Origin of the sequence: Bacillus sp. JNUCC-22 (genome assembly GCF_018861275.1) — a bacterium.
Classification (GTDB): Bacteria; Bacillota; Bacilli; order Bacillales; family Bacillaceae; genus Bacillus; species Bacillus velezensis.
The window spans coordinates 3,526,780-3,641,674 of the sequence record NZ_CP076408.1 but is presented as its reverse complement, the minus strand read 5'-3'; the positions used below and the strand labels follow the sequence as shown (position 1 = coordinate 3,641,674).

Genomic DNA, 114,895 nt, shown 5'->3' with positions numbered 1-114,895 from the left:
TGTTACGCAAAAAGACTTTAACAGCTGGGTGAAAAAAGCCCAAAGCGATTCTCCAAAGCTGACGAAAGAGAAGTATGACGAACTGATGCTTCCGGAGAATGTCGGTAAATTAACGTTCTCTTCTACACACTTAAAATACGTTGACCACGGCCAAGATGCCGAATATGCGATGGAGGCGCGCAAACGCCTTGGCTACAAAGCCGTATCACCGCACTCTAAAACAGATCCGTGGGAAAATGTAAAGAAAAACGAATTTAAAGTATCCGACGATAAACAAGATTGAAATTGAACAAGAAAGGAGGAAGCCCGAATGAAATTGAGATGGGATGAATTTTTTGTAACAGGTGACCCATTAATTCTGGGCGCACAAGTTTCCATTGCGCTTTCCACTATCGCTATCATCGTTGTACTCACATACTTCAAAAAGTGGAAATGGCTCTGGTCTGAATGGCTGACGTCTGTAGACCATAAGAAACTTGGAATCATGTACATTATCTCTGCTGTTATCATGCTGTTCCGCGGCGGGGTCGACGGCTTGATGATGCGCGCCCAGTTAGCGCTTCCTAATAACAGTTTTTTAGACTCAAACCACTATAATGAGATCTTTACGACTCACGGTACGATCATGATTATCTTCATGGCGATGCCGTTTTTAATCGGTCTGATCAACGTTGTCGTACCTTTGCAGATCGGTGCGCGCGACGTAGCATTCCCTTACTTGAACAACCTGAGTTTCTGGACGTTCTTCGTAGGTGCGATGCTTTTCAATATTTCTTTCGTTATCGGAGGTTCTCCGAACGCAGGCTGGACGAGTTACATGCCGCTGGCAAGCAACGACATGAGTCCCGGGCCTGGTGAGAACTTCTACCTGCTCGGTCTTCAGATTGCCGGTATCGGTACGCTGATGACGGGTATCAACTTTATGGTGACGATCCTGAAAATGCGTACGAAAGGCATGACGCTGATGCGTATGCCGATGTTCACATGGACGACGCTGATTACAATGGTTATTATCGTATTCGCCTTCCCTGTTTTGACAGTGGCATTGGCGCTGTTATCATTTGACCGTTTGTTCGGCGCTCACTTTTTCACGCTGGAAGCCGGCGGTATGCCGATGCTTTGGGCTAACTTGTTCTGGATTTGGGGACACCCTGAAGTATATATCGTTATCTTACCGGCATTCGGTATTTTCTCTGAAATTATTTCAGCGTTTGCAAGAAAGCAGTTATTCGGTTACAAAGCGATGGTCGGCTCAATTATCGCCATTTCCGTCCTGAGTTTCCTTGTATGGACTCACCACTTCTTCACAATGGGGAACAGTGCGTCCGTTAACTCTTTCTTCTCGATTACAACGATGGCGATTTCGGTTCCGACCGGGGTTAAAATCTTTAACTGGCTCTTTACGATGTATAAAGGCCGGATCAGTTTTACAACACCGATGCTGTGGGCGCTCGCGTTCATCCCGAACTTCGTTGTCGGCGGGGTAACAGGGGTTATGCTTGCGATGGCTGCAGCGGATTATCAATACCATAATACGTACTTCCTCGTATCTCACTTCCACTATGTGCTGATCGCGGGTACGGTATTTGCATGTTTCGCAGGATTTATTTTCTGGTATCCGAAAATGTTCGGTCACAAGCTGAACGAAAGAATCGGAAAATGGTTCTTCTGGATCTTTATGATCGGATTTAATGTATGTTTCTTCCCTCAATACTTCTTGGGGCTGCAAGGTATGCCTCGCCGTATTTACACATACGGACCGAATGACGGATGGACTGCATTGAACTTTATTTCAACTGTCGGAGCCTTCATGATGGGTGTCGGATTCTTAATCCTTTGCTACAACATCTACTACAGCTTCCGCTACTCTACTCGCGAGATCAGCGGAGATTCATGGGGCGTGGGACGTACGCTTGAGTGGGCGACTTCATCTGCGATTCCGCCGCATTACAACTTTGCGGTGCTTCCTGAAGTGAAATCTCAAGATGCGTTACTGCAATTGAAAGAAGACAAAACGGATATTCATCCGGAAAGCAAGTTCAAGAAAATCCATATGCCGCACAACTCCGGAAGACCGCTTATTATGTCAGTGGCGTTCGGTATTGCAGGCTTCGGACTTGTATTTGAATGGTTCTGGATGGGCATTGTCGGCTTGATCGGCATTCTGCTTTGCATGGTGCTTCGTTCATTTGAATATGACAATGGCTACTATATACCTGTTGAAGAAATAAAAGAGACGGAAAGAAAGATTTCCGAATAAAGGAGGCGTGATTTATGGAACATGCAGAACACGGCAATTCTAACGCGCCTATGGAATATCAATCTGAAACCGGCAGACTCAATATTCTCGGGTTTTGGATCTTTTTAGGGGCAGAGATTGTGTTGTTCTCAACACTATTTGCAACCTTCTTCGTTCTTCAAAGAAGAACAGCAGGAGGAGTCTTACCGGCTGAATTATTTGAAGTGAAGCTTGTCATGATCATGACATTCCTGCTTCTGATCAGCAGTTTCACCTGCGGGATCGCTGTTCATGAAATGCGTCGCGGAAGTTTAAAAGGCGTCGTCATTTGGACGATCATTACGCTCCTTCTCGGCGCGGGCTTCGTCGGATGTGAGCTTAACGAGTTCATCCACTATGTACATGAAGGAGCATCTCTCGGTACAAGTGCTTTCTGGTCTGGATTCTTCGTCCTTCTAGGAACGCACGGAACGCACGTAACGATCGGTATCTTCTGGATTGCCGGCATCTTACTGCAATTGAAGAAACGCGGATTAACGCCGCAGACGTCTTCAAAAATCTTTATCTCAAGTTTATACTGGCACTTCTTAGACGTTGTTTGGATCTTCATCTTTACAGGCGTCTATCTCATCGGATTGGGGGGACTATAATATGGCAAACAAATCTGCTGAACACAGCCACTTTCCGTGGAAGCATATCGTAGGTTTTGCGTTGTCTATTATTCTGACCCTGCTGGCCCTTTGGGTTGCGGTATATACGGATTTAAGCTCATCAGCAAAACTCTGGATCATTTTCGGATTCGCATTTATCCAAGCCGGTCTTCAGCTTCTCATGTTCATGCACATGACAGAAAGCGAAAACGGCGGAATTCAAGTCGGAAACACGCTCTTCGGATTTTTCGGAGCGATTGTTATCATCCTTGGTTCCATCTGGATCTTTGCGGCGCACTACCATCACGGTGACCATATGGATGGAAACCCTCCTGGCGGTGCGAAGCAACATTCCGAACATCAGGAATAAAAAGAAACCCTCTTCGTTCAGGCGAAGAGGGTTTTTTGTGCCTTTATTGGCTTCTTCTCCGGCGCAGGCGCGGAAGGCCGTAAATGATAAAGGCGGCGATATGGGCAACGATGACGTTGACGGCAAACAGGATGATCATAAGTGTGTGGCCGAGAGGGGATAGGCTGCTGGTTGCGTAAAAGTAGAAGAAAACCCACATGAGAATAATTGGCGGTATGGCCGAAAGAGCGACTTTTTTGTTATCCAGCCAGATAAAGAGGGGTGTTGCGCTTGCGACCAGTAAATAAGCAAAAAACATGTCCATCTTACATGTCTCCTTTCATTTTATGGGAGCGTTTCCAAAATGAAATACAGAGAATGAAATGTGTCTGTTTTGTGGTCGTTTTTTGAACATTTTGTTACAATTATTATACCATGTTTTCCAATTTTTGATACCGCTTTTTCGAGAAATGTATTGCAACTATTGCCTCATTTTTGGATAGGTACAAGAAACCGGAAAGGCCAAATACCCTGTCACATTTCCGGACAATGGAATGGCGCAGGCTGTGAACCTTTGCTATGGTCAAAGAAAATATGCACAGCAAGGGTGGTTTGAAGTGGACGTAAGGAAAGAAGATGTCACAGCGCCGGATGTCATTGCGCTTTTGCAGGATCATCTGAAGAGCATGACCATGCATTCTCCTCCGGAAAGTATACACGCGCTCAATGCGGACCGGCTGCGTCAGCCTGACGTTACGTTTTGGAGTGTGAGGGAAAACGGCGTCCTGCTCGGCTGCGGCGCCTTAAAGGAGTTAAACAGCCTGCACGGTGAGATCAAATCAATGAAAACCTCTCCGCATCATATCAGAAAAGGCGCAGCCAACCGGATCCTCCGCCATATGCTTGAAGAAGCAAGGCGGCGGGGCTATCAGCGGATCAGCTTGGAAACCGGTTCTATGGAGGCTTTTCTCCCCGCCAGACGCCTGTATGAAAAAGCCGGGTTTCAATATTGTAATCCGTTTGCACATTATAAAGAGGACCCGAACAGCTTGTTTATGACGTTAAACAAAGACTGAAACCCCTTTTCTGACGAGAAGGGGTTTTTTATCGGAAAAGTTTCAACATGACCGAAACATTTCCTTTTCTGACACGTCATATGTCGTGTAGTCCCAAAACCGTAAAAAATAAAAAGGAAGCAACCTCATCATGTTTTCTTGAACAGTGTTCATGTATAATAAACAATAGTGACTTCCGATGAAAATGTAAGGCGGGATAGAATGAGTCGATATAAGAAACAGCAAAATCCCTATTATCAGGGGGATTTGATTTTTATATTTGGTGTGTTTTTTAATAATTAGTGTTGCGGCGATTTATGCGGCCGGACAGTTCGGGCAGTACGGAGATAGTGCCTGGATGAAACAAGTTCTTTTTTATATTGTTGGTGCTGGGCTAATAGGGTTATTACTTTATTTTGATTTGGAACAGTTAGAGAAGCTTAGCATTTATGTTCTAGCTGCAGGAGTACTTTCATTACTCCTTTTGCGAATTGCGCCCGAATCCATAGCACCAATAAAAAATGGAGCTAAAAGTTGGTTTCAGTTTGGGAAATTCACTCTTCAACCTTCAGAGTTCACGAAAATAGGAATTATGATGATGGTCGCGTCCATTATATCGAAGGCGGGCCCGAAGGATCAGAGATCGCTTCGGGAAGATGTGAATCTGCTTTTGAAAATTGCGGCATGGACGGTTATTCCGATCGGGATGATCGTATTGCAGGATGCCGGAACGGGTGCGATCTGTCTGTTTATCGTTATGGTGATGGTGTTTATGTCAGGTGTGAACTGGAAGCTGATCACCATCATCGGCGGTTCGGCCGCGCTTGTGCTTGGCCTTTTCTTAATTCTCGTGATTGAATTTCCCCATGTGGCGAATTCAATCGGCATTGCGGATTATCAAATTAACCGGATTACATCTTGGATGTCTGACTCCAGTGCGGCAACGACTCAGGCAGAGAGCGATAAGAGCTGGCAGGTGGATCAGGCCGTTATGGCGATCGGATCGGGCGGCATTACCGGAAACGGCGTTCATAATCTGAAGGTGTACGTACCTGAGGGACAGACCGACTTTATCTTTGCGATTTTGGGTGAAAGTTTTGGATTTTTAGGCTGCGCCATTGCGGTTGTCATGTTTTTCTTTTTAATTTACAGACTTGTGGTGCTGATTGACCGCTTGCATGCGTTTAACCGATTTGGCGCGTTTTTTTGCGTAGGATTTACTGCACTTATCGTGATTCACACCTTCCAGAACATCGGGATGAATATCGGCATTATGCCGGTTACCGGTATTCCGCTGCTGTTTGTCAGCTATGGGGGGAGCTCGGTGCTTTCTACATTAATCAGCTTCGGGATCGTATATAACGCAAGTGTGCAGCTGACGAAATATAAAAGCTACTTGTTCAATTCTTAATAGTGCACCCCCTTTAAAACATAGGGTACCCATGGACATGGGACGATTGTTTTAAAGGGGTTTTTTATATCGGTTTAAAATATACTTAGTTATTTCTCTTTTAATAATATCGTAGAGAAATAATGAATCAGTAGAGTTGATCAATTTTTTCTTAATTTTTCCTTAATAGTATATAAAAACATTTTTTGTGATTGACATAAAACTTAATTTATCCTAAAATACCTAATTGCGGGAGGTGATTTGTATGAAAAAGGTAAAATATCTTTTCCTTGCTCTTTTCATGTTTTCGGGGATTCTATTTGCTAATCAACATGCAGATGCAGCTAAAGCTAATCACAAAGGTTGGACTGAGACCAAAGCAGGTAGTAACATCATGTACAAAAGAGCTGTTGGACAAACTACTTGGAAAGGTAAATATCATTACACACGAGCCCAAGTTGTTGCTTTTTGGGGAACTGTAGATGCAGATTCCGGGCGAGTTTGGGGGAAGGATAAAACAAAAGCAGTAAGTCCTTGGACAGTATCTGATTTTACAGTTTCCAAAACGTTTTATGGAAGCTAATATCTATTTATTAAAAGCCAATATAAATCCTATCATTTATATTGGCTTTTAAATTAGAAGGGAACCGGTATTGTGAAACTAAAAATCCCTCTCGTTAATATATTTTTATTTTTGTCAATATTAACATCGATCATAATACTAATAACATATTTGAACTTTAACTTAGACAAAAAAATTATGAATAAATTATCAAATAATTTTTATAGTGATCAGAGTGTTCACTTTGTTATAAAGGAAAATAAACATACTACTGATGATTTTGAGAAATTATTTAAAAAAAAGATAGGCAATTTCAATCTTTTTAAAGAGATTTCAGATACAAAAAATAAGGTATTCGGATTTTACAGTAATGGAAATATTGATAAACCTTCAATGAAAAAAGGAAGGTTTTTAAGTGAGAAGGATTACTTTAAAAAGAAACTCAAAGCGGTTGTCGGACAAAATGTCAAGGTGAAAAAGAAAAATGGTGTACAGTGTTTTGTTTATCATTCAAAATGTATAGAAGTAATAGGGGTAATGGGTTATGATTTCAAGTCCAAGATAGATGATATTGTTTACATTAATATTGATGGAATTAACAATATCAGTGATGATATATCAGGAATGTATGTTTTAGATGATATTAGTTTTAATAAAGAAATGTTTAGCCATGTAAAAGAAAAGGCTAATGAATTAGAAATTTCGTTTCTAAATGCGAAATTTAATAATTTGACAAATAAATTAGGTATGGATAACAATTTAACAGTTATAATTACTCTACTTCTATTTATATTCATTATAAAACATAATATATTACTTTACTTTTGGATATACAAAAAAAGAATTGTAATTGCAATTAACTATGTTATTGGATATTCATTAAAAAAGATTTACTTTAAATCATTTGTAAACTTCTTTATAAGTATGACTTTATCGTACATAATTGCTTTCTTTTTAGTTAGTTTATTTGAAATAAAAAATATATTAAATCAGTTTTGGTATTACTTTTATTATATTTCCTTGTTATATTCATTAGTCACCACTCTTAGTTGTATTGCCTTTTTTATTTCATGGAAAATAAGCTCGAATGGAAAAATATTGAGGGTGTTAAAATGATTTTAAAGCAATTAATAATTGAGGTTAAAGAAAATATATTAAAAAACAAAATTTTAAGCGGGCTTACTATTATATTAAGTTGTCTCTTTTTTTTTCTAATATCAGTTATATTCCTACAATTTGTAGAAATAGATACTAAAAAAGAAAGTTTTTATGCAAAATTTAAAAATAAGAATATTTATCAATTATCGGATAATTTATTTGATTTTAAAGAAGAACAATTTTTTTCAAATCCATCTGAATTAATAAAAATTAAGCACTTTTATATGGAATTAAATACAACAAAAGATTTCTTATATCTCAACACCACTTTACAACCAATAGGCATTAATAAATTTAAAGGCAATGATACTTTTCTTAATGGATATGAAATAGGACAAGTTGATAAACCTTATAAAATAAATGAAAAAGATGAAAATTACAGCACAGTTAAATCAGTACAATTAAATAAAAATATTTTCAGTGTCTCTGCCTTAAAGTTACAAGAAGGCTCATTATTTAAAAGCAGGGATTTTATTTATGAAGAATTTAAAGAGATACCTGTTTTATTAGGAAGCGACTATAGTGATGTATATAAGTTGGGAGATATTATTGAAATTGATTATGTAGATAAAAAATTAAAGGGGAGGGTAACTGGCATTTTAGATTCAAATTCTGTGTTGCCAGTTAGGGACCAAATAGAATTTAATCTCGACCGTTATATTATCCTTCCAGAATTAATTATCCAGCAAAGTCCCCGTAATAGTTCTGATTTAATCTTTCAACAAAGACATTATTTGCAGCTAATAAATGGCCAGTTGCTATCTGCGAAAGACACCCTTGAAATTAGAAAAAATATGAAAAGGATATCTCAAAAAACAGGTTTTGAAGATTATATAGTAATTGGTGCAAATGGGTTAGGGATAGATATTGTTTTTTCAATGTTAAAACAAAGTCAAAATTTACTTATATTGTTTGCCTTACTGTTGTTTATTCTTTGTATTCTGAGTATATCAATTGCATATAATATAAAGTGGGATATTGTCCTTAGGAAATATTCAATTCATCTTATTTCTGGAGCAACTATCAATAACATATATGTATTTATGTTTTCAGAAGTAGCTTTAATTATTTTGAGTAGTTTGTTGATTGTATTTATTTCGATTAAATCTATTGGTATTATGCCTTGGTTTTATTATTTAATTATGATGGTAACTGGAGTTTTTACTGTTTTATTGGGTATACTACCGGTATACATAAGATTAAAAAAAGTAAATTTCTCAGCTCTGCTAAAGGGGAAGGAATGAATGGAGATCCTGAGATTTTCGAATATCAAAAAATCATATAATGAAAAGTGCATTTTATTTAATGTCAATATAAACATTAAAGTGGGTGAAATGTTATCCATCATGGGTAAAAGCGGAGCAGGTAAATCTACAATCCTACATATCATGTCAGGATTAGAAAAAGCGAGTAAAGGAGATTATTTTTTTAAAGGGAAGAATATCTCTGGCTACAATCACAAACAACTTGCAAGGTTTCGTCATGAAAATATAGGATTTATTTTTCAAAACTCTGCTTTAATTGATGAGAAGAATGTATTTCATAATGTGGCTTTACCACTGATTTATTCAAAAGAAAATAAACCGGAAATTAGAGAAAAAGTAAATAATATACTAAGTGAGTTAGAACTTAGTGATTATATCTATAAGTATCCTAAAGAGCTATCTGGAGGCCAGGCACAAAGGGTAGCTATTGCGAGGGCTCTTATTAATGAACCATCTCTTATTTTAGCGGATGAACCAACTGGGTCTTTAGATGCTGAAACTGAAAAGCTGGTGTTGAATTTATTCTTAAGACTTAGTAATAAAGGCAAAACCTTAGTTATAGTAACTCATGATCAAACAGTTGCAGATAAATGTGATCGTATAGTTACTCTAAAAAACGGAGTGTTAGTTTAATTTTAAATATCAGTTTTGGTTGTATTGAGTCGTGTTGCTTTTAACTTAGTGCCCAATGGGATACTATAAACCGGAAGGAGGCTTTTATATGAACAATACCATCGAAACTATACTTAATCATCGGTCGATCCGATCATTTACTGACGAGCTTCTGACAGCAGAAGAGATAGATACATTAGTGAAAAGCGCCCAGGCGGCGTCAACGTCCAGTTACGTGCAGGCTTACTCCATCATCGGCGTAACTGATAAGGAGAAAAAGCGGAAGCTGGCGGCACTGGCCGGAAACCAGCCTTACGTCGAAAATAACGGGCATTTGTTTGTGTTCTGCGCTGATTTGTACCGTCATAAAAAACTTGCTGAGGAAAAAGGCGAAAACATTACCGAGCTTCTTGAGAATACGGAAATGTTTATGGTCAGCGTCATTGATGCCGCACTTGCCGCACAAAACGTAAGTGTTGCCGCGGAATCAATGGGACTTGGCATTTGTTATATCGGAGGCATTCGAAATGAACTTGATCAGGTGACGGAAGTGCTTGGAACGCCTGACCATGTGCTGCCGCTGTTCGGCTTGGTAGTCGGTCATCCCGCTCATCCGTCCGGTCAAAAGCCGCGCCTGCCGAAACAAGCCGTATATCATGAAAACACGTACGATACGACTGAAGAACACTTCCGCAGTTATATGAAGGAATATGATGAAACTATTTCCGCTTATTATGATAAACGAACAAACGGCAAGCGGGTTGAAACGTGGTCTGATCAAATCCTGCAGTTCATGAAACAAAAACCGAGAACCTATTTAAATCAATATGTAAAAGATAAAGGTTTTCAAAAGAATTAAGAAAAAACCTCTCCTGACCGGGAGAGGTTTTTATGTTTCACGTGTAACATATTTCGACAAAATGGAACAAGGTATATAAATGTTTATCATCAGGGATGCTTATAAGCATGCAGAAAGAAAAAACTGCTTAGCAGTGGTACGATGTTGATGAGGTGACAGTGATGATTTCATTAAGCATATTAGATCAATCTCCTGTATCAGAAGGGAGTTCCGCGGAAAGTGCTCTGCGGAATACAGTAAGACTGGCGCAGGAGGCGGAAAAGCTCGGATATAAGAGGTTTTGGGTGTCAGAGCATCATTTTTCAGAGCGGTTGGCGGGTTCAAGCCCTGAAGTGCTGATCAGCCATATTGCGGCGAAAACGAATGAGATTCGTGTAGGCTCGGGCGGTGTCATGCTTCCGCATTACAGCGCATATAAGGTGGCGGAGAATTTCCGCGTGCTTGAAGGGTTGACGCCGGGCAGAATCGATCTCGGATTAGGGAGAGCGCCGGGCGGAATGCCGATCGCATCATGGGCGCTGAATGACGGCGGGAAGCGTAACGCTGATCAATATCCGCAGCAGCTTCGTGAGCTGGCGATGTATTTGCATGATGCAGCCGACGACAATCACCGTTTTCCGAATCTGACCGCATCACCCCTTATTAAGACGGCGCCGGAAGTCTGGCTTCTGGGTTCTTCGGGGGAAAGCGCGCTTCTGAGCGCAGAAATGGGAGCAGGCTATATGTTTGCTCACTTTATTAATGGAGAAGGCGGAGAAAGCACGACAGCACAATATAAGCGCAGATTTAAACCTTCTGTATTAGGAAAAGAACCAAAAACAGCCGTGGCGGTGTTTGTGCTGTGCGCGGACACGGAGGAGAAAGCGGAGGAACTCGCGGCCGTCATGGATTATACGCTGCTTGCAGGTGAACAGGGGATTCCGCTTCACGGCGTACCGTCTTACGAAACCGTCCGCGGGAATACGTATACACCGTATGAACAAAGACGAATTGCCGATAATCGGAATCGAATGATCATCGGAACGAAGCAACAAGTGAAAGAACAGATTCTGGCTCTCAGTAAAGCATACGGAACGGAAGAAGTGATGGCTGTGACCATTACTCATCACTTTGAAGATAAACTTCAGTCATACCGGCTGCTTCGTGAAGCTTTTGCCGAATGATCAGAAAGAAACCCTGCTGATGCTCCAGCAGGGTTGTTCGGTTATTCAATGATAAAAGGTTTTTCAGTCAGCACCTGGCTTGATTTCCCTTTGTTCGCGGCATAGGCCAGCATATAATATTCTCCTGCCGGCAGTGCGGTGTCACCATTGACTTTGCCGTTCCAGTCGAAATATTGATAGCCTTTATCCTGCTTTTTGTAGATGCCGGCTTGGCCGACAAAGTCAAGATTGCTATCATATACAAGGAAGGCAAGCTCTTCGGCTCCCGCCGGAAGATAGGTTTCAATTTGGTAGGTTCCCTGCGTTGTGCCGTCCTGCACGTCGATTGACGTCACGCGCGGATAGTCCGGCTCTTTTACAATCAGCAGCGTCGGCACTTTTGCGACTGTTTTTCCGCCTTCACGCACTGTGACGGTTCCCTCATAGGTGCCTGCCTTTACTTTTTTGGCATTGACCTTTACTTTCGCATTGACCTTTCCGGTTTGATGAGCGGGGATCACGACCCGGTCTGTGCCCGAAACGGTAATGCCCGTGCCGTTGAAAGAGTACTCGAGCTGATATGATTTTCTGATGGACGATTGGTTTTCAATCGTAAAGGTTTCTTTTTTCGTTTCATTGCCTTTGTCTTTCATAAACGTTCCGTAAGAATAACTTCCCGGGGCGACAAGGGAGTCTGCTTTGATCGCCTTCATGATTCTGATGCTTCCGGCGCCTTGCGCATTATGCGGGTATACGTCACCGTCCGCGTCCGTTAAGGTTTCCGCCGTGTTCATGAGAGCTGCTTTTATTTGTTCCGGGCTCCATTTCGGTTTGGCCTGCTTGATGACGGCAGCTGCGCCGGCTACATGCGGGGAAGCCATGCTCGTTCCCTGCTTCGATCCGTAGCCGTACGGGTCGGCCGGATCATGGGTCGGAATGGTGCTGACGATGTTTACGCCGGGAGCGGAGACGTCAGGTTTAATCATCCACGTGTCCATAACCGGACCGCGTGACGAAAAGTCTGCCATTTGTTCAGTGAGCGATTTAGCCACGGATAAATTGAATGTCGCTTTTGTGCCGCCCGCTTTTAATTGGCTGACGAGTTTTTCGCCGTCTTCTGATGAAAGCTTAATCGTCGGCACGGACATGCCCGGTACGTTGGCTTCAATTTCTCCCGGGGCATTGTTATACACAACCATACCGATCGCGCCCGCTTTTTTGGCGTTGTCTGCTTTATCCACAAAGGCGATGCTGCCCCGTTTGACGACCGCGACTTTTCCTTTCAGATCTTTGCCTTCAAAATCCTTTTGCTCGCCGATACCCGCCTCTATGAGGTCTGTTTCTTTTTTATTCAGTGCTTTTATGTCATCTTCTTTGTTGTAGCCCATTACTTTCGCTGAGGAATAGGAACCGAAGGAGACGGCGTACTCGTTCAGCGGCAGCTGTGTCGCTCCGACGGAGATGGCTTCTCTGGACGTTCCCGGAGAGCCGACGGTCCAATTGTTCGGCCCGCTGTTTCCGTTTGATGTAACGGCCGTGACGCCTTCTGACATCGCCCAGTCAAGCGCCGTGCTTGTCGCCCAGTCTGGGTTATTCACAGAATTGCCGAGAGAAAGGTTCATGACATCCGCTCCGTCCTGTACGGCGCGTTCGATGCCGGCGATGACGTTCTCCGTTGTTCCGCTTCCGCCCGGACCGAGCACACGGTAGGCAAGGAGTGTAGCATCCGGCGCGACGCCTTTAATCGTCCCGTTTGCCGCTACCGTGCCCGCGACATGGGTTCCGTGGTCAGTCGACGCGCCTCTCGGATCACCGGACGGCGTTTCTTCAGGATCGTAGTCGTTATCCACAAAATCGTATCCTTTATATTGTCCGAAATTTTTCTTTAAGTCAGGGTGTTTATATTCGACACCGGTGTCAATAATGGCAACCTTGACGCCTTTCCCCGTATAGCCGAGCTTCCACGCGTCATTTGCCCCTATATAAGGCGCGCTGTCATCCATCTGCGGAGACACGGCATCCTTAGATAGGGTGATGTCTTTATCTTTGAGCTGATCGGTATGATAGGTGACATTCGGATAAACCGCTTTGACATCCTGATCACTCAGCAGTTTGGGGATTTCATTTGCCGGGAGTTTCATGGAGAAGCCGGAAAACACTTGCTCATATTCCCTGTTGATTTTTCCGTGTTTAATGGTTTTGAGCGCTTTCTTTTTCACTTTTGCGCGTTCGCTTTTCAGCTTGCTTTTTGTCTGTGCTTTGCCGAGTTCCTTTGCTTCCGCGAGTGACTTTTCCTTCAGCTCCACGATGACTGTCGTTTGTTTGCCGGTGGTCATATCAATGTCACCGAACACCTCAGCCTTCTCAAGATCAGGAGTTTGCGGTTTTGAAGCCGGCGCAGCCTGTGAACTTGTGGATAAGGTAAAGGATAAGACAAAAGCCGGAAGCAGATAACGGATGATTCCTTTTTTCAATCGTGTTTCCCCCTTTTTCTTTATCTAAATTAGAAATCTAGTATATATTTCTTGAAAATTCAAAATAATCCTTGTGACATATGACTCATTTATGGAAATTGGTCTGTGAATAAGGAGGGAGTTATACACAGAATCCTGTGTATAACTGAATAAATTTGTGTATATATATTGTTGGGAACGAGTGTTCCTATACAAAATATAGATCGAGTTTGTGGATATGTGGATATACCCTGTGTTTAAGCTGTGCTTAACCAAGGGATAAGGTGTGTATAACTTTTTTTATCGGCTTTTCCATTTTTCAGGTCATTTCCATCAGCTTTCAACAAAACTTCTGAAAACTAGTTTGTTTTTTCACTCATATTGTGACAAACAATTCGCCCGGACGCGTCTATCATAGAGTCATAGGGTTGCTAGACCCGCTAGTTTTTAGCGGAGAAGGATCGGCCGCCTTTTCCGTTAAAGCGGAGAGAAAAACAGGCCTGCGAACAAGCTGTCTGTCAAAAAGAAGCGGAGGGATGATTTGCAATGAAACGTTTGCTAGTATCTTTACGGGTGTGGATGGTCTTTCTGATGAACTGGATGGCGCCGGGTAACGGAAGATATCCATTAGCCGCCGTGTACGGAAACCAAGCGGCTTATCATAAGAAAGCGAAGCGGACGGCTGGGGCTTTTTCGTTTGTGAGCCGTGTCCGATCGGCGGATTTGACCGATGAAACGAAATCGGCCCGCGGCAGGCTGGATAAAAACCGATGGATGCCTGTCCGCAAAGAATTGCCGAAACGGGAGCGCGCGGGTCCGGCACCTTTACATCATATGAAAAAGAGGGTACAATCCCACTAAACATATGAACGGGAGCGAACCTCTTGAGAATAGACAAAGTATTAAATAACAATGCGGCGTTAATAAAAGAAGACGGACGGGAAAAGATCGTAATGGGTCCCGGAATCGCTTTTCAAAAGAGAAAAAATGATGTGATTCAAAAACATAAAATTGAAAAAATATTTGTCGTGCACGACGAAAATGAAAAGTTCAAACAAGTGTTAGAAACGCTTCCCGAAGAGCATATAGAGGCGGCTGAAGATATCATCAGCCATGCGGAGGGAGAGCTTGCGGCACCTTTGAGCGATCACATCCACATTGCGCTGGCGGACCATTTATCCTTTGCGATCGAAAGGATTCAAAACGGCCTTCAGGTGCATAACCGATTGCTTCATGAAATTAAGGCGCTTTATAAAAAAGAATATGAGATCGGCCGCTGGGCGGTTGAACACGTGAAACAAACCCTCGGTATATCATTGCCTGATGATGAGGCGGGGTATATCGCGCTTCATATCCACACTGCCAAGGCGGATGCCAAAAGCATGTATTCGGCGATGAAGCATACAACCATGATCAAAGAAATGATCGAAAAGATCGAATCCTTTTTCGAACAGAAGGTGGATGAAGACAGTATTTCCTATCAGCGCCTCGTCACGCACTTACGGTATGCGGTCAGCCGGTTGGACTCAAATGAAGCACTCCATTCCATGGACGAGGAGATGCTTTATTTCATCCAAAAAAAGTATCCGTTTGCTTATCGGTGTGCGCTTGAACTGGCGGCGTTTTTAAAAACTGAATATGATTTGGAGCTGCCGGAATCCGAGGCCGGCTATATCACGCTGCATGTCCAGCGTCTGCAAAAAAACCCGGAATAACGCGTCTGTTTCGAGAAACAGACTTTTTTTTTGAAAACATATTGACGAAAGCGCTATCATGAAATAGAATGAAAGCGCATTAAAAAAACTGAATCCGGCGGGATTGTGACTGGTAATGCAGGCAAGACCTAAAATTTGCGTACATGAAAAAGGGATCATGCTGACCTTTTTCGTTGGCGAATTTTAGGTCTTTTTTGATTTTAGAAAGGGGGATACATCATGAATTATCAAGAAACGGCAAAACAGCTTATCAAACATATCGGAGGGGAATCAAATGTCATCAGCGCGACACATTGCGCGACGCGGCTCAGGCTCGTCATTCAAGATGAACAGAAGATCAGCCAGGCCGGCATTGAAGAAATAGAAGGCGTAAAAGGGGCTTTCAGCAGCTCGGGGCAATATCAGATTATATTCGGCACCGGCCTCGTGAATAAAGTGTATGACGCTTTTTCAAAAGAAGCCGATTTGGGGCGGGAAGATCGTGAGACACATCAGGACGCAGCGAAAAAAAAGCTGAATCCGGCCGCAAGATTTGCGAAGACACTGTCTAACATATTCGTTCCCATCATTCCGGCTATCGTGGCAAGCGGACTTTTAATGGGGCTGCTTGGCATGATGAAGGCTTTTCACTGGGTGTCTGAACAATCATCGCTGTTTAAGCTTTTAGACATGTTTTCAAGCGCGGCGTTTATCTTCCTGCCGGTATTCATCGGGTTCAGCGCGGCGAAGGAATTTGGCGGTAATGCCTATCTCGGTGCCGTGCTCGGGGGAATTATGATCCATCCGGCGCTTTTGAATCCGTGGGGGCTTGCGGATGCATCGCCTGATTTTATGCAGCTCTTCGGCTTCGACATTGCGCTGCTCGGCTACCAAGGGACGGTCATCCCCGTACTGTTAGCCGTTTACATTATGAGCAAAGTGGAAAAGGGCACGAGAAAAATTGTGCCTCACGCATTCGATTTATTGGTCACGCCCTTTGTCACGGTGATTGTCACAGGATTTATCACCTTTATCGCAATCGGTCCGCTTGGCAGGGCGATCGGATCAGGCATTACCGTCTCGCTGACATATGTGTATGATCATGCGGGCATTGTTGCCGGACTGCTTTTCGGCGGTCTTTATCCGCTTATTGTGCTTACCGGTGTGCATCACAGCTTTCATGCGATTGAGGCCGGCCTCATCGCTGATTTGGGCAGAAACTATATCCTTCCTATCTGGTCGATGGCGAATGTCGCTCAGGGCGCGGCGGGACTGGCTGTATTTTTCCTGACGAAAAAAGCGAAAATGAAAGAAATCGCTCTGCCGGCCGCATTTTCCGCTTTTCTCGGTGTAACCGAACCAGTCATTTTCGGTGTGAACCTAAGATACCGCAAGCCGTTTATCGCGGGAATGATCGGCGGAGCGCTGGGCGGAGCCTATGTCGTGGTGACCGGTGTCGCCGCCAATGCCTACGGTCTGACTGGAATTCCGATGATTGCCATCACGGCTCCGCTCGGTTTAGGAAATCTTATAAACTATCTGATCGGAATGGGCATCGCCTCTGTCTCGGCGTTTATTGCCGCTTACATTATGGGAGCTAAAGAAAAGGAGGCCGTCAAATGAGGACACCGGATCAAGAGCTGCGCCTGCAGGCTGAGGAAGCGAAAAAGAAGCGGGGAGAAACAGCCGCGTCAGATCCATACCGCCAGAACTATCATATTATGCCGCCGGTCGGGCTTTTAAATGATCCGAACGGCGTGATCCAATGGAACGGCGTATATCACTTGTTTTTTCAATGGCAGCCATTTCATACGGGGCACGGCGCGAAATTTTGGGCGCATGTGACGACGAAGGATTTCGTTGAGTGGAAAGAGGAAGAAATCGCGCTTGCGCCGGGTGAGTGGTATGACAAAAACGGCTGTTATTCCGGAAGCGCCATCGAAAAAGACGGGCGGCTCTGCCTGATGTACACAGGCAATGTCCGTGACGGAGAAGGCAATCGGGAAACGTATCAATGCCTCGCCGAATCTGAAGACGGGATCGTATTTGAAAAAAAAGGAGTCGTCGCGCGTCTCCCGGAAGGCTATACCGCTCATTTCCGTGATCCGAAGGTTTGGAAGAAAGACGGAGCGTATTACATGGTGCTCGGCGCGCAGACAGAAAAGCTCACCGGAAGCGCTGTGTTGTTCACATCAGAGAACTTGACGGATTGGACGTTTCTCGGTGCGATTGCGGGGGCGGACTCCGGCGGTCTCGGGTCATTCGGTTATATGTGGGAATGTCCCGACTTGTTTTCCCTTGACGGAACCGACGTGCTGCTCGTATGTCCGCAGGGGCTTGAAGCCGAAGGGATAGAATATCATAACAGCCACCAGGCGGGCTATTTCCTCGGCAGGCTGCATACAGAGCCGCCAGAATTTAAGCACGGTGAATTTACGGAGCTTGACAGAGGATTTGACTTTTACGCGGCGCAGACGCTGGAAGATGATAAGGGACGGAGGATTCTGTTCGCGTGGATGGGCGTTCCGGATCAGCATGAGGACAAACACCCGACCCATGCGTATCACTGGATTCACTGCTTAACGATGCCGAGACAGCTGTCACTGTCCAACGGCAGAATCATACAGCGCCCGCTTTCGGAAATGAAATCACGCCGCACGGATGAACAAAAGCACCGTCTTCAATTGAATTGCTCGTCTGTAAGCCTCCCGGTGAAAGATGCGTCCCGGGCTGAAGTGCTGCTGGAGGACATCACTTGCGAATCCGGTTTTGAAATCTCAATTCGGGGGGCGGCCCGGTTTATATTTCATCAGGAAGAGGGGCTGGCTGTGCTGGAGCGCACCGCTTTCAGCGGAGAAGAAAAAGAAAAGAGAAGCTGCGCCATCAGCGAGGTGCATTCCGTGCAGCTCTTTCTGGATGCATCCTCGATTGAATTGTTTTTGAATGATGGAGAAGAGGTATTCAGCGCCAGATATTTTCCTTTCCCGGGAAATGATGACGTAACCGTCACTTCGGCAGGAAAAACGGAAATAAATGGCTCAATTTGGACACTTTTGTAGAAAATCGTTCTTTTTTCTTATGTGAAACCTATGCCATCTGTGCTATTCTTCAAACGAAAGCCAATGATTCCAGGAATAAAAGGAGTTGTTTTCTCAGTTTTGAAAAATCAGAAGATGACGCCGAAATGTTTACTTGTCAAAGCCGCAGAGCAAGTGGAAGATAAGCGGGAAGAATATAAAGAAGTATTGCTTCAGCTGAATCGCATGCTCAAGAGAGCTGAGCCGCACAATGAATGGAGTGATCGGCTGATGCATACATATGAACAGATGAAGGAATATGCGCTGTTTGTGCAGTCTATTGAGATGTTTTTGCGGTCATCCGCGAAAAAAATGAAATAATCCCCCTCGGGTAATGAGGGGGATATTTATTTTATTTTCCGCTAAGACGCATCGCCGAATGTTTAGTCGGTCCGATGTATTGGTTCAGCGGGAAGGATTCTTTGATTGCCGCGGTGATAAATTCTTTTGCCGCATAGATGGCTTCCTTCACTTCAGCGCCTTTGGCCAGTTCTGCCGTCACGGCGGCGGAGAATGTGCATCCGGCTCCGTGCGTGTAAGGTGTATCAATCATTTCGCTTTCTAATACTTCCGCGGTTTCTCCGTCATACAGCACGTCGATCGCTTTTTCATGTTTCAATTTGCCTCCGCCTGTAATCAATACATATTTCGCGCCGAGTTCGTGAATTTTCTTGGCCGCTTCTTTCATGTCTTCCACCGTTTTTAATTCATCCATACCGCTCAGCTGGCTTGCTTCAAACAGGTTTGGCGTGATGACGGTTGCCAGAGGCGCCAATTGGGTGCGAAGCGCTTCGGCATGCTCCGGATACAGCACTTCGTTCGCTCCTTTGCAGACCATGACAGGATCGATAACGACATTCTTCAGCTGTTTTTCTTTAATCGTTTTCGCCGCAAGCTCTATGATCTCCACGGTAGGGAGCATTCCCGTTTTCATGGCGTCTACGCCGATTCCGTCAACAATCGTCGCCAGCTGTGCGCGAATCGTATCGGCATCGATCGGAAATACTTGATGATCCCAGCTGTTCTCCGGGTCCATCGCTACGATCACGGTCAAAGCCGTCATTCCGTATACGTTTTTTTCTTGAAATGTTTTTAAATCGGCCTGAATTCCCGCGCCGCCGCTGGAATCAGAACCGGCAATAGTAAGTGCTTTGTGCATTGACATATCAATGGCCTCCATCAGTGTTTTATATCTCATTATAGTTAGATTTTCTTGCGATCACAATACGGAAGGCTTGGAGGAATGATTTGACAGCCGCGGGGGATGTGCGTACAATACCTACATAAGATTACTAGGTAAGGGTGAGAAAATAAGTGCTCAACAGGGAGCTTGTAAAGGGAAGCACGGTCATTCTGGTGCTGACGCTGCTGAATGAACGGCCCATGTACGGGTATGAACTTGTGAAAGAAATGGAGAAAAGAAGCGGGAATGAACTGCAAATGAAGGAAGGCACGCTGTACCCATCGCTTCATAAGCTTGAACGCCAAAGCTATATTTCTTCTTACTGGGAAAAGCAGACCAAAGGGCCGGACCGAAAATATTACCGGATCACCGATGAAGGAAAAAACATTCTAGCCGAACGGACGAAGGAATGGAATCTGTTCTCTGCTCTGATGGACCGGATGCTGAAGCGGGGCGGGCAGAATGGATAAAGACCTTTATGTGCAGGAAATCAGAAAAGGGCTGGAAGGCAAGGCCGGAAGCCGTGAATTATTAAAAGAAATCGAAAGCCATATTCATCATGCCATTTGTGATCATCTGGAAAAAGGCAAAACCGAAAGCGAAGCGATGGCGCTTATTCTGCGGGAAGTAGGGACTCCGTCTGAGATTATCTCTGCTTTTCAAAAAGCTTCGGCGGTGCCCGCGCGGACTTTTATGCTCTTTTATCTGTTCTGCAACTGCGGTCTTTTTGTGATGGGGGCGATGATTACGATGATGCACGCGTGGAGGATTCATCCCGCTGTTGACGCGCTGTGGAAAGGGATTTCCGTGTCAGTATGGCTGATTATGATCGGTTATGTGCTGTATTGGTTCCAAATCGGCTATCAAGCTGGCAAAGAGTTCGGGGCTGGCGGCAAAAAGCTTGCTGAGCGGACGGTATGGGCTTCAATGGTGCCGAATCTATGTTTTATGTTTGTCTTTTTGTTCAATCTGGTTCCGGCTGGGCTGTTTCCTTCGGCGGTCACACCGAGTTTTGCGGCAGTATGCGCCGTTGTGACGGTATGTTTTCCGTTTTGCGGCAAAATAGGTTTTTACGCAGGCAGGCAGAGGCTTGCCTGATCTTTTTCACTATATACATAGGGAATCTATATAGGGGTGTTAAAATGAGATTAGGTTCGTGGATGTACGGCGCGTGCGCCCAAATAGCCGTTACCGTATTTACCGTCTGCGGCTTGGTTCTTGCATTGCCCGTTGTAAGTCTTTTTATTATGGTTCTGAATGGGATGCAAGACGCTATTTTTGTTGTTTTCAGTATTTTGCTTCTTCTATTGTTTTATGCGCTGGGATGGATTTGGGCCGTTTCGTTTGCGCGTGAGTGGAAGGTGAAACTTTTCGAGCTGCAGATCAGTTCGCTCATTCCGCTGGCGGGTATATTATACTTGTACATTGACAGCGGGGTGAGTATACCGGAACTGATTCATGATTGGAATGAGGATGGATGTGCGCTTGTCCCGCCGGCTTTTGTCTGTTTGTGCACATGCTATGCGATGGTGTTGGTGCCTGTTTATCAATCAAAACTTTGGAACGCCATGGAGGCGGGCAGACTTAATGCCAAGGCGGTATGCACTGTTTGGGGAGACCTTCTGATCATTCTCGTTTTGCTGGCGGGCATGACCTGGATTTGTTTCTGAATGGGCCGAAATCAAAAATCCCCCCTGATCTCTCCGCCGCTTTATGTTTTAATAGAACATGAGAAAAAGCAGAAGGAGCGGATCATGAATATATCAATTGTCATAGTCACGTATAATCGGATTCCGGCTTTGTGTGAGCTGCTGGAGTCGATTTCCATGCAGACCATAAAGCCTTATGAAGTGATCATTGTAAATGATGCCGGAGAATCGGTCGAACAAGCGAAGCAGCTGTACAGCGATCTGCCGATTCAGATTATTGATTTAGAACAGAATGCCGGACATGTGGAAGCTCGGAACGCAGGTGTGAAAAAAGCGTCGGGTGATTGTATCATGCTGTGCGATGATGATGATTTCATTACGCCGGGCCATTTGGAAAGAATGGCGGCTGCACTTGCTGATGCGGATTTTGTCCATTCTGACGCGGAAATTGTGTCATTTGAAGAACGGGGCGGCACGAGATACCCGGTGTCACGAAAGCCGTTCGCCTATACGGCGGATTATGCGGATATGCGGGTATTTTCCACGTACGTTCCGTCAGGCAGCATGTACAGGCGTTCTCTGCATGACACGTTAGGGTATTTTGATCCGGATGTCCATAATTATTGGGACTGGGACTTTTATTTGCGCGCCGCAAAACAGCACCGTGTGAAGCGTGTTCCTTGCGCGAGCGTCATATATGCGTTTTTTGAGGGAGGCGGCAATCAGTCCGCGGATCTCGGCGGCAAACGGAAGAGGTACTTAGACCGGTTAAGCGAAAAGCACGGGCTTGGGGAGCTCCCGACGAAAAACTTCGCGGTTCTTCTTGAAGAGCCGGACATGAAGAGGCGGGAGGCGCCGACTGACATTGTGTGGGACGGAAAGCCCGTCCATTCAAGACTGCACAGTTCATAAGGGGGACGGACAGTTTGAAACAGCTTTTAAAAGACAGCTGGTGGAATCAGCTGAAAGATGAATTTGACAAACCGTATTATCAAGAGCTGAGAGAGATGCTGAAACAAGAATACAGCAGCCAAACGATTTATCCTGACAGCCATGATATTTTTAACGCCTTGCATTATACGCCCTATGAGGATGTAAAAGCGGTCATTCTCGGACAGGACCCGTATCACGGGCCAGGACAGGCGCACGGGCTTAGTTTTTCCGTTCAGCCCGGGGTCAGACAGCCGCCGTCTTTGAAAAATATTTTCATAGAGCTTCAGGACGATATCGGCTGCTCCGTACCGAACCACGGATCGCTCGTCAGCTGGGCGAAGCAGGGAGTGCTTTTGTTAAACACAGTGCTTACGGTTCGCCGCGGTCAGGCCAATTCCCACAAAGGCAAGGGATGGGAGCGGCTCACTGACCGCATCATTGATGTGGTGAATGAAAGAGAGAAGCCGATTGTCTTTATCCTATGGGGGCGTCACGCGCAGATGAAAAAAGAGCGGATTGACACATCGAAACACATTATTATTGAATCGACTCATCCGAGCCCCTTTTCGGCAAGGAACGGTTTTTTCGGGAGCAGACCGTTTTCCCGTACAAACGCCGCCCTTGAAAAAATGGGGGAGCAGCCGATCGATTGGTGCATCCCCGACCTGCCGCAATAAACGGTTTTTTTGAGGCGCTTCCGCCCGGCGGTAAGCGCCTTTTTTGGCGTTCCGGGCGGTATGCCGTCAGAAAAAATAACAAACTCAATTCTGCGATTCGCTCAGAAATTTGATAAAATGCAGGAAGAAGACAAATTACTGCTGGAGGATTTACTCATGAACATACATATCTCTGCTTTGATTCAGAAGATGGAAGAAGAACTGAGGCAGGCGAAAACGGCGACCCGCACCGAGGAGGTCAAAATGCACGCGGCCGCCATCCGCTCTCTGTGTGATGTCGTGCTCGGCACTCAGACGCACACCGCTCCGGCGCCAGTGCAGAATCCGATTCCGAAAGCGGCGCCGAAACCTTCCGCGTCTCCTTCGACAGACCCGCTGCTGCTTGAAAAAATGATGGGCAGCGCCGGGCTGAACCAATATCAGAAAAAAGCGAAAGACGAACGTGAGGAAGACGGAAACGGGGATTCCATTTTCGATTTTTAACAGGAGAGGTTGATTGACTTGAAACTGATACTCGGGGGTTTGCAATGGACGGCATTTATGATTGCGGCTGCGATTGTAGTTCCTGTCGCCATCGCACAATCATTTCACTTGAACCATGCCGATTCTGCCGCATTGATTCAGAGCACATTTTTTGTGCTTGGCGTCGCCGCGGTCATCCAATGTCTCCAGGGACATCGTCTGCCGATTAATGAAAGCCCGGCAGGCTTATGGTGGGGCGTATACACGATTTACGGCGGACTGACTGGCACGGTGTTCGCGACATTCGGCGAGACGCTGCGGGCGCTGCAGGGGGCGCTGTTATTAAGCGCTGTCTTTTTCTTTTTGTTCAGCCTTTTTAAAGTGATTGAACGGCTGGCCGTGCTGTTTACGCCGGTTGTGACCGGTGTGTATCTGCTGCTGTTGGTCATGCAGCTGAGTCAGCCGATTGTGAAAGGCCTTTTGGGCATCGGCTATTTAAAAAACAGCGTCGACGGCCTTGTATTCGGGCTCGCCATGGTTGTGACGGCGGCGATGTTCATCATGTCCCGATCGAATGTTACGTTCTTAAGACAGTATGCGATTCTCCTTTCGCTTGCCGGCGGATGGATCTTATTCGCCGTCTTCGGCGCTGCCAAACCGATTCAAATACCGGACCGCGTGATTCAGCTGCCGGCTCTTTTTCCGTTTGGAAAACCCGTGTTTGACAGCGGCCTGATCATTACGTCACTCTTCATTACCGTGCTTTTGATTGTCAACATGCTCGCGAGCATCCGGGTTGTAGAAGCGGCGGTGAAAAAATTCGGCGGCACCGTCGGGAAGCGGCGTGAGCGTCCGGCTGGGTTTGCGGCTTCGATCAGCCACCTTTTGAGCGGACTGTCAGGGGGCATTGCGCCTGTGCCGATTTCAGGGGCGGCCGGTTTTATTGAGACGACGAAGCTTCCTTCGAAAAAGCCGTTTCTTTTGGGAAGTGTATTTGTCGTGATCATCAGTATGATCCCGCTATTTATGAATGCGTTTGCGAGTCTGCCCTCACCGGTCGGCTTTGCGGTAAACTTCGTCGTTTTCTCCACGATGGCCGGTCTCGCCTTTACGGAGTTTGACTCTTATGAGAGAGAGGAGCAAAAACGAATCCGTTCCATTATCGGTCTGGCGCTCCTGACGGGGGTCGGTGTGATGTTTGTGCCAGAGAGCGCGTTATCGGGAATGCATCCGATCCTGATTTCGCTCTTAAGCAACGGTCTTGTGCTCGGAACGCTGCTGGCGATAGCGATTGACCGAATCCAGCTTATCAAAAAGAAAAAATCCGACAATCTCGTGTCATCGGACGGCGGACGTTGAATTTTGCCGATGTTGGGTTATGATTGAATTGGAAACTTTAACGAAAAGGCGGGAGAAAAATAGATGAAAGTGTTTATTATTCTTGGTGCGATTAACGCTTTATTGGCCGTGGCGCTGGGCGCTTTCGGCGCGCATGGGCTTGAAGGGAAAATCCCCGATAAATATTTGCAGGTGTGGCACACAGGCGTGCAATATCATATGTATCACGCGCTCGGTCTTCTGGCTGTCGCGTTTTTGGCCGAAAAGCTTTCTGGCGCAGGCAGTGTTTCTGTTGCGGGCTGGCTGATGTTTGCGGGCATCGTTCTGTTTTCAGGAAGCCTGTACGTATTGAGCGTGACGCAGATTTCCATTCTCGGCGCGATTACACCGCTCGGCGGCGTGGCGTTTATCATCTCTTGGATTATGATTATCGTCGCGGCCGTCAAATATTTATAAAGAAAAAAAGCCAATCCTCTGTCAAATGAGCGATTGGCTTTTTGATTTATCTCGGAGAATAAGAAGACATGGAGTACGGATAAGTATAAGCGATTTCCTCATCAAACGTGATGTAATCAAGGTAAATGGTCAGAAGCAGATAGCGGGTGCCCGTTTTCGGATCGCTGATGATGATATGGTCACGTCCCGCTGCCTGAATCACACCGCGGAAAATCTTTGAATTCCATTCTTTGCTGTTTTCAAATGTCATATAAATCGTCGCCGTTTTGCCCCGGTTCAACCGCAGAATATTTTCAATGTATGACTCTTCAATCGGCAGCATGCCGGGAACGTTTTGTGACGATGATGGACCTGACGGAATCTGAAAGCTGCCGCCGCCCTGCTGCTGCGGCTGGCCGGGGAACCCCCCGCCGAAGCTCTGCTGGCCTTGCTGCATCGGCATTGTCATTTGCTGCTGCATCGGCATCATTTGTGATCCTTGGCCCTGAGGCTGCGGATAAGGATTAGGCCCGAGCTGCGGCTGGTATCCTTGCATATCCATTCCCATTCCCATCCCCATCCCCTGCATTTGCTGATATTGATTCTTTTTCGGTTTCATATTGTTCCTCCTTTGATGAAAACCTCTTGATGCTGAAACCTCCTGACAAGTATCAGACAGCCGACAGAGCGGCTGCTGTTTTTATCTATTCCACCATATGAGCCCAAAGAAAGATTTATGCGAAAAAAGAAAATACGCTGAATGAGTCCGGACATCAGCGCCGGCTTTTTTTGTGCGCGCAATGCTGACTTTTCACATAATAGTCTGTATTCCTAGCGCATCTTCCGCATAAGGAACATATGATAGCGGTAGTTTCAGGTGCGAAAAGGGGGTGACGAGTTGCCTAAAGTGTCAGTGATCATGACGAGCTATAACAAAAGTGACTATGTGGCCCGCTCTATTAAAAGTATTCTGTCTCAGACGTTTACGGACTTTGAGCTGTTCATTATGGATGACAACTCAAATGAAGCGACATTGGCGGAAATACGTCCTTTTCTCACGGATGACCGCGTCCGGTTTTATCAAAGCGATGTATCGGGCGTCAAAGAAAGAACGGAAAAAACACGCTACGCCGCCTTGATTAATCAGGCAATAGAAATGGCGGAGGGCGAGTATGTGACGTATGCGACCGACGACAACACGTATGTGCCGGAACGGCTTGAGAAAATGGTGAAAGAGCTTGATGAAGACCCGGAAAAAGCCGTCGTGTATTCAAGTTCCAAAACCTATCATCTGAATCAGCGGAAAGAGACGGTGAAGGAGACGGCCAGGCCCGCCGAACGGATCGTGTGGAACGCCCCGTGCGCCATTGACCATTGTTCGGTCATGCACCGGTTTTCCGTGCTGGAACAGGTTAAATCAGCATTCGGTTCCTATTGGGATGAAAGCCCCGCGTTTTACCGGATCGGTGACGCCCGTTTCTTCTGGAGAGTGAATCATTTTTATCCGTTTTACCCGATTTCTGAGGAGCTTGATATCAATTATATTACCGATCAATCCATCCATTATCAGCTTTTCGCGGCGGAGAAAAACGAGTTTGTGAACAGCCTTCCGCAGCAGACCACGTGCCGGGAGCTGAGGGAATCATTAAAAAAGCTTGGAAAGGGGTGAGGGCTTGTCGGCATACTTAGCGAATTATTGGGTGCTGTACCGGCAGTATATTGACCTGTTTCAGTCACTTCGCTACAAAGACATCCCGCTCGCATTGATCAGTAATTTTTATCAATATATCAGTCCGGCGCTTCGGGAGAGCATGGAGCAGAACCCAGAGCTTTTCGGTCCTGCGGATCAGCATATTCCTGAAGCCGGTATACAGCCATATTATGATCAAAAAAGGCAAAACATTAAGAAAACAGATGAGAAACCGGTAAACGGAAAAGTCATTCTGCATTTCGATCATCTTCGGTTCACCGAGGGAAACTACCGGCAGTTTGATCCGGCAAAAACAGCGGTACTGGCCAGATGGAGTCTGCCTGACCATTACGGGCTGCCCGTTATCTGCAAATTGGAGCTGACGGAAATGGGGCAAAAAGGGAACCCCGTCCCTTATATTGAAAAAGCCCATTCCATTTTGAAAGAGCTTCACAGCCATCCCGCTTTCGGAAACAGAGAATTTCAGGAACGTTTGTATAAAGACATTCCATTATTTATTGAAGCGATTGATGCCGTTGATATTTTGTTTACGGCCGAGAAGATTTCCGCCGTTGTAGTCGGCACGACAGAGGATATTTACAGCCGTGTACTGGCGCTGATGTCCGCGAAAAAAAACGCCGTCAGCATCTGTCTCCAGCACGGAGCGCTCATGGGAGATGAAGCGTTTCTGCCCGTATTTACGGACTATCAGGCTGTATTCGGGGCTTATGAAGCGGAGTGGTATAAAGCAAAAGGCTGCAGGGATGAACAAATCATCATCACGGGCCATCCCCGTTTCGACGAGATTTTCTCAAGAGAACCGATAGATCAGGATACGTTTTACCGCAAACTTTCTTTTCTCCCGTCACAGCGGACGGTGCTGATCGCCACGCAGCCGTTTTCTGATGAATTTTATACGGGAGTGCTTGAAGAGCTTGCCGGCCAAAAGAACATGCAGCTCATTATTAAACCGCATCCGTGGGAAATCGGCAAAAACAAGCTGGATGCTTACAATCAGGTGCTGCGGAAATATAAAGCAGGAAAAATCATCAAAAAAGAGATGGAGCTGTATGACATTCTCCCGTATGTTGACGCTGCGGTGACACAGACATCAACGGTCGGTCTTGAAGCGATGCTGTTTCAAAAGCCCGTGCTGATCGGAAAATCAGCGGGAACCCGCAGATACCCTTATTATCACTCACTTGGAGAATTTGTCTTTGAGGACCCGCAGGCACTCGCTCAGGAATTAATCCGGATATGCGAAAGCCCCGCAGAATATCAAAAAGCGGAACAGGCGCGCCGTGCTTTTGTCGCCGCGAACTACCCGGTTCAGGATTCGCTTGCCGCTTTATGCCAAGTACTTCAGGAAAAAACCGGAGTCAGCTTCAGACGGGTTGACCCTTCATAAAAAAGATAGGAGCGCAAAGAAAATGGTGCAAAAAAGATCAGCTTTTCTTCCCTATTCATTGCCCATGATCGGGAAGGACGAAATTCAGGAGGTTATTGATACGCTTGAATCGGGCTGGCTTTCAAAGGGACCGAAAGTAGAGGCGTTTGAAAAAGCCTTTGCCGCCTGGACGGGGGCAAAGCACGCGATCGCGCTGAACTCATGTACCGCCGCTTTGTTTTTGGCCCTGAAAGCGAAAGGGATCGGTCCCGGTGACGAGGTCATCACGTCTGCCGTGACGTTCAGTTCAACAGCCAATACAATCGTGCACACAGGCGCCGTTCCGGTGTTTGTTGACATCGATCCGCTTACGCTGAATGCGGCCCCTGAAAAAATTGAGGCGGCCGTCACCCCGCGGACAAAGGCGATTGTACCCGTTCATTTCGCCGGCCAGTCGTGTGATATGGATCAGATTCTGGCTATTGCCGAAAAGCATCAGTTATTTGTCTTAGAGGATGCCGCACATGCCGTGTATACCACGTATAAACAGAAAATGATCGGATCAATCGGTGATGCGACGGCATTCAGCTTCTACGCGACAAAAAACCTGGCAACCGGTGAAGGCGGCATGCTGACGACGGACGATGACGGGCTCGCCGATCAGATCAGGGTGCTCAGCCTTCACGGCATGAGCAAAGGCGCGTGGAACCGCTATTCTTCAAACGGAAGCTGGTACTACGAGGTCGAAACGCCCGGCTATAAAATGAATATGTTTGATCTTCAGGCAGCGCTTGGGCTTCATCAGCTGAAACGGATTGACAGCATGCAGCAAAGAAGAGCCGACATTGCGAGCCGCTACCAGGACGCCTTCAGACACATGAAAGGGCTGACCATCCCGCATGTCAGTGATGACGGACGGCATGCATGGCATCTGTATGTTCTTCAAATAGAGGAGCAGGAGGCCGGGGTCAGCCGGAACGATCTGATTTCCGCTTTAAAAGACCAATATAATATCGGCACAAGTGTTCATTTTATTCCGGTTCCGTTCCATCCGTATTATCAAAAAACGTACGGGTATAAGGAAACTGACTTTCCGGCCGCTGCAGCGTATTATCACCGCACCGTGTCACTCCCTCTTTATCCGTCAATGACAGATGACGACGTTGAATACGTCATTGCAGCCGTTACGGATATCGTCAAAGGGGCTGATTAGGTGTACAGACTGAGGGGAAATCTTGCGCAGGACATGATTCATACCTTCCTGCATCAGAAGGGCATTCAGCCGGAAGCCTATGAATCGTCGCTCTGTTTATTGGAAGAAAACAGCCTTCAAGGCGTGATTTTATATGAAAACTCTTCGTGGGAAAGTCAATTGTTCCGAAAAAATATCATCAATGTGAAGCTTGCAGCCGCAAACAGCGCCGGTCAGCTTAAAAGGCTGTTTCAGGAATTTTACGCGGCAAGGCGGGCGGCAGGCACTGATTTTATATTTATTAAAATACCGGCTGAAGATATCGGCGCGATGCAGGTCGTTCAGCAGCTTCCGAACGCTTATTTTGTAGGGAGTCTTCTCAAGCTCGTCAGTCCGGTGCGTGTTTATAACAGCACGCCGCCATTTGAGATTACAGAAGCCGGACCCGGCGACACGGAAGCGATCAGCCGGCTGGCCCGCGACGCCTTTACAAAAAGCAGGTATTATCAAGACCCCCATCTCAGCTATGAAAGTGCAAACCGCCTGTTTGAAGAGTGGGCGCGGAATAATGCGGAAGGCAGAGCTTCGTTACAATTCGCCGCCACATATAAGGGAGAGACCGTGGGCTTTGTTCAGGGGCTGTCTAAAGGCGATGAATTCGTCCTTGATCTGATGGCGGTAAAGCCGGGATTTGAAGGAAAAGGAGCGGGATTCCATTTAGCGGCGCATGTGATTGAACAATCATTGCGCTTTCAGCATAAGACTGTATCAGCGGGAACGCAGCTCCACAATGTAAGAGCCATCCGCCTGTATGAAAGAATGGGATTTAAAGCGGATGCGTCCTATTACTACTATCATGTGTGGCCCGGGAAGGAGGCGGACTGATGGCATCATGCCAAATCGGAACGAAGTCAATCGGCGAAGGTTCACCCGTATTCATCATCGCCGAAGCCGGAATTAATCATGACGGAAAACTGAGCCAGGCGTTTGAATTGATAGATGCGGCCAGTGAGGCCGGCGCGGACGCGGTCAAGTTCCAAATGTTTCAGGCTGACAAAATGTATCAGAAAGACCCCGGCTTGTACAAAACCGCTGCGGGAAAAAACGTCTCTATTTTTTCTTTGGTGCAATCAATGGAAATGCCCGCCGAGTGGATCGAACCGCTGCTTGAATATTGTAAGAAAAAAGGCGTGCTGTTTTTAAGCACGGTCTGTGACGAAGGCTCTGCCGACTTACTGTATGCGACTTCGCCTTCAGCCTTTAAAATCGCCTCCTACGAGCTGAACCATCTGCCGTTATTGAAATATGTTGCGGGGCTGAAGACCCCGATTATTTTTTCCACCGCGGGCGCTGATATTTCAGATATTCAGGAGGCTTATCAAACCATTACCGGCGAGGGGAACACAGAAATTGCGATCATGCATTGTGTGGCGAAATATCCCGCGCCGCCTGAATACAGCAATCTGAGCGTCATTCCCATGCTTGCCGCTGCATTCCCGGATGCTGTGATCGGTTTCTCCGATCACAGCGCCCATCCGTATGATGTGCCGTGCGCGGCTGTCAGGCTCGGAGCGAAACTGATTGAAAAGCATTTTACGATCGATAAAAACCTGCCCGGTGCTGATCACTCCTTCGCCCTCAATCCGGATGAATTAAAAGAAATGGTTGCGGCAATCCGCTCAGTTGAAGCGGAGCTGCGGCAGGGGCATCACGCTCCGGTGCCGGAAGTGCTGTCGGGAAGCTCCCATAAAACCACGACACCGATTGAAGGGGATATCAGAAGGTTCGCTTACAGAGGCATTTTTTCAACAGCGCCGATTCAAAAAGGCGAATGTTTTACGGCGGAAAACCTTGCTGTCCTTCGTCCCGGCCAAAAACCGCAGGGGCTCCACCCGAGATATTTTGAACTTTTAACTGACGGGGCGCGTGCGGTCAGGGATATCCCCGCCGACACGGGCATCACTTGGGATGACCTTTTGACGAAAGGCAGCCCATATGATGACTGACATTTTGTTTATCATTCAGGCGCGGATGGGAAGCGGGCGTCTTCCCGGTAAAGTGCTGAAACCGATCGGCGGGTATACGATCCTCGATATGATTGTCAAAAGGGTGCGGCAAAGCGCGTATTATGATCAATCGCGGGATAATCTGATCGTCGCCTCGTCTGACAGCAAGACCGACGACATTCTGTCTGCGCACTGCATCAGCAAGCACTACCGTGTGCACCGCGGCAGCGAGCAGCGCGTGCTTGACCGGTTTGCACAAGTCATCGAACAAGTAAAACCGGACATCGCAGTCAGACTGACGGGGGATAACCCGTTTGTCGACCCTTCGCTGCTTGATTTTCTGATTCAATCGCATTTAGATCAGCACGCAGACTACACGTATATCTGCGGTACACCGCTCGGCATCGGCGGCGAGGCGGTAAACGCGCGACTTTTAACGGAGATCAATGCCGACAAAACGCTGGCGGACAAATACCAGGAGCATGTCACGCTTTTAATAAGAGAATCTCCTGAGAAGTACCGGCTTCTCTTTCCTGAGCCTCCGCAGGAACTCCGGGCTCCTCACTTGCGGATGACCGTCGATACAGAAGAGGACTACAGGCTGGCCCGCGAGCTGTACGTAAAAGCGGGCTCGCGTCCTGATATTCCGGCAAGAGAATTGATCCATCTGCTGAATAGTGATCCGGAGCTCAGGGCCATTAATCAAATGATCCGGCAAAAAGAGGCTGATTAGCATGCGGGTTTTGATTTTCGCGGACGGGGGCCGTGACATCGGCATGGGGCACGCGGTCCGGATGAAGCTGCTTGCCGGTGCCATTAAGAACAATTGCTCAATAACGTTTTACGCAAATAAAGAGGCTTCTTCTTATCTGTCTTCTGATCAATGGGAAGTGATCATCAAGCCTGACAAGGAACAGAAGGAATTTATTGTCCGGGAAATAAACAGGCAGGCTCCTGACCTTCTCATATTCGATCTGCTCGATATGCCGTGTGACTGGTTAGAGGAAGTCAAAAAGCATTCAGCGGCACGCATCGTCTTATTTGAAGAAAAACGGGAACATGTCATTCATTTATGCGATGCCGTTATAAACGGCATTTACGGAGGGCTGAAAAGCCGGACGGTTCAAATGGGCAGCGCCGCGGTATATGAAGGCCCGGATTATTTGATTCTTCATCCGGGTTTTGAAAAAGCAAAGCAGCTTTATCAGCTGAGAAAAGAATGCCGGACCATATTGGTCTCATTAGGAGGAAGCGACCCGAAGAAGCTTGTCTTTAAAGTGATGGAAGCATGCCGCCGCATCCCCGACATTCATCGAAAACGAGTGATCATCGTCATGGGCGGCGCCGCGCCTCATGCTGACGACGTGCGCGCGCATCTTACACAAATGCCTTATGCCGAGATGGTAAGGCAGACAAATGACATGGCCGCGCTTCTTTCGAGGGCTGATATGGCCGTCGTGTCCGGCGGGATCACTTTATATGAAACCATTTGTACAGGTGTGCCCTGCATCGTACTTTCTCAAGTGGAGCATCAAACTGAGACGGCGGAAAAATTCGCCGCACGGGGGGCCGCCGTTCATCTCGGCCTTGGTGAATGCATATCAGCGGACGTTCTCGCGCGGCATATGTCTGACATGGCCGCTGATTATCCGATGCGGACCGGACTTCATCAAAACGGAAAGCCGCTGGTTGACGGCAGGGGCATCAAACGGGCGGCGGCGATTCTTTATGATTTGTGATAAAACCACACGTAAGGAAGTGTTCATGTGAAAGGTGTTATCTTAGCCGGAGGCACCGGCTCACGCCTTATGCCGCTGACAAAAGCGGTCAATAAGCATTTACTCCCTGTCGGTCCATATCCGATGATTTACTGGTCGATCATGAAGCTGGAAGAAGCGGGGATTACAGATATTTTGCTGATTACGCAAAAAGAATATATTCCGCAATTTCATAAACTTCTCGAAACCGGAGAAGAGCTCGGCGTCTCAATCACATATCAGGTTCAGCCAGCCGCATCCGGCATTTCCGACGGTTTATCATACGCAAAGCGATTTACAGGTCGCGATCCGTTCGTTCTGCTTTTGGGAGATAATATTTTTGAAGATTCATTAAAACCTTATACGGAGCGTTTCGCAAAGCAGGGAAAAGGAGCGAAAGTGCTGCTGAAAGAAGTGGACGATCCGGAGCGCTTCGGCATCGCCGAGATTGATGAGAAAAACAAACGGATCAAGTCGATCATTGAAAAGCCGGAGCAGCCGCCGACCAGACTATGCGTCACAGGGATCTACATGTACGACGCAGAAGTGTTTTCCTATATTGAACAAATTTCCCCTTCAAAACGCGGCGAACTGGAAATTACGGATGTCAATAATTTATACATTGAACACAGTGAGCTGACGTATGATGTGTTAACGGGCTGGTGGGTGGATGCGGGCACGCATGAATCGCTCTACCTCGCCGGAAGCCTGGCGCATCAGGCATTACAGAAAGGACAGGAGCATTAATCATGCCAAAATCATATTTAATTACAGGGGGCGCCGGATTTATCGGCCTTACCTTTACAAAGATGATGCTGAAAGAAACGGACGCGCAGATTACCGTCCTGGATAATCTCACGTATGCAAGCAGGCCGCTTGAAATAGAAGCCTTAAAAAAGAACGGCCGTTTCCGTTTTATCAAAGGTGACATTTCTGAAAAAGAGGACATTGACAAAGTCTTTTCCCAAATGTATGACGCTGTCATTCATTTTGCGGCTGAATCCCATGTGGACAGAAGCATAAATCAGGCAGAGCCGTTTATCACAACAAATGTGATGGGCACATACCGACTGGCGGACGCGGTGTTACAGGGAAAAGCCGGCAGGCTGATTCACATTTCCACAGATGAGGTGTACGGAGATTTGGCGCCGGATGATCCCGCTTTTACGGAGACGACGCCGCTTTCTCCGAACAATCCGTATTCCGCCAGCAAGGCAAGCTCAGACCTGCTCGTCATGTCTTACGTGAGAACCCATAAGCTTCCTGCCATCATTACAAGATGCAGCAACAATTACGGGCCGTACCAGCATCACGAGAAAATGATTCCGACCATTATCAGGCATGCCGTAAACGGCACGCCGGTTCCGCTGTACGGCGACGGGATGCAGATCAGAGACTGGCTGTTCGCCGAAGATCATTGCCGCGCCATTAAGCTCGTGCTGGAAAAAGGAACACTCGGTGACATTTACAATATCGGCGGAGGAAATGAACGGACGAATAAAGAGCTTGCGTCATTTATCATGAAGGAGCTCGGTGTCGAGGAACGGTTTGCTCATGTCGAAGACAGAAAAGGGCATGACCGCCGTTACGCCATCAATGCTTCAAAGCTGAAAAATGAGCTGGGATGGCGGCAGGACGTCACATTTGAAGAAGGAATGAGAAGAACCATTCGCTGGTATACAGACAGCCAAGACTAATCGGAAAGAAGGGGATCCGATTGACGAAGGTATTAGTAACCGGAGCGGCCGGCCAGCTGGGGCGGGAGTTATGCCGCCAGCTGAAGCGGGAAGGGTATGAAGTGATCGCCTTGACAAAAGCGATGATGAACATATCCGACCAGCGTTCGGTGCGGCACTCGTTCAGCCATTACAAGCCGGATATCGTCGTCAATACGGCGGCATACACCTCCGTTGACAAATGTGAAACGGAGCTCGACAAAGCGTATTTAATAAACGGAATCGGCGCTTATTATGCCGCGCTTGAGGCTGAAAACACCGGCGCGAAATTCATTCACATCAGCACCGATTACGTCTTCAGCGGCAAAGGAACACGGCCATACCAGACCGATGATCCCGCAGATCCGGGCACGATTTATGGAAAAAGCAAAAAACTCGGCGAAGAACTGATCCGGTTAACGGGGAAAAACCACACCATTATCAGAACATCGTGGGTGTACGGCAGCGGCGGGCACAACTTTGTCAATACGATGCTGAAACTTGCGGATACACATGATCAGGTGCGTGTCGTTAACGATCAAGTCGGGGCGCCGACGTACACAAAGGATTTAGCCGAAACGGTGATCGGTCTGTTTGACAGGCCGCCGGGCTTATACCACGCCGCAAACAGCGGAGTGTGCAGCTGGTATGAATTTGCCAAGGCTATTTTTGAAGAAAGCGGCAGAACCGCCTCCGTGCTGCCCGTCACGACGGAGGAATACGGAAATGAGACGCCGCGCCCCGCTTACTCGGTGTTGAGTCTTGAGTCGATTGAACGGCAGGGGCTCGGCATGAGGCATTGGCGGGAAGCGCTGCATGATTATTTACAAAGGGAGGGACAGTGCAAGTGATCGAAGGCGTAAAAATTAAAAAGCTGATCAAACACAGCGATGACCGGGGTTTTTTCTCAGAACTCGTCCGTGACGATGAACATCTCTTAGAGCGTTTCGGGCAGGCTTCCTGGTCCAAAAGCTATCCCGGCGTCATTAAAGCGTTTCACTATCATGAGAAACAGGATGACCTATGGTTTTTTCCGACGGGCCACGCCCAGGTCGTGCTGCATGACCTTCGCGAAGAGTCTGCAACCAAGGGAGAAACGGATGTCTACTATATGGGAGAAGACAATCCGATGCTCCTTCTCATTCCCAAAGGCGTCGCACACGGGTACAGAGTGCTGGGTGAAACCCCGCTGACCATTATTTATTTCACGACGATGTCCTACAATCCGGATCAGCCTGACGAAAAAAGAATTCCGTGGAATGATGACACCATCGGATTTGACTGGCAGACGGCTCACCGGTAGCGCACAAGACGAAGACAGCGGATGTCTTCGTTTTTTGTGCTGATGTTAGCATTTGCTGTGAATGGAGCCAGTGAATAAGATACGACCGCCCACTATATCATGATTGCTGGCCTGAAGGACAATTTCATCAAAAATGTCTTGGAAGATGGCGGTCAGTTAGGGACCTGAAATTTAAGAGATCCTCCCTTTCTTCTCCTATGGACATCATGCATCCTAAAAAACAATAAATGATTTATAGAATGGGAATAGGATTTAATTAGAAAAATCTTAAGAAAAAAGTAATATTTGCTTAAGAGAAAAGAGAACTTTCCTTTATATAGTAGGAGTAGATATGGAAAGGGGAAAGCGAATGACATACATCTTAAAAACGAGTCAGCTTACAAAAACATTTAAAGGAAAAGAAGTTGTTTCCGGGGTTAATATGCACGTGAAAAAAGGGGAGATTTATGGATTCTTGGGTCCCAATGGTGCAGGTAAAACAACCATTATGAAAATGATTACAAATTTAATCAAGCCTACAAGTGGTGAAATAGAAATTTTCGGTGAGAAATTAACGGATACGTCATTTGAAGTTTTAAAAAGAATGGGCACCATTATTGAATATCCCATTTTCTATGACAACCTCACTGCTAAAGAAAATTTAGATTTCCATTGTGAATATATGGGCTATTACGATAAAAAATCCATTGACCACGCTATCGAGCTTGTAAAGTTACATAATATTGATAATAAAAAAGTGAAAGAGTTTTCTTTAGGAATGAAACAAAGGTTAGGAATAGCCAGAGCTATTTCTACAAGACCAGAACTTCTCATTTTAGACGAGCCGATTAATGGCCTGGATCCAATAGGTATAAAAGAGTTGAGGGATCTCTTTAAGTTACTTTGCAGAGAATATGGAATTACATTATTAGTCTCCAGTCACATTTTAGCCGAAATGGAACAAATGTCAGATACTGTTGGTATCATACAGAATGGGAAGTTAATAAAAGAAGTTTCTATGAAGAGTATAAACGGAAAACAAACAGAGTATATAGAGGTAAAAGTCCAAAATATAAAAAAAGCGTTATATATTTTAGAGCAAAATCTGGGGATAAGAAATTTTAAAATGATTGATCAACAATTAATTCGTATCTATGAAACAGCAGTTACACAACAAGAAATCTCTAAAGCACTTATTCTGAATGACATTGGTATAGAAAGTATAAATAAAAAACACAGTTCTTTAGAAGAATACTTCTTAAATTCTATGAATGGGGAGGGAATACACACTAGATAGATTGCCCGTCTGTGTTATGCACCTATTTGCATTGTCTTAAATTCTTCTGCTGGAGGCTATTAGCATGTTAAAACTTATGAAATTAGAGTACAAAAAACATCACTTATCACAGTATTTTAAATGGGTGGCACTTTGGATATTCATCATCTTTGCCTTAGCGGCTCTTATGGGATGGGAATCTAAAAATGAAAATGAACTTATGTTTCGTGATTATGCAGATTTTATATCTCTAACTAATATTTTAATTAGAATTGTGTTTATTAGTTTTTCTGCTGTGATTTTATCCCGTTTAGTTATTGATGAATATAAAAATAAAACAATACAATTGCTGTTTACTTATCCTTTACAAAGAAAAAAATTAATGCAAGCTAAACTATCTATTGTCTTCCTATTCTGCTTTGTAAGTATTGTTATTGCTACGTTTGTTATTAACTTGTTAATTCTCTTCGTGAGTCCGCACTTATATTTATTCGAGAAGCCTGTTGAAATGAGTGAAGTTATTTCCGCTATGCCATCGACTCTTCTCACCGCTTTTATGATGGGAGGAGTGAGTCTGATTCCTTTATTTTTCGGCATGAGAAAAAAATCAACTTCTGCTACAATCACTTGGGCTGTCATAATCGGGGTCTTTATCAATGCAACAGTTTCCGACGGAGGAGAAACAGTCAGTTTAAGTCAATTTATTATCATTCCAATTATACTTTGTTTATTTGGTTTTTTAGTGGGTTATCTTTCTTACCGTAAGGTGGATCAGAAAGATTTATTGTAGATAAAAGGAGAAATTATACAATGAAAGATTATAGCATCATGTGCACTGTTAATCGTAATCGGCGGAATTGTTTTAAGCCTTTATAAGACAGATACAAAAAACTTTAAAAAGAACGTGTCCTACAATGTTGAAAAAATTGATACTTTAAAAGTATATACTGACTCATGGGATGTGAAGTTTAAAAAGAGTAATTCAAATAAGGTAACAATATCTGCTGAGGGGAAGCAGAAAAATAAGGATCCAGTTACATTTCAAGGAGATGGGGGGGATTTGTTCGTTAGTCAAAAAGAACAAAAGAATGGCGGCTTTTTGGATGGATTTACTTTTGGGAAGCGGGGCGGCACAATCTATATTAATGTTCCCGATTCAAGGATGAACAATATTGAAATAACCAATAAAGATGGGAATATACAATTAAGTGAAATTTCAGCTGAAAATATTGTCGTTGATAATCATTCCGGTGATGAAAAAATCAATAATGTTTCGGCTCATACTGGAAAGTTTTCATCCAAGGATGGGGCGTTAAGCGTTGAAAATAGTTCTTTTGAGAAATTAAATATAACATCTGCAAGCGGCGATAACGAGATGAAGGAAATACATAGTTCCAATGTAAAGGTTACTTCTAAAGATGGAGCGGTTTCAATCAAGGACATAACAGAAGGAAAATCTTTATCAGTAAATACGAAATCAGGAGGTATAGGTGTATCTTATAAAAAAGCGCCAACTTCACTTGCTGTTTTTGCTCAGAGTAATTCTGATGTAACGTTTGATCTAGATGGGCTTAATAAGAGCCATGATGGCGTAAAACTGAAAAAAGGTGAAATAGGCGCGGGAAGTAATAAAGTAAGTCTATCTAGTGAAGATGGTTCGATAAAGGTGAGATAAAAAGATAAAAAGAGAAAAACACAAGACAACAATTCCCGCTATTGAAGAATGGTTGTCTTATTTGTTTGTATTTAAAATGTTTTGGAATATTTATCTCCTTTTGTATAAAAAATAATCATAATGAGATTAATTATCTGTATAATGATTGAAATAAACAGTGAATTAAGAATATCAGTTTTATATTTAAGGAGCGGAAAGCTTGGGTTACAAAATATTAATTGTAGAAGACGACCAATTCATAAGCGATATGGTAAGCGAAAGCTTAACGAAAGAAGGGTTTGAAGTAACAGCAGCTTTTGATGGTGAAGAAGCTTTAGACATATTGAACAACCAAAAGTTTGAGGTTATATTGTTGGATTTAATGCTTCCGAAGATAGATGGGATGGAATGTTTAAGAATGATTCGTTCCAAAAGTATGGTTCCCGTTCTTATCATGTCTGCAAAAGATGAAGATGTAGATAAGGCACTTGGTCTCGGCCTCGGGGCTGATGATTATATTTCTAAACCTTTTTCTATGCTGGAGGTAATAGCCAGAATTAAAGCAACCATTAGAAGAGAAAGACACTATAAGAGCTCCCTGTCTTCAAAGGAAGAAAAAATCATTAAAATAGGTGATTTAAGTGTTGACCTGCATGGCTTTTCTGTTAAAAAATTCAATGAAAAGATTAATCTCACGGCAAAAGAATTTAATATTTTAAAACTCTTTATTTCTAATCCTTCACAAGTATATACTAAGTCTCAACTTTATAAATCCGTATGGGAAGATGAGTATCATGGAGATGAGAATGTAATTAATGTTCATATTAGACGGCTCAGAGAGAAAATTGAGGACGATCCATCTCATCCAATGTACATAAAAACTTTGTGGGGAATCGGTTATAAGTTGGGAGATTTTTGAATGTTTTATCTAGTGGTTATTTTATTCATATGCTCTGCAGCAGTAAATATATTTCTTTTCCGAAGCCGATTAAATCTAAGGACTGAGATTAAATATATAAGAAATAAACTTCGAAAAGTTGTTAATGAAGAGACAGGCGAAAGATTATTGCTTAACACGGAAGATAAATATATAAAATCCTTGTTAATTCAAATAAACCGTCTTTTAGACCATAATCAAAAGATCAAAGGGAACTACAATAGTATTGAACTGTCCATGCGAAAAATGTTATCAAATATTTCACACGATTTAAAGACGCCTTTAACAGTTATACTAGGTTATATTGAAATTATAAATAACGATAAAAGTCTGACTTCGGAAAAGGTTATGAGTTTACTAAAAACAGTTAATTTAAAAACGGTCGAGGTATTAGCGTTAATAAACCGTTTTTTTGAACTTGTAAAATTAGAGTCAGGAGATAAAAAATTAAATTCTTCACGAATTGACATATGTGAAGTCAGCCGAAAAATAATTTTGGATTACTACGAAATTTTAATCAGCAAAGAATTTGAAGTAGTGATTGATATACCCGATGATTCTATCTTTGTTAGCGGAGATGAAGAGGCAATTGAGAGGGTTCTGAATAATTTAATTACGAATGCAATTCAATATGGTTCCGATGGTAAGATGGTGGGTTTAAAGATCAGAATAACTGATAATGATGTTTTTGTAGAAATATCAGATAAAGGAAAAGGAATAAATGAAATGCATAAAGACCGTGTCTTTGAACGAATGTACACATTGGAGGACTCGAGAAATACCAATTATCAGGGAAGCGGATTGGGGCTGACGATTACTAAGAGATTAGTAGAGCAAATGGAAGGAAGTATATCTCTAAATAGTGTCCCCTTCAAAGAAACAACGTTTTCTGTACGTTTAAGACGTATTAAATTTTAATAAAAGCAGTGAGGTTTCTTCTATATACGTCTTCAAATCCCCTTTCTCTTTAATCTGAGAGGCTGACAACAGTCTCTTTTTTTACACACAAAAACCTGGCATGAATCTTGCATATAAAAAGGGGCGTAACGACAATGTGAAAGGGATTGATGGGTTTTGGTGTAAAAGCGCTTACATTTTGTTCTGCCGGTAATTGAAGCTTACACGTAAAATACGATGAGGTGATAAAACATGTCAGCCAACCCGCTTTCTAAAAGCAATCAGAAAGATGAAGAAAAAGAAGTTCTTAATTTGTTCTTGTCAACACAATCGATCATAAAAGAAGCCCTGCGCAAACTGGGCTATCCTGACAATATGTATGAACTGATGAAAGAGCCGATGCGGCTTTTAACCGTCCGCATCCCTGTCAAAATGGACAATGGCTCAGTACAGGTTTTCACGGGCTACCGCTCACAGCATAATGACGCAGTCGGCCCGACAAAAGGGGGCGTGCGGTTTCATCCGGAAGTCAGTGAAGAAGAGGTCAAGGCGCTTTCCATCTGGATGACTTTAAAATGCGGCATCACAAATCTTCCTTACGGGGGCGGAAAAGGCGGCATCATCTGTGATCCGCGGACGATGTCATTCGGAGAGCTGGAACGGCTGAGCCGCGGATATGTGCGTGCGATCAGCCAGATCGTCGGTCCGACAAAGGATATTCCGGCTCCCGACGTATATACCAACTCACAGATTATGGCATGGATGATGGACGAATACAGCCGCCTGAGAGAATTTGATTCACCGGGATTCATTACGGGCAAACCGATCGTTCTCGGCGGTTCACATGGGCGGGAGACAGCGACCGCGCAAGGCGTCACGATTTGTATTGAGGAAGCCGTTAAGAAAAAAGGGATTCCATTGGAAAATGCGCGGATCATCATTCAGGGGTTCGGAAATGCGGGGAGCTTTCTCGCTAAATTTATGCATGACGCCGGCGCCAAGGTGATCGGCATCTCAGACGCCCACGGCGCTTTGTATGATCCTGACGGCCTTGACATTGATTACCTGCTGGATAAGCGGGACAGCTTCGGCACGGTGACGAATCTCTTCTCGGATGTCATAACGAACCGGGAGCTGCTGGAAAAGGACTGTGATATTCTCGTGCCTGCCGCAATCTCCAATCAGATTACGGCTGAAAACGCCCATCACATTAAAGCTTCAATCATTGTGGAGGCGGCGAACGGGCCGACAACGATAGACGCCACGAAAATCCTGAATGAAAGAGGCGTACTTCTCGTGCCGGATATTTTGGCAAGCGCCGGCGGCGTGACGGTGTCTTATTTTGAATGGGTGCAAAATAATCAAGGCTTTTACTGGTCTGAGGAGGAAGTCGCCGGAAAACTGCGCAGCGTCATGGTGAATTCGTTTGAATCCATTTATCAGACAGCGCATACCCACAAAGTCGATATGCGTTTAGCCGCCTATATGACGGGCATCAGAAAGTCGGCTGAAGCGGCCCGGTTCCGCGGCTGGGTATAAGTGTTATCCGCAAAGAGATTTTGCATCAGTTATATAGCGGATCGCAAAATTTCTTTGCGTTTTCAGATTACAGCTGACAGATTCGGACAAGCTTCGTCCGCTTTCGGCAAAGATTTTCTTATTTTTATCACAAATTGCTATGCTGGTATGCTTCTTGCATCATCATAAAGCGTGAGCACACATTACAAAATACGGGGAGGAATTCTAATGACAGTTTCATACGCACACGAACCATTTACAAATTTTCAGGAAGAGACAAATAAACAATCGTTTCAGGAAGCGCTGGCTTATGTGAATTCACAGCTCGGCAAGCATTATCCGCTTATTATCAACGGTGAAGCGATTGAAACGGATAAAAAGATCATTTCCGTCAATCCGGCAGATAAAAAAGAAGTGATCGGTTCTGTATCGGCAGCCGGAAAAGAACTTGCGGAAAAGGCTATGCAGGCTGCGCTGCAGGCATTTCAAACATGGAAAAAAGCACGGCCGGAACACCGCGCGAATGTGCTGTTTAAAGCGGCGGCGATCATCCGCAGAAGAAAGCACGAATTCTCCGCGTATCTAGTGAAAGAAGCGGGAAAACCGTGGAAGGAAGCGGATGCTGATACGGCGGAAGCGATCGATTTTTTAGAGTATTATGCCCGCCAGATGCTGAAACTGAAAGACGGTTCCCCTGTAAAGAGCCGTGACGGAGAATATAATCAGTATCACTATGAGCCGCTTGGGGTGGGAATCGTCATTTCTCCATTCAACTTCCCGCTTGCGATCATGGCGGGAACGGCGGCGGCAGCCATCGTAACAGGCAACACGATACTGCTGAAACCGGCGGATGCGGCGCCTGTCGTGGCGGCGAAATTCGTTGAAGTGATGAAAGAAGCGGGCCTGCCGGACGGCGTGCTCCAATTCATACCGGGCGACGGAGGAGAAATCGGCGACTATCTGGTTGAGCATCCGAAGACGAGATTTGTGTCGTTTACAGGCTCCCGCGCGGTCGGATGCCGCATCTATGAACGCGCCGCAAAAGTACAGCCGGGCCAAAAGTGGCTGAAACGGGTCATTGCCGAAATGGGAGGGAAAGATACGGTGCTTGTAGACAGAGATGCTGATCTTGATCTTGCCGCTTCCTCAATCGTGTATTCCGCCTTCGGATTCTCAGGCCAAAAATGTTCAGCCGGTTCCCGTGCGGTCATTCATCAGGACGTCTATGATGAAGTTGTTGAAAAAGCCGTCGCTTTAACAAAATCACTCACCGTCGGAAGTCCGGAAGATTTTGATACATACATGGGGCCAGTCATCCACGAAGCATCTTATAATAAAGTCATGAGTTATATCGAAATCGGCAAAACAGAAGGAAAACTCCTGACGGGAGGCGAAGGTGATGATTCAAAAGGATACTTTATTCAGCCGACCATTTTTGCGGATGTTGATGAAAACGCCCGCCTGATGCAGGAGGAAATTTTCGGGCCGGTCGTCGCGATCTCAAAAGCCCGTGATTTCGACCATATGCTTGAGATTGCCAATAATACCGATTACGGACTGACGGGCGCTCTGTTATCGAAAACCCGCGCGCACATTGAACGCGCCCGCGAAGATTTTCACGTCGGGAATCTATACTTCAACCGCGGATGTACGGGAGCGATTGTCGGATACCAGCCGTTCGGCGGTTTCAATATGTCAGGAACCGATTCAAAAGCCGGAGGACCTGACTATCTGATTCTTCATATGCAGGCAAAAACAACGTCTGAAGCCTATTAATCTTTCGGAAATAGCGCGATGAAAAAGAGAGTCGCGCTATTTTCTCTATATGAGGGTAAGGAGGATGGAATATGTATCAGCAGCTCAGCAAAATGCTTCCGGAGGAGAAAATAGAAGCCATTACGAAATCACTGGTGGCGTTAAACAGCATCAACGGCACATTGGGAGAAGGAAAAAAAGCCGACTATATCAAAGATATGATTAAGAGCTTTCCCTACTTTCAGGAGAATCCCTCACATGTGTGGGAGCAGGCGATACCTGAGGACCCTTACGGCCGCAAAAATATTTTCGCATTTATTGAGGGAAACGGCGAAAGCCTGAATACGGTCATTTATCACGCTCATCTTGATACGGTCGGCATCGAGGATTTCGGCCCTTTAAAAGATATCGCTTTTGATTCCGACCGTCTCGCGGAATATTTCTCAAACTATGAATTTGATCGGGATGTGCAGCGGGACGCCCGCTCAGGCGAGTGGATGTTCGGAAGGGGTTCGGTTGATATGCAGAGCGGTATTGCCGTTCATCTCGCCAATCTGCTTCACTTTTCTGAACGGCGCGATCAGCTGCCGGGCCATATTCTGTTCATGGCAAACCCGGATGAAGAAAGCCAGCATTCCGGCATTTTAACCAGCATTTCTGAATTAAAACGGCTGAAACAAGAAAAGCAGCTTCGTTATTTAGCAGCGATTAATAACGATTTTATCACGCCGCTGTATGAGGGTGACACGACAAGGTACATCTACACGGGCGCGGCAGGGAAGCTTTTGCCTTGCTTTGCGATTTACGGGCGGGAGGTGCATGTCGGTGATACGCTGTCCGGCATCGACCCGAATTTGATCGCATCAGAAATCACCAGAAGAATTCACAACAATATTCATATGGCGGAAAACATTGAAGGGGAGCTTGTGCTTCCGCCGACCTGCCTGTACCAGCGTGACAATAAGGAAGCGTATAACGTGCAGACCGCCGTCAGCAGCTATGTCTATTTTAATTATTTTATTTACGAGAAAACAGCCAAAGAAGTCATGGATCAGCTGACTGCCGTGGCTGACGAAGCCTGCAGAGAGACAGAGTGGAAATTATCTGATTATTATGACGAATACTGCGAGAGAACGAGCCTGCCGAAAAAAGAGATGTCATGGAACGTTCAAGTGTACAGTCTGGAAGATTACCTGAAAAGGCTGAGAAACCGCGGGATAGACCCTGCACAGTGTATCGAGCAGACATTTAAAACATATGAACATCTTGAACTGCGGATGAGATGCTTTAAAGCCGTCGAGGAACTGCAAAAACTCGATCCTGAGCAGGGAGCCAAGGTCATTATTTTCTATGCGCCGCCTTACCTTCCGCACAATTATCTGAAAGAAGAGAGCACACGGGACCGGCTTTTGCAGCATGTCATTCAAGAAGCGGTCGATAAAACAGCGGCATCAACCGGAGAAACATTCGTCTTTAAAAAGTTTTTCCCTTATTTAGCGGACGGAAGCTTTTTATCGCTGCATGAAACAGACGAGGAGGTCTCCGCCTTTACCGATAATTTTCCGGGCTGGGATGTCATCGGGACGATTCCTTTTAAAGAAATCAGGGAATTGAATATTCCGTCGGTCAATATAGGGGTATACGGAAAGGACGGCCATAAATGGACGGAACGCGTGTACAAGCCGTACACATTCCATGTGCTGCCGGAACTCATTCAGCAGACAACAATGCACCTTTTGCACAGCTACCGATTAGACATACGCACAAATGGCTGACATAACAGAATAAGGGGGATGTATATGCAGGGAGATACCAATCAAACTGAATTGCAGCGCACGATGAAGGGCCGGCATTTGTTTATGATCGCCCTCGGCGGCGTGATCGGGACGGGGCTTTTTCTGGGCTCCGGTTTTACGATCAGTGAAGCGGGACCGATCGGCGCGATATTGGCTTATGTGATCGGCGGATTTTTAATGTATCTGGTGATGCTTTGTTTGGGGGAGCTCGCGGTCGCCATGCCGGTCGCAGGATCATTTCAAGCGTATGCCGCAAAGTTTCTCGGGCCGTCGACGGGTTTTACGATCGGATGGATGTACGCATTCAGCTGGGCCAATACAGTGGGGCTTGAACTGACGTCGGCGGGGATTTTAATGCAGCGGTGGTTTCCGGCCGTTCCGATTTGGGTGTGGTGCCTTGTATTCGGCGTCGTCATTTTTTCCATTAACGCGCTGTCTGCGCGGAGTTTTGCGGAAATGGAATTTTGGTTTTCCAGCATTAAGGTCATGGCCATTGTATTGTTTATTATTCTCGGCTGCGCTGCGGTATTCGGCTTTGTCGGTTTTAACGGCGGGCAGACGGCTCCGTATCTGTCAAACTTTACGACGGACAAAGGGCTTTTCCCGAACGGTGCCCAAGCCGTGCTATTTACCCTTGTCATGGTGAATTTTTCATTCCAGGGCACCGAGCTGGTCGGAATCGCCTCGGGAGAAAGCGAAAATCCGGAAAAGACGCTTCCCCGCTCAATTCGAAACGTCATATGGCGGACGCTGTTTTTCTTCGTGCTGGCGATGTTTGTTCTCGTGTCCATTTTGCCGTACCAAACGGCAGGCGTCATCGAAAGCCCGTTTGTGGCTGTGCTGGATAAAATCGGCGTTCCCTATGCGGCTGATATCATGAACTTTGTCATTCTGACCGCCATGCTGTCGGTGGCGAATTCCGGGCTGTACGCTTCGTCCAGAATGATGTGGTCCCTATCAAAAACTAAGATGGGCCCCGCTTCCTTAACGAAACTGACGAAAAAAGGCGTGCCTCTGAAAGCTCTTTCCATCACCATCGCCATCTCCGGTTTATCCCTGCTGACAAGTGTATTCGCGGCTGAAACGGTGTATGTGTGGCTCATTTCCATCTCCGGTATGATTACCGTCGTCGCGTGGATGTCAATCTGCGCTTCACAATTCGTTTTCCGAAGACGCTTTCTCGCTGAAGGAGGAAATCTGAAAGACCTTGCATTTAAAACGCCTCTTTATCCGATCGTGCCGATTCTCGGATTTTCGGTTTACGGTCTTATCTTAATCAGTCTCATCTTTATCCCCGACCAGCGTATCGGTCTGTACTGCGGCGTCCCGCTGATGATCATTTGTTACGCGTATTATCACTTCGGTATCAAAAAACGCCTGAAGCGTGAGCCGGCTTCTTCGGAAAAAGGCGCTGCCGGATAAGAAAAAAAGCCCTCCGCAAAAAGCGGCGGGCTTTACTTTGTTTTCCGTTTTGCCGACAGCACATAGGATAGAACGGCACAGAACTGAAAACCGAAAATGCTGACGGCCATCGGCCAGGCATTTTCTTCTCCGGCAATACCGACCAGGGGAGCGGCAGCCGCACCGCCGATAAAGGGCAGGAGTCCGAGAAGAGCTGCAGCGCTTCCCGCGCCTTTCTCCTGTTTCTGCATAGCCAGAGAAAATCCCGTCGTCGTGACGATCCCGACAGAAGAAACAATGATGAATAAAGAAATGCAGACCGCCGTCAGGCCTGAACCAAACGCAAGTGATAAAAGCAAAGCGATGCTTCCGATGACGGCGATCAACAGTCCGGAGACAAACAGCTTCCGTTCATCATGTGTTTTGGCCATCCGTCCGGTGATTTGAGTGGCGCATATGATTCCCGCACCGTTTACGGCGAACAGCAGGCTGAACATTTGCGCCGATACACCGTAGATGTTTTGCAGTACAAACGGCGATCCGGCAATATATGCGAACATGCCGGTCATCACAAATGCCTGGCTGAGCGCAAATCCCATAAACATCCGGTCGCCAAGCAGGCCGCGAAACGTCATCAGCGTCTCCCGGAGTCCGCCGCTTGTCCGCTTTTCCGGCGGGAGTGATTCAGGCAACGCCGTAAGCACGGCGGCAGAAATGATACAGCCGATCACCGCCAGCACGACAAATACGATTTTCCAGCCGGCGAACTGAAGGATAAATCCCCCTGTAATCGGCGCTAAAATCGGTGCCGCCCCATTGACGAGCATCAGTAATGAGAAAAAAGCCGTCAATTCTTTTCCGGAATACATATCGCGTGCGGACGCCCGTGCGATGACGATTCCGGCCGCCCCGGTGAATCCTTGAATAAACCTCATGACAATTAAAAACGAAACAGAAGGGCTGAAGGCGCATAATAAAGAAGACAGCGTATAAAGCAGCAATGACAGAATGAGCGGCTTCCGGCGCCCGATCATATCACTGAGCGGCCCGACAACGATCTGCCCGACCGCCAGCCCCAAAAGACAAAACGTCAGGCTCAGCTGCGCAAGTGACGCTGTCGTATGAAGATCGGCCGCCACCTCAGGCAAAGCGGGCAGATACATATCGAGCGAAAGCGGCCCGAATGAAGCGAGCGTCCCGAGAATCAGTACCATGCCGAGGCCTGCGCGGGCGGCCTTTGAATCAGCGTTATTCATTCCATGACCCCCACCTTAACAAATGATTCTATCACTATAGCATAACCAGACGGCGTATTTTATATCATTTATTGAATACAAACTAAATATTTTATTTAAAATCTGAATGTAAATAAAAAATTGGAATTAGTTTTCATGTGAAATGTAAAATGAAACATAAGGATGCTAAACTATAAAACAACAAAAGGTAGAAAAGTTTTACGGAAGAGGTGTTCAAAGAGCATGAACAGCAAACAAACCGATCACATCGAAACGAAACGCCGATTTCCGATCTGTCTCGCGCTTGCTTTGACATTAGGCGTATTTGCCGCCGGTTCTGAAGAGCTGGTGATTTCTCCGCTGCTTCCGGATTTAGCGCGGGCTTTCAGCTCGGATGTCAGTGTGCTGGCGCTTTCCATCAGTATTTACGGAGTGATGATTTTTATCGGCGCGCCGCTTCTCGTTCCGCTGGGAGATAAATATTCCCGGGAACTCAGCCTGATGACGGGGCTGCTTATATTTACGGCCGGCACGGTGATCTGCGCGTTGGCGCACAATCTCTTTTTCTTCTTTCTGGGCAGGGCGCTTTCCGGGCTTGCGGCGGGTGCGTTTGTGCCGACAGCTTATGCGGTGGTCGGCGACCGTGTGCCTTATGCGTACCGCGGCAAGGTGATGGGCCTGATCGTGTCAAGCTGGTCGCTCGCTTTGATTTTCGGCGTTCCGATCGGCTCTTTTATCGGCGGCGTTTTAAATTGGCGGTGGACGTTTTGGATTTTCGCCCTCATGTCTGTCCTCGTTGCTTCGCTCATTTTCATTGAGGCGCGCCGCAGCACGGCGGATGGGGATAAAACAGAAGAGGAAAACGGACGGCAGGCAGGCACTTTCCGGGATGCGCTGAAGGTGCCCCGTGTCCCTGTATACCTCACGATCACTTTTTGCAACATGATCGGTTTTTACGGCATGTATTCCTTTCTCGGCACATATCTTCACCGCGTGCTGCCGGGGGGAAATACAGCTTCAGGGCTGCTGATCATGGTGTACGGAATCGGTTTTTCCATGAGCGTGTTCACCGGAAAAATCGCAGATAAGGCGGGGAAAATGCGCTCTTTGATCGCGGCATTGGCCGTGATCAGCATATGGCTTTCCTGTCTCGCCTATGCGCCGTCATCAATGCCGTTTTTGGTTATCGGGTTATTCGTCTGGGGATTGATGCAAAGCCTGACGGTGACCTTGCTCAGCACCATTTTAAGTGATTGCTCACAGAGCCGCCGGGGCAAAATCATGGCATTTTACAGCCTGGCGTCCAATTTGGCCGTCACCTTGGGTTCTGCTGTCATGGGTCCGGTCTATGTCGGATACGGATATGCAGCTGTCGGATTTATTTGTGCGGCCGTCACCCTCATCGGCTTTGTCCTCAGCGTTTTCGCATACAGAAGGTATGGGAAATATGAGCATCAGGCCGACCAATCATTGTATCGGTAAAATAAAGTTTCTATAATTTTATAAATGTTAATTTTAACACCCTATGTCATAGGGTGTTTTCTAATATATAGGAATAATTATCAATATTTTCAAATAATATTGACAGCTTGAACATCTATGGATAATATTTACTTAAAATTTAACAGATTGGTTGGTGCTCATGATTATATTGGATAATAGCATTCAAACAAAAAGCAAGGCTTATTCAATATCTAAACTGATTACGATCAACACGCTCGGTCCTGAAGGGACAAGCAGTGAGTACGCAGCAAAAAACTTCATCACCAATTTTACCCTTCTCCAAGGGGTGAACAGCAAACTATCACTGCATGATACATTTGAATCGTGCATTGAAAAAACGCTTCAAAGTCCGCTGGAATACACAATTGTACCTCACGCGTATGACGGCATTAAGCACTTCTACATGAGACCGGATCTGCAGCTTCTGCAAATTTTCAGGTGCGACACCCCGATGTACGGCCTGGCTGTCCGGCCCGGTTTTAAATATACGGATGACATGCTTGATAAGACTGTCATCGTATCCCACCCGTCTCCTATCAATTTGATTAAGTATTTTACCCGTAAAGATGTCACGTTTGATCTGGTGAACTCGACGAGCGCAGCCGCGAAAAGAGTGAAGGACGGTTTGTCCGACATCGCGCTGACAAATGAGCTGGCCAGACAAAAGTACGGCCTTCACTTTGTCAAAACATTTAAAAGCATTCCCATGAGCTGGTCATTATTCGGAAAAGGAGAGATTCATGATGAAAACTGAACAAGATTTGCAGGAACTTTATTTCCCGACGCCTAAATTAATAGAATGGGATAACGGAGTAAGACAATATTCGTCTGTCAGAGGGGATACGGAAGTTCTGCTTTCTTACGTTCCGCCGCATACAAACGTGGAACCGCATCAGCATAAGGAAGTCCAAATCGGCCTTGTCGTTTCCGGCGAGCTGTCCATGACTGTCGGAGATGTCACAAGAAAGATGACAGCGCTGGAATCAGCCTATATCGCGCCTCCTAACGTACCTCACGGCGCAAGAAATGAGACGGATCAAGAAGTGATCGCCATTGATATCAAACGCCTGAAAGCCGGTGAAACCTACACAAGCCCCGAGGACTATTTTTTGAATATTTTTAAAACGAGAGACTTATTGCCTGGGATGGAAGTCACGTTCTTCGTGGAAGACTGGGTGGAAATCATGCTTGCCAACATTCCGGGCAACGGGGGAGAAATGCCGTTCCATAAACACCGCAATGAACAGATCGGCATTTGCATAGGCGGCGGCTATGATATGACCATTGAAGGCTGCAAAGTGGATATGACATTCGGCACAGCTTATTTCTGCGATCCGAGAGAAGATCACGGCGCCATCAACAGATTTGAAAAAGATTCAAAATCAGTCAATATCTTTTTCCCTCCGCGCTATAACAGAGCAAAAGCGAAAAAATTAGAGGCGAAAGAGTCATGAACCTGACGGATAAAACCGTCCTCATCACAGGGGGCGCATCAGGCATCGGTTATGCCGCGGTTCAGGCGTTTCTGAATCAGCAGGCGAATGTGGTCGTCGCGGATATTGATGAGGCGCAGGGAGAAGCGATGATCCGGAAAGAAAACAATGACAGGCTGCATTTTGTCCGGACGGATATTACAGATGAACCGGCATGTCAAAACGCCATCCGGTCAGCGGCGGACAAGTTCGGCGGATTGGACGTGTTAATCAATAACGCCGGCATCGAAATTGTCGCCCCGATTCATGAGATGGAGCTGAGCGATTGGGACAAGGTGCTCAACGTCAATCTGACGGGCATGTTTCTTATGAGCAAGCACGCGCTCAAGTATATGCTCAAAAGCGGCAAGGGCAATATCATTAACACGTGCTCCGTCGGAGGAGTCGTTGCATGGCCCGACATTCCCGCATATAACGCCTCTAAAGGCGGCGTATTGCAGCTGACGCGTTCGATGGCCGTCGATTACGCCAAACACAACATCCGCGTCAATTGCGTGTGCCCGGGAATCATTGACACACCTTTGAATGAAAAGTCGTTCCTTGAAAACAACGAAGGCACGCTTGAAGAAATCAAAAAAGAAAAAGCGAAAGTCAATCCGCTGCTGAGACTCGGCAAGCCTGAAGAAATAGCGAACGTCATGCTGTTTCTCGCGTCGGATTTATCAAGCTATATGACCGGAAGCGCGATCACCGCAGACGGTGGATACACCGCACAATAGAGAAGGAGTGTTTACATATGGAGAGAAAAACAGTATTGGTTATCGCTGACCTTGGGGGATGCCCGCCGCATATGTTTTATAAAAGCGCTGCTGAAAAATACAACCTTGTCAGCTTTATTCCAAGGCCTTTTGCAATTACAGCCTCTCATGCAGCCTTGATTGAAAAATACTCGGTCGCGGTCATTAAAGATAAAGACTATTTTAAGAGTCTGGCTGATTTTGAGCATCCCGATTCGATTTACTGGGCTCATGAAGATCATGACAAACCTGAGGAAGAAGTAGTCGAAGAAATCGTCAAGGTGGCCGGCATGTTCGCGGTTGACGCCATTACGACCAACAATGAACTGTTTATCGCTCCGATGGCAAAAGCGTGTGAACGTCTCGGCCTGCGGGGAGCGGGCGTACAGGCAGCTGAAAATGCCAGAGATAAAAACAAAATGAGAGCCGCCTTCAACCAGGCCGGCGTCAAGTCTATCAAAAACAAACGGGTGACGACGCTGGAAGATTTCCGCGCCGCGCTTCAGGAAATCGGAACGCCGCTCATTCTGAAGCCTACATATCTGGCGAGCTCCATCGGCGTGACGCTTATCAAAGAGATGGAAACGGCAGAAGCCGAATTTAACAGAGTCAATGAATACCTAAAGTCGATCAACGTACCGAAAGCGGTCACGTTTGAAGCGCCGTTTATCGCGGAAGAGTTTTTGCAGGGCGAGTATGACGACTGGTACGAAACAAGCGGTTATTCCGACTATATCAGCATAGAAGGCATCATGGCCGACGGGGAATACTTCCCCGTCGCGATTCATGATAAAACACCGCAAATCGGATTCACGGAGACATCGCATATTACGCCGTCCATCCTGGATGATGACGCGAAGCGGAAAATCGTCGAAGCAGCCAAAAAGGCGAATGAAGGACTAGGCCTCGAAAACTGCGCAACACATACAGAAATAAAATTAATGAAAAACCGGGAAGCCGGACTGATTGAATCAGCGGCACGATTTGCGGGCTGGAACATGATTCCGAATATTAAAAAGGTCTTCGGCGTCGATATGGCGCAGCTGTTATTGGATGTTCTCTGTTTCGGAAAAGAAGCCGATCTGCCGAAAGGATTATTGGAGCAGGAGCCATGCTATGTCGCCGATTGCCACTTGTATCCTCAGCATTTCAAAGAGAACGGCCAGCTGCCTGAGACGGCTGTCGATTTCGTCATTGAAAGCATTGACATTCCCGATGGCGTCTTAAAGGGAGACACCGAACTCGTTTCTTTCTCAGCGGCCGAAGCGGGTACATCCGTCGATCTGCGGCTGTTCGAAGCGTTCAACAGCATTGCGGCGTTTGAGCTGAAAGGAAGCAATTCGGGTGACGTGGCCGAATCAATCAAACAAATTCAGCAGCAGGCGAAGCTGACTGCAAAGTATGCGTTACCGGTATGAAACAGCTGAAACCGAACTCTAAGTATTTGCTTTTCGGGCAGGCGCTTTCGTTTATGGGAGACTATTGCGTTCTCCCGGCCCTGCTCATTTTGTCTACATACTATCACGACTACTGGGTGACGTCCGGCGTCATCGCGGTCCGCAGTATTCCGATGGTGTTTCAGCCGTTTTTAGGCGTGCTCGTGGACCGGCTCGACAGGGTGAAAATCATGCTGTGGACGGATGTGATCAGAGGTGTCATCTTTTTGGGGCTGACATTTCTCCCGAAAGGCGAATATCCGCTGCTTTTTCTGGCGCTGCTGTTTGTTTCTTACGGAAGCGGCGTGTTTTTTAACCCGGCACGTCTCGCGGTCATGTCGTCTTTAGAAGCGGATATTAAAAATATCAACACTTTGTTTGCAAAAGCCACGACGATTTCGATTATTGTCGGCGCTGCAGCCGGCGGACTTTTTCTGTTGGGCGGTTCTGTGGAGCTTGCCGTCGCGTTTAACGGGGTGACCTATCTTGTCTCCGCGTTTTTCATCAGCCGCATTAAGCTTCAATACGTGCCGATTCAGTCAGAAAACGTGAGAGAAGCTTTTCAGTCGTTTAAAGAAGGCCTGAAGGAAATCAAAACAAATGCTTTTGTGTTAAACGCCATGTTCACGATGATTACGATGGCGCTTTTGTGGGGTGTCGTCTACAGCTATTTCCCGATTGTCAGCCGCTTTTTAGGCGACGGGGAAATCGGCAATTTCATCCTGACGTTCTGTATCGGCTTCGGCGGCTTTATCGGCGCCGCTCTTGTCAGCAAATGGGGCTTTAACAACAATAAAGGGCTGATGTATTTTACAGTGTTATCGATCGTCTCGCTTGCGCTGTTTTTGTTTACCCCGATTTTCGCCGTGTCAGTCATTGCCGCCATTCTTTTCTTTATCGCAATGGAATACGGTGAGGTGCTGGCAAAGGTCAAAGTTCAGGAGAACGCGGCGAACCAGATTCAGGGCCGGATCTTTTCGGTGGCGGAGGCATCCATCGGATTGTGCATCGCCGTCGGTTCCATGCTGATCAACATTGTAGACGCGGCAGTCATCATGGCGTTTATCGTCCTTTTGGTCAGCGGGCTGTTTCTGCATACAAAACTGGTCAATAAATCCTTTTCAGAACGGAATAACGAATCAGAGCAAATTCATTTATAAGGAGCCTTTCAGATGGAAATCATACCGTCCGACGTCATCAAGACACTTCCGAAACAGGAATTTTCGCTCGTTTTTCAAAAGGTAAAAGAGATGGAGAAAACGGGAGCGCAGATTATTAACCTCGGGCAGGGGAATCCCGATCTCCCCACACCGCCGCATATCGTTGAAACATTGCGGGAGGCTGCGCTGAATCCTTCGTATCACGGATACGGCCCGTTCAGAGGCTATCCGTTTCTGAAAGAAGCCATCGCGGAATTTTATGAGAGAGAGTATGGGGTATCGGTCAATCCGGAGACAGAAGTCGCGCTGTTCGGCGGAGGGAAAGCTGGTTTGTACGTTTTGACGCAATGCCTGCTGAACCCTGGCGATATCGCCTTAGTCCCGAACCCCGGCTACCCTGAGTATTTATCGGGAATCACAATGGCCAGAGCGGAGCTGCATGAGATGCCGCTTCATCCGAAAAACGGCTATTTGCCGGATTTTGAGCGGATTGATCCCGCCGTCCTGAAAAAAGCCAAGCTGATGTTTTTGAATTACCCGAATAACCCGACGGGCGCGACTGCGGATCAGGCGTTTTATGAAAAAGCGGCAGCGTTTGCAAAAAAACATGACATCCACCTTATTCACGATTTTGCATACGGCGCGTTCGAATTTGATCAGAACCCGGCCAGCTTTCTTCAGGCGAAAGAAGCGAAAACGGTCGGCGCGGAGCTTTATTCATTTTCGAAAACCTTCAATATGGCAGGCTGGAGAATGGCATTTGCCGTGGGGAATGAAAAAATCATTCAGGCGGTCAATGAGTTTCAGGATCACGTCTTCGTCGGCATGTTCGGCGGTCTTCAGCAGGCGGCAGCGGCGGCGCTGTCAGGAAATCCTGAGCATACCGAGCGTCTGAAGCGCACATATAAAGAACGGATTGACTTTTTCACGGCGTTATGTGAAAAGGAATTAGGCTGGAGCATTGAAAAACCGAAAGGGACTTTTTATGTCTGGGCTGAAATTCCGAATGAATTCGAGTCTTCACACCAGTTTTCGGACTATCTGCTGGAGCATGCCCATGTTGTCGTGACGCCCGGCGAGATTTTCGGCAGCGGCGGAAAGCGTTATGTCAGAATATCAATGGTGGCCAAGCAGGGCGATTTGAGGGAATTCGTGCTGCGGATTCAAAAGCTCGGTTTGTCCTTTCCTTCATTACAAGAAACATCCCGCTGAGAGCGGGATGTTTTTATTATATGCTTTTCATGCTGCCGCCGTCGGCTGACACTTGCTGTCCGGTAATATAGGAAGCTTCTTCAGAGGCAAGAAAGGCAGCCAGCGCCGCGGTTTCTTCCGCAGTTCCGACACGCTTCATCGGGACGTCTGAGGCAATCCGTTCTTCCGCTTCCGCTTTAGAAATGCCGTTTTGCTTCATGACATTCTTCACGAATTGGTGATAACGGTCTGTGGCGATAAACCCGGGATTCAGACAGTTGACAGTAATGTGAAAAGGCGCAAGCTGAATGGCGATGTTTTTGCTGGCATTAATTAAAGCGGCGTTCATCATGCTGTTGGTAAACATATTGGCGCCGGGTTCTTTCCATAGGTTTCCGACGATATTAATGATTCTGCCGAATTCGTGCTGTTTCATGATTGCTGCGGCCGTTTTCATAGAGTCGATATAGGCGATCGTTTTATTCGTAAAGGTATTTGTCATATCCTCTATATCACAGTTTTCAAAGGTATCCGGCGAGCCGCCCGGAATGTTGTTGATCAATACATCAAGCCGTCCGCATTGTGATCTGATCTCTTCAAAAATGCCGGCTCTTGTCTTCTGGTCCGACATATCCCCGGCCAGAACGGTGACGCCCGCATCCGGATGTTTGGCGAGGATCTCTTCTTTTACCGATTCGATATTTTCGGGAACTCGTGAATTAATGACGGTATGAAAGCCATTGTCCGCCAGTTTCAGAGCGATCGCTTTGCCGATCCCCTGACTGGCTCCCATAATAAACGCGGTTCGTTTTGACAACTGTCTGCACCCCTTTACCAAAATGGAATCTCCTTTACATCGTAAAAAAAAATGATGAAAATAGCAAATTTTATTTAAATTCTGACAAAGAAAAAACCCGCCGGACAGGCGGGTGGTTGTTACACGTGCAAAAACTTCGGAAGCGTGTCGAGGGACAAGCGGTTTCCGACAAAAAATGAACCGAATTCGCCGTAGCGCGCGCTGACTTCATCAAAGCGCATTTCGTAAACAAGTTTTTTGAACTGAAGCACATCATCGCTGAAGAGCGTGACGCCCCATTCGTAATCGTCAAAACCGACAGATCCCGTGATAATCTGTTTGACTTTGCCGGCATAGCTCCGTCCGATCAAGCCGTGGCTTCTCATCAGGTTTCTGCGTTCATCCATAGAAAGCATGTACCAGTTGTCATTGCCGCTTCTTCTTTTATCCATCGGATAGAAGCAGACGTATTTCGCTTCCGGCAGCTCAGGATACAGGCGGGCGCGGACATGCGGATTTTCATACGGATCGCCTTCTCCGCTTGCGAGGTAGTTGCTCAGCTCAACCACCGACACGTATGAATAAGCCGGGATTGTAAATTGAGCAAGCTTTGATTTGTTAAATTCAAGCTCGATTTCGTTCAGCTCTTCCATTGTCGGGCGAAGAATCATCAGCATAAAATCAGCTTTCTGTCCGACGATGCTGTAGATGGTTTGCGAGCCTTTGCCTTCTTTTTGGGCGACGCCCCATTTTTCAAGCAGTCCCGTAAATTCGTGAATAATCGACAGGCGCTCATCGCTGGATAACATCTTCCATGACGTCCAGTCCATTGTGCGGAAATCGTGAAGCGCGTACCAGCCGTCAAGCGTTTGGGCGGCTTCGTTCGTTTTTTGCTGCTCACTCATGTATCTTCACTCCTATATCTTTTCATTGATGCCTTCACTATATCACAGTTTAACCGTTTCGGCTGTGGAGAAACCTTGAATAATCCGAAGCCTTGTGTCAGAAACTAAGCCGTGAAACAAACCGTCAATTAAATTAGTTAGAAAAATAAGATTTCTTTTTGAAAGCGCTATAATAGAAGTTGGTTATTTGAATTTAGCTGGAAGAAGAGTATGCTGTAAAAGTAAGCGTTTTTTGTCAACATAGAGGAGGGTATATCGTGGCAGATTTATTTACAAAAGTACAAGAAAAAGTCGCAGGAAAAGATGTGAAAATCGTATTTCCTGAAGGGTTGGACGAACGTATCCTGGTTGCGGTCAACAACTTGGCGGGCAACAAGGTATTAAAGCCGATCGTAGTCGGCAATAAAGAAGACATTCAAGCAAAAGCGAAAGAATTAAATCTTACGCTTGACGGCGTGGACATTTTTGACCCGCATACATATGAAGGCATGGAAGAACTCGTTCAGGCTTTCGTAGAACGCCGCAAAGGCAAAGCGACGGAAGAACAGGCCCGCAAAGCTTTGCTGGACGAAAACTATTTCGGCACGATGCTTGTCTACAAAGGTCTCGCAGACGGACTTGTCAGCGGAGCTGCACATTCTACTGCTGATACGGTGCGCCCTGCACTGCAAATCATCAAAACAAAAGAAGGCGTGAAAAAAACATCAGGCGTCTTCATCATGGCCCGCGGTGACGAGCAGTATGTGTTCGCTGATTGCGCGATCAACATTTCTCCTGACAGCCAGGACCTTGCCGAAATCGCCATTGAAAGCGCCAATACGGCTCAAATGTTTGACATTGACCCGCGCGTTGCCATGCTCAGCTTCTCTACAAAAGGATCGGCGAAATCAGACGAGACGGACAAAGTGGCTGAAGCCGTGAAAATTGCGAAGGAAAAAGCGCCTGAGCTTACGCTTGACGGCGAATTCCAATTCGACGCTGCATTTGTGCCGTCTGTCGCGGAGAAAAAAGCGCCGGACTCCGACATTAAAGGAGACGCGAATGTATTTGTATTCCCAAGCCTTGAAGCAGGAAACATCGGCTACAAAATCGCTCAGCGCTTAGGCGGCTTTGAAGCGGTCGGACCGATTCTGCAAGGATTGAATATGCCTGTAAACGATCTTTCCAGAGGATGTAATGCGGAAGACGTCTACAATCTTGCGTTAATTACGGCTGCTCAAGCGCTGTAATCCGCAAAAGCCGGCCTTTACGAGGGCCGGCTTTTTTTATAGAAAAAACGTCACTGCGGCCCAGCCGAACAGGGACAAACAGAGAGAACCGATCAAGCCTGCTGCGAGCGCCCGCCAGCCGTTATGACGAAACGCCGATATATGGACTTTCAAACCGAGACCCGCCATCGCCATGCCGATGAAAACATAAGACACTTGAACAAGAAACGCGGAAAACGAGGCTGAAATAACGCCTGATGTATGGATGGCGCTCATTCCGAGAAATCCGAAGATAAACCAAGGGATGGGGAGCGAAGCGGCAGAAGCCGTCTTTGACTTTCCGCTGCGGCGCGCCCGCATTCCGAGCATGAATGCGGCCGGGACGAGCAGCGCGACCCGGGTCAGTTTGACGATCACCGCCATCTCGACGGCTGCTTTTCCTCCGGCGCTGCCGGCCGCCGCCGCATGCGCCACCTCGTGAAGCGTTGCCCCGCAAAAGGCTCCGTAAGCCGCAGGAGAAAAGCCCAATCCATGATAAGCAAGAGAATATACAATAGTAAAAACGGTTCCTAATAACGAAACGGCGGCCGCGCTGATGGCGGCTGCATTTTCATTTGATCTGATCTGCGGCGCGATCGCGGCAATGGCAGCCGCTCCGCAGATCGCTGTGCCGCAGGCTGTCAGCGTGCTGAGTGTCTGATCTATACGGAACAGCCGGGACAGTCCGTATACAACGGCACCCGCAAACATCATACAGCAGACGGCAATTGCAAATACGTGCCAGCCCGCATGATAGATATCCGCCAGATTCAGTCTCATGCCAAGCAGGATGATGCCTGCTTTCAGCAAGTATTTGCCTGAGAACGCGATCCCCGGCTCTAATGCCGCCCGCTGTCCGAATACGGCGCGCCAGAGCATGCCGATCAGCATTGCAAGGACAAGCATTCCGAGCATTTGCAAAAACGGCAGGAGGCTGACATAGAAAGCCGCAAACGCAATTCCTGCGGTAACTGAAACACCTTTTACCATCTTCATCTCAGTCACTTCCCATTATCTTGATAACTCCACTTTACTGCGGTCTTAATCATTAGTAAAATATATTTATATGATCTAAACGATTAGGAAAAATAATGATTAGGGGCGATGCTTTTTGTATTATGGGGAACTGAAAACATTCATTGCCGTCGTGGAAGAAAAAAACTTTACAAAGGCGGCGCAGAAGCTGATGATTTCTCAGCCGAGCGTCAGCCTTCACATTAAAAACCTGGAGAAAGAATTTCAAACCGCTTTGCTGAACCGCTCTCCGAAGCACTTTACGACTACGCCGACGGGGGACATTCTCTATCAGCGCGCCAAGCAGATGGTCTTTTTGTACGAACAGGCGAAATCCGAAATTTACGCCCATCATCATTATGTCAAAGGGAAGCTCAAAATCGCCGCGAGCTTTACCATCGGCGAATATATTCTGCCGCCGCTTCTCGCAAAGCTTCATAACGAGTATCCCGAGCTGAACCTGGACGTCATGATCGGAAACACGGAGGAGGTCAGCGAAGCGGTTCGGATGCTTCAAGCCGATATCGGATTAATTGAAGGGCATACGGGGAAAAACGAGCTGGACATTCAGCCGTTTATGGAGGATGAATTGTGCATTGCCGCACCGAACGGACACCCGCTCGCCGGCAGTAAAAACATCCCGGCTGCCGAATTGCAAAATCAAGCGTGGGTGACGAGGGAGAAGGGTTCGGGAACGAGGGAATATTTAGACCACGTCCTTCAATCAAACGGACTGCGGCCGAAATCCATGATGACGATCAGCAGCAACCAGGGCGTCAAAGAAGCCGTGATCAGCGGAATGGGTCTTTCCGTTCTGTCAAAAAGCGTGCTGCAAAAGGATCTGCTTCACGGCAGCATTTCCGTGCTTGAGATAAAAGGATTCTCCTTAAAACGGAAACTGTCTATCATCCAATCTTCCATTATGGAGAACACAAAAAACAAAGAAATCTTCATCGCTCTTTTGAAAAGCCAATTTCAATCATCACAAGCGGAGTGATATAATAAATGCATGGAAAGCCTATGACGAAAGGGATTTAATATAGATGGGAAAGCAACCGATTGATTTACTGATGCAGCCGAGCTGGAGAATCATTGACCAATCCAGCCTCGGCCCTTATTTTGATGCGAAGCAGTCATTCGCAATGGATGATACGCTGTGCGCCTCCGTAGGCAAAGGGGAATCGCCTGCGACGGCACGCTCTTGGGTGCACCACCGGACGATCGTGCTCGGCATTCAGGACACGCGCCTGCCGTTTTTAGAGGACGGCGTGAAATTGCTGGAGGACGAAGGCTACCGTGTCATTGTCCGCAATTCCGGAGGCCTCGCCGTCGTACTGGACGAAGGCGTATTGAATATCTCGCTTATTTTTGAAGACGAGAAAAAAGGCATCGACATCGACAGAGGCTACGAGGCGATGACAGAGCTGGTGCGGCGGATGCTGCGTCCGCACCATGCCGAAATTGAAGCATATGAAATTAAAGGATCGTACTGTCCGGGCAGCTATGATCTCAGCATCGGCGGCCGAAAATTCGCGGGAATCTCACAAAGACGCCTGCGGGGCGGAACCGCGGTTCAGATTTACCTCTGCGCCGATAAAAGCGGAAGCGAACGCGCCGATCTGATCAGACGTTTCTATCAAGCCGCTTTAAAAGACAAAAGCAACGATACAAAAGGCGTATATCCCGATATCCGGCCCGAAACGATGGCTTCATTAAGCGAATTGCTGCAAACGGACATTACCGTGCAAGACTTAATGCTGGCGCTTTTGACTGAACTGAAGGAACTCAGCGGACGCCTGTATGCAGCCGGATTATCGCCGGAAGAGGAAATGGTATTTGAAAAAAATCTGACCCGAATGCTGGAACGGAATGAGAAGGTGTTCGGCACGCAGGAAAGCTTGGACTAAGTCCGGGCTTTTTTTGTTTTTGGTAATTATATACTATTTAGTTATAGTGAAAAAAGAAGTGTTATATGAAAACTAGTTTACATTATATACCTTATTTGATTAATATATTTATGTAGGTTCCAAATAATTCTATAAACTAAAGGAGATGGAGATATGAACTTTAAAAAAATAAAAGAAGAAAAAAGAATCACGATCCCGACACATTTGTTAGCCGGAGATGCGGAACAATCAGGCAATTCTTTCGCTTGGAGCGGCTGGGTGCTTGTAGTGCCGAGCCAAGAAGACAATCAAAACCCGAATTTGAATTTCTCTGATTTAGCCGCTCAAAAGTAGGATAATCACTGTTTGGAGCCTACACATCTGAGACGAGGCGGTGAGAGTTTGACACAAGAGTATATAACAGAAATTAAGCGGGGAGCACTGTCATGGATTGTTAAAAATATCCATTATTTCGATATGAATCATAAAGTAGCAAATGATTTCAGGTGGCGCCTTAAAACATTTATAGAACTCATTTTTCTTACCAATTACCTGATCAGAAATCAGGCAGATGATAAGGAAGTTGCTGTTTTAACGGAGTTTATTACAGAAAGGCTCCGTAATGATCAGCTTGAAGAATTTATTCATTTTGATCCGGACGGTCTCGCCGGATTGGCTATTGCGGGTGAATTTCTTACCTTGACTGATCATCCGTCACGGGCTTCGGTGATATGGGAGCTGGAAAAATTCACGGCAGCGCGTTTTGATTGCAGCCTTGCTAAAGTTCCCTTTCGGAAAATGGATCTGAAGTACAGTCTGCAAAGAGCAGGCGTAACCTCGGAAATAACGGATTTTTCTGACTTATATCACTACACAGCAGCTGGTCAGGATATCCCAAATACATATATGACGGATCATGATGCGTACAGCATCACTCATACGATTTTTTATATAACAGACATGGGATGTTCTTCGCTTACGGATAAAGAGTATCATCTGCCGTCGTTAAAAGAAAAGGTCCTGAAATTTCTCGGGATCTATATCTGTCTTGAGAATTTAGATATTACCAGTGAATTATTGATGTGCAGCTCTTTTTTACATATCAACATGGATAAGGACAACCATAAACCGCTTTATGAAGCAGCCTGGAATAAAATCTATCACGGCCGAATGAAAGAGGGGAATGTCCCGAGCATCACCTATCAACATAAACCCGGTTTGACAGGTGAACAGCGAAGAGAAGATGTGTTCAAACATTGCTATCATACAACACTTGTCGCCGCTGGCGCCGCGCATGCCTGTCTTTGGGCAGAAAGGAACGATTAACTTGAATAGATTAGCTGAAGAGACAGACCAATTTTTATTATCTTTTGCTGAACAATCGCTTCCGGATCAAAAGAGCATTCAGCTGTTTGCCGGCTTCTGCAAGTACTACAGGAAGACGAGCCATTCTTCCGCTGTAAAAGAACATACTGAAAGGATTGCCTCCGCTTTCGTTGATAAGTCATGCTGGGAAGATCTGTTTCACTGTAACACGGCCATTGTCAATGAGTTGATTCATATCTATTTAACGGCAAAAGCTTATAAAAAGAAGCAGGGAATGGATTCGGATGATCAGGTCATACGTCACGGATTGCAAAACGGCTATCTTATAAAAAAAGAATGGCCTTATTTTAAATACGCCGAATTTGTCGGTTTGCTGAGCGAGCTGGGAATGTCAACTGACCATGAAAAAGTGCGCTTTTACAAGAATTCGATGTTTCAGCCTTTGCTCCATGACGCATGGAAAAGAACAGCTGAAAACGAGCTGGAGTTTGTCGAGTACTGTCTTCTTCATTTGAATGAGGGAGAGCATCTGCTTCATCCCGGCTTGAAGGCTTCCATTCAAAAATGGCTTGTATTTTGTCTCGGCAGCCGAAAAATGAAACAGCTGTGCAATATGTTATTTATCCAATCGTGTATCGATCCATTTTTTTATGGCTGTCAAGCGGCTCTTCATTATATAAATAACGAGAATCCATCCATTCATTGTGCGCCGGCTCTTCTGCCGGCGATTGAGATTCTGAATCTGGAGTGTGGAACATGCAGATAGTCAAGGAACATTTTAATATAAAAAAAACAGAAGAATGGCTGCTGGGTTTTTGGAAGAACATTCAGCTGCAGCCGGAAGAAATGGAAGCAGATGATCTCATGCACCTGTTTTGCGGTTTAGCGGCATGTCATCATTTTGAAAGCAGAAAGGATACAGAAGAAGTTATTCTATTCCTAGACCGTTATTTCGGAGAAAAAACACACGAATGCCATCCGGTCCTGTTCGCGTATGCGTATCATGTGTACCGCAGGATGGATGCCGCAAAAAGCATCTTTTTTCATAACGGACTTGAACAAATGGCCCGCGGTTTACAAGAGGAACTGAAATCAGAGCCCTCCTCTATGATCCTCATGGTGTTAGGGGCTTATTTTGGGGCGGTGACTCCGGAAGAACTGATCGTGTTCTTAGAAACCGGGATGAAACGTGAGGCCGATTTGCTCATGGCACCGGGCGGCATGCAGGAAGAACAGGCGGATGCCCTTTATGCCGTCACTTATTTGCAAATGAATGAATTGCAGCCTTTTCTCACGGAATGGTACAAAACATCAGACTTTGCTTTTTCAGGTTTAATGTTAGCCGAGTGCAGAAAGTATCACATTGACGCCGTTGCAAAATACACTGCCATTATGAAATTTCTCCAATTCGATGAGGCGCTTTTTATACGGGAAGGGCGGGAATTTCTACACTTTCAGCAGCGAAGCAGCGGGAGCTTCGGTTATTTGAATCCATTAGCGATGGACCAAGGGGCGGTCAGCGGCAAATTGCTGGACCGGCAGTATTTCCTGCCGTCCGCTCATTATGCCGCCGCCTCTCTGTCTATGCTGTAATGTCTCTCTTTTGAAAGACGGAAAAAGAAATCAATAAACAAATAAGAAAGTAGATCGCTATAACCGTCACGGAATAGGGGATGTTTAACGTTGAAATCGCATCACCCGCACTTTTATTTACATAAGCAACGAGATTTAAATGCGGAAAGAGCGTAAATTTATACCACGTAAATTGGGCAAGCAAATCAGTTCCGCCCAATATACTGCCGGCAAACAGCAGTAAAATGGATAAGCAAAGGGAGAGCGCCTGGCTTTTGCACAATACTGACAAAGTGAACGCAATGGTGACAATGCTTATAATTGATATGAAACGAAAAAGCAGAATGATTCCGGATGCTTTGATTGAACTGATGGTATACAGACTGTCATTTAAATGAGTATAGACGAGCGGATATGAAGCATTGGAAAAACCGAATAACACGCCGCCGATCAGCAAACAGCTCACACAGTAAAATAAGTAAATCATACCGGTAAACAGAAGGGAGGCCAGAAATTTCGATGTTAAAATCCGCCATCTTCGGTTCGGGCTTGTAGCGATAAACTTAATCGTCCCAAGGGCAAACTCTTTAGAAACAACCCCGCTGACGGTTAAAATCGCGGTTAAGCTGACGAAAATCTCAAGCCCGTTTGAAGTAACCGTGCCGAAAAACCTCCAGCCGTTCCATTCATAAGGGTTGATGTTATGCTCCAAATAATAGTCTTTATTTTTAACATCAGCAGAATAATAAACGCCTGTCGTTTCAGCCGGTTTATCAATTTCTTCCTGTTTTTTTTCGGCGAGAAGCCGTTCTTTCCAATTGTTATCCGAGGAAGCATCTAACTCATGATTCATAATAAGGCCGGCCAGCAAAACGATGAGAAACAGGAAAAAAAGAGATAAAAGTGTGCCTTTTTTTCGGGTTATTTTTATGAATTCGTTCTGCGCCAGATGAAATATGCTCATACCGCGTCCTCCTGATCTGTAATCATCATGTATTTCTCTTCCAATGATAAAGTTCTTGCAGAAACGCGGGAAATCAGAATCTCTTTCTCTGCCAAAGATTTAATGACATACGGGATGGTATCTTCTTCCGCTTCCAATTCAATGATGCGGCTGTCTTTTTGCTGTACTTGAAGAATACCGTCCTGCTCTAATATTTCTTTCGCCCTTGCCGGATGATCGACCGTGACGGTAAACAGTTTTTTCTGACCAAGGTCATGTCTGTTCTTCATGTCTTCAATTCCTAAAATCCGTCCCTTTTTAATATAGGCAACCCTATCGCAAATCTCCTCCATTTCCGACAATAAATGGCTTGATAATAAAATGGAAACCCCTTGCTTCGCTAAATCGGAAAGAATGGTGCGCAATTCTTTCATTCCTTTAGGATCGAGGCCGTTCATCGGTTCATCAAGAATTAATAATCCGGGATTGTGAAGAAGAGAATAAGCGAGCCCCAAGCGCTGTTTCATACCTAATGAGAAATGTTTCACTTTTTTGCGGGCAGCCTGCTCTAGTCCGACTTTTGCAAGGGTATTCATAAGGTCATCCGTTCGCAGCGAGGTGCTGCGCAGTTTAGTAAAATATTTTAGGTTTTGCAAAGCGGTCATATTCGGATACATATCCGGGCCTTCAATGATAACCCCGATATGTCTCATAAAATATTCAAAGTCGCTGTCCGGTCTGCCTCTGAATGAAATGGCTCCTTCTGTTTTTTTAATAAGCTGTACGATCATTCTGAAAATAGTGGTTTTTCCTGAGCCGTTCGGCCCTAAAAGGCCGAAAATCTCGCCTTTTCTCACATCGAAAGAAATTGACTGTACAATAGGGGTATGATTGATTGTTTTAGAGACATCTTTTAATATCAGGGCTGGTTCAGTCATGATATTTGCACACCTTCCTTATGATTTAGGATAAAAGCCGTCAAAACCGAAGAACATGCTTCCGATCAGGCCGGCAGCGATTAAAATGAGAGCAATGCTATACCACATTTTTCGATTCAATGGTTTCCCTCCTTACAACGCTGACATTCCATTTGAAATAGCGCAAAAAGATGCGGAATATCAGTTTCGAAAGATCAAATCCGGCCATAAACACCGCCATACCCGCTCCAAGGACCATACATCCGTTAAAAATGGCTGTTATAATCGGCACTTTTACGAGGAGAAAGAATGATCCGGTCATCAGCATCAGACCGATCGCCATCAAACTTAACACCGCAACAGAGGCAAAAAGAAACGGTGTCAGCATAAACATGAAGTTGAACATGCCCATCCCCAGCATCAGGCCGAATGCTTTGAAAAAGGAGCGCCATGTTTTCTGCTCCTCGGCATCACTGATGAAAATATCCGCTTTTAAGGCGCGCGCAAGTGTTTTGGGGTTTCCTAAATTGCCGGCGATTTGTTCATCGCTTTTTCCTTCAGCGCCGCCCATTTGGAATATTTCGCCGATATCGGCGAGTATCTCTTTTTGCTCAAGTTCCGGCAGATCTTTTATTTCCCGCCGGAGATGTTTTAAATATTGGTCTTTACACATTCATTTTCCCTCCTTAATGATGCTGTTCACTTTTTCGGACAGGTCAAGCCATTCCGATTTTAATGTGTGATGATATAAGGCGCCTTCTTCTGTTACTTTGTAATATTTGCGTGATGGGCCTTGATCGGAAGCTGCTGTATACGTTTTTAGGTAGTTATTTTTTGTGAGTCTTCGTAATATGGGGTAGATGGTGCCCTCCGATACAGGGAACGTTTCACTTATGATCTTGATTAATTCATAACCATATAAATCTTCATAAAGAAGCAGGGACAACACACAAAGTTCCAACGCTCCTTTTCGTAATTGGCTACTCATTTACTATCATTCCCATCATATCTAATAATTGTATTCTCTATACAGTGTATTGCACAGTAGCTAATCGATCAATAATTCCCAAGAACCATTTGGGATGAGGAATTGAATCTTTATGCTTATGTGCGGGCGGGGACCGAGATGCGTAGCCCTTGCGGGAAGAAGGCCCCTGAACAATGTTTACATTAATATAGATCAGGATGCGCGTCATTGACAAATGGCAAAAACCCCTTTTTCCATGACAAGGAAAGGGGTTTTTCCGTTATTCGGCCATTTTTTCTAAATTGCCGTTCCGGTCCATTTTAAAGGACGGAGAGGCATGTTCGTCGTCTTCAAATAAAACTAGTTTTCTGGCTCTGTTCATAATTTTTACCAAGGTTTCGTAGTCTTCCTGAATGGTTTTTTGATCTTTTTCAAGCTTTTCGACGGCCGCTTCCAGCTGCTCGGTTTTAGACTGAAGTTCTTGGTTTTCCCGTTTTAAACGGTCATTTTCCATTTGCAGGGCGGAAGTTTGCTTTCCGCTGCCTTCATAGCTCTGCAGAAATTGAATGACGTCTGCCATTGTGAGCTCCGCCTTTTGGCTCGGCTGCTGAGGCGCCAGCAAATGTGATAAACTAGCTAACTCTTCCTTGAAGCTTTCATCGACATAAGGCATATGTTCGCCGGACATGACGGCTTGCCGATCCTCTTTTGGCGCTTCCGTTTGAACCGTCTCTTCGGCTGCGGTTTCCTGCATGATGTCCGCATCCGGCGCAGGCGGCTGATATAATAGTTTCTTCTTGGCCGGCTGGCCGTTTCCGAGCGCGCGCATCCGCTGTTTCCGCTGTTTTTTGGCAAGCTGAAGCGCTTTTTCGTATTGATGGCGCACGACGGCATTCCACCTGAATCCGCACGCTGCCGACGTTCTGTTTAATTTATCGCCTACCTCTTCAAAGGCGTTCAGCTGCGTGCTTCCTTCCCGGACGTGCCGGAGCACGGTTTCCGCAAGCAGCAGGTCGTTTTCCTCCGACCAGGCGTCCTGTCTTTGTTTTGTCAATGTTCTCAACCCCCAATATCTTTGATGGTATTAGAATGTCCAGATTGGAAAATATTTATACAAATTGGCTGAAAGAATGAGAGATACGCAGAGCCTTGCAGGATAAGATGAATCCTTGTACAATGAGATGTGATGTGATTTTTTTCGTTTTTAAAATTAAGATTTAACATAGAGGAACATTGAATGAAGGGAAGCGTACATCATGGCTAATGAATTCCGAGTGTGTGATGATTGCCAGGCCACCAATATTAAGACTTTGCTGCCGCGTTTGAAAGAAGCTGACCCGGATGCAAAAGTGGAGGTCGGATGTCAGTCATATTGCGGGCCCGGACGCAAAAAATCGTTTGCTTTCGTAAACAACCGCCCGCTGTCGGCGCCGACTGAGGATGAGCTGATTGAGAAAGTGAAAAAGAAGATCAAAAAGTAAATGTGTATTTTACGACAGCCTCGCCCGATGGGTCAGGCTTTTTTGCTTCAAAAAATCAATGACGGAAAACTGGAACAAAACGCCGGACAAATTCAAGGATGTTTTCAAATTACAGAGCCGATATAATAGAATCACGGCTAAAAAAAAGAGGGAATGACGATGGCGTATCCAAACGGAAAATTATCAGAAGAAAAAGTGTTTAAAGATCCCGTTCACCGCTATGTTCATGTGCGGGACAAGCTGATCTGGGATTTGATCGGCACCCGTGAATTTCAGCGGCTGCGCCGGATCAAACAGCTCGGTACGACGTATTTGACGTTTCACGGCGCGGAACACAGCCGTTTTAACCATTCTCTCGGCGTCTATGAGATTGTCAGACGAATGGTTGATGATGTTTTTAAAGGGCGTCCTGAATGGGATGACAATGAACGCGAACTCTGTCTCAGCGCCGCGCTTTTGCACGATTTGGGACATGGGCCGTTTTCGCATTCCTTTGAAAAGGTTTTTCATCTGGATCATGAAGACTATACGAGGGAAATCATTCTCGGCGACACCGAGGTGAATCAGGTTCTCAGAAAGGCGGGACCGGGATTTCCGCAGGATGTTGCCGAAGTCATTGCCAAAACATACAAAAACAAACAGGTGGTCAGCCTGATTTCGAGCCAGATTGACGCCGACAGGATGGATTACCTTCAGCGGGACGCATACTATACGGGCGTCAGCTACGGACATTTTGATATGGAACGGATTTTAAGGGTGATGCGTCCGCGTGAGGACCAGATCGTCATTAAGCAAAGCGGCATGCACGCCGTCGAAGACTATATTATGAGCCGCTATCAAATGTACTGGCAGGTGTATTTTCATCCCGTGACGAGAAGCGCTGAAGTCATTTTGACGAAAATTCTCCACCGTGCGAAGCAGCTCCATGAAGAAGGGTATATATTCACTCATGCTCCCGTTCATTTTTATTCCATTTTTGAAGGGAAGCTGACGCTTGCGGATTATCTGAAGCTTGATGAAGCCATCATTTTATATTATTTCCAGGCTTGGGAGGAAGAAGAGGACCCGATTCTGTCCGACTTGTGCCGCCGCTTCATTAACCGCCAGCTGTTTCAATATGCCGAATTTAACCCCAATGAGGAAATGTCGGCTTATTTTGAACTGACCGCTCTGTTTAAAGAGGCGGGAATTGATCCCAATTACTATTTAGTGGTCGATTCTTCATCGGATCTGCCGTATGATTTTTACCGGCCGGGTGAAGAGGAGGAGCGTCTGCCGATTCACCTGTTAACGCAGAACGGCCAGATCAAAGAGCTGTCCAGGCAGTCCGCCATTGTCGAATCCATTTCGGGCAAACGCCGGACGGACCATAAGCTCTACTATCCGATGGACCTCATTTGTGACGATTCAGAAAACCCTGAAGCAAAATTAAAAATCCGGCAGCTGCTGGGACTGACATAGAAGGATTTTGGTTAAAGAAGGAAAAGGAGATGTCGGGAATTTGTTGAAAGAACATGCAAAACTGATGAAGGTGTTCTCGGATTCTGGAGAAATCATCGGGCGGAAAAAGCTGCAGAAAATCATTTATATCGCGAAGAAAATGCAGTATCCTTTCTACGAAAAATATGATTTTCATTTTTACGGCCCGTATTCCGAAGAACTGACGCTTCGAATTGAAGAGCTGTGCAATCTTGGGTTTCTGGATGAGGTGAAGGAAAAAAAGGGCGGCTACTTTCAATACCGGTACTCGCTGACGGAGACGGGAGCCGAGTTTTTACATCATGCGGAGCTTACGATGCCGGATATGAAGAAGTACATCGACAGCGTCAACAGCCGCTCATCCCGGTTTTTGGAGCTGGTGTCTACGATTTTGTATTTTGACGGCCTTGAAGCTGAGGAAAAGAAAGAGAAAGTGTTTACGATAAAAAGCAAACAGAAATATACGGATGAAGAATATGATGAGGCGCTTCACTACATAGAAGAGCTGAAACACATTTGTTAGAGGCGATGGCTTTCGTCTTTTTTGATGAAAAAACCAGGCCGCGATAAAGCGGGCCTGGTTTTGTTTATTGTCTCAATTTGCTGTGCTTGTACGAATATAAAAAGTAAACGATGACGCCGATGATCAGCCAGACGGCAAAATAAAGCCACGTTTTCAGCGGCAGATTGACCATTAAAAACAAGCAGCAGATAATGGCCAAAATCGGCAGTACTGGTACAAAAGGCACTTTAAATCCCCGCGGCAGATCCTTATGGGTGCGGCGCAGAATCAGCACGGACAGACTGACCATGGCAAATGTCAATAGCGCGCCGATATTTGAGAGATCTGACAGCTCTTTCAGATCAACAAAACCCGCGATGCAGGCGCTGATCAGTCCGATCAGCCACGTATTAAAGATCGGAGCTCCCGATTTCTTTCCGACAATGGTAAAGACTTTCGGCAGCATTCCGTCTCTTGCCATCGCAAAAGATATACGGGTCGCCGCATATGTATGGGCGAGAACGACGGCCATCAGTCCGATCACCGCACCGGCAGCGATAACGCCCGCCACCGCGTTTTGTCCTACAGTCTGTAACACATATGACATGGCTTCCGGCACATTAAGCTGTGAATACGGAACCATACCCGTCATGACGAGACAGACGATGACGTATACAAATGTACAGATCACCAGTGAACCGATAATACCGATCGGCAGGTTGCGCTGCGGTTTTTTGACTTCTTCAGCCGAAGCGGAAATCGCGTCAAATCCGAGAAACGCAAAAAAGACGGCAGAAGCCCCCGTAATGACGCCTTTGATTCCAAAAGGCATAAAAGGATGCCAATTGCCCGGCTTTACAAAAAAGCTTCCTGTGATGATAAACAGCAAAACAATTCCGATTTTTACGAGAACCATTATATTATTAAAGGTTTTGCTCTCTTTGGAGCCGCGTGACAGAACGACGGCAATTAATAGAGTAATGATGATGGCAGGAAGGTTGACGATGCCCCCCTGGCTCGGCACGTGCAGCAGACTGTCCGGCAAAGGCATGCCGATTTCGGCTAACAGATTATTAAAATAACTTGACCAGCCGCTTGCCACCGCCGACGCCGTCACCATATAAACGGATAAGAGCGTCCAGCCCATTAAATGGCCGACAATTTCTCCCATGGTGGTATAAGAGTAAATATAGGCGCTTCCGTAAACCGGGAGAACAGAAGCGATTTCGGCGTAACATAATGCTGCAAGGCTGCAGACAACGGCTGCAATGATAAAAGAAAAGATTACGGAAGGCCCGGCATTTTTCGCGGCCGTAATGCCTGTAAGAACCATGACGCCCGTCCCGATGACGGCGCCGATGCCCAGTAAAGTTAAATCAAATCCACCCATCGTTTTGGCAGTCTGCCTGTTTCTGCTTTGTTCAAGCAGCTGGGTGATGTCTTTTTTTTGTAGGATATTCCGCAACACGCATCCCTCCATCCAAAAGCAAAAGCCAAGAGGGGCTCTTTGGCTTTTACCCGTGTCACATCTTCTGTGTAATCGACAATCCTGTGTTCTGTTTCCCCGTCTGTTCCGTTTCTTTTCCAGTCATATTGTCTGCCGCATCCGATCAGATTATCCTTTCCGTCAAACGCAGTCACCCTTAATGATTTTACCTGAATCATGTCTATAAAACCAGCATTGCATAAAAGGGATAGGTGAAAAAGTAGGAGATAATAGTCTATATAGGGCAGGATAAAAGTTGCGGGCTTTCCGGCCGAAATTTTGACTTTCCCCGCGAGGTATCAGTAAAATGTAATAAAAAACAATCAAATGATGATGGATGCATCTTGAAATGGGGAGTTTCTGCATGGAGCATGATATATTGCAAGCAAATGTACTGGATTACGCGCTCACGAAATATTTAAAGAGCACGAAAAAGCTTGATGAGGCGACAATTCCGAAAAGTATAAACAATATCAGAGGATTTATTCTCAGGATTATTTACCGGCACGGCACGTGCACGATTAAAGATATATTGCAGGAAGTCACATTATCGCCTTCGGCCACGACAACCGCTCTGAATCATTTAGAAAAAGAGGGTTTCGTGGAAAGGTCGAGAAATAACGAAGACCGGCGCACGGTATGGATGACGCTTTCCGAATCGGGAAAAATGGCGGCCATGCAAATGATTGAAAACCGGCAGATGCTCATTGACGAGCTGTTTGAAGCATTGACAGAGGAAGAAAAGAACACCTTTTTCAGCCTCGTTGAAAAAGTAATGAAATAAGCCGGCCTGACATAGCAGCGCCGGCCGTTATCAAGGATTACTCCGTATCGCTGATCCGTTTGCCGGCGACGGCGTAATGATCCTTTCTCATTTCTTCAATCATGACAATGATCTTTTCTTCGGCTGCGCCTGTCGTTTCTTTTACGGCTTCTGTCACTTTTTCAACCAGATTCCGTTTTTGTTCATCTGTGCGGCCTTCAAGCATTTTAACGGTTACGAGCGGCATGGTGCTGATCCTCCTTTATCGTTTCCTCTCTTTGGAAGAGAGGTCACTTATAGTATACTGAATGAAGGACAATCTTGCATTTTTTAAAAAAGGGGATTTTTACATTTGGACAGATTTTTATATTATCCGCTGGAGCTTATGCCCTATGTCGTGATTACGCTGATCGTGGCATTTACGATGCATGAACTGGCGCACGCGTATGTTGCGTATCGGTTCGGAGACGATACCGCGGCGAGACAGGGCAGATTAACGCTCAATCCGATTAAACATCTTGATGTTTTCGGAACGATTCTAATTTTGGTCGCGGGTTTCGGCTGGGCCCGTCCGGTGCCGGTGAACCGCCGCGCCTTTAAAAGACCGCGGCTGGCGGGAGTGCTGGTTTCCGTCGCCGGGCCTGTAAGCAACCTGATTCTTGCCTTTATCGGTTTCTTTTTGCTAGTGTTGATGCATGCTTACGGAATGGAGCTGCTTTCTGCATTCAGCATTGGGCTTGACCGCTTTTTCTCTATTTGGATTCAGCTGAATCTCGCGCTTTGTTTATTCAACCTGCTGCCGCTTCCTCCGCTTGACGGCTACCGGATTATTGAGGATCTCGTGCCGCCGCGGGTGCGCGCCAAAATGACTCAGTTTGAGAGCTACGGGATTATCGTGTTTCTCGTGCTGTTTGTGACACCGGTCGGCTCCTATGTCGTGTGGCCGCTGTTAAGCGAGGGGAGAGACTGGATTCTCAAGGTATTTGCCATTATATTTCAACCGCTTTTGTAGGAGGGTATTTTCATGGAAGAAAAAAAGAAGAAAACAATCGGATTTAATATTATTAAAAGTGATCCGACCGACGGACATGGCGGTTTTGGCGCCGGGGCGCTGAGCCTTGACAATATTTCTCCGGTATTTGTCGATGTGGAAGAGAAGGAAGCCTTCGTTGACATCGGCGCAATGCATGCCCGCAGTGTCGTTGAAAAAGGCATCAAATTCCTGCCGAACAAAGATGAAGTGCCGAACGGAAAACCGTACTGGCTCGTGTGGGTCACCATCGACAGAAAAGAAGAAGGCCCTTATTACGCGGGTGTGACGGCTTGTGAAATGACCGTGGACAGAAGTATCCGCAGAGGCTATAAGTCATTGCCGGAGCATGTGAATTTAATGGATAAATCAATGAAGCGCTGCATTATCGTGGACAAAATGGACGCCAGCTCAAAGCAGGTGCTTGCTGAATTTCTGCAGAAGCATGACCAAGGGCTCTGGGAACGTTCATCCGATGAATTGAAAACAGGTCTGTTTCCGGAAGAAAAATAATTTGTGAACTTTTTGTGAACTTTATAAATATTTGCACTATTTTGCAATTGTACTGAGTAAACTGTTGATACAGAATCAGGACATGGAAAGTCCCGAGCCGAACCAAGACTCGGGGTTTTTCATGTTTACGCGGAGGTTTCATCATGTTCATCGTCTTTGAAATCGGGCCTTGGGTCATTGAAGCAGATGCGGCGGAAACGAGAAAACAATACGAAAACTCATGGCCTGATCCTTGCGATTGCGGGAGCTGCCGGAACTTTTCCGAGGCGGTGAATCTCCTTCCCGCCGAGAAAACAAGGCTGTTTACGCAGTTTGGGATTCGTCCGGCTGTCTGTCACGACTTGGGGGAGCATGGAAAGGAAAACGGCCTGCATCATTATGCGGGCAGCTATCCGATTGTTGGCAGGCTTAGGGAAGGCTGGCCGAAGTTTCATATAGAGAGGGCGGGAGATATCCGCTTTTCGTTTTCATTGCCGAGTACAACATTTTTTATACCGAAGGGTTTTCCTGACCCTATTATCCATCTCGACTTTTCACTCTTGCTCCCATGGGTGCTTGAGGAAGACGCGGATTAAAGCCCGGCGCGCAATGCACCGGGCTCAGTCTTTTTTACCGAGCCACTTATCCCACCATTTTTTGCGCGGAGCTTCTTTGCGGGCGGGGGCGTGTTCCTTTTCTTTTTTAGACGGTTCCGGTCCGTAGCACACATCCGCGGGTTCAGTGCCTGCGATGAAATACGTATAATGCTTTGCGGCGCAGCCGGGTCCCGAAGTGTGGCCGGAAGCGGGGTCGATATAGACGCCCGTGACGCCCTTCGGCGGTTTAAGCGCTATTTCCGGTTCTCCTTCGAGCGCCTTCTCCATAAAGTCCGCCCAAATCGTCTTCGCATAGCTTTTTTCTTCTACTGAATCAATCGTGCTGCTTTTGTCATAGCCTGTCCATACACCGGCGGCAAGAGCCGGGTTAAAGCCGATCATCCAGCTGTCTGCGCTCGTCGTGCCTGATTTACCGCCATAGGTTCGGGTCAGCCGGTCAGAAATGGTGCGTCCCGTGACGGAAGTATAGCCGTTTAAATCCTGATCAAACATGCCCGTCATCATGCTCGCCGTCACAAAAGCGGCTTTTTTATCAAGCGTCTGCTGATGTCCGCGCGGCTGTTCATACAAGACGTTGCCGGCAGTATCCGTCACTTTTGTGATAAAGGAAGGGGTGATTTGTTTTCCCCCGTTTGCGAGCATCGCGTAGGCATTAACCATCTCAATCGGGCGCACGGGTTCAGTTCCGAGCGCCAGAGACGGAAGAGGCTTTAAATGTTCGCTGATGCCGAATTCCTTTGCCGCCGACACGAGCTTATTCATGCCGAGAAAGAGATGGGTCTTCACGGCATAAATGTTGTCTGACAACGCAAGCGCCTGAAGCAGCGTAATCGGTTTATTGGCGTAATAGCCGTTGTAATTGCTTGGAGAATAGGTTTCTCCGTTGTCGTCAATCTGGAACTCTGTGGCTTCGCTTTTCATCAGCGTAACCGGTGTAAAGCCGCTTTGAATCGCTTTGTAGTACAAAAGCGGCTTGATCGTGGAAGCCGGCTGCCGTTTCGCCTGTGTCGCCCGGTCAAACGGGCTTTTTTCGTAGTCACGTCCGCCGAGAAGCGCAAGCACGCGCCCTGTTGCCGGATCAATCGCGGAAAAGCCGACCTGAATGTCAGAGCCGGTACGGATCGTATGTGCCACAGTGTTTTCCGCAATCCGCTGCATGCGCTTATCAAGCGTCGTATAAACACGCAATCCGCTCGTTGCGAGCTGTTCGCGCGTCATGCCGAGCTTTTTCTCGAGTTCTTTCATCGCATCATCGTAAAAATAAGGCGCCGTTTTCGCTGCGGTTCTGTTTTTCAGCGGCTGATAGGCAAGCGGCATTTTCTTAAGCCTTTCCGCCTTTTCGTTTGAGATCATTTTTTGTCCGGCCATCAGTCGGAGAATGGTTTCCTGGCGCTGTTTGGCCTTCTTTTCGCTGACATATGGCGAATAGCCGGACGGGCCTTTCGGTATGCCCGCCAGAAGCACGGCTTCCGCATCGTTCAGATCTTTGGCGTGTTTGCCGAAATACAGGCGCGAGGCGGCTTCAATTCCATATGCGCCGTGGCCGTAATATATCGTATTTACATAACCTTCTAAAATCTCGTTTTTAGAATAGTTCTGTTCAAGGCGGATCGTGTAAAATGCTTCGTTCCATTTTCGTTTCCATGTCTTATCATGCTCAAGGTAGAGATTTCTTGCGTATTGCTGGGTGATGGTGCTTGCGCCCTGAACCTTGGCCATTGCCTTTATGTCAGCCAGCGCGGCGGCGGCCATCCGCCGGTAATCAAAACCGTAGTGATTGTAAAAGTTTTGATCCTCCACCGCAATGGCGGCCTGCACTGCTATCGGATTGATATCTTTTAACCGGACCCAGTAGCGCTTTTCCCCGAAATCGGTCTCACCTAGCTTTGAGCTGTCATTTGCATAAAGAATCGTAGACTGAGGGACCCGGACGGAGGGGGCCCCCTGCCATTTCGCTGCAAGAAGAACGGATGTGAAGCAGACGCCGGCCAGCATTCCGCCGATCAGTGTCAGAAAGATGCAGGCGCGGATGATTTTGAACGTGATTCTGAGCTGTTTTCCAGATACTTTATCCACTTTTGGGAACCCCCTTTTTCATGATTCTATTATTATGTGAAAAAAGGGGGTTTTTTAAACATATCAAACCGGACACTTCTTTACTTTTTCCCCTCCATCCTCTATACTTTTTCCTTAGGTGAAAATGAGATTTTAACCGGAATAAAAGCGATACAGACGCTTACAATAAATGAAATAAGCCTCGAAAGGGAGATGACAATTGAGCGAGCTTTGGTATACGGAGAAGCAGACGAAGAATTTCGGCATTACATTAAAGGTGAAACAAACATTACATACGGAACAGACGGAATTTCAGCATCTGGAAATGGTGGAGACAGAAGAATTCGGCAACATGCTGTTCTTAGACGGAATGGTCATGACTTCTGAAAAAGACGAATTCGTCTATCATGAAATGGTTGCGCACGTCCCGTTATTTACGCACCCGAATCCGGAAAACGTCCTCGTTGTCGGCGGCGGAGACGGCGGTGTCATCAGAGAGATTCTGAAGCATCCAAGCGTAAAAAAAGCGACGCTTGTCGACATTGACGGCAAGGTTATTGAATACTCTAAAAAATTCCTTCCGTCCATTGCGGGCAAGCTTGATGATCCGCGCGTCGACGTGAGAGTCGATGACGGTTTCATGCACATCGCGAAATCAGAGAATGAGTATGACGTCATTATGGTTGATTCAACAGAACCGGTCGGACCGGCCGTCAATCTGTTCTCAAAAGGCTTCTATGCCGGAATTTCCAAGGCGTTAAAAGAAGACGGCATCTTCGTCGCGCAGACGGACAACCCGTGGTTTACACCGGAACTGATTACAAACGTACAGCGTGACGTGAAAGAAATCTTCCCGATCACCCGTCTGTATACGGCTAATATCCCGACGTACCCGAGCGGCCTGTGGACATTTACGATCGGTTCTAAAAAGTACGATCCGCTTGAAGTGGAGGACAGCCGTTTCTTTGACATCGACACGAAATATTACACGAAAGAGCTTCACAAAGCGGCATTTGTTCTTCCGAAATTTGTGAGCGATTTAATCAAATAAAAACGTACGGCGCAGGAGCGAATCTTGCGCTTTTTTACAGGAAAGCGAGGGTTTTATCATGAGGTTTGATGAAGCATATTCAGGAAAAGTATTTATCGCAAGCCGCCCCGACTGGAAAGAGGCTGACGCCATCCTTTACGGCATGCCGATGGATTGGACGGTCAGCTACCGTCCGGGTTCACGATTCGGCCCGGGGAGAATCCGCGAGGTGTCTATCGGTCTTGAAGAATACAGCCCGTATCTCGACCGTGACTTGGCTGATTTGAATTTCTTTGACGCCGGCGACATTCCGCTCCCGTTCGGCAATCCGCAAAGAAGCCTTGATATGATTGAAGAATACGTGGACAGCATTTTAGAAAAAGGAAAGTTCCCGCTCGGCATGGGAGGGGAGCACCTTGTATCATGGCCTGTCATAAAAGCCATGTATAAGAAGTTTCCGGACCTTGCCATCATTCATTTTGACGCGCACACCGACCTGCGCACGGATTATGAAGGCGAACCGCTTTCCCACTCTACTCCGATCCGCAAAGCGGCCGAGCTCATCGGGCCTCAAAACGTATTTTCATTCGGCATCCGCTCCGGAATGAAGGAAGAATTTGAATGGGCGAAAGAAAACGGCATGCACATTTCTAAGTTTGAAGTGCTTGAGCCGCTGAAAAAAGTGCTGCCGCAGCTTGCGGGACGCCCTGTTTATGTCACCATCGATATCGACGTGCTTGACCCCGCTCATGCGCCGGGAACGGGCACGGTTGACGCAGGAGGCATCACGTCTAAAGAATTGCTCGCGTCCATCCATGAAATCGCGCGCTCAGAAGTCAACGTAAAAGGCGCTGACCTCGTAGAAGTCGCGCCGGTCTATGACCACTCAGAACAAACCGCAAACACGGCAAGCAAGATGATTCGTGAAATGCTGCTTGGGTTTGTGAAATAAAAGAATTTCCCCCGCTTGAAACACGCGGGGGATTTTTATATTGTATATAAACTACTTAGAAGTTAGTAAAAGCAACATATTATTTTACTATTAATAATTGATGTTATTGATAAAAATTATATAATAGGGTATTATTTAGTAAATACATCTTTAGAAAGGAAGTTAGAATGAAAACAGCAGTAGAAAATGAATTGGAATTAAAAAAGATTGAAATTTCTGTAATTAAACTGATAATTGCTGAAAAACCTAATAAAGAGATCGCTAAGTCATTAAACTACTCGCAGCGTAATGTCGAATATATCATAGCCGGTCTCTGTAAAAAGTGGAATGTGAGTACTAGAGTGGGTATTGTTTCGGAAGCATATAAAAGGAATTGTATACAGTGAACGAAATGAAAGAAAAACCCCTATTGAGGGGGTTTATTTATATATGCTAAAAAAACATTCTATACAGGAATGCCGTAAAAATAAAAACTGAGATTGTCAGGTAGTTCAAATTTGTTCTCCATTTCAGAAGAATAAACAAAAGAAATAAGTATGCAATATTGAACAAATCAAAGATAGAAAAAATCAAATGATTACTTGTGAAAAATAAACTAGTGTTTGGATGTTCTGCGAAAATGTTTTTGAATGATATAAGAAAAAACTTAATTGCGACCGGGATGTTAGAAAACATAAATAGGGAATAAAAGGTTTTAATCTTAATTTGAGCGCCAAGAAAATTTATAATGAGAAATAATACAAATCCTTCAAAAATCACCCCGAACATTAAAAGTAACAGTGCGGCTATCGCAATGATATAATCTAAATGTTTTACTTGCTCAACAACTTGTATAGGGATGTTTTTGGGAATTAAACTTTTCATAAAAGGTAATAGGGAACTTAAATAAAAAGCTAACCCGATAATATAAAACAAAAATGAGGACAAAAAATTAATGTTTCGGTCCTTAAATGAAGATAATTCAATTTGCATAATCCTAAGAGACTCCTTTTATAAAGATAGGTGTAATAAATGTTTCTAACATAGCTGCTATAATTAAACCGAGAAATATAATACCAATATATTTAAAAGTGAATTTTAAATTTATTTTGAGGAGTAATAAATCCAAAGTTAATTTCATTCCTACAGAAGCTGCAAGAAGCAATACCGGGACTTCAATTATTCCATGGGGTATAACAAGCAGTAAAAGGTTTAAATTGTCTTTGATGTTTCCTATGGCATTTCCTAAAATTAATCCATTAATAATTAAAACTGCAATCGTGCCAAGTGACAGCGTCAACGGGCCTAAAAAAACAAGCAGACTCGCTACTTTAATATTATTAAAGAAAATCTGAAAAAAATCCGGACGGATATTTCGATTTAGATTATTTACATTTGAAGCGGGATCTGTATAAAAATATGCTGTAAATAAAGCAATTAAAAATAAGATCAGACAGAGTATGTACAATTTGACTAAAACGTTCTTTTTAAACAAAGTATTTTCATCCATTCGTTTAAGGGACTGCCAGGGATATTGAATTTAATGTTTTATGTTAAGCTGCTGCTGTACTTGCTGCAGCCAATTGTTCTAAAACGGCTAATGGCAAGCCTGCACCAAGAGATCCTAAAACAGTAATGATAGCCAGGACTGAACCCGTTGCGGTGATAGCACTGACAATCCAACTAGGAGCTATTATTCCAGCTCTGTTTAAAATATCGATGACATCCATGCTTAAATGATTATGTTTTATACTGAAAAGAGCGAGAACAATGATTCCTGATGCTACTAATGTAAAAATCGCTTTACTATTTTGTGTTTTTAAAAGTAGACTCATTTTTTCCTCCAATTTTTTCAATATCCCCAGCAAGTTAAATAATAAAATATATTGGAAGCTATTTGAATTGCGGATTTCCGAAAAAAATATTTAGAGGTGAAATCCGTTAAGGTATCTGCTGACTTATTTCAGTACAAAGAAAGCCGGACCATATGTATGATCCGGCTTTCTTTGTACTGAAACATTTATACTTTTTTTTCAAGAATAATATCAAAATAATCGGCTGCCCCATAACCTGAAATAGGAGGAGCAAATATTTGAACCAGCTTCCATCCTTGCTGCGAATACTTTTCAATAATTTCTTTATAGTCTTCTTTAGGCTTTCCTTTCCATCGGTTTACTTCTACTTTTATGAACTTATATTCGTACATTGCTGTATAATCCTCCGGAAGTGTATTGGAATTGTTACCTTGTTTTTCGATTATGATAAACTTGAATCCATAAATAGAGCGCGCAGCCTATTAAAAGTATTGGAAATTGCCATCCTGTATTTCCGTTTTTAAAATAATCTATTAATGACCATATCAGTAAAGCGACAGTATAAAAACTAAATGCTATTCTGGCGGCTATACCCGATTGGTGTTTTTGCATCTCATCCATTTTCTTCATAAGAACCGCTCCCTTAATTTTTTTTGGCGTTATAGTTGAATACTTTATCTATCCCCGTATTTAATGCGTGAGCTATCGAAAAAGCCAGACTTAAAGTTGGGTCATATTTATTATTTTCAATTGCATTGATGGTTTGTCTGGTCACATTGCAGAGCTTAGCCAGATCATTTTGTGAAATATCAGCTGCTGTTCTAAGTTTTTTTATATTGTTATCCACTAAAACCCTCCTTAAATATTTTTGTTTTTATTTTAAATTTTCAAATTTATATATATTTATTTTAAATAATATATGCATATGTGTCAAATACTTTTTACACATTTGAATTTTAAGGTATACTTTTTGTTTTTGCAAATTAGTTGTTTATATAAAAAACGGCTTGCAGTTTAACCTGCAAGCCTAAAAGTAATCATCATTTAAATCATTCCGCGCTGAGCAACTTCAAATTGATGTTTCGGTGCACTTGCGATGTCGGCTGAAACAAAAACAGTGCTTATTGCCAAGCAAGTAAGTGCTAATTTATACTTCAATTTCATACAACTTCACACCTCCTTGAATCTGCTGTCTTGTTTCTTCCACCTTTAAAAAATATGCGGAAGCCTTCTCGAAATTTTCTCTTTCATGATAATATTTTGCCACATCTAAGGCAAAATCTTCAAGATCAGCATACATCGATTTATCTCTGAGAAAGTCAAAACATTCTATGATTGCTTCTTCATCAGGCTCACCGACATACAAAGATTCCAAAAATTCATACTCGACTATATATAGGGAATCTTCTGCCTCCTCTGCATAAGATACCCCTTTGTCATGATATTGTCTGGCTATGGCCATATTTCCGATTTTATAATGTATTTGTGTGATTAAGAAATAGGCTTGCGGGAGAGAAGTGATGATGTTCCCATCTTCAAAAACAGCTATTGCCCGTTTTATGTAATCAATGGCTGGTTTGTAATTTTCTTGGCTGTTAAAACAAAGTCCGATATTATATAGAGTCCGGCCCATTAATTGTGGCTGCTGTTCTGCCTCTGCCATGGCATAAGCCTTTTTAAAATGCTGAATTGCTTCATCATATTGCTTTAAGTCAAGAAAGTTGGTAGCGAACAATGAATGGCACTGAAGCACCCTTATATTATATGCCTCCTGCTTATGATAAATTTCATAAGCCTGCCGGGCATAATCCATAGAAAAATATGTCTGTTTCATATAATAGTAGGACTCTGACATCTTAAAATAAAATTCAGCTTTCTCGATACAATCTTTGACAAAATCAAACTTATATTCAGCTTTCTTAAAAAACTGAATCGCTGAAAGATATTCACGGCATTCCAGCTCATACATCCCCCGGAAAAAATTAAAATAATAATCAAGACGTCCGGTCAGCCGGGCCTGCTTTTTATCAATATCCGCGAGCAGATCCGATAGTCTCGGCTGTTCTTCTATCCGCTGCGATTCCAGCGGTTCGAGGTATTCGAGCATCAGATTATGGCGGAATTCCATGAGAGAATAGTATAGATGAAGATCCTGATCATCTTCCAGACCTGCAAGTTCTTCTTTGATTTCTCTCCGCAAGTACTCGGCGTCCGGGATGCTGAACCTTCGAATGTACATATACCATTCGTTGATTTTTTCTCCAACCGCTGAAGATGATAAAACACTCGCCACTATTCCGAATCCCTCCCTTCCACGTTATGTATATGACATATTTTATCATTTTCATTCGGAAGGATAGCGCAAAAATACCGCAATGTTTTCTTTCGTTAAAACCGCATGTCTGCGGATATCATTTCAAAAATCCACTATTATCCCCACAATTTGTACAAGCAAACAAATCCACCTTCCCATATTCTGTTGTATCTGCGTGAGCAGTGTATGTCTGAAAAGGAAGTGAAGATATGAGAAATAACAAGCTTTCCTTTAAAGAAAAAGCAGGAGCCGCACAAGAAGAATGTTTATGTTTTTGCGAGGAAGAAGCAAGCCGTGAAGCGATGTTTCAAGCGCCGATTGAATTGCCTGAGGGGTTTGTCGTTGATCCGGCTGAAGCTGTTGCAAACGTGACGTGGAATGCAGACAGCCTTTCTTGTGTCATTGAACGCTGTTTCATTGAGACGGGGCCTGAGCCTGATGAAATCGGTGTTCAATTCGCAGTGCGCCTGCAGGGAACTGTTACGCTTCTCGTCAGTGTCTCACCAGTGCGAAATCAATATGGACAAGGGAACGGGTCTGTTTCTGTCATCCGCAATGCAGAGATTGACCAAGTCGTCTATTATTCTGATGAACCCGATGATTGCCCGGATGTCAGTGACATTACGATCGAGAACCTTATTGTCGTTCCGCCATTCTATGGCAGTCCTTTATCGGTGACGGGCACGATTGTGTTTGTTCCTGAGCCGGAACCCGTTTATGCGTTTACAGCGAATCCAAATGATCAATCAGTTTCTGTGATTGATACAAACACTCATACTGTTGTGACAACGATTGCTCTACCGTACCGGCCGACAGGTATTGAAATAACTCCGGATAAAAGTGCTGTGTTTGTTTTGCACTTCAACAATAATGTGATTTCTGTCATCGATTATGACACTTTAACAGTGACAGCATCCATACTGCTGGATCAGCCGCCTGGATCGATAAAATGTATCCCAAATCATGAGTTTGCTTATGTTCTCGGCGATACTGCGATTTCTGTGATTGGAATTGATACGTTAACTGTGGATAGGTCGATTCCTGTGGAAGGATTTGATTTTGCAATTGATCCCAATGGGTTATTCGCCTATGTTCTTGATTTTGGTTTAGTGCAAAAAGTGGACCTATTCACCGGTGAAGTCACAGGAACGATTGAACGAGAGCTTATCGTATCATCCATAGAAACAAATTGGCCGGAGCGGTATGCGTATGTCTTAGAACAAGAATTCTTATTCAATTATTTGACGGTTATTGACTTAAATACGTTTACGATCAGCATTACCCAAGAGCTGGAGCCTGATGGCCAATATGTAATGTTTACGAGTGGATCAGAGGTGTATTTACATGACAGCTTCACTGGCAATTTATATGCTGTCAGTCCGAATGGTGCAGGCGTTATAGGAAATGTTCCGCAATCGGCAAGAGACTTTGCGTTTACTCCGAATGGCGAATTTCTGTATGCTGCTCATTTTTTAGAGCAGAACATCACTGTTTACAACACGGATGATTATTCTGTGGAAACTGTGATATCTCTTGGGGTTTCACCGGGAGATATTGTGATTTAACCAACTGCATGCTGTACATTTCTAAAAGGACGTGAATTCATGAAAAAGAATGATCTGTCTGCTTTACAGGAAAATTGTTTCTGTTTTTGTGATGAGGAAATTAGCAGAGAAGCGCCGTTTCTAGTGCCGATTGACATTCCCGAGGGGTTCACCATTGATTCTGCCGAAGCAGCTGCGACGGTTACATGGAGTACTGATCATTTATTATGTATCAGTGAGCCTTGCTTAATCCAGACTGGGCCGGAACCAGAAGATATCGGTGTTCGATATGCCGTGAGAGTAAAAGGGACCGTTACGCTTCTTGTCAGTGTGTCGCCTGTACGAAATCAATATGGACAAGGGGACGGGTCTGTTTCTGTGATTCATACTGAAGAGATTGATCAAGTTGTTTATTATGCAGCGCAGTCTGGCCGCTGTCCTGATTTCAGTCAAATAACAGTGGAAGATCTTCTCATTGTACCGCCTTTCTACGGCAGTCCGCTTACGGTGACCGGGACACTTGTTTTACCGCCACCGCCAGACCCTCAATCGTATGTGTTTACAGCCAATTCAGGAGACAGCACGGTTTCGGTTATTGATTCAGATTTAAACACTGTTGTAAAAACAATCCCTTTTTCTGACGTGCCAACTAATCTAGGCGTTACTTTCGATAAAGCTTTCACGTATGTCCTCCATGGGAATACCAACCTTGTCTCAGTGCTAGATAATAAAACATTAACCATCATAAATACCATCACTGTTGGAGGAGGGCCGAGAAAGGTTGAATTTGATTCAACAGATGAGTTCGCGTACGTGATGGCCGCCGGATCTATATATATGATCAACATGGCCTCTCAATCGGTCATTGATGTCATTCCGATACCCGGCGCTTTAGACTTTGCTCTTGATCCGAATGGACAGTATGTCTATACCGCTAATGGAAGCAGTTGGTCGGTTGATAAATATGATGTAAATACTGGGCAGTTGGTAGAAAGTATCATAGATACATTTGAATTTCCCAGTTTAATTGCCACTCCTTACGCTGGAAATTTTGCGTATGTGTTGAATGGTGAGCTGCTGCCGAAAGGTGTAACGGAGATCAGTTTGTCGCCATTAAGCAGGGGAGGCGACTTCAACCGTTTATTTGAAACGCTGAGGACGATTGTATTTTCTCGCGATAGCACTAGGGCTTATTTTCTAGAGCCATATAGTGAACCGTTTCTCATTAATAACTTATACGTAGTTAATACGGCCGGACAGAGGATCATTGCAAACGTGTCTCTGCCCGGCGCCTTTGACCTCGCCGTAACACCTGATAATCAGTACATTTATGCAGCACAGCCCGACGACAATACCGTAACCGTGTACCGCACGAGTGATTATACAGCCATGACGGTGATTCCGGTTGGAACTGGTCCGTCAGCGATTGCGATGTAGCTTATTTCACAGGTTGAGAGAAGCAGAGCTGCGATAAAAAAATCGTTTATAAATAAATGAGCCGATCTGCTGGATGGCAGCCAGGATGATTAAAAACAGCAGTTCACTTATGGTGAAACTGAGCATCCACCAAACCCCGGCTCCTGTCAGCGCTCCCGCAAGCCCTTTTTTGAACAGGCTGCCATGCTGGAAAAGCTGCAGCGAGTACGTCCGCATAAAATACAATAAATACAAAATCAGTAACACCGCGAGTCAGGGGCGTGTGAAAGCGGAAAGGGACGGCTTTGACGATTTCGAACACGCAGCCGAATATGATGACTTGGCATAATACAGCAGCCATCACGTGTGTTTGGCGGACGTTTTTATAGCTGTCACGCAGCGCTTTGACATCGTTGGCATTTCTGCTGCACAATCTATGCTGCTGGAAGTCGCAGCAGCTTCGATGAGACTGTTTGGGTTTCTGAAAAGCTGCTGTCATGTTTTTCACGGATTGGGTGACATAGTGATATGATTTTCTCTTCTCATAAGGAACTGCTTTTTATGAGGTTTATCTTCAAATCTAATGAGCAATGATGGTAAGATAGAAGCAGTTGAAGTTTACAAACTGAAGGATTATACTATTCAAGTCAAAGCGGAATGATGAAAAGGACGTGTCAAAATGAAACAAGAGACACCGATAACACTCCATGTGAAGTCTGTGATCGAGGATGACGGAAATGAGGAAGTCATCGAATTCCGTACTACCGGATTTTACTATGTAAAACAACAAAAAGTGTATCTATCTTATTATGAAGAACACGACCTAGGCAAAGTAAAAACGATTGTGAAGGTGAGCGAAGGCGAAGTCCTGATCATGAGGTCAGGCGCTGTTAAAATGAATCAGCGTTTCATAACGGGAGCTTCCACAATTGCGAAATATAAAATGTCATTTGGTGAGCTTGAGCTGCAAACAAGCACAAAATCGATTCAATCTGATCTCGGTGAAGAAAAAGGCCGAATCAGCATCGCATATGACATGCATGTCGGAGACGAGCAGCAGCATTTACATAATATGACGATCACGTATGAGGGAGGAACTCACGCATGAATATTGCGGAACAAATGAAGGACGTGCTGAAGGATGAGATCAAAGCGGCCGTTCTGAAAGCGGGCCTGGCGGACGAAAGCCAGATTCCAAGCGTACTGTTAGAAACGCCGAAAGAAAAAACACACGGTGATTATTCCACAAACATGGCGATGCAGCTGGCGAGAATCGCAAAAAAAGCGCCGCGCCAAATCGCTGAGGAGATCGTGGCGTCATTCGATAAAGGCAAAGCTTCCATTGAAAAGATGGATATTGCGGGACCCGGCTTTATCAACTTTTACATGAACAACAGCTACTTAACAAAACTGATTCCGTCCGTGCTTGAAGCGGGTGAACATTACGGAGAGACAAACATCGGACAAGGCGAAAAGATTCAGGTCGAATTCGTATCGGCCAACCCGACGGGAGATCTTCACTTAGGCCATGCGCGCGGCGCGGCGGTAGGTGACGCGCTGTGCAGCGTGCTTTCTAAAGCGGGCTATGATGTGAGCCGCGAATACTATATTAATGATGCGGGCAACCAGATTAACAACCTGGCGCTTTCCGTTGAAGTCCGTTATTTTGAAGCGCTCGGTCTCGAGAAACCGATGCCGGAAGACGGCTACCGCGGCGAGGATATTATCGCCATCGGGAAAAAGCTTGCCGAAGATTTCGGCGACCGTTTCGTACATGAAGAGGAGAGCGAACGTCAGGCGTTTTTCCGTGAATACGGCTTAAAGTACGAGCTTGATAAACTTCGCTCCGACCTGGAAAATTTCCGCGTGCCGTTTGACGTATGGTATTCTGAAACGTCACTGTACGAAAACGGAAAAATTGATCAGGCGCTCGAGGCGCTTCGCGAAAAGGGCCATGTATACGAAGAGGACGGCGCGACATGGTTCCGTTCCACAACGTTCGGCGACGATAAAGACCGTGTGCTGATCAAAAAAGACGGCTCATACACTTATTTGCTGCCGGATATCGCATACCATAAAGACAAACTTGACCGCGGATTCGACAAGCTCATCAATGTATGGGGCGCGGATCACCACGGGTATATTCCGCGTATGAAAGCGGCAATTGAAGCGCTCGGTTACAAGAAAGGCACATTGGAAGTTGAGATCATTCAGCTCGTTCATTTATACAAAAACGGCGAAAAAATGAAGATGAGCAAACGTACGGGAAAAGCCGTAACGATGCGCGACCTGATTGAAGAGGTCGGCCTTGACGCGGTCCGTTATTTCTTCGCGATGCGCAGTGCTGATACGCACATGGATTTTGACTTGGATCTTGCCGTATCCACATCTAACGAAAACCCTGTGTATTATGCGCAATACGCACATGCACGTATTTGCAGCATGCTTCGCCAAGGGGAGGAGCAGGGACTTAAACCGGCGGCAGATCTTGATTTCAGCCATATTCAATCAGAAAAAGAATATGACCTGCTGAAAACGATCGGCGGCTTCCCTGAGGCAGTGGCAGAAGCGGCGGAAAAACGCATTCCTCACCGTGTCACAAACTATATTTATGATCTGGCTTCCGCTCTGCACAGCTTCTACAATGCGGAGAAAGTCATCGATCCGGAAAATAAAGAGAAGAGCCGCGCGCGTCTCGCTTTAATGAAAGCGACGCAAATTACGCTGAACAATGCGCTTCAGCTGATCGGCGTATCCGCTCCGGAAAAAATGTAATGATGATCAAAGGACAAAGTCTTCGGGCTTTGTTCTTTTTTTGTATATAAAGCGTGTGATGTAATTCACAATCCAGCACACTGAGTTTTTGTATGATAAGACTGATATTGAATCAGTGAAAGGGGCAAGCCGAATGATCAATCGTCAACATATTCAATTATCGTTGCAGTCATTAAGCTTAGTGGCAGGGTTTATGGTGTGGGTGCTGATTTCATCGCTCATTTCTCAAATGACATCAGATATTCATTTAAGCAAAGGCGAGATTTCATTGGTGACGGCGATTCCCGTTATTCTCGGATCGCTTCTCCGTATTCCTTTAGGATATTTAACGAACAGGTATGGCGCGCGGCTGATGTTTATGATCAGCTTCATCCTGCTTTTGTTTCCTGTATTTTGGATCAGTATCGCGGATTCTTTATTTGATTTAATCGCGGGCGGCTTTTTCTTAGGGATCGGGGGAGCGGTATTCTCCATCGGAGTGACGTCCCTCCCGAAATATTATCCGAAAGAAAAGCACGGTGTCGTCAATGGGATTTACGGTGCCGGAAACATCGGCACCGCCGTTACTACCTTTGCGGCTCCGGTTATCGCTCAAGCCGCGGGATGGAAAGCAACCGTGCAGATGTATCTTGTTTTGCTGGCTGTTTTCGCATTACTGCACGTTTTGTTCGGCGACCGGCATGAGAAGAAAGTCAAAGTTTCCATAAAGACACAAATGAAAGCCGTTTACCGAAATCATGTGCTGTGGATGTTGAGCCTGTTTTATTTTATTACGTTCGGCGCCTTTGTCGCCTTTACCATCTATCTTCCGAATTTTTTGGTTGAGCATTTTGGGCTGAGCCCTGCGGACGCCGGTCTGCGGACGGCCGGCTTTATTGCGGTCTCTACACTGCTCAGACCTGTGGGAGGGTTTCTTGCAGATAAACTGAGCCCGCTCCGTATTCTGATGTTCGTTTTCGCAGGGCTTACGCTGTCAGGGGTCATGCTGTCATTCTCCCCGACGATCGGCCTTTATGCGTTCGGATCGCTGACGGTGGCAGTCTGCTCAGGGATTGGAAACGGGACGGTATTTAAACTGGTGCCTTTCTATTTTTCGAAGCAAGCGGGGATTGCCAACGGAATTGTGTCTGCCATGGGCGGACTGGGCGGTTTTTTCCCTCCGCTGATTCTGGCAAGTGTATTTCAGGCAACAGGCCAATACGCGATCGGGTTTATGGCGCTTTCAGAGGTCGCGTTAGCCAGCTTTGTTCTTGTGATCTGGATGTATTGGCAGGAAAGAATGAAAACACATACGGAGAGAAACAGTCAGAGCCTCAATTCATAATGATCCATTCACAAGATTGTTAGTTTTTTCTGGGTGAGTGCAAATCAAGTCACGTTACAATATACATACGCAACGTGACTTTCTTCGAGGTGAGCTCATGAATATTCTCTCTGTCCGAAAATCTGATAAAGAACTTCTTTCCCGCGAACTGCATGAATTGCTGGAATCGATCAGTACGAAAAGGAAAATGAAAAAACATACTTATTTGTTTCAAGAAGGAATGGATGCAAAAGAGCTTTATCTGATTCAATCAGGACTCATTGAAATCGGCAAGCTGACGTCTGACGGAAAAGACCTGACGCTTAGAATCTGCCAAAAAAACGATATTGTCGGGGAATTGACGCTATTCACAGATGAGCCGAGATATATGCTCAGTGCGAAAGTGTTAGAGGATGGCGAGGTGCTCGTCATTAATAAAAACAAGCTGGAAAAGGAATTGATCCAAAACGGTGTTTTGACGTTTGAATTTATGAAATGGATGAGCACCCATCTTCGAAAAATCCAGTCCAAGATCAGGGACCTGCTTCTTCACGGCAAAAAGGGGGCGCTCTATTCCACCCTTATCCGCTTATCAAACAGCTACGGGGTGGAACGAAGTGACGGGATTCTGATTAACATTGTGCTGACAAATCAGGATTTGGCTAAGTTTTGCGCGGCGGCAAGGGAGAGCGTCAACCGCATGCTGGGAGACCTCCGCAAACAAGGGGTTATTTCGATAGACGAAACCGGAAAAATTATTTTGCACAAGCGGGACTATTTACGATGCGAGATCGAGTGTGAAAATTGTCCGCTGGAGATCTGCAATATTGACTGAAAAAAACAAGGGCAGCCGGTGTCCTTGTTTTTCAGCTTGTGATACATATACACATGACGGCGAAAAAGAAGCCGGCATTTACGATTTCCAGAATGCCGATCGTTTTCACCGGCCAGTCTCTTCCGTGAAAAAACCAGGCCCGCAGACTGCTTGGGATAAAAGCGAGAAACGCCCAGCCTGCCCCGAGAAAAGCCGATAAAAAGGGGAGCAAGAGGTGATATCCCCATGACCAGTATGCAAAGGTTCTGTTTTTTCTCTCCCGTATGACCGATTTCACATAAAAAGAACTCCCGACAAAAAATAAAGCGGATTGCAAGAATAGAAACCAGGCCCAGCCGTCAAGGATTCCCGTTCCCAGCCAGCAGCTCGCAAGCCCGCCTGAACAAAAGAACAGAACACCCGCAATATCATTCGTGAGCGCCCGTTCGTTTTTTCGACGGGCATAATGCGTATGTATGAGAAACAGCGGCAATAAAAAAACGCCGATCCAGACGAGCTGCGGCTTATGATAGACAGAAATGATCAAAAAGCAGCAGGCCGGAAAACCGTAATACCATATCCACTTTTGATAGGGCTGAAGCTGTTTCTTTTTCAAAGCGAGCGAAACGGGATAAACCGTCAAGTAAAGGAACAGCCAGCCCAGAAAGAGCGGAATATGCCAGAAAACCGGGCCTCCCTTGACCATGCCGAGTAAAAATGGAATCAGCAGCATCGCCCATGCGCCGTGCTGCTTCGGAATCATCGCCTTCATCGAAACCCTCCTTTTTATTTCATTATAAGTACAAACACTCTCCTGATAAGTGACTTTTATCATACAAGCTGTGAAATACATCACTGCCGCGCGGGCTCAATCGGGCTACACTAAAGCTATCCTTAGCACAGGAGGCTTTCCTATGAATCAGTGTGACTATTTATTATTTCTGAAACAACTTCCTATGTTTAATGAAGTGCCTCTGTCCATTGTCGAAACCTTGCTGAAAAACGGGACGTTTATCCGCGGCTCATCTGACCAATCTCCATCCTTTCTTCATTCACAATCCGTTTATATTGTATTAAAAGGCAATATCCGTTTTACGGACAGCAGGCTCCCTGAAGGGTCGCAAACCGTTGCGCTGTGGGAAAAAGGCGATGTGTTTCCGATTGATGAAAAAGGCGGGCTCTCTTTATCGCCTTTTATCTCAGTCAATGCCTCACCGGATATTCTGGTACTTCATATTCCATATTCCGTATTTAAGAAAATGATGTCTTACCATCCGCGGCTGCAAATGAACTTTTTGGCGATGCTTCAGCAAAATGTCTTCTGTTCCTATCAGTTGTTTTTGCGGTATCTGCATACATCACGGGATGAAAACGCCGAACCCGGTTCTTAAACAGAACCGGTTTTTTTATGACGCCGGGCGTCCCCATATCGTTTGAAATCCTTCCTGCTGCTCTGTGTGAACGTTTTGTGAAAAAAAGCAGAGTGTGTGACATAGTTCACAAGGTGATGCGCCGTTTCTGTTTATAGTGTACATAGCATCACCTGACTCGGAAGGAGTGAACGATCATGAAGAAAAAGAAAATGAGTCCGTTGCTCAGGAGATTAAACTATTTTTCTCCTATCGAACATCATTCAAATAACCATAGCCAAACGACAAGCGAAGATCGTGATTGGGAGAATGTATACAGAAACAGATGGCAGTACGACAAAGTCGTTCGCTCCACCCACGGCGTCAACTGCACGGGTTCTTGCAGCTGGAATATTTATGTGAAAAACGGAATTGTCACGTGGGAAGGACAAAACTTGAATTATCCATCGACAGGCCCGGATATGCCTGATTTCGAACCGAGAGGCTGTCCGCGGGGGGCCAGTTTTTCTTGGTACATTTACAGCCCGCTCCGTGTGAAATATCCATATGTACGCGGTGTGCTGATCAATTTGTGGCGGGAAGCATTGCAGGCGCATCATAATCCGCTGGATGCCTGGAAATCGATCGTCGAAAACCCTGAAAAAGCGAAGTCCTATAAACAGGCAAGGGGGAAAGGCGGCTTTGTCCGCGCGGAATGGCCGGAGGTGCTGAAGCTGATTTCAGCCTCTCTGCTGTATACAGTGATGAAATACGGGCCTGACCGGAATGTCGGTTTTTCTCCGATCCCGGCGATGTCCATGATCAGCCACGCATCAGGTTCGCGATTCATGTCGTTAATCGGCGGCCCAATGCTCAGTTTCTATGACTGGTATGCGGATCTTCCGCCGGCGTCCCCGCAAATTTGGGGCGACCAGACGGACGTTCCGGAGAGCAGTGATTGGTACAATTCAGGCTATATCATCACATGGGGCTCCAACGTTCCGTTAACGAGAACGCCTGATGCGCATTTTCTGGCGGAAGCCCGCTATAAAGGCGCTAAAGTCATTTCGATCAGTCCCGATTTTGCGGAATCCTCAAAGTTTGCGGATGACTGGCTGAGTATCCGCCAGGGGACTGACGGGGCGCTTGCGATGGCGATGGGTCACGTCATTTTGCAGGAATTTTACGTGAACCAAGAAACTGAACGTTTTATTGAGTACGCGAAGCAATACACCGATTTTCCATTCTTCGTCACTCTTTCAAAAGAGAACGGCATGTATACAGCGGGACGGTTTCTGCATGCAAAAGACATCGGGCGGCAGACAAAAAATGATCAGTGGAAGCCGGCGGTCTGGAATGAACAGACAGGTGCGTTTGCCATACCGCAAGGCACAATGGGCTCCCGCTGGGACGGGCAGCAGAAATGGAATCTGCACATGATCGACGAAGACACCGGGGAACCGATTGAACCCCGTCTCTCCGTGCTCGGAATAGAGGACGAAATCGGCATGGTGCGCATTCCGTATTTTTCAAATGACGGAAACAAAGTGCTTGAGCGGAATCTTCCTATTAAAAAATTGGATCTGAATGGTGAAGAGACGTACGTCACGACCGTGTTTGACTTGATATTGGCCAACTACGGCGTGAACCGGGGCATCGGCGGACAATCAGCCGCATCTTATGATGATCCCCGTCCGTTCACACCTGCCTGGCAGGAACAGATTACGGGAATTAAAAGAGAAGCCGTTATTCAGATTGCCAGGGAGTTTGCCCAAAATGCGATTGACACAGACGGCAGATCCATGATTATCGTAGGGGCTGGCATTAACCACTGGTTCAACTCCGACACGATTTACCGTGCGGTGTTAAATCTTGTTTTACTCGTAGGCGCCCAAGGCGTAAACGGCGGAGGCTGGGCCCATTACGTGGGGCAGGAAAAACTCCGTCCGGCTGAAGGGTGGCAGACGATTGCAACCGCAAAGGACTGGGAAGGCGTGCCTAAGCTGCAAAACGGCACTTCGTTTTTCTACTTTGCGACAGACCAGTGGCGTTATGAAGACCAGCCGATCAGTGACTTGGCTTCACCGATCGCCGCGTCGTCCCGCTACAAGCATCACGCCGATTACAATGTGCTGGCGGCGCGATTAGGGTGGCTTCCGTCTTACCCGACATTCAATCAAAACGGCATTGATCTGTACAAAGAAGCTGAGAAAGCGGGGGCGGCGACACCTGAAGACGTAGGTGCATACGTGGCCTCACGGCTTCAAGAGAAAAAACTGAAATTCGCGATTGAAGACCCTGACAATGAAGTGAATTTCCCAAGGAATCTCTTCGTATGGCGGGCAAATCTGATCTCAAGCTCAGGGAAAGGGCATGAATATTTTCTCAAGCATCTGCTGGGGACGACGAACGGTCTGATGAATGACGACAGCGACAGCATCCGCCCTGAAGAAATCAAATGGCGGGAGCAGGCGCCGGAAGGCAAGCTCGACTTGTTAATCAATCTTGATTTTCGAATGGCGGGTACGGCGCTGTATTCCGATATCGTGCTGCCGGCGGCGACATGGTATGAAAAACACGATCTCAGCAGTACGGATATGCATCCGTTTATTCATCCATTTGCTCCGGCCATCTCGGCGCCGTGGGAATCGAAGTCAGACTGGGATATTTTTAAGGCGCTGTCAAAAGCCGTTTCCGATCTGGCGGAAGAAGTCGATATGGAGCCGGTAAAAGAGGTAGTCGCAACGCCGCTTCTCCACGACACGATGCAGGAATTGGCCCAGCCGTTCGGCAAAATCAATGACTGGAGCAAGGGTGAATGTGAAGCCATTCCGGGAAAAACGATGCCGAACATCCATGTCGTTGAACGGGATTACAAACACATTTTTCATAAAATGACCGCGCTCGGCCCTAATACGGCTTTAAAACCGAGCGGAACAAAAGGGATGAGCTGGTCGATTGCGGATGAATATGAATCACTCAAACAGAGACTGGGAGAAACTGATTCAAACAGCGTTGCCAAAGGATGCCCGAATATAAGTGAAGCGAAGCAGGCGGCGGAAGCGATTTTAACCCTGTCGTCCACCTCAAATGGAAAAGTCGCCGTGAAAGCATGGGAATCACTTGAAAACATTACCAATCTGGAGCTGAAAGACCTGGCGGAAGAGCGCGAGGAAGAATGCTTTACGTTCGAGCAAATTACAGCCCAGCCGAAAACGGTCATCACCTCTCCGGCCTTTACCGGTTCAGAAAAAGGAGGGCGCAGGTACTCGCCGTTTACGACGAATGTGGAAAAATTAATTCCATGGCGGACGCTGACCGGCAGACAATCCTATTATGTCGATCATGAATTGATGATGGAATTCGGTGAAACGATGGCGACATTTAAACCGATCCTCCAGCACCGTCCGTTCCTAAGCAAGCGGCCTGATCAAGAGGGCAAAGAAATCGTTCTTAATTATTTGACGCCGCATAATAAATGGTCCGTCCACAGCATGTATTTTGATTCTCTGCCGATGCTGACGCTGTTCCGCGGCGGGCCGACCGTGTGGATGAATAAAGATGACGCAGAGGACACGGATATCAAAGACAACGATTGGATTGAATGCTTCAACCGAAACGGCGTTGTCGTCGCGAGAGCGGTTTTGTCTCACCGGATTCCTAAAGGAATGGCATTTATGCACCATGCCCAGGACCGTCACATCAACGTGCCCGGCACAAAACTGACGAATAACCGCGGAGGCACCCATAACAGCCCGACAAGGATTCACGTCAAGCCGACACAGATGATCGGGGGCTATGCCCAGCTGAGTTACGGCTTTAACTATTACGGTCCGACGGGGAATCAGCGCGATCTGAATGTCGTCATCCGCAAGCTGAAGGAGGTCGATTGGCTTGAAGATTAAAGCGCAAATCGGGATGGTCATGAACTTGGATAAATGCATCGGCTGCCACACGTGCAGCGTCACCTGCAAAAACACGTGGACAAACCGTTCCGGTGCGGAATATATGTACTTCAATAATGTAGAAACAAAGCCTGGCATCGGCTACCCGAAGCAATGGGAGGACCAGGACAAATATAAAGGCGGCTGGACGTTGAAAAAAGGAAAGCTTGAACTGAAATCAGGCCCGAAAACGAATCGGCTTGCAGGCCTTTTCTATAACCCGAACCAGCCGATGATTGATGACTACTATGAACCTTGGAACTATGATTATGAAACATTAACAAACAGCCCGCAGAAAAAACACCAGCCGGTGGCACGGCCGAAATCGTCCTTAACGGGGGATTTTATGAATATCGAATGGGGTCCGAACTGGGAAGATGATCTCGCGGGCGGCCATATTACAGGGCTTGAAGATCCAAACGTGCAAAAAATGGAGGAATCGATCAAAACAGAATTCGATGAAGTCTTTATGATGTATCTGCCGCGTATTTGCGAACACTGCATCAATCCGGCGTGCGTGTCATCCTGTCCGTCCGGCGCCATGTACAAACGTGAGGAGGACGGCATTGTGCTTGTTGATCAAAACGCATGCCGTTCATGGAGATATTGCGTCTCATCCTGTCCTTATAAAAAAGTCTATTTTAACTGGCAGACGAACAAAGCGGAAAAATGCACACTCTGCTTTCCGCGCTTGGAGGCGGGGCTGCCGACCATCTGCTCCGAAACGTGTGTCGGCAGAATCCGCTATCTCGGCGTCATGCTGTATGACGCGGACAAAGTGGAGGAAGCGGCCTCTGTTGAAAATGAAAAGGATCTCTACCATTCCCAACTGGGCGTTTTTCTTGATCCGAATGATCCCGAGGTTGCCAAACAGGCAAAAGAACAAGGCATCCCGGCTGAATGGATAGAAGCGGCGCAGCAATCGCCGATCTATAAAATGATCATTGACTGGAAGATTGCGCTTCCGCTTCACCCTGAGTACCGTACGCTGCCGATGGTGTGGTACATTCCGCCGCTCAGCCCCATTATGAATCTCTTTGAAGGAAAAGGCAGCCGGCAAACGGCGGAAGCGATTTTTCCGGCTATCGACCAAATGAGAATTCCGATTGACTATTTGGCGCAGCTGTTAACGGCGGGGGATACGGATCATATTCGATCCACGTTAAAGAAAATGTCTGTCATGCGCCAGTATATGAGGGCGGTTCAGACAAATAAATCCATCGACCCGGCATTGGTCTCCAGTGTCGGCTTAACAGAACAGCAAATTGAAGACATGTATCGGCTGCTGGCAATCGCCAAATATGATGACCGTTTTGTGATCCCGAGCAGCCATCGAGAAGAAGTGTCAGATTTATATGCTGAACAAGGGAGCTGCGGCTTATCATTTTCAGGCGGCCCGGGCTCTTGTTTCTAACTTTTCATAAATGAGGTGTAATAACATGAACACCACAGACCGGCAAATGACGTTCTCCGCTCTTTCCGTTCTTCTCTCATATCCGGAGGAAGAGTGGAGAGCCGAGATTCCCGATTGGAAGGCTCTTATCCATGACATCACCAATCAGCAAATCCGGGAGAAATTGCTGCACTTTTTAGAGGCGGCAGCAGGCTTTTCTCCGCAAGCGCTGATTGAACACTATGTGTATACGTTCGATTTCGGGAAAAAAACGAATATGTACGTCACCTACTTTAACTCAGGCGAACAAAGGGAACGCGGCATTGAATTGCTGCATTTAAAAAACACCTACCAGCAATCCGGTTTCCTGCCGACAGAGAAAGAACTGCCTGATTACCTGCCGCTGATGCTGGAATTCGCCGCGGTTGCGGAGATTGAAGCGGCGAGAAGCGTGTTTGATAAATACCTGTCCAATGTGAGGGAGCTGGCTTCCCGCCTCGAAAAAAATAACAGCATCTATGCTGAGCTGCTGCACGTGCTGCAGGCCGCACTGGAAAACATCGGTGTACGTGAAAGCATTGAAGAAGGGGCTGTTCAGGCATGAGCGGGCAGATCCTGTGGGGCGTTATGCCATACATTGTATTGACGATCTTTATCGGCGGGCATATTTACCGCTATCAGCATGACCAATTCGGCTGGACGGCGAAATCAAGCGAGCTGTTAGAAAAGAAAAAACTCGCCGCTGGCAGCACACTTTTTCATTGGGGACTGCTGTGCGTTGTCGGCGGACATGTCATGGGAATTCTGATCCCGGAAGGCGTGTATGCTTCCCTTGGCATTTCCGAGCATATGTATCACAAAATGGCGATCGGCGCAGGCCTGCCGGCGGGGATTGCTGCATGTGCCGGACTTGTCATCCTGACGTACAGAAGGCTGTTTGACAAAAGAATCCGCAAAACCAGCTCGCCATCGGATATCTTGACGCTTATTCTGCTGCTGTTCATGATGCTGTCGGGCGTTGCGGCCACATTTCTTAACATTGATTCGAAAGGCTTTGATTACAGGGCAACAGTCGGGCCGTGGTTCAGGGAAATTGTTTTGTTCCGGCCTGACGCTTCTTTGATGGAGAGTGTCCCGCTATGGTTTAAGTTTCATATCATCATAGGGTACGTCGTTTTTATCCTTTGGCCGTTTACAAGATTGGTTCACGTGTTCAGCCTGCCCCTCAAGTATTTGACCCGCAGCTATGTTGTCTATCGGAAACGCACGTAAAAATCCCCCCTGCAAGAGGGGGATTTTTTATGGTGAAAAAATAAAAACATAAGATATTTTCTGCCAAGGTAATGGCTGGGCGGCCGGGATTCCTGTTATGTTTTATTTGGAAATAACATCAACAAAAGGAGAGTGAAGAATGAAGCGGATTTTCCTCATTTTAGCCGCCTGTCTGATGACAAGCGCCGGCGTACTGACACTCAGACATTCTCAAGTATTAACCGGCGGCACAGCGGGACTGTCACTAAGCCTGTCATACTTGTTTCATTCCTCGTTTGCGATTATCTTCTTTCTGATCAATATCCCGTTTTATATATTTTCTCTCATCAGAATGGGAATCAAATTCACTCTATCCACCGTTTTTGCAGTCACAGTACTGACTCTGTTTACTGGCGCGGATCACTGGCTTCCGCCGGTCTCTGTTTCACCGCTTGCCGGGGCGATTTGCGGCGGGGCGCTGATCGGGTTCGGCCTGTCGCTCATGTTTTATCATCAGGCATCGCTTGGCGGCGCCAATATCCTCGCTTTATTTCTGCAAAAGCGCTGCGGATGGAATCCGGGTGCCGTTAATTTCCTCTTCGATTTTGGCGTCGTGCTGGCCGGCATTTTTTCCGTCGGTTTGCTGAAAGGGCTCTTCTCCTTAGTGTCGATAGCGGTCACCGGTCTGATCATCGGCATCTTCAAAAATAAAATCAAAGGCAGCTGCTCGCTCAATCCGGCATTGCTTCAGAACATCACACCCGGCCAATCACAGGAAGCTTCATCATAAGCCTTTCCGCTCATGCGGAGAGGCTTTTTCATATGTTTACAGGCCGGAAAACAGAGGGTATACAGAGATATCGGATCAGATGGGAGAGAGTCGGGATGCTGAAAAGGAGACTGGAATTTTGCTTTTTATATATGATGCTTATCGGAGCATATGTCATATGGTTTTTTCCGGTTTCCAGGCTTGAGTTTTACGGAGGGGTGCTTTGCTATGCAAGCATTATTTTGTTCAGCATCTATTCGTTAATTCTTGAAAACCGCACCTCGCAGCACACGCTGTTATGGATTCATATTCTTGTGTTTTTTCCGATCGCCGGGTACTTATTTTACCTTTTTTCCGGCCAGCTTTATGAAAAAGGCAAGCTGTTCAGGTCGAAACGGACATACAACCGGGAAAAGCTGAGAACGATATTTGATATGGAACAAACTCCCGACCTGACCGGGCTGAAAGGAAATCAGAAGCGTTTCTTTCAATATTCAATCAAGGCGTCCCATATGAATATCAATACAAAAAGCAGGCTGAAGGTGCTCAAAAACGGGGACGAAACATTTCCGGAGCTGTTTGAGGCGCTCCGGGAGGCCGCGTCATTTATACATATTGAGTATTACATGTTCAAATCAGACATGCTCGGGCACAAGATGATGGACATTATGATGGAAAAGGCGCGTCAAGGCGTGGAAGTGCGGTTTTTGTTCGACGCGGCCGGCAGCCTGAAGCTGGCCGGAAAAGATATTAAAAAACTGAAACGCGCGGGCGTGAACATCGTCCCGTTTCTGCCGCTGAAATACGGTTTTTTCAACCAAAAATTCAATTTCAGAAATCACCGCAAGATCGTCATCGTTGACGGGAAAGTCGGTTTTGTCGGCGGGCTGAATGTCGGCAAGGAGTATATCGGCAAAGACCAAGATGTCGGCTTTTGGCGGGACACCCATATGAAAGTCGAAGGAGAAATCGTTCAGACGCTCCACAGCATTTTTATGCTTGATTGGGAATACGTTTCGGATGAGGTGCTGATTGATCAGAAAGCATATACCCGCCCGGTTGCGGCAGAAAGCGGCGGCGTCTATCAAGTCGTTCCGACAGGCCCCGATATGAAGGAGCGGATGAGCGATCTGTATTATGCCATGATAGCGGCGGCCGAATCGTCTGTATGGATCGCGACGCCTTATTTCGTGCCGAATGAGCCGATCCGCACAGCGCTAAAGGAGGCTGCTGCCAGAGGCGTCCGGGTGCGTGTCATGGTGCCGGAAACCAATGACGGATTTTTAACCCAGTACGCAACGAGATCGTATTTCCCCGAGCTTCTTCGCGAAGGAATCGAAGTCTATTCTTATCAAAAAGGCTTTATGCATCAAAAGGTGCTCATCACTGACGGAAACCTCGCCTCTGTCGGGACGGCGAATATGGACATGAGAAGCTTTCAGCTGAACTTTGAAGTCAATGTCTTTTTTACAGATCAAGAGGCGATCAAAGATCTTGAAGCGCATTATCTGGAGGATATGAAGGAGTCTGAAAAAATCAGCCCCGTCCGTTTCTATAAGCGCACATTATGGGAAAGAACGAAGGAATCCTTCGCACGGTTATTTTCCGGCGTGTTATAAAAAACGCTTTTAAAACTCCTTGTGTATAGTATAATTGAGAAATATTATCATTAAGAACGAGGCACAAGGAGGACGGAATCGTGCTGCGACAATTTTTTTCTTATTATAAACCGTACAAAAAGCTGTTTTTTCTCGACTTCTTTTCTGCCATCGCCGGCGGATTAATGGAGCTGAGTTTTCCTCTGATTGTCAATTACTTTATCGATACATTGCTTCCGGGGCGGGATTGGAGTCTGATTATTTTGACTTCCGCTGCTTTATTCGGGGTCTACGCCCTCAGCTCGGCACTTCAGTATGTTGTGACGTATTGGGGCCATATGCTCGGCATTAACATTGAAACCGATATGCGGAAAAAGCTTTTCGACCATCTGCAAAAGCTTTCGTTCAAATTTTACGATAACAACAAAACGGGCAGTTTAATGTCCAAGCTCACCAATGATTTGATGTATATCGGAGAAACCGCCCACCACGGGCCTGAAGACCTGTTTATCGCGATCATGACGATTTTGGGCGCGTTCGGTGTGATGCTGTTTATTAACTGGCAGCTCGCGCTGTTGACTTTTATCATTATGCCGGTCGTCATTTGGCTTGCTTTGTATTTCAATAAAAAAATGACCTCTGCGTTTACAAAACTGAACAAAGACGTCGGAGACTTCAGCGCGAGGGTTGAAAACAATATCGGCGGCATCCGTCTTGTTCAGGCTTTCAGCAATGAAGCGTTTGAAACGCAGCGGTTTGACGTGAACAATCAGCGTTTCCGCAAAACAAAGCTGACGTCATATAAAATCATGGCGAAAAACGGCTCGATCAGTTACATGCTGACAAGATTCGTCACGCTGTTCGTCTTATTGTGCGGCACATGGTTCGTGATCCGCGGATCGTTATCTTACGGGGAATTCGTCGCTTTTGTGCTGCTGACGAACGTTCTGTTCCGTCCGATTGATAAAATCAACGCGATTATTGAGATGTATCCGAGAGGCATTGCCGGTTTTAAAAGCTTTATAGAAATACTGGAAACGGAGCCTGATATCAAGGACGCCCCGAACGCGAGACATGTGTCCGGTTTAAAAGGGAATATGCGTTATGATGGTGTGTCGTTCGGTTACGAAGAAAACAGTCCTGTTCTGTCGGGAATCAATTTGTCCATTCATGCCGGGGAGACAGTCGCATTCGTCGGGCCTTCGGGAGCGGGAAAATCAACGCTGACAAGTCTGCTGCCGCGCTTTTATGAGCCGTCTGAAGGCGTGATTTCCATCGACGGAATCGATATTAAGGACATGACGCTGTCATCATTGCGCGGACAAATCGGCGTCGTCCAGCAGGATGTCTTTCTGTTTTCCGGCACATTGCGGGAAAACATTGCTTACGGGCGGCTCGACGCGTCTGAGGAAGAAATCTGGCAGGCCGTCCGCCAGGCGCATTTAGAGGACTTGGTAAACGGGTATCCCGACGGTTTAAACACGGTGATCGGCGAGCGCGGCGTGAAGCTGTCAGGCGGGCAGAAGCAGCGGCTTTCCATCGCCAGAATGTTTTTGAAAAACCCGTCGATCTTAATTTTAGACGAGGCTACATCAGCCCTCGATACAGAAACGGAAGCCGCCATTCAAAAATCGCTGCAAGAGCTGTCTGAAGGACGCACAACGCTTGTGATCGCCCATCGGCTGGCTACGATTAAGGATGCGGACCGGATCGTCGTCGTCACGAAAGATGGCATCGCTGAACAAGGTCATCATAAGGAACTGCTGGCATCCGGCGGCATGTACCAGAGACTTCATCAGGCCCAATTCGGCGAGCTGATTCATTAATAAAAGAAAAAGGATAGACGAGCGGGGGCCGGGCAGCCTCCTGTCTATCCTTTTTTTATGTAGTCCGTATTTAATGGGCTTCTTTTTGCGCAGGTTCGATGATATGTTTGAAACGGTCAACAACCTGCACCGCTTTCTTTCCTTCCACTACAATTAAATATTCTTGTTCTTTATGGGCCATTCTGAACGTTTCCAGCTCAATGAGATCTTTGATTTTGCACATCGTTTTTTTAGAGTAGATATACAGCTCGTGACCTCCCGTGTGGCAAAGCTGATAAAGCTGAAGCATGTTTCGTAAAGTGAACTTCTTAGCGGCTATTTTCAAAGATGTAATGTTTTTCATATGTTTTCTCCTCCGTCTGATGGTCTGTTATTTCGGAAATTCCCCATATAAACGGGTGATAAACCTGGTTATGCCTTCCACTTCAGCACTCCGCCCGCCAGGCGTTTGACTCCGCGGATGGCGCTTAATTCTTCGACGAGCCGGAGCAGCGCCCGGTCTTTCTCTTTCGCCTCAATCATAAAATCGATGTCCGTATCCCATTGTCTGAACCGCTCCAGCACCGGCAGAATAAAATTCGCATCCACATAGTCCGCATGACTGCGTATGGCTGATTCTGATTTTGGCGAGGAGAGATGGACCTTCGGCTTTAAGCCGATCCGCTGCCATGTTTTGATCATCCGCGGAAGAATGTCATCTAAATCAGCGTCATCGGTCGGATTGGCGTAAAAATGGTGATAATCAAACACAAACGGAATGTCTTCTTGTTCACATACACTGAGTGTTTCCTCGGACGTATATGTTTTATCATCGTTTTCTAAAGTCATCCGCTGTTTGATGACATCGGGAAGTTCTTTCAGATTCACGCGGAAACGGCCAAGCGCGCTTTGTTTGTCACCGTAAGCGCCTCCGACATGGATGTTGATGACGGAACGGTTCGCGATACCCATTGCGTCCAGCATGTCATAATGATAGGCCATATCCTTGACCGCATTTGCGGTAATCTCCTGTTTCGGGCTTGTAAAAAGCGTGAATTGGTTCGGATGAAAGCTCGTTCTGAGATCATATTTTCTGACCAGCCCGCCGATCTCACGAAACTCCTGGCGAAACGGCGTGACAAAATCCCACAGCACATCCGGATGGGTGGCGAGCGGCACAATCGAGCTTGAGAACCTGTACAGCGGGATGCCGTGGCCGACCACATAGTGGATGGTGCGCAGTGTATTGGTAAGATTTGCTTTCGTCACAGAAAGCAGGGCGTCTTTCCGCTCACTGCGGGAAAGCTTGGTATAGCGCGCATATGTTAAGGTTTTTGCGGGGGACGCGTCCCAAAGGCACATGGCGTTTGCGACGAATCCGAATCTGAACAGCATATGGTTTCTCCTTTATAAAAAGTAAGATATGGCCTTTCCCAGCCATTCTGCAGGAAGCTGTCTGACGGAGCGCTGTTTCACTTTTTCTAATGTGAGAAGCTCGGATTTTTCGATGTCCTGCTTTATGGTTGAAAGCACTTCCTTTGTAAAGGCTTCATCATGAATGCTGACATTCACCTCTTCATTCCAGAACAGACTCCGTTTATCAAAATTCGGCGTGCCGATAATGCTGATGCGGTCATCAATAATGAAAGCTTTGACATGATAAAAGCCTTGATAATACCGATAGATGAGGCAGCCGGCCTTCAGAAGCTCGGGATAATAGGTGAAAGCTGTTTCCCGAACGAGCGGGTGGTCTGACTTCATCGGCACGATCAAGATGACTTTGACGCCTTTTCGGCAGGCTGAAATAAGCGCTTCCTGAAGCTTTTTGCTCGGTACATAATAAGGCGTGCCGATAATGATTTTTTTCTCCGCCTTACGGATGCAGTTTTCATAATGCGATTCAAGCGAAAAACCGTCAGACGCATATGTCCTATGAGAGATATTCCCTTCGGATAATGCCGGATAAACCCCGGGTGATCCGGGTGCTTTTCCGGTGTTTCGTTTCAGATCGCTTACAAAAAGAGTCTGAAGATCCGCCGTGCCTTCTCCGGTCATCCGCAGGTGATAATCCTCCCAGTTTCCGAACTTCGCTTTTTTGCCGAGGTACTCTTCAGCGATATTAAAACCGCCGACATAGCCGATTTTGCCGTCAATGACGGTCACTTTCCGGTGATTCCGTTTTTGCAGCCTGAAAAATAGAAACGGAAATGCCGGTTTATTTAGAAAATGAACGTGAACGCCGGCTTTTTTCATCGTTTGAATGGAAGGCTTTTTCACTTGGCGGCTGCCCGCCCAATCGAGCAACAGATATACGGAGACGCCGGCCTGGGCCTTTTCTTTCAATAAATCAAACATCTCATGGCTGACTTGGTCGTTCTTCATAATAAAAAACATCATATGAATAGAAGAGACGGCTTGGCGGATATCGGCCGTCATCTGCCGCACAAGCTCGCTGCCGCAGTGAATGAGTGTGATATCACTCTTTTTCGGGTCAAAAACGGGCTCATACGCCTGTTTTTTGTACGCCGCCCGGCCAAGCAGCATATCAAGCAGCATAAGTGCGATCAATATGATAAAAATGACAAGCAACACAAAAATGACCTTCATACCGACGCTCCTTTCCGAAGTATTCGTAGTGTGCCCTGAGAATGTGAATTTAATTATTGACTGAACACTCATTCATTATTTATGATAAAGTAAAGATATGACAATGAAGAGGGGTATCAGAACAAAGGGGGAGACAAGATGAACGCATTTCTCATGGTAAACGCGCTGCTGTTTTCAGCTGTAACCGCTTACGCCGTTTATTTATTCGTTTACCTGATCAGAACGAGGATCGCTTATATTAAGCTCGGCCAAAGGGAAGAATTTGATAAACGCCTGAAAGAACGTCTTCAGAAGATATGGGTGAATGTGTTCGGACAGAAAAAACTGCTGAAAGATAAAAAGAGCGGCATCATCCACGTTCTGTTTTTTTACGGTTTTATACTCGTTCAGTTCGGCGCAATTGATTTTATTCTGAAAGGGCTGCTTCCTGACCGCCATCTGCCGTTCGGTCCGCTTTATCCGGCGTTTACCTTTTTTCAGGAAATCGTCACGTTTCTGATTTTAATCGCCGTAGTCTGGGCGTTTTACCGGCGCTACATTGAAAAACTCGTCAGACTGAAACGCGGGTTTAAAGCGGGGCTTGTCCTGCTGTTTATCGGCGGACTGATGGTGACGGTGCTTCTCGGGAACGCCATGAACCTTTTATGGCACGATCATTCTCTGTCTTGGACGGAACCGATCGCTTCCTCCATTGCGTTTGTGCTCGGCGGTCTTTCAGCGCCGGCGGCGGCCGCCGTGTTTTATGTTTCATGGTGGCTTCATCTGTTGTTTTTGCTCAGCTTTTTAGTGTACGTGCCGCAATCAAAGCATGCGCACTTAATTGCGGGTCCGGCGAATGTGTTCCTCAGCAGGCTGGATTCAAAAGGAAAGCTGGAAAAAATCGATTTCACCGATGAGACGAAAGAAAGCTACGGCGTCGGAAAGATTGAAGACTTCCGCCGCTCTCAGCTTGTCGACCTTTACGCCTGCGTCGAATGCGGCCGCTGTACAAATATGTGTCCGGCCTCCGGTACGGGCAAGATGCTCTCGCCGATGGACCTCATTTTAAAGCTCAGAGACCATTTGACGGAAAAAGGCGCTGCCGTGACGTCAAAATCTCCGTGGGTGCCCGCGCCCGTTTTTCAGCACACGAAAGCGAATCAGCTCGCCGCGGCTTCCTCAGGGGGAGGATCGCGTGAAGCGGCCGCAGCCATTGATTACAACCCGAGCTTAATCGGCGAGGTCATCACGGAAGAGGAGATTTGGGCGTGCACCACTTGCCGCAACTGTGAGGATCAATGTCCGGTCATGAATGAACACGTTGATAAAATTATCGATCTTCGCCGTTATCTTGTGCTTACGGAAGGGAAGATGGACAGCGACGCGCAGCGGGCCATGACAAGCATTGAAAGACAGGGAAACCCGTGGGGCTTAAACCGCAAAGAGCGCGAGAACTGGAGGGAGCAGGCTGATACAGAGATTCCGACAGTGAAAGAAATGAAAAAACAAGACAAAGAGTTCGACTATTTGTTTTGGGTCGGCTCAATGGGTTCCTACGATAACAGGAGCCAAAAGATTGCCGTCTCATTTGCAAAGCTGCTTAATGAAGCGGGCGTATCCTTTGCGATTCTCGGCAATAAGGAAAAAAACTCAGGCGATACGCCGCGCCGTTTGGGCAACGAGTTTCTGTTCCAAGAGCTGGCGGAACACAACATCGGCGAATTTGAAAAACACGGGATCAAAAAAATCGTCACGATTGATCCGCACGCCTATAATATGTTCAAAAATGAATATCCTGATTTCGGATTCCGGGCCGAAGTCTATCATCATACTGAATTATTAGCCGAGCTTGTGTCACAGGGGAAACTAAAACCGCTTCACCCGGTGAATGAAACGATTACCTTCCATGACTCGTGCTATTTAGGAAGATACAATGAAGTGTATGAGCCGCCGAGAGCGATCTTAAAAGCCATTCCGGGCGTTCAATTGAAGGAAATGGAGCGCAGCCGCGAAAACGGGATGTGCTGCGGCGCCGGGGGAGGGCTCATGTGGATGGAAGAAGAAACGGGAGCGAGAATCAACACGGCCCGGACTGAGCAGGCGCTTTCTGTCAGTCCGACGGTCATCAGCTCCGGCTGTCCTTACTGTCTGACCATGCTCGGTGACGGTACGAAAGCGAAAGAAGCCGAAGACGCGATCGGCACTTATGATGTCAGTGAATTGCTCGCCATGTCTGTATTCGGCGCCGAAAAACAAGAGTCTTTATAGAAAGAAGCGGGCCGCCGGCGCATATGCCGGCGGCTTTGTTTTCGCACATCAGCCGATTTATGAAGGGACGGCTCTAAAATTTCTTAAATTACGCTGTTAAGGGTAGCATATTCTGTTTTAATTTGTTTATAATGAGAGGTATGGTTTATGAACAAAACAATACAAATTCGTTCTTATTATAGGATAGAAACAGATACATATAAGTAATAGAAAGGGAGTGTCCGACCTTGAGTATCAAACAATATTCTCAGGAACAGCTGAAGCAGATGGCTTTAGTTGAAATCGCTCACGAAATTTTCTCAGAACATAAAAAACCGGTTCCGTTTCAGGAGCTGCTGAATGAAATGATCTCCTTGCTCGGTGTTACGAAAGAGGAACTGGGCGACCGTATCGCCCAATTTTATACAGACCTGAACATTGACGGCCGCTTTATTGCTCTGTCAGACCAGACGTGGGGGCTTCGCAGCTGGTATCCGTACGATCAGCTGGACGAAGAAACACAGCCGACTGTAAAAGCGAAAAAGAAAAAAGCGAAAAAAGTCGTTGAGGAAGATCTCGACCTTGATGAATTCGAGGAAGTTGACGAAGATGACATCGATCTCGATGAAATAGAAGAAGATATTGACCTTGAAGCAGACAGCTTTGACGACGAAGATATCGATGAAGAAGATGACGACGAGCTTGAGATCGAAGACGAGATGATTGAAGAAGATGAGGAAGATTATGATGATGAGGAAGAGGATCGCAAAGACTGATTTTATATCAGCAAAACGATCTTGACTTTCATTGTCGAACTATGTAGTATGTATTTTGGGCTCTTCAAAAAGAAGAGAATTCATAAGAGTGCTACGCTCCCTTTCAAGAAATTGAAAGGGAGCTTTCTTATTTTCATCTCCCAAATTCTTTTACACATCATTTGTTTTTAGTGAAATGATTTTCTATAAAACGGCACATTTTAAGGAATGTAGCGCAGACCGAAGAGAGGAGCAAACGAAATGACGAAATATATTTTTGTAACCGGGGGAGTTGTATCATCACTCGGAAAAGGAATTGTGGCTGCGTCACTTGGCCGCCTGTTGAAAAACAGAGGCATGAGCGTCACCATCCAAAAATTTGACCCTTATATCAACGTTGACCCGGGAACGATGAGCCCGTACCAGCACGGTGAGGTATTCGTTACCGATGACGGCGCTGAGACTGACCTTGACTTAGGGCATTATGAGCGGTTCATTGACATTAATCTGAACAGATTCAGCAACGTGACGACCGGCAAAATTTATTCCGCCGTATTGAAAAAAGAGCGCCGCGGGGACTACCTCGGCGGAACGGTTCAGGTCATTCCGCACATCACAAATGAACTGAAAGACCGCGTGTATCGTGCAGGCAAAGAAACAAACGCAGATGTAGTCATTACTGAGATCGGCGGAACAGTGGGAGACATCGAATCCCTTCCGTTCCTTGAAGCCATCCGTCAAATGAAAAGCGACATCGGCCACGAAAACGTGATGTACATTCACTGTACGCTTGTTCCGTACATCAAAGCGGCGGGCGAGCTGAAAACAAAACCGACGCAGCACAGCGTAAAAGAGCTGAGAAGCCTCGGTATTCAGCCTAATATCATCGTCGTGCGCACGGAAATGCCGATTTCTCAAGATATGAAAGATAAAATTGCGCTCTTCTGCGATATTGACACGAAAGCGGTCATCGAGTGCGAAGATGCGGACAACCTTTACTCCATCCCGCTTAACCTTCAGGAGCAGGGACTCGATAAGCTTGTCTGCGATCATATGAAATTAGAATGCAAAGACCCGGATATGACGGAATGGAAAGACCTTGTCACGAAAGTGAAAAACTTGTCTAAAACCATTACAATCAGCCTCGTCGGTAAATACGTCGAGCTTCAGGACGCTTACATTTCAGTCGTTGAATCACTGCGCCACGCCGGCTATGCGTTTGACGCTGATGTGAAGATCAAATGGATTAACGCCGAAGAAGTGACAGAAAGCAATATTCAAGAGCTGACTGGCGGCACAGACGGAATCATCGTGCCCGGCGGTTTCGGAGACCGCGGCGTAGAAGGGAAAATCATCGCCGCCAAGTATGCGCGTGAGAATAAAATTCCGTTCTTCGGCATCTGCCTCGGTATGCAGATTGCATCCATTGAATATGCGCGAAACGTATTAGGTCTGGAAGGGGCTCACTCTGCGGAGATCGATCCGTCCACTCCTTATCCGATCATCGACCTTCTGCCGGAACAAAAAGATGTCGAGGATCTTGGAGGAACGCTTCGTCTCGGACTGTACCCTTGTAAGCTTCAGGAAGACACGAAAGCCTTCGAAGCGTATGCGGATGAAGTGGTATACGAACGCCACCGCCACCGTTATGAATTCAACAACGAATACAGACAGCAAATGGAAGAGAACGGTTTTGTGTTCTCAGGAACAAGCCCTGACGGCCGTCTTGTGGAAATCATCGAGCTGAAAGACCATCCTTGGTATGTCGCTTGCCAGTTCCACCCTGAGTTCAAATCAAGACCGACAAGACCTCAGCCTTTATTCAAAGACTTTATCGGCGCTTCCGTACAAGCTGCAGAACAGAAGTAATAAAAAAAGACTTGCCTCCTTTAAAAGCGGCAAGTCTTTTTTCTGCATCAGGCATATTCCTGCATCATTTCCTTTAACGTAAAGGACAGTGCGTGATAGACATACAGGCCTGTCATTAATGAAGGAAAGCCGTATCTTGTCCCGTCTTCATCAGGCAGAAGCGGCATTTTTAATTTGCTGTCAATATGAACATCACAAAATTCCTCAATCCCGGTTTGATCTTTGATGACAGGAGATACGCCAACGAGGCCGATCCCTTTTTCATAAAGCTTTTGAGCCAGCGCCTGTTCTTCAGCCGTGCCCGGACCTGAACAAAACATCAGCACCCTGTCGCTTTCTGTAATCGAATCAGCTGTATCCGGAAACGCTTCGACGGAAGGCATCGGTTCTGAGCCGAGTTCCGCCTCGCACAAAATGCCCTGCATCTCATTTGCGCCGTATAAATAAATGGTATGACCGCTGACGGCTGCCTGCGCCAGCAGGCGCGCGCCGTCTTCTATTGCTTCGGATTCCTTATCCTGAATGCGGGAAAAAATGCCTGCAAGCTGCGTCGTAAATATCTTTAACATGAGTGAAACCTCCTTTACACATACAAGAACAGTATACAACAAAAGAGAAAATGCTCAGAAAATGTCGGAAAGTAGACTATTATAATTAAAGGAAATGTGAAAATCAAACAGAATACATAAACAACTGCTTCCTTTTGACGAAAATGATAATATTGGGGTGTAAAATGATGAATGAAAAGATTTTAATCGTAGATGACCAATACGGTATACGCATATTGCTCAATGAAGTGTTTCATAAAGAAGGGTACCAGACGTTTCAGGCCGCCAACGGCATACAAGCGCTGGACATCGTAACGAAAGAACGGCCCGATCTCGTGCTTTTAGATATGAAAATCCCCGGCATGGACGGAATCGAAATTCTCAAGCGCATGAAGATGATCGACGAATCTATCCGCGTCATTATCATGACCGCTTACGGAGAACTCGATATGATTAAGGAATCAAAAGAGCTCGGAGCGCTGACCCATTTTGCGAAACCTTTTGACATTGATGAGATCAGAGACGCGGTGAAAAAATATTTACCTCTAAAATCGAATTAATAAAATTAGAAACAATTATGTCATTGTGTTGCCGATTTGTCGAAAAGTTGGTATCCTAGAGATGGAGAAAAAGCGATCTGTTGTTTTACATATGACAGGTTTTTATGGTCATGCTATAGGTGGAAAGCTTTTTTCGAGAAGAAGCAAATCAGGCTACATAAGGAGGACTTTCGACATGCCTTTAGTTTCAATGACGGAAATGTTGAATACAGCTAAAGAAAAAGGATATGCTGTTGGACAATTTAACCTAAATAACCTTGAGTTCACTCAAGCTATTTTACAAGCAGCAGAAGAGGAAAAATCCCCGGTTATTCTTGGTGTTTCAGAAGGCGCGGGACGCTACATGGGCGGCTTCAAAACAGTGGTTGCCATGGTTAAAGCTCTTATGGAAGAATACAAAGTGACAGTTCCTGTCGCCATTCACTTAGACCACGGTTCAAGCTTTGAATCTTGTGCGAAAGCGATTCATGCAGGCTTCACTTCTGTAATGATCGACGCATCTCACCACCCGTTTGAGGAAAACGTAGCAACTACAGCTAAAGTGGTTGAGCTTGCTCATTTCCACGGCGTTTCAGTTGAAGCTGAGCTTGGAACTGTAGGCGGACAGGAAGATGACGTGATCGCTGAAGGCGTAATCTATGCTGACCCTAAAGAGTGTCAAGAACTTGTAGAGCGCACTGGCATCGACTGCCTTGCACCTGCACTGGGTTCTGTTCACGGCCCTTACAAAGGCGAACCGAACCTCGGTTTCAAAGAAATGGAAGATATCGGCAAATCAACCGGCCTTCCATTAGTACTTCACGGCGGTACAGGAATTCCGACTGCCGACATTAAAAAATCAATCTCACTTGGTACGGCTAAAATCAACGTAAACACTGAAAACCAAATTTCTTCTGCAAAAGCTGTCCGCGAAACATTGGCAGCTAAGCCGAACGAATACGATCCTCGTAAATATCTTGGACCTGCTCGTGAAGCGATCAAAGAAACGGTTATCGGCAAAATGCGTGAGTTCGGTTCTTCAAACCAAGCTTAATCCAATGTAACATCCATAAACCGCCTGACAGCATTGACAGGCGGTTTTATGTCTTACCTTTAGAAAGCGCAATCATGTTTTACAGTTCTGAAAATTTATTACTGGGGAGGCTTTCCTTATGTTATTTTTCATTGATACAGCAAACATTGACGAGATTAAAGAAGCTTATGAACTTGGCGTTCTTGCCGGAGTTACGACAAACCCTAGTTTAGTGGCGAAAGAAGCTGACGTGTCTTTCCATGACAGACTTCGTGAGATTACGGAAGTCGTGAGCGGATCAGTAAGCGCGGAAGTCATTTCCCTGAATGCTGAAGAAATGATTGAAGAAGGTAAAGAACTTGCGAAAATCGCACCGAATATCACAGTGAAAATCCCGATGACGTCTGAAGGGTTAAAAGCCGTAAAAGCGCTGAGCGACCTGAACATTAAAACAAACGTAACGCTCATCTTCAGTGCCAACCAGGCGCTTTTGGCGGCAAGAGCCGGGGCGACTTATGTATCTCCGTTCTTAGGCCGTCTGGATGACATCGGCCATAACGGTCTTGAACTGATTTCAGAAATAAGACAGATTTTTGACATTCATGACATTGATACACAAATCATCGCAGCTTCCATCCGTCATGCGCAGCACGTGACTGAAGCCGCTTTACGCGGTGCACATATCGGTACGATGCCGCTGAAAGTCATTCACCAGCTGGCGAAACATCCGTTAACGGATAAAGGCATCGAGCAATTCTTGGCAGACTGGAATAAATAAGGGTGAAAAGGGCGGCAAACCGGTTGCATCCGTTTGCCGCACCCTTATGTTTTCCTGTTTGGCAGCGGGCCTTCAGTATCAAAGTGAAGAGTGTGTTTCCCCGGAATGTGAACCCGGCGGGCCTCTGTGCATCCTGTGTTAAAAATGCCCCGCAAAGCTTCGCTATTTTCTTCCTGTTATTTTATAATGTCCTTGTATTCTTTCTCTTCGAATTGGCTACATTTTGGACAAGAGCTTTATTTGCAGAGACAGAATAAAATGCCATTTTATTTACGCTCCGCAGCTATCTTCTTATGGAAGGAGACTATCATGGAAAAGTTGAATATTGCCGGCGGCGATCCGTTAAACGGAACCGTACATATCAGCGGCGCGAAAAACAGCGCCGTCGCATTGATACCCGCAACCATTCTGGCAAATTCCGAAGTAACGATCGAAGGGCTTCCGGAGATCTCAGATATTGAAACGCTGCGTGACCTGCTGAAAGAAATCGGCGGAAACGTCCATTTTGAAAAAGGAGAAATGGTCGTCGACCCTTCCCCGATGATCAGCATGCCGCTTCCCAACGGCAAAGTGAAAAAACTCCGCGCTTCCTATTACTTAATGGGCGCGATGCTGGGCCGCTTCAAACAGGCGGTCATCGGACTGCCGGGCGGATGCCATCTCGGGCCGCGGCCGATTGACCAGCACATCAAAGGGTTTGAAGCGCTTGGGGCGGAAGTCACCAATGAACAAGGCGCGATTTATCTGCGCGCCGAAAGGCTGAGAGGCGCACGGATTTATTTAGATGTCGTCAGCGTCGGAGCGACGATCAA

Annotated in this window: 117 protein-coding genes and 2 pseudogenes (2 of these 119 running past the window's edge); 90 read left to right on the top strand and 29 right to left on the bottom strand. The window is 46.1% G+C overall.

Translation table 11 applies throughout. From position 1 onward, the window contains the following. The 4 genes in view from qoxA to qoxD are tightly spaced (at most 27 nt apart) and all read left to right on the top strand, a layout consistent with a single transcriptional unit that may run on beyond the window. Positions 1-283: the end of a cytochrome aa3 quinol oxidase subunit II gene (gene qoxA / locus JNUCC22_RS17885; RefSeq protein WP_012118744.1), read on the top strand. The gene continues 683 nt to the left of window position 1, outside the view; only the last 283 of its 966 coding nucleotides appear in the window; its start codon lies off the left edge, out of view; the stop codon is at positions 281-283. A gap of 27 nt (positions 284-310) precedes the next feature. Then, positions 311-2,260, top strand: coding sequence for a cytochrome aa3 quinol oxidase subunit I (gene qoxB, locus JNUCC22_RS17880; RefSeq protein ID WP_007614578.1), 1,950 nt, complete (start codon positions 311-313; stop codon positions 2,258-2,260). Positions 2,261-2,274: 14 nt separating this feature from the next. Further along, positions 2,275-2,889: a cytochrome aa3 quinol oxidase subunit III gene (qoxC, locus tag JNUCC22_RS17875; protein ID WP_003150930.1), complete on the top strand. Its 615-nt coding sequence runs from the start codon at positions 2,275-2,277 to the stop codon at positions 2,887-2,889. 1 nt (position 2,890) lies between these two features. Next, positions 2,891-3,259: a cytochrome aa3 quinol oxidase subunit IV gene (qoxD, locus tag JNUCC22_RS17870; protein ID WP_003150932.1), complete on the top strand. Its 369-nt coding sequence runs from the start codon at positions 2,891-2,893 to the stop codon at positions 3,257-3,259. A 43-nt stretch (positions 3,260-3,302) separates the two neighbouring features. On the opposite strand, the gene ywcE is transcribed toward qoxD, so the two are convergent. Then, complete coding sequence (ywcE, locus tag JNUCC22_RS17865) at positions 3,303-3,563, bottom strand: spore morphogenesis/germination protein YwcE (protein WP_003150937.1); 261 nt, start codon at positions 3,561-3,563, stop codon at positions 3,303-3,305. A gap of 292 nt (positions 3,564-3,855) precedes the next feature. On the opposite strand from ywcE, the gene JNUCC22_RS17860 reads away from it, so the two are divergent. The 8 genes and pseudogenes from JNUCC22_RS17860 (at position 3,856) to JNUCC22_RS17825 (ending at position 11,302) form a co-directional block, all read left to right on the top strand. Next, positions 3,856-4,314 (top strand): GNAT family N-acetyltransferase, encoded by a 459-nt coding sequence (locus JNUCC22_RS17860; RefSeq protein WP_216061967.1) that lies wholly within the window; start codon positions 3,856-3,858, stop codon positions 4,312-4,314. A 201-nt stretch (positions 4,315-4,515) separates the two neighbouring features. Continuing rightward, a pseudogene (locus JNUCC22_RS17855) lies at positions 4,516-5,704 on the top strand (FtsW/RodA/SpoVE family cell cycle protein). Between the two features lie 244 nt (positions 5,705-5,948). Continuing rightward, entirely contained in the window at positions 5,949-6,266 is a 318-nt protein-coding gene (locus JNUCC22_RS17850) for a hypothetical protein (protein WP_052483798.1), read from the top strand. Positions 6,267-6,338: 72 nt separating this feature from the next. After that, the gene (locus tag JNUCC22_RS17845; protein ID WP_043867533.1) at positions 6,339-7,361 is read left to right on the top strand and encodes an ABC transporter permease family protein; all 1,023 of its coding nucleotides are present in this window, start codon (positions 6,339-6,341) and stop codon (positions 7,359-7,361) included. After that, a complete protein-coding gene (locus JNUCC22_RS17840) occupies positions 7,358-8,647 on the top strand; it encodes an ABC transporter permease (protein WP_216061966.1) in 1,290 nt (429 codons plus the stop codon). Before JNUCC22_RS17845 ends, JNUCC22_RS17840 begins: the two co-directional genes overlap by 4 nt. Next, positions 8,648-9,301 (top strand): ABC transporter ATP-binding protein, encoded by a 654-nt coding sequence (locus JNUCC22_RS17835; protein ID WP_354668966.1) that lies wholly within the window; start codon positions 8,648-8,650, stop codon positions 9,299-9,301. It begins immediately after the preceding gene. An 88-nt stretch (positions 9,302-9,389) separates the two neighbouring features. Continuing rightward, complete coding sequence (nfsA, locus tag JNUCC22_RS17830) at positions 9,390-10,139, top strand: oxygen-insensitive NADPH nitroreductase (RefSeq protein ID WP_072589698.1); 750 nt, start codon at positions 9,390-9,392, stop codon at positions 10,137-10,139. A 161-nt stretch (positions 10,140-10,300) separates the two neighbouring features. Beyond that, positions 10,301-11,302 carry an LLM class flavin-dependent oxidoreductase gene (locus JNUCC22_RS17825; protein WP_059367565.1) on the top strand — a complete coding sequence of 334 codons (1,002 nt, stop codon included), beginning with the start codon at positions 10,301-10,303 and terminating at the stop codon, positions 11,300-11,302. 41 nt (positions 11,303-11,343) lie between these two features. Here JNUCC22_RS17825 and JNUCC22_RS17820 read toward each other — a convergent pair whose 3' ends face one another. After that, the gene (locus JNUCC22_RS17820) at positions 11,344-13,755 is read right to left on the bottom strand and encodes a S8 family peptidase (RefSeq protein ID WP_136396703.1); all 2,412 of its coding nucleotides are present in this window, start codon (positions 13,753-13,755) and stop codon (positions 11,344-11,346) included. A 525-nt stretch (positions 13,756-14,280) separates the two neighbouring features. On the opposite strand from JNUCC22_RS17820, the gene JNUCC22_RS17815 reads away from it, so the two are divergent. From JNUCC22_RS17815 to JNUCC22_RS17795, 5 genes are all read left to right on the top strand, one after another. Beyond that, entirely contained in the window at positions 14,281-14,595 is a 315-nt protein-coding gene (locus JNUCC22_RS17815) for a hypothetical protein (RefSeq protein ID WP_003150952.1), read from the top strand. 23 nt (positions 14,596-14,618) lie between these two features. After that, on the top strand, positions 14,619-15,449 hold the full coding sequence (locus JNUCC22_RS17810) for a PRD domain-containing protein (RefSeq protein WP_007407705.1): 831 nt from the start codon (positions 14,619-14,621) through the stop codon (positions 15,447-15,449). A 219-nt stretch (positions 15,450-15,668) separates the two neighbouring features. Next, a complete protein-coding gene (locus tag JNUCC22_RS17805; RefSeq protein WP_020958006.1) occupies positions 15,669-17,051 on the top strand; it encodes a sucrose-specific PTS transporter subunit IIBC in 1,383 nt (460 codons plus the stop codon). Beyond that, positions 17,048-18,487 carry a sucrose-6-phosphate hydrolase gene (locus tag JNUCC22_RS17800; protein WP_216061965.1) on the top strand — a complete coding sequence of 480 codons (1,440 nt, stop codon included), beginning with the start codon at positions 17,048-17,050 and terminating at the stop codon, positions 18,485-18,487. The genes JNUCC22_RS17805 and JNUCC22_RS17800 overlap by 4 nt, the downstream gene beginning before the upstream one ends. A gap of 63 nt (positions 18,488-18,550) precedes the next feature. Continuing rightward, a complete protein-coding gene (locus JNUCC22_RS17795; protein ID WP_042635591.1) occupies positions 18,551-18,826 on the top strand; it encodes a hypothetical protein in 276 nt (91 codons plus the stop codon). Positions 18,827-18,857: 31 nt separating this feature from the next. On the opposite strand, the gene JNUCC22_RS17790 is transcribed toward JNUCC22_RS17795, so the two are convergent. After that, positions 18,858-19,670: a bifunctional hydroxymethylpyrimidine kinase/phosphomethylpyrimidine kinase gene (locus tag JNUCC22_RS17790; RefSeq protein ID WP_003150959.1), complete on the bottom strand. Its 813-nt coding sequence runs from the start codon at positions 19,668-19,670 to the stop codon at positions 18,858-18,860. Between the two features lie 149 nt (positions 19,671-19,819). On the opposite strand from JNUCC22_RS17790, the gene JNUCC22_RS17785 reads away from it, so the two are divergent. The 8 genes from JNUCC22_RS17785 to JNUCC22_RS17750 all read left to right on the top strand — a co-directional run bounded on the left by JNUCC22_RS17785 (position 19,820) and on the right by JNUCC22_RS17750 (position 25,203). Beyond that, positions 19,820-20,158 (top strand): PadR family transcriptional regulator, encoded by a 339-nt coding sequence (locus JNUCC22_RS17785; RefSeq protein WP_003150960.1) that lies wholly within the window; start codon positions 19,820-19,822, stop codon positions 20,156-20,158. Then, on the top strand, positions 20,151-20,786 hold the full coding sequence (locus tag JNUCC22_RS17780) for a permease prefix domain 1-containing protein (RefSeq protein ID WP_014419175.1): 636 nt from the start codon (positions 20,151-20,153) through the stop codon (positions 20,784-20,786). Before JNUCC22_RS17785 ends, JNUCC22_RS17780 begins: the two co-directional genes overlap by 8 nt. A gap of 44 nt (positions 20,787-20,830) precedes the next feature. Beyond that, on the top strand, positions 20,831-21,358 hold the full coding sequence (locus tag JNUCC22_RS17775; protein ID WP_052827981.1) for a hypothetical protein: 528 nt from the start codon (positions 20,831-20,833) through the stop codon (positions 21,356-21,358). Between the two features lie 84 nt (positions 21,359-21,442). Beyond that, positions 21,443-22,249 carry a glycosyltransferase family 2 protein gene (locus JNUCC22_RS17770; RefSeq protein WP_007407698.1) on the top strand — a complete coding sequence of 269 codons (807 nt, stop codon included), beginning with the start codon at positions 21,443-21,445 and terminating at the stop codon, positions 22,247-22,249. Between the two features lie 14 nt (positions 22,250-22,263). Next, on the top strand, positions 22,264-22,947 hold the full coding sequence (locus tag JNUCC22_RS17765) for a uracil-DNA glycosylase (RefSeq protein ID WP_012118732.1): 684 nt from the start codon (positions 22,264-22,266) through the stop codon (positions 22,945-22,947). Positions 22,948-23,007: 60 nt separating this feature from the next. Then, the gene (locus JNUCC22_RS17760) at positions 23,008-23,430 is read left to right on the top strand and encodes a YwdI family protein (RefSeq protein WP_015387535.1); all 423 of its coding nucleotides are present in this window, start codon (positions 23,008-23,010) and stop codon (positions 23,428-23,430) included. 18 nt (positions 23,431-23,448) lie between these two features. Continuing rightward, complete coding sequence (locus JNUCC22_RS17755; RefSeq protein WP_012118730.1) at positions 23,449-24,768, top strand: purine/pyrimidine permease; 1,320 nt, start codon at positions 23,449-23,451, stop codon at positions 24,766-24,768. 63 nt (positions 24,769-24,831) lie between these two features. After that, positions 24,832-25,203, top strand: coding sequence for a DUF423 domain-containing protein (locus JNUCC22_RS17750; RefSeq protein ID WP_003150969.1), 372 nt, complete (start codon positions 24,832-24,834; stop codon positions 25,201-25,203). 46 nt (positions 25,204-25,249) lie between these two features. Here the strand turns inward: JNUCC22_RS17750 and gerQ are convergent, their stop codons facing one another. After that, on the bottom strand, positions 25,250-25,801 hold the full coding sequence (gerQ, locus tag JNUCC22_RS17745; RefSeq protein WP_007407693.1) for a spore coat protein GerQ: 552 nt from the start codon (positions 25,799-25,801) through the stop codon (positions 25,250-25,252). Positions 25,802-26,080: 279 nt separating this feature from the next. Between gerQ and JNUCC22_RS17740 the strand changes: the two genes are divergently transcribed. The 20 genes from JNUCC22_RS17740 to JNUCC22_RS17645 all read left to right on the top strand — a co-directional run bounded on the left by JNUCC22_RS17740 (position 26,081) and on the right by JNUCC22_RS17645 (position 47,466). Beyond that, a complete protein-coding gene (locus tag JNUCC22_RS17740; protein ID WP_003150972.1) occupies positions 26,081-26,851 on the top strand; it encodes a glycosyltransferase family 2 protein in 771 nt (256 codons plus the stop codon). A gap of 4 nt (positions 26,852-26,855) precedes the next feature. After that, entirely contained in the window at positions 26,856-28,280 is a 1,425-nt protein-coding gene (locus JNUCC22_RS17735; protein ID WP_216061964.1) for a capsular polysaccharide export protein, LipB/KpsS family, read from the top strand. A 22-nt stretch (positions 28,281-28,302) separates the two neighbouring features. Next, positions 28,303-29,472 carry a DegT/DnrJ/EryC1/StrS family aminotransferase gene (locus JNUCC22_RS17730; RefSeq protein ID WP_216061963.1) on the top strand — a complete coding sequence of 390 codons (1,170 nt, stop codon included), beginning with the start codon at positions 28,303-28,305 and terminating at the stop codon, positions 29,470-29,472. Beyond that, on the top strand, positions 29,473-30,336 hold the full coding sequence (locus JNUCC22_RS17725) for a GNAT family N-acetyltransferase (RefSeq protein ID WP_216061962.1): 864 nt from the start codon (positions 29,473-29,475) through the stop codon (positions 30,334-30,336). It begins immediately after the preceding gene. Beyond that, positions 30,336-31,457, top strand: coding sequence for an N-acetylneuraminate synthase family protein (locus JNUCC22_RS17720; protein WP_012118725.1), 1,122 nt, complete (start codon positions 30,336-30,338; stop codon positions 31,455-31,457). The genes JNUCC22_RS17725 and JNUCC22_RS17720 overlap by 1 nt, the downstream gene beginning before the upstream one ends. After that, positions 31,450-32,190 carry a cytidylyltransferase domain-containing protein gene (locus JNUCC22_RS17715; protein ID WP_053104080.1) on the top strand — a complete coding sequence of 247 codons (741 nt, stop codon included), beginning with the start codon at positions 31,450-31,452 and terminating at the stop codon, positions 32,188-32,190. The genes JNUCC22_RS17720 and JNUCC22_RS17715 overlap by 8 nt, the downstream gene beginning before the upstream one ends. Before the next feature lies 1 nt (position 32,191). Then, positions 32,192-33,196 carry a PseG/SpsG family protein gene (locus tag JNUCC22_RS17710; RefSeq protein ID WP_216061961.1) on the top strand — a complete coding sequence of 335 codons (1,005 nt, stop codon included), beginning with the start codon at positions 32,192-32,194 and terminating at the stop codon, positions 33,194-33,196. Between the two features lie 27 nt (positions 33,197-33,223). Beyond that, positions 33,224-33,961 carry a sugar phosphate nucleotidyltransferase gene (locus tag JNUCC22_RS17705; protein ID WP_031378582.1) on the top strand — a complete coding sequence of 246 codons (738 nt, stop codon included), beginning with the start codon at positions 33,224-33,226 and terminating at the stop codon, positions 33,959-33,961. Positions 33,962-33,963: 2 nt separating this feature from the next. Next, positions 33,964-34,911 carry a dTDP-glucose 4,6-dehydratase gene (gene rfbB / locus JNUCC22_RS17700; protein WP_007407684.1) on the top strand — a complete coding sequence of 316 codons (948 nt, stop codon included), beginning with the start codon at positions 33,964-33,966 and terminating at the stop codon, positions 34,909-34,911. 20 nt (positions 34,912-34,931) lie between these two features. Further along, a complete protein-coding gene (gene rfbD / locus JNUCC22_RS17695) occupies positions 34,932-35,780 on the top strand; it encodes a dTDP-4-dehydrorhamnose reductase (RefSeq protein WP_007407683.1) in 849 nt (282 codons plus the stop codon). After that, complete coding sequence (locus JNUCC22_RS17690) at positions 35,777-36,232, top strand: dTDP-4-dehydrorhamnose 3,5-epimerase family protein (RefSeq protein WP_003150986.1); 456 nt, start codon at positions 35,777-35,779, stop codon at positions 36,230-36,232. Before rfbD ends, JNUCC22_RS17690 begins: the two co-directional genes overlap by 4 nt. Before the next feature lie 349 nt (positions 36,233-36,581). Further along, positions 36,582-37,508 carry an ABC transporter ATP-binding protein gene (locus tag JNUCC22_RS17685; RefSeq protein WP_032876931.1) on the top strand — a complete coding sequence of 309 codons (927 nt, stop codon included), beginning with the start codon at positions 36,582-36,584 and terminating at the stop codon, positions 37,506-37,508. Positions 37,509-37,572: 64 nt separating this feature from the next. Continuing rightward, positions 37,573-38,277: an ABC transporter permease gene (locus JNUCC22_RS17680; RefSeq protein WP_216061960.1), complete on the top strand. Its 705-nt coding sequence runs from the start codon at positions 37,573-37,575 to the stop codon at positions 38,275-38,277. A gap of 114 nt (positions 38,278-38,391) precedes the next feature. Continuing rightward, positions 38,392-39,162, top strand: coding sequence for a DUF4097 family beta strand repeat-containing protein (locus tag JNUCC22_RS17675; protein WP_252729708.1), 771 nt, complete (start codon positions 38,392-38,394; stop codon positions 39,160-39,162). A gap of 199 nt (positions 39,163-39,361) precedes the next feature. Beyond that, on the top strand, positions 39,362-40,060 hold the full coding sequence (locus tag JNUCC22_RS17670; RefSeq protein ID WP_007614500.1) for a response regulator transcription factor: 699 nt from the start codon (positions 39,362-39,364) through the stop codon (positions 40,058-40,060). After that, positions 40,061-40,996, top strand: coding sequence for a sensor histidine kinase (locus JNUCC22_RS17665; RefSeq protein ID WP_216061959.1), 936 nt, complete (start codon positions 40,061-40,063; stop codon positions 40,994-40,996). It abuts the gene before it with no gap. Between the two features lie 231 nt (positions 40,997-41,227). Continuing rightward, entirely contained in the window at positions 41,228-42,514 is a 1,287-nt protein-coding gene (locus tag JNUCC22_RS17660) for a Glu/Leu/Phe/Val family dehydrogenase (RefSeq protein WP_007614496.1), read from the top strand. 207 nt (positions 42,515-42,721) lie between these two features. Next, on the top strand, positions 42,722-44,269 hold the full coding sequence (gene pruA / locus JNUCC22_RS17655; protein ID WP_216061958.1) for an L-glutamate gamma-semialdehyde dehydrogenase: 1,548 nt from the start codon (positions 42,722-42,724) through the stop codon (positions 44,267-44,269). Positions 44,270-44,340: 71 nt separating this feature from the next. Then, the gene (locus JNUCC22_RS17650; RefSeq protein WP_216061957.1) at positions 44,341-46,023 is read left to right on the top strand and encodes a M20 family metallopeptidase; all 1,683 of its coding nucleotides are present in this window, start codon (positions 44,341-44,343) and stop codon (positions 46,021-46,023) included. A gap of 24 nt (positions 46,024-46,047) precedes the next feature. Beyond that, positions 46,048-47,466 carry an amino acid permease gene (locus tag JNUCC22_RS17645; protein ID WP_012118711.1) on the top strand — a complete coding sequence of 473 codons (1,419 nt, stop codon included), beginning with the start codon at positions 46,048-46,050 and terminating at the stop codon, positions 47,464-47,466. Positions 47,467-47,498: 32 nt separating this feature from the next. Here the strand turns inward: JNUCC22_RS17645 and JNUCC22_RS17640 are convergent, their stop codons facing one another. Then, positions 47,499-48,701, bottom strand: coding sequence for a multidrug effflux MFS transporter (locus JNUCC22_RS17640; RefSeq protein WP_015240794.1), 1,203 nt, complete (start codon positions 48,699-48,701; stop codon positions 47,499-47,501). A gap of 222 nt (positions 48,702-48,923) precedes the next feature. On the opposite strand from JNUCC22_RS17640, the gene JNUCC22_RS17635 reads away from it, so the two are divergent. The 7 genes from JNUCC22_RS17635 (at position 48,924) to JNUCC22_RS17605 (ending at position 56,221) form a co-directional block, all read left to right on the top strand. Beyond that, positions 48,924-50,162, top strand: coding sequence for an MFS transporter (locus tag JNUCC22_RS17635; RefSeq protein WP_007407675.1), 1,239 nt, complete (start codon positions 48,924-48,926; stop codon positions 50,160-50,162). Positions 50,163-50,322: 160 nt separating this feature from the next. Further along, a complete protein-coding gene (locus JNUCC22_RS17630) occupies positions 50,323-50,937 on the top strand; it encodes a prephenate decarboxylase (protein WP_038460245.1) in 615 nt (204 codons plus the stop codon). Beyond that, positions 50,927-51,637 (top strand): 3-((4R)-4-hydroxycyclohexa-1,5-dien-1-yl)-2-oxopropanoate isomerase, encoded by a 711-nt coding sequence (locus tag JNUCC22_RS17625; protein WP_003151000.1) that lies wholly within the window; start codon positions 50,927-50,929, stop codon positions 51,635-51,637. The genes JNUCC22_RS17630 and JNUCC22_RS17625 overlap by 11 nt, the downstream gene beginning before the upstream one ends. Next, entirely contained in the window at positions 51,634-52,395 is a 762-nt protein-coding gene (gene bacC, locus JNUCC22_RS17620) for a dihydroanticapsin 7-dehydrogenase (protein WP_007614483.1), read from the top strand. The genes JNUCC22_RS17625 and bacC overlap by 4 nt, the downstream gene beginning before the upstream one ends. A 17-nt stretch (positions 52,396-52,412) precedes the next feature. After that, positions 52,413-53,831: an alanine--anticapsin ligase gene (locus tag JNUCC22_RS17615; protein ID WP_216061956.1), complete on the top strand. Its 1,419-nt coding sequence runs from the start codon at positions 52,413-52,415 to the stop codon at positions 53,829-53,831. Further along, positions 53,828-55,009: a bacilysin exporter BacE gene (locus tag JNUCC22_RS17610; protein ID WP_007407671.1), complete on the top strand. Its 1,182-nt coding sequence runs from the start codon at positions 53,828-53,830 to the stop codon at positions 55,007-55,009. The genes JNUCC22_RS17615 and JNUCC22_RS17610 overlap by 4 nt, the downstream gene beginning before the upstream one ends. 12 nt (positions 55,010-55,021) lie before the next feature. After that, on the top strand, positions 55,022-56,221 hold the full coding sequence (locus JNUCC22_RS17605; protein WP_216061955.1) for a transaminase BacF: 1,200 nt from the start codon (positions 55,022-55,024) through the stop codon (positions 56,219-56,221). A gap of 16 nt (positions 56,222-56,237) precedes the next feature. On the opposite strand, the gene JNUCC22_RS17600 is transcribed toward JNUCC22_RS17605, so the two are convergent. Together JNUCC22_RS17600 and hemQ are read right to left on the bottom strand one after the other, a co-directional pair. After that, positions 56,238-57,017 carry an NADPH-dependent reductase BacG gene (locus tag JNUCC22_RS17600; protein ID WP_044802448.1) on the bottom strand — a complete coding sequence of 260 codons (780 nt, stop codon included), beginning with the start codon at positions 57,015-57,017 and terminating at the stop codon, positions 56,238-56,240. A gap of 119 nt (positions 57,018-57,136) precedes the next feature. Beyond that, on the bottom strand, positions 57,137-57,901 hold the full coding sequence (gene hemQ / locus JNUCC22_RS17595; protein WP_216061954.1) for a hydrogen peroxide-dependent heme synthase: 765 nt from the start codon (positions 57,899-57,901) through the stop codon (positions 57,137-57,139). Between the two features lie 257 nt (positions 57,902-58,158). On the opposite strand from hemQ, the gene pta reads away from it, so the two are divergent. Continuing rightward, positions 58,159-59,130, top strand: coding sequence for a phosphate acetyltransferase (gene pta, locus JNUCC22_RS17590; RefSeq protein ID WP_007407668.1), 972 nt, complete (start codon positions 58,159-58,161; stop codon positions 59,128-59,130). A 36-nt stretch (positions 59,131-59,166) separates the two neighbouring features. On the opposite strand, the gene JNUCC22_RS17585 is transcribed toward pta, so the two are convergent. Continuing rightward, positions 59,167-60,144 carry a YeiH family protein gene (locus JNUCC22_RS17585; RefSeq protein ID WP_216061953.1) on the bottom strand — a complete coding sequence of 326 codons (978 nt, stop codon included), beginning with the start codon at positions 60,142-60,144 and terminating at the stop codon, positions 59,167-59,169. A gap of 115 nt (positions 60,145-60,259) precedes the next feature. On the opposite strand from JNUCC22_RS17585, the gene JNUCC22_RS17580 reads away from it, so the two are divergent. The 6 genes from JNUCC22_RS17580 to JNUCC22_RS17555 all read left to right on the top strand — a co-directional run bounded on the left by JNUCC22_RS17580 (position 60,260) and on the right by JNUCC22_RS17555 (position 64,967). Continuing rightward, the gene (locus JNUCC22_RS17580; RefSeq protein ID WP_160242390.1) at positions 60,260-61,159 is read left to right on the top strand and encodes a cysJI operon transcriptional regulator CysL; all 900 of its coding nucleotides are present in this window, start codon (positions 60,260-60,262) and stop codon (positions 61,157-61,159) included. Between the two features lie 46 nt (positions 61,160-61,205). Further along, positions 61,206-62,069 carry an octanoyl-[GcvH]:protein N-octanoyltransferase gene (locus JNUCC22_RS17575; protein ID WP_007407665.1) on the top strand — a complete coding sequence of 288 codons (864 nt, stop codon included), beginning with the start codon at positions 61,206-61,208 and terminating at the stop codon, positions 62,067-62,069. A 153-nt stretch (positions 62,070-62,222) separates the two neighbouring features. Beyond that, positions 62,223-62,402, top strand: coding sequence for a hypothetical protein (locus JNUCC22_RS17570; protein ID WP_003151018.1), 180 nt, complete (start codon positions 62,223-62,225; stop codon positions 62,400-62,402). 48 nt (positions 62,403-62,450) lie between these two features. Then, positions 62,451-63,374: a DUF6895 family protein gene (locus tag JNUCC22_RS17565; protein WP_216061952.1), complete on the top strand. Its 924-nt coding sequence runs from the start codon at positions 62,451-62,453 to the stop codon at positions 63,372-63,374. Further along, positions 63,343-64,140, top strand: coding sequence for a hypothetical protein (locus JNUCC22_RS17560; protein WP_216061951.1), 798 nt, complete (start codon positions 63,343-63,345; stop codon positions 64,138-64,140). Before JNUCC22_RS17565 ends, JNUCC22_RS17560 begins: the two co-directional genes overlap by 32 nt. Then, positions 64,131-64,967, top strand: coding sequence for a hypothetical protein (locus JNUCC22_RS17555; protein WP_216061950.1), 837 nt, complete (start codon positions 64,131-64,133; stop codon positions 64,965-64,967). The genes JNUCC22_RS17560 and JNUCC22_RS17555 overlap by 10 nt, the downstream gene beginning before the upstream one ends. Here JNUCC22_RS17555 and JNUCC22_RS17550 read toward each other — a convergent pair. From JNUCC22_RS17550 to JNUCC22_RS17530, 5 genes are all read right to left on the bottom strand, one after another. Continuing rightward, positions 64,957-65,910 carry an ABC transporter permease gene (locus tag JNUCC22_RS17550; RefSeq protein ID WP_216061949.1) on the bottom strand — a complete coding sequence of 318 codons (954 nt, stop codon included), beginning with the start codon at positions 65,908-65,910 and terminating at the stop codon, positions 64,957-64,959. The two genes, JNUCC22_RS17555 and JNUCC22_RS17550, sit on opposite strands and share 11 nt — an antisense overlap. After that, positions 65,907-66,827 carry an ATP-binding cassette domain-containing protein gene (locus JNUCC22_RS17545; protein WP_020957981.1) on the bottom strand — a complete coding sequence of 307 codons (921 nt, stop codon included), beginning with the start codon at positions 66,825-66,827 and terminating at the stop codon, positions 65,907-65,909. The genes JNUCC22_RS17550 and JNUCC22_RS17545 overlap by 4 nt, the downstream gene beginning before the upstream one ends. A 97-nt stretch (positions 66,828-66,924) precedes the next feature. After that, positions 66,925-67,479, bottom strand: a complete 555-nt coding sequence (locus JNUCC22_RS17540; RefSeq protein ID WP_015418448.1) for an HAAS signaling domain-containing protein — start codon at positions 67,477-67,479, stop codon at positions 66,925-66,927. Further along, the gene (locus JNUCC22_RS17535) at positions 67,480-67,794 is read right to left on the bottom strand and encodes a PadR family transcriptional regulator (protein WP_015418447.1); all 315 of its coding nucleotides are present in this window, start codon (positions 67,792-67,794) and stop codon (positions 67,480-67,482) included. Between the two features lie 259 nt (positions 67,795-68,053). After that, complete coding sequence (locus JNUCC22_RS17530) at positions 68,054-68,827, bottom strand: RsfA family transcriptional regulator (protein ID WP_012118695.1); 774 nt, start codon at positions 68,825-68,827, stop codon at positions 68,054-68,056. A 202-nt stretch (positions 68,828-69,029) separates the two neighbouring features. Here JNUCC22_RS17530 and JNUCC22_RS17525 point away from each other — a divergent pair, with 202 nt between their 5' ends. The 3 genes from JNUCC22_RS17525 to JNUCC22_RS17515 all read left to right on the top strand — a co-directional run bounded on the left by JNUCC22_RS17525 (position 69,030) and on the right by JNUCC22_RS17515 (position 71,256). Further along, positions 69,030-69,254: a YuzB family protein gene (locus JNUCC22_RS17525; protein WP_003151034.1), complete on the top strand. Its 225-nt coding sequence runs from the start codon at positions 69,030-69,032 to the stop codon at positions 69,252-69,254. 159 nt (positions 69,255-69,413) lie between these two features. Further along, complete coding sequence (locus JNUCC22_RS17520) at positions 69,414-70,715, top strand: HD domain-containing protein (protein ID WP_003151035.1); 1,302 nt, start codon at positions 69,414-69,416, stop codon at positions 70,713-70,715. Between the two features lie 40 nt (positions 70,716-70,755). Then, on the top strand, positions 70,756-71,256 hold the full coding sequence (locus tag JNUCC22_RS17515; protein WP_007407653.1) for a YwgA family protein: 501 nt from the start codon (positions 70,756-70,758) through the stop codon (positions 71,254-71,256). A gap of 64 nt (positions 71,257-71,320) precedes the next feature. On the opposite strand, the gene JNUCC22_RS17510 is transcribed toward JNUCC22_RS17515, so the two are convergent. Further along, positions 71,321-72,700 (bottom strand): amino acid permease, encoded by a 1,380-nt coding sequence (locus JNUCC22_RS17510; RefSeq protein WP_032864567.1) that lies wholly within the window; start codon positions 72,698-72,700, stop codon positions 71,321-71,323. A 385-nt stretch (positions 72,701-73,085) separates the two neighbouring features. Here JNUCC22_RS17510 and JNUCC22_RS17505 point away from each other — a divergent pair, with 385 nt between their 5' ends. Then, a complete protein-coding gene (locus tag JNUCC22_RS17505; protein WP_007407650.1) occupies positions 73,086-73,505 on the top strand; it encodes a MarR family winged helix-turn-helix transcriptional regulator in 420 nt (139 codons plus the stop codon). A 37-nt stretch (positions 73,506-73,542) separates the two neighbouring features. Here the strand turns inward: JNUCC22_RS17505 and JNUCC22_RS17500 are convergent, their stop codons facing one another. After that, on the bottom strand, positions 73,543-73,731 hold the full coding sequence (locus JNUCC22_RS17500; protein ID WP_003151042.1) for a 2-hydroxymuconate tautomerase: 189 nt from the start codon (positions 73,729-73,731) through the stop codon (positions 73,543-73,545). A 105-nt stretch (positions 73,732-73,836) separates the two neighbouring features. Between JNUCC22_RS17500 and JNUCC22_RS17495 the strand changes: the two genes are divergently transcribed. The 3 genes from JNUCC22_RS17495 to JNUCC22_RS17485 all read left to right on the top strand — a co-directional run bounded on the left by JNUCC22_RS17495 (position 73,837) and on the right by JNUCC22_RS17485 (position 75,602). Further along, a complete protein-coding gene (locus tag JNUCC22_RS17495) occupies positions 73,837-74,496 on the top strand; it encodes a site-2 protease family protein (RefSeq protein ID WP_038460222.1) in 660 nt (219 codons plus the stop codon). A 12-nt stretch (positions 74,497-74,508) separates the two neighbouring features. Then, positions 74,509-75,027, top strand: coding sequence for a YwhD family protein (locus JNUCC22_RS17490; protein ID WP_038460220.1), 519 nt, complete (start codon positions 74,509-74,511; stop codon positions 75,025-75,027). Between the two features lie 143 nt (positions 75,028-75,170). Further along, positions 75,171-75,602: a hypothetical protein gene (locus JNUCC22_RS17485; RefSeq protein ID WP_038460218.1), complete on the top strand. Its 432-nt coding sequence runs from the start codon at positions 75,171-75,173 to the stop codon at positions 75,600-75,602. Positions 75,603-75,626: 24 nt separating this feature from the next. On the opposite strand, the gene JNUCC22_RS17480 is transcribed toward JNUCC22_RS17485, so the two are convergent. After that, positions 75,627-77,699, bottom strand: a complete 2,073-nt coding sequence (locus JNUCC22_RS17480) for a transglycosylase domain-containing protein (RefSeq protein WP_038460216.1) — start codon at positions 77,697-77,699, stop codon at positions 75,627-75,629. Between the two features lie 199 nt (positions 77,700-77,898). Between JNUCC22_RS17480 and speE the strand changes: the two genes are divergently transcribed. The 3 genes from speE to JNUCC22_RS17465 all read left to right on the top strand — a co-directional run bounded on the left by speE (position 77,899) and on the right by JNUCC22_RS17465 (position 80,046). Beyond that, positions 77,899-78,729, top strand: a complete 831-nt coding sequence (gene speE, locus JNUCC22_RS17475; RefSeq protein WP_003151052.1) for a spermidine synthase — start codon at positions 77,899-77,901, stop codon at positions 78,727-78,729. A 58-nt stretch (positions 78,730-78,787) separates the two neighbouring features. Continuing rightward, positions 78,788-79,660, top strand: a complete 873-nt coding sequence (gene speB, locus JNUCC22_RS17470) for an agmatinase (protein ID WP_007614448.1) — start codon at positions 78,788-78,790, stop codon at positions 79,658-79,660. A gap of 167 nt (positions 79,661-79,827) precedes the next feature. Further along, a complete protein-coding gene (locus JNUCC22_RS17465; RefSeq protein WP_003151056.1) occupies positions 79,828-80,046 on the top strand; it encodes a helix-turn-helix transcriptional regulator in 219 nt (72 codons plus the stop codon). Between the two features lie 590 nt (positions 80,047-80,636). On the opposite strand, the gene JNUCC22_RS17460 is transcribed toward JNUCC22_RS17465, so the two are convergent. The 7 genes from JNUCC22_RS17460 to JNUCC22_RS17430 all read right to left on the bottom strand — a co-directional run bounded on the left by JNUCC22_RS17460 (position 80,637) and on the right by JNUCC22_RS17430 (position 83,746). Continuing rightward, positions 80,637-81,149: a stage II sporulation protein M gene (locus JNUCC22_RS17460; RefSeq protein ID WP_007614439.1), complete on the bottom strand. Its 513-nt coding sequence runs from the start codon at positions 81,147-81,149 to the stop codon at positions 80,637-80,639. Positions 81,150-81,192: 43 nt separating this feature from the next. After that, the gene (locus JNUCC22_RS17455) at positions 81,193-81,474 is read right to left on the bottom strand and encodes a hypothetical protein (protein WP_007407643.1); all 282 of its coding nucleotides are present in this window, start codon (positions 81,472-81,474) and stop codon (positions 81,193-81,195) included. Between the two features lie 185 nt (positions 81,475-81,659). After that, entirely contained in the window at positions 81,660-81,845 is a 186-nt protein-coding gene (locus JNUCC22_RS17450; protein ID WP_007407642.1) for a DUF4177 domain-containing protein, read from the bottom strand. A gap of 34 nt (positions 81,846-81,879) precedes the next feature. Then, on the bottom strand, positions 81,880-82,083 hold the full coding sequence (locus JNUCC22_RS17445; protein ID WP_007407641.1) for a hypothetical protein: 204 nt from the start codon (positions 82,081-82,083) through the stop codon (positions 81,880-81,882). A gap of 13 nt (positions 82,084-82,096) precedes the next feature. Continuing rightward, complete coding sequence (locus JNUCC22_RS17440; protein ID WP_003151064.1) at positions 82,097-82,300, bottom strand: helix-turn-helix transcriptional regulator; 204 nt, start codon at positions 82,298-82,300, stop codon at positions 82,097-82,099. 197 nt (positions 82,301-82,497) lie between these two features. Further along, positions 82,498-82,617, bottom strand: coding sequence for a PhrC/PhrF family phosphatase-inhibitory pheromone (locus tag JNUCC22_RS17435; protein ID WP_015240778.1), 120 nt, complete (start codon positions 82,615-82,617; stop codon positions 82,498-82,500). After that, on the bottom strand, positions 82,601-83,746 hold the full coding sequence (locus JNUCC22_RS17430) for a response regulator aspartate phosphatase (protein WP_038460214.1): 1,146 nt from the start codon (positions 83,744-83,746) through the stop codon (positions 82,601-82,603). The genes JNUCC22_RS17435 and JNUCC22_RS17430 overlap by 17 nt, the downstream gene beginning before the upstream one ends. 230 nt (positions 83,747-83,976) lie before the next feature. Between JNUCC22_RS17430 and JNUCC22_RS17425 the strand changes: the two genes are divergently transcribed. Together JNUCC22_RS17425 and JNUCC22_RS17420 are read left to right on the top strand one after the other, a co-directional pair. Next, on the top strand, positions 83,977-85,332 hold the full coding sequence (locus JNUCC22_RS17425) for a YncE family protein (protein ID WP_216061948.1): 1,356 nt from the start codon (positions 83,977-83,979) through the stop codon (positions 85,330-85,332). Positions 85,333-85,371: 39 nt separating this feature from the next. Then, entirely contained in the window at positions 85,372-86,748 is a 1,377-nt protein-coding gene (locus JNUCC22_RS17420) for a YncE family protein (protein ID WP_061047017.1), read from the top strand. Positions 86,749-86,754: 6 nt separating this feature from the next. On the opposite strand, the pseudogene JNUCC22_RS19575 reads toward JNUCC22_RS17420, so the two are convergent. Then, a pseudogene (locus JNUCC22_RS19575) lies at positions 86,755-87,253 on the bottom strand (bacteriocin biosynthesis protein AlbG); the annotation flags it as partial. Positions 87,254-87,406: 153 nt separating this feature from the next. Here JNUCC22_RS19575 and JNUCC22_RS17410 point away from each other — a divergent pair. The 4 genes from JNUCC22_RS17410 (at position 87,407) to JNUCC22_RS17395 (ending at position 91,640) form a co-directional block, all read left to right on the top strand. Next, positions 87,407-87,835: a YwiB family protein gene (locus tag JNUCC22_RS17410; protein WP_032869448.1), complete on the top strand. Its 429-nt coding sequence runs from the start codon at positions 87,407-87,409 to the stop codon at positions 87,833-87,835. Beyond that, the gene (gene argS / locus JNUCC22_RS17405) at positions 87,832-89,502 is read left to right on the top strand and encodes an arginine--tRNA ligase (RefSeq protein ID WP_038461659.1); all 1,671 of its coding nucleotides are present in this window, start codon (positions 87,832-87,834) and stop codon (positions 89,500-89,502) included. The genes JNUCC22_RS17410 and argS overlap by 4 nt, the downstream gene beginning before the upstream one ends. A gap of 133 nt (positions 89,503-89,635) precedes the next feature. Continuing rightward, on the top strand, positions 89,636-90,826 hold the full coding sequence (narK, locus tag JNUCC22_RS17400; RefSeq protein ID WP_007407632.1) for a nitrate transporter NarK: 1,191 nt from the start codon (positions 89,636-89,638) through the stop codon (positions 90,824-90,826). Positions 90,827-90,923: 97 nt separating this feature from the next. Next, positions 90,924-91,640, top strand: a complete 717-nt coding sequence (locus JNUCC22_RS17395) for a fumarate/nitrate reduction transcriptional regulator Fnr (RefSeq protein ID WP_007407631.1) — start codon at positions 90,924-90,926, stop codon at positions 91,638-91,640. A gap of 31 nt (positions 91,641-91,671) precedes the next feature. Here JNUCC22_RS17395 and JNUCC22_RS17390 read toward each other — a convergent pair whose 3' ends face one another. Next, positions 91,672-92,391, bottom strand: coding sequence for a YwiC-like family protein (locus JNUCC22_RS17390; RefSeq protein ID WP_136803236.1), 720 nt, complete (start codon positions 92,389-92,391; stop codon positions 91,672-91,674). Between the two features lie 142 nt (positions 92,392-92,533). On the opposite strand from JNUCC22_RS17390, the gene JNUCC22_RS17385 reads away from it, so the two are divergent. The 8 genes from JNUCC22_RS17385 (at position 92,534) to JNUCC22_RS17350 (ending at position 103,749) form a co-directional block, all read left to right on the top strand. After that, complete coding sequence (locus tag JNUCC22_RS17385) at positions 92,534-93,010, top strand: cyclic nucleotide-binding domain-containing protein (protein WP_020957967.1); 477 nt, start codon at positions 92,534-92,536, stop codon at positions 93,008-93,010. Positions 93,011-93,186: 176 nt separating this feature from the next. Next, entirely contained in the window at positions 93,187-96,873 is a 3,687-nt protein-coding gene (locus JNUCC22_RS17380; protein ID WP_042635566.1) for a nitrate reductase subunit alpha, read from the top strand. After that, entirely contained in the window at positions 96,863-98,326 is a 1,464-nt protein-coding gene (gene narH / locus JNUCC22_RS17375) for a nitrate reductase subunit beta (protein WP_072589669.1), read from the top strand. The genes JNUCC22_RS17380 and narH overlap by 11 nt, the downstream gene beginning before the upstream one ends. Positions 98,327-98,351: 25 nt before the next feature. Then, the gene (narJ, locus tag JNUCC22_RS17370; RefSeq protein ID WP_072589668.1) at positions 98,352-98,909 is read left to right on the top strand and encodes a nitrate reductase molybdenum cofactor assembly chaperone; all 558 of its coding nucleotides are present in this window, start codon (positions 98,352-98,354) and stop codon (positions 98,907-98,909) included. Further along, entirely contained in the window at positions 98,906-99,577 is a 672-nt protein-coding gene (gene narI / locus JNUCC22_RS17365) for a respiratory nitrate reductase subunit gamma (RefSeq protein WP_007407624.1), read from the top strand. Before narJ ends, narI begins: the two co-directional genes overlap by 4 nt. Positions 99,578-99,716: 139 nt before the next feature. Next, entirely contained in the window at positions 99,717-100,346 is a 630-nt protein-coding gene (locus tag JNUCC22_RS17360; RefSeq protein WP_015418430.1) for a YitT family protein, read from the top strand. A gap of 95 nt (positions 100,347-100,441) precedes the next feature. Then, positions 100,442-101,944 carry a cardiolipin synthase gene (gene cls, locus JNUCC22_RS17355; RefSeq protein ID WP_014419119.1) on the top strand — a complete coding sequence of 501 codons (1,503 nt, stop codon included), beginning with the start codon at positions 100,442-100,444 and terminating at the stop codon, positions 101,942-101,944. Between the two features lie 80 nt (positions 101,945-102,024). Beyond that, complete coding sequence (locus tag JNUCC22_RS17350; RefSeq protein WP_072589667.1) at positions 102,025-103,749, top strand: ABC transporter ATP-binding protein; 1,725 nt, start codon at positions 102,025-102,027, stop codon at positions 103,747-103,749. Positions 103,750-103,819: 70 nt separating this feature from the next. On the opposite strand, the gene JNUCC22_RS17345 is transcribed toward JNUCC22_RS17350, so the two are convergent. The 3 genes from JNUCC22_RS17345 to cls (JNUCC22_RS17335) form a co-directional block, all read right to left on the bottom strand. Beyond that, positions 103,820-104,092, bottom strand: a complete 273-nt coding sequence (locus JNUCC22_RS17345) for a hypothetical protein (protein WP_072589666.1) — start codon at positions 104,090-104,092, stop codon at positions 103,820-103,822. 68 nt (positions 104,093-104,160) lie between these two features. Continuing rightward, a complete protein-coding gene (gene uvsE / locus JNUCC22_RS17340; protein WP_072589665.1) occupies positions 104,161-105,123 on the bottom strand; it encodes a UV DNA damage repair endonuclease UvsE in 963 nt (320 codons plus the stop codon). A 12-nt stretch (positions 105,124-105,135) separates the two neighbouring features. Further along, on the bottom strand, positions 105,136-106,335 hold the full coding sequence (gene cls / locus JNUCC22_RS17335) for a cardiolipin synthase (RefSeq protein ID WP_072589664.1): 1,200 nt from the start codon (positions 106,333-106,335) through the stop codon (positions 105,136-105,138). A 138-nt stretch (positions 106,336-106,473) separates the two neighbouring features. Between cls (JNUCC22_RS17335) and JNUCC22_RS17330 the strand changes: the two genes are divergently transcribed. The 3 genes from JNUCC22_RS17330 to pyrG all read left to right on the top strand — a co-directional run bounded on the left by JNUCC22_RS17330 (position 106,474) and on the right by pyrG (position 111,185). Further along, positions 106,474-108,582, top strand: coding sequence for a (Fe-S)-binding protein (locus tag JNUCC22_RS17330; RefSeq protein WP_003151094.1), 2,109 nt, complete (start codon positions 106,474-106,476; stop codon positions 108,580-108,582). A 227-nt stretch (positions 108,583-108,809) separates the two neighbouring features. Beyond that, the gene (rpoE, locus tag JNUCC22_RS17325; protein ID WP_007407616.1) at positions 108,810-109,337 is read left to right on the top strand and encodes a DNA-directed RNA polymerase subunit delta; all 528 of its coding nucleotides are present in this window, start codon (positions 108,810-108,812) and stop codon (positions 109,335-109,337) included. A 240-nt stretch (positions 109,338-109,577) separates the two neighbouring features. After that, positions 109,578-111,185: a glutamine hydrolyzing CTP synthase gene (gene pyrG, locus JNUCC22_RS17320; RefSeq protein ID WP_003151098.1), complete on the top strand. Its 1,608-nt coding sequence runs from the start codon at positions 109,578-109,580 to the stop codon at positions 111,183-111,185. 47 nt (positions 111,186-111,232) lie between these two features. Here pyrG and JNUCC22_RS17315 read toward each other — a convergent pair whose 3' ends face one another. Further along, complete coding sequence (locus tag JNUCC22_RS17315; RefSeq protein WP_072589663.1) at positions 111,233-111,754, bottom strand: DUF2529 domain-containing protein; 522 nt, start codon at positions 111,752-111,754, stop codon at positions 111,233-111,235. A gap of 164 nt (positions 111,755-111,918) precedes the next feature. Between JNUCC22_RS17315 and spo0F the strand changes: the two genes are divergently transcribed. From spo0F to JNUCC22_RS17295, 4 genes are all read left to right on the top strand, one after another. Then, positions 111,919-112,293, top strand: coding sequence for a sporulation initiation phosphotransferase Spo0F (gene spo0F / locus JNUCC22_RS17310; protein ID WP_012118670.1), 375 nt, complete (start codon positions 111,919-111,921; stop codon positions 112,291-112,293). A 175-nt stretch (positions 112,294-112,468) separates the two neighbouring features. Further along, positions 112,469-113,326 (top strand): class II fructose-bisphosphate aldolase, encoded by an 858-nt coding sequence (locus JNUCC22_RS17305; protein WP_003151102.1) that lies wholly within the window; start codon positions 112,469-112,471, stop codon positions 113,324-113,326. Positions 113,327-113,444: 118 nt separating this feature from the next. Next, the gene (gene fsa, locus JNUCC22_RS17300; RefSeq protein ID WP_007407613.1) at positions 113,445-114,083 is read left to right on the top strand and encodes a fructose-6-phosphate aldolase; all 639 of its coding nucleotides are present in this window, start codon (positions 113,445-113,447) and stop codon (positions 114,081-114,083) included. A 309-nt stretch (positions 114,084-114,392) separates the two neighbouring features. After that, positions 114,393-114,895 carry the 5' end (the start) of a UDP-N-acetylglucosamine 1-carboxyvinyltransferase gene (locus tag JNUCC22_RS17295; protein WP_007407612.1) on the top strand. The gene runs 787 nt beyond the window's last position, so the window shows 503 of its 1,290 coding nt (coding positions 1-503); its start codon is at positions 114,393-114,395; its stop codon lies beyond the right edge, outside the window.

Excerpts from the sequence above, each read along its gene's own strand:
- JNUCC22_RS17625 (WP_003151000.1), top strand. The coding sequence starts at position 50,927 with ATGAAAACTGAACAAGATTTGCAGGAACTTTATTTCCCGACGCCTAAA.
- JNUCC22_RS17750 (WP_003150969.1), top strand. The coding sequence starts at position 24,832 with ATGAAAGTGTTTATTATTCTTGGTGCGATTAACGCTTTATTGGCCGTG.
- narK (WP_007407632.1), top strand. The coding sequence starts at position 89,636 with ATGATCAATCGTCAACATATTCAATTATCGTTGCAGTCATTAAGCTTA.
- JNUCC22_RS17485 (WP_038460218.1), top strand. The coding sequence starts at position 75,171 with ATGTTCATCGTCTTTGAAATCGGGCCTTGGGTCATTGAAGCAGATGCG.
- JNUCC22_RS17460 (WP_007614439.1), bottom strand. The coding sequence starts at position 81,149 with ATGGATGAAAATACTTTGTTTAAAAAGAACGTTTTAGTCAAATTGTAC.
- spo0F (WP_012118670.1), top strand. The coding sequence starts at position 111,919 with ATGATGAATGAAAAGATTTTAATCGTAGATGACCAATACGGTATACGC.
- qoxC (WP_003150930.1), top strand. The coding sequence starts at position 2,275 with ATGGAACATGCAGAACACGGCAATTCTAACGCGCCTATGGAATATCAA.
- JNUCC22_RS17410 (WP_032869448.1), top strand. The coding sequence starts at position 87,407 with ATGAAACAAGAGACACCGATAACACTCCATGTGAAGTCTGTGATCGAG.
- JNUCC22_RS17640 (WP_015240794.1), bottom strand. The coding sequence starts at position 48,701 with ATGAATAACGCTGATTCAAAGGCCGCCCGCGCAGGCCTCGGCATGGTA.
- JNUCC22_RS17825 (WP_059367565.1), top strand. The coding sequence starts at position 10,301 with ATGATTTCATTAAGCATATTAGATCAATCTCCTGTATCAGAAGGGAGT.
- JNUCC22_RS17555 (WP_216061950.1), top strand. The coding sequence starts at position 64,131 with ATGCAGATAGTCAAGGAACATTTTAATATAAAAAAAACAGAAGAATGG.
- JNUCC22_RS17775 (WP_052827981.1), top strand. The coding sequence starts at position 20,831 with ATGAGATTAGGTTCGTGGATGTACGGCGCGTGCGCCCAAATAGCCGTT.
- qoxB (WP_007614578.1), top strand. The coding sequence starts at position 311 with ATGAAATTGAGATGGGATGAATTTTTTGTAACAGGTGACCCATTAATT.
- JNUCC22_RS17315 (WP_072589663.1), bottom strand. The coding sequence starts at position 111,754 with ATGTTAAAGATATTTACGACGCAGCTTGCAGGCATTTTTTCCCGCATT.
- JNUCC22_RS17450 (WP_007407642.1), bottom strand. The coding sequence starts at position 81,845 with ATGTACGAATATAAGTTCATAAAAGTAGAAGTAAACCGATGGAAAGGA.
- gerQ (WP_007407693.1), bottom strand. The coding sequence starts at position 25,801 with ATGAAACCGAAAAAGAATCAATATCAGCAAATGCAGGGGATGGGGATG.
- JNUCC22_RS17385 (WP_020957967.1), top strand. The coding sequence starts at position 92,534 with ATGAATCAGTGTGACTATTTATTATTTCTGAAACAACTTCCTATGTTT.
- JNUCC22_RS17585 (WP_216061953.1), bottom strand. The coding sequence starts at position 60,144 with ATGAAGATGGTAAAAGGTGTTTCAGTTACCGCAGGAATTGCGTTTGCG.
- speB (WP_007614448.1), top strand. The coding sequence starts at position 78,788 with ATGAGGTTTGATGAAGCATATTCAGGAAAAGTATTTATCGCAAGCCGC.
- JNUCC22_RS17805 (WP_020958006.1), top strand. The coding sequence starts at position 15,669 with ATGAATTATCAAGAAACGGCAAAACAGCTTATCAAACATATCGGAGGG.
- rfbB (WP_007407684.1), top strand. The coding sequence starts at position 33,964 with ATGCCAAAATCATATTTAATTACAGGGGGCGCCGGATTTATCGGCCTT.
- hemQ (WP_216061954.1), bottom strand. The coding sequence starts at position 57,901 with ATGAGTGAGCAGCAAAAAACGAACGAAGCCGCCCAAACGCTTGACGGC.
- JNUCC22_RS17645 (WP_012118711.1), top strand. The coding sequence starts at position 46,048 with ATGCAGGGAGATACCAATCAAACTGAATTGCAGCGCACGATGAAGGGC.
- JNUCC22_RS17635 (WP_007407675.1), top strand. The coding sequence starts at position 48,924 with ATGAACAGCAAACAAACCGATCACATCGAAACGAAACGCCGATTTCCG.
- JNUCC22_RS17770 (WP_007407698.1), top strand. The coding sequence starts at position 21,443 with ATGAATATATCAATTGTCATAGTCACGTATAATCGGATTCCGGCTTTG.
- JNUCC22_RS17540 (WP_015418448.1), bottom strand. The coding sequence starts at position 67,479 with ATGTGTAAAGACCAATATTTAAAACATCTCCGGCGGGAAATAAAAGAT.
- JNUCC22_RS17505 (WP_007407650.1), top strand. The coding sequence starts at position 73,086 with ATGGAGCATGATATATTGCAAGCAAATGTACTGGATTACGCGCTCACG.
- JNUCC22_RS17435 (WP_015240778.1), bottom strand. The coding sequence starts at position 82,617 with ATGAAATTGAAGTATAAATTAGCACTTACTTGCTTGGCAATAAGCACT.
- ywcE (WP_003150937.1), bottom strand. The coding sequence starts at position 3,563 with ATGGACATGTTTTTTGCTTATTTACTGGTCGCAAGCGCAACACCCCTC.
- JNUCC22_RS17330 (WP_003151094.1), top strand. The coding sequence starts at position 106,474 with ATGAACGCATTTCTCATGGTAAACGCGCTGCTGTTTTCAGCTGTAACC.
- JNUCC22_RS17610 (WP_007407671.1), top strand. The coding sequence starts at position 53,828 with ATGAAACAGCTGAAACCGAACTCTAAGTATTTGCTTTTCGGGCAGGCG.
- qoxD (WP_003150932.1), top strand. The coding sequence starts at position 2,891 with ATGGCAAACAAATCTGCTGAACACAGCCACTTTCCGTGGAAGCATATC.
- JNUCC22_RS17660 (WP_007614496.1), top strand. The coding sequence starts at position 41,228 with ATGTCAGCCAACCCGCTTTCTAAAAGCAATCAGAAAGATGAAGAAAAA.
- cls (WP_014419119.1), top strand. The coding sequence starts at position 100,442 with ATGCTGAAAAGGAGACTGGAATTTTGCTTTTTATATATGATGCTTATC.
- JNUCC22_RS17650 (WP_216061957.1), top strand. The coding sequence starts at position 44,341 with ATGTATCAGCAGCTCAGCAAAATGCTTCCGGAGGAGAAAATAGAAGCC.
- JNUCC22_RS17360 (WP_015418430.1), top strand. The coding sequence starts at position 99,717 with ATGAAGCGGATTTTCCTCATTTTAGCCGCCTGTCTGATGACAAGCGCC.
- JNUCC22_RS17715 (WP_053104080.1), top strand. The coding sequence starts at position 31,450 with ATGACTGACATTTTGTTTATCATTCAGGCGCGGATGGGAAGCGGGCGT.
- JNUCC22_RS17760 (WP_015387535.1), top strand. The coding sequence starts at position 23,008 with ATGCCGTCAGAAAAAATAACAAACTCAATTCTGCGATTCGCTCAGAAA.
- JNUCC22_RS17390 (WP_136803236.1), bottom strand. The coding sequence starts at position 92,391 with ATGAAGGCGATGATTCCGAAGCAGCACGGCGCATGGGCGATGCTGCTG.
- JNUCC22_RS17490 (WP_038460220.1), top strand. The coding sequence starts at position 74,509 with ATGGAAGAAAAAAAGAAGAAAACAATCGGATTTAATATTATTAAAAGT.
- cls (WP_072589664.1), bottom strand. The coding sequence starts at position 106,335 with ATGAAGGTCATTTTTGTGTTGCTTGTCATTTTTATCATATTGATCGCA.
- JNUCC22_RS17780 (WP_014419175.1), top strand. The coding sequence starts at position 20,151 with ATGGATAAAGACCTTTATGTGCAGGAAATCAGAAAAGGGCTGGAAGGC.
- narI (WP_007407624.1), top strand. The coding sequence starts at position 98,906 with ATGAGCGGGCAGATCCTGTGGGGCGTTATGCCATACATTGTATTGACG.
- JNUCC22_RS17800 (WP_216061965.1), top strand. The coding sequence starts at position 17,048 with ATGAGGACACCGGATCAAGAGCTGCGCCTGCAGGCTGAGGAAGCGAAA.
- JNUCC22_RS17570 (WP_003151018.1), top strand. The coding sequence starts at position 62,223 with ATGAACTTTAAAAAAATAAAAGAAGAAAAAAGAATCACGATCCCGACA.
- argS (WP_038461659.1), top strand. The coding sequence starts at position 87,832 with ATGAATATTGCGGAACAAATGAAGGACGTGCTGAAGGATGAGATCAAA.
- JNUCC22_RS17730 (WP_216061963.1), top strand. The coding sequence starts at position 28,303 with ATGGTGCAAAAAAGATCAGCTTTTCTTCCCTATTCATTGCCCATGATC.
- narJ (WP_072589668.1), top strand. The coding sequence starts at position 98,352 with ATGAACACCACAGACCGGCAAATGACGTTCTCCGCTCTTTCCGTTCTT.
- JNUCC22_RS17545 (WP_020957981.1), bottom strand. The coding sequence starts at position 66,827 with ATGACTGAACCAGCCCTGATATTAAAAGATGTCTCTAAAACAATCAAT.
- JNUCC22_RS17420 (WP_061047017.1), top strand. The coding sequence starts at position 85,372 with ATGAAAAAGAATGATCTGTCTGCTTTACAGGAAAATTGTTTCTGTTTT.
- JNUCC22_RS17665 (WP_216061959.1), top strand. The coding sequence starts at position 40,061 with ATGTTTTATCTAGTGGTTATTTTATTCATATGCTCTGCAGCAGTAAAT.
- JNUCC22_RS17605 (WP_216061955.1), top strand. The coding sequence starts at position 55,022 with ATGGAAATCATACCGTCCGACGTCATCAAGACACTTCCGAAACAGGAA.
- JNUCC22_RS17445 (WP_007407641.1), bottom strand. The coding sequence starts at position 82,083 with ATGAAGAAAATGGATGAGATGCAAAAACACCAATCGGGTATAGCCGCC.
- pruA (WP_216061958.1), top strand. The coding sequence starts at position 42,722 with ATGACAGTTTCATACGCACACGAACCATTTACAAATTTTCAGGAAGAG.
- JNUCC22_RS17425 (WP_216061948.1), top strand. The coding sequence starts at position 83,977 with ATGAGAAATAACAAGCTTTCCTTTAAAGAAAAAGCAGGAGCCGCACAA.
- JNUCC22_RS17685 (WP_032876931.1), top strand. The coding sequence starts at position 36,582 with ATGACATACATCTTAAAAACGAGTCAGCTTACAAAAACATTTAAAGGA.
- JNUCC22_RS17535 (WP_015418447.1), bottom strand. The coding sequence starts at position 67,794 with ATGAGTAGCCAATTACGAAAAGGAGCGTTGGAACTTTGTGTGTTGTCC.
- JNUCC22_RS17520 (WP_003151035.1), top strand. The coding sequence starts at position 69,414 with ATGGCGTATCCAAACGGAAAATTATCAGAAGAAAAAGTGTTTAAAGAT.
- JNUCC22_RS17615 (WP_216061956.1), top strand. The coding sequence starts at position 52,413 with ATGGAGAGAAAAACAGTATTGGTTATCGCTGACCTTGGGGGATGCCCG.
- JNUCC22_RS17710 (WP_216061961.1), top strand. The coding sequence starts at position 32,192 with ATGCGGGTTTTGATTTTCGCGGACGGGGGCCGTGACATCGGCATGGGG.
- JNUCC22_RS17560 (WP_216061951.1), top strand. The coding sequence starts at position 63,343 with ATGCCTGTCTTTGGGCAGAAAGGAACGATTAACTTGAATAGATTAGCT.
- JNUCC22_RS17840 (WP_216061966.1), top strand. The coding sequence starts at position 7,358 with ATGATTTTAAAGCAATTAATAATTGAGGTTAAAGAAAATATATTAAAA.
- JNUCC22_RS17380 (WP_042635566.1), top strand. The coding sequence starts at position 93,187 with ATGAAGAAAAAGAAAATGAGTCCGTTGCTCAGGAGATTAAACTATTTT.
- JNUCC22_RS17455 (WP_007407643.1), bottom strand. The coding sequence starts at position 81,474 with ATGAGTCTACTTTTAAAAACACAAAATAGTAAAGCGATTTTTACATTA.
- JNUCC22_RS17835 (WP_354668966.1), top strand. The coding sequence starts at position 8,648 with ATGGAGATCCTGAGATTTTCGAATATCAAAAAATCATATAATGAAAAG.
- JNUCC22_RS17790 (WP_003150959.1), bottom strand. The coding sequence starts at position 19,670 with ATGTCAATGCACAAAGCACTTACTATTGCCGGTTCTGATTCCAGCGGC.
- JNUCC22_RS17395 (WP_007407631.1), top strand. The coding sequence starts at position 90,924 with ATGAATATTCTCTCTGTCCGAAAATCTGATAAAGAACTTCTTTCCCGC.
- JNUCC22_RS17630 (WP_038460245.1), top strand. The coding sequence starts at position 50,323 with ATGATTATATTGGATAATAGCATTCAAACAAAAAGCAAGGCTTATTCA.
- uvsE (WP_072589665.1), bottom strand. The coding sequence starts at position 105,123 with ATGCTGTTCAGATTCGGATTCGTCGCAAACGCCATGTGCCTTTGGGAC.
- JNUCC22_RS17525 (WP_003151034.1), top strand. The coding sequence starts at position 69,030 with ATGGCTAATGAATTCCGAGTGTGTGATGATTGCCAGGCCACCAATATT.
- JNUCC22_RS17850 (WP_052483798.1), top strand. The coding sequence starts at position 5,949 with ATGAAAAAGGTAAAATATCTTTTCCTTGCTCTTTTCATGTTTTCGGGG.
- JNUCC22_RS17550 (WP_216061949.1), bottom strand. The coding sequence starts at position 65,910 with ATGAGCATATTTCATCTGGCGCAGAACGAATTCATAAAAATAACCCGA.
- JNUCC22_RS17720 (WP_012118725.1), top strand. The coding sequence starts at position 30,336 with ATGGCATCATGCCAAATCGGAACGAAGTCAATCGGCGAAGGTTCACCC.
- JNUCC22_RS17680 (WP_216061960.1), top strand. The coding sequence starts at position 37,573 with ATGTTAAAACTTATGAAATTAGAGTACAAAAAACATCACTTATCACAG.
- fsa (WP_007407613.1), top strand. The coding sequence starts at position 113,445 with ATGTTATTTTTCATTGATACAGCAAACATTGACGAGATTAAAGAAGCT.
- JNUCC22_RS17575 (WP_007407665.1), top strand. The coding sequence starts at position 61,206 with ATGGGAAAGCAACCGATTGATTTACTGATGCAGCCGAGCTGGAGAATC.
- bacC (WP_007614483.1), top strand. The coding sequence starts at position 51,634 with ATGAACCTGACGGATAAAACCGTCCTCATCACAGGGGGCGCATCAGGC.
- pyrG (WP_003151098.1), top strand. The coding sequence starts at position 109,578 with ATGACGAAATATATTTTTGTAACCGGGGGAGTTGTATCATCACTCGGA.
- JNUCC22_RS17795 (WP_042635591.1), top strand. The coding sequence starts at position 18,551 with ATGATTCCAGGAATAAAAGGAGTTGTTTTCTCAGTTTTGAAAAATCAG.
- JNUCC22_RS17815 (WP_003150952.1), top strand. The coding sequence starts at position 14,281 with ATGAAACGTTTGCTAGTATCTTTACGGGTGTGGATGGTCTTTCTGATG.
- JNUCC22_RS17500 (WP_003151042.1), bottom strand. The coding sequence starts at position 73,731 with ATGCCGCTCGTAACCGTTAAAATGCTTGAAGGCCGCACAGATGAACAA.
- JNUCC22_RS17465 (WP_003151056.1), top strand. The coding sequence starts at position 79,828 with ATGAAAACAGCAGTAGAAAATGAATTGGAATTAAAAAAGATTGAAATT.
- JNUCC22_RS17345 (WP_072589666.1), bottom strand. The coding sequence starts at position 104,092 with ATGAAAAACATTACATCTTTGAAAATAGCCGCTAAGAAGTTCACTTTA.
- JNUCC22_RS17305 (WP_003151102.1), top strand. The coding sequence starts at position 112,469 with ATGCCTTTAGTTTCAATGACGGAAATGTTGAATACAGCTAAAGAAAAA.
- nfsA (WP_072589698.1), top strand. The coding sequence starts at position 9,390 with ATGAACAATACCATCGAAACTATACTTAATCATCGGTCGATCCGATCA.